The sequence below is a fragment of the Pantoea nemavictus genome (genome assembly GCF_037479095.1).
Classification (GTDB): domain Bacteria; phylum Pseudomonadota; class Gammaproteobacteria; order Enterobacterales; family Enterobacteriaceae; genus Pantoea; species Pantoea nemavictus.
In genome coordinates, this window is record NZ_JBBGZW010000001.1 from 2,935,419 (window position 1) to 3,050,761 (window position 115,343).

Consider the following 115,343-nt stretch of genomic DNA (forward strand, 5'->3'; position numbering starts at 1 on the left):
AGATAGCTGAGGTCATTGAGCGCCTGAAAGCCACTTATCACGGTGCTGTTGATATTCATTACATACCCTTATCGCGTTTTTTGTGCTGAATGATTAATTTTGCTCAAACAGCGCGAGGTCCATCATTTCAGTGCCTAATTTTATAGGACAAATTGATTTCAATTAATTTGATCTTGCTCACATATAATCAATCATGATTGAATATAATCATTGCAGCACGGCAGTAGCCGTTAAAGGAGAGAAAATGACTTCACAGCCATGGAAAACGCCCGTCTTAGTGATTGCCGATGATTTTACCGGTGCTAATGATGCGGGCAGCGGGCTGGCACGCGCCGGAGCGCGCGTGCATGTGCTGTTTGACAGCAGCACACCCCATCCAGCTGGCAGCGCTGATGTGCTGGTGATCAGCACCGATAGCCGCGCGGTAAACGCGCAAGAAGCGGCGCGTCGCACCCTTGCTGCGCTGGAGCAGCATCAGGCGATGGCCAACGATGGCTGGCTGTTTAAGAAGATCGATTCCACGCTGCGCGGCAATCCCGGTGCGGAAATCAGCGTGGCGCTGCAGGCCAGCGGCAAAAAATTAGCATTGGTAGTGCCGGCGGTGCCGAAACTGGGGCGTACCACGCGCAACGGTGAAGTCTGGATCGATCAGCAGCGTTTGATTGATACCGAATTCGCCAGCGATCCCAAAACCCCGGTTACCAGCAGCCATGTGCTGACGTGCCTGCAAATGCAGAGCATCTTGCCCGGCGAGACCCTCGACCTCGCCACGGTACGCGGCGCACAACTGGCCCAGGTACTGGCGCACAAACAGGGGTTGCTGGTGGTGGATATCGAGCAGGACGCCGACCTTGCCTTATTAATGGCGGCGGCGGCCGCGCTAGATGAGCGGCCACTATTGGCCGGAGCCTCAGGCCTGAGCGATGCGCTGGGCGAACTGCTGGCTGCCCGTCGGCCGCGTCCGGTGCTGGCGGTGGTGGGTTCGATGAGCGCAATGGCGCAGCAGCAAATTGCGCGCCTTGCCAGCCAGCGCGACATCCGCATTATCGACATTGATATCCGCCAGCTGTTTGCCCAGCCTGCCTGGCCGCAAGCCGCCGTATGGCAACAGGCGATGCTGCAGGCGCTGCACGATGGCGCGCATTGCGTGCTGCGCACCACGCAGCATGTCGATCAGCGTCACGACATTGAGCAACTCTGCCAGCAGCATCAGGTTTCGCGGCAGGCATTAGGCGAACGCATCTGCCAGTTTCTCGCGCAGTTAACCAGCACCGTTTGTCGTCAGGTGCAGCCTGCGGGGCTTTATCTCTCCGGCGGAGATGTGGCGATTGCCGTGGCGCAGGCATTAGGTGCCAGCGGTTTCCAGATTCAGGGCCTGGTGGCGGGCTGTGTGCCGCACGGGGTTTTGCTTAACAGTGAATTACACCTGCCGGTGATGACCAAAGCAGGTGGCTTTGGTGACGAAAACACCCTGGTAGAAGCCATTCGTTTTATTGAGGAGAAGTTGAGTGAATAAAATTATTGCGATTACCATGGGCGATCCGGCGGGCATTGGCCCGGAGATCATCATTAAAGCGCTGGCAGAAGGTGATTTAGCGGGCGTGCCGGCCGTTGTAGTCGGCTGCGCGAACACGCTGCGCCGGGTGATGGGGTTAAATGTGACGCCGCAGGCTGAGCTGCGCGTGCTTGACCAGGTTAACGATGCGCACTTCGCGCCGGGCATTATTAATGTGATTGATGAACCGCTGGCGGATGCGGATGCGCTAAAACCGGGCGTGGTGCAGAAAGAGGCGGGCGATCTGGCGTGGCGCTGTGTTAAGCGCGCCACCGAATTGGCACTGGCCGGAGAAGTTCACGCCATAGCGACCGCGCCGCTGAATAAAGAAGCGCTACACTCGGCAGGTCACCTGTATCCTGGCCACACTGAACTGCTGGCACAGCTCACCAATACTAAAAACTACGCCATGGTGCTCTACACCGATAAGCTGAAAGTGATTCACGTCACGACGCATATCGCGTTGCGTAAGTTCCTCGACACCTTAAACGGTGAACGCATTCAGACGGTGATCGGCATGGCCGACAGCTTCCTGCGCCGCGTCGGGTTCGATAAGCCGCGCATCGCGGTGGCGGGAGTTAACCCTCATGCCGGTGAAAACGGTCTGTTCGGCGATGAGGAGATCACTATCGTCGCGCCTGCGATTAACGTGATGAAACAGCAGGGCATTGATGTGCATGGCCCATGCCCGCCCGATACCGTGTTCCTGCAGTGTCAGGAAGGGCAGTACGATATGGTGGTCGCGATGTACCACGATCAAGGACATATCCCACTGAAGTTATTGGGTTTCTATGATGGCGTGAATATTACTGCGGGCTTGCCCTTTATCCGCACATCGGCGGACCACGGCACCGCATTTGATATCGCCTGGACAGGTAAAGCGAACTCTGCGAGCATGGCAATCTCCATTAAACTCGCGATGCAGCTTGCATAGGGAAATATGAAGGGACAAAGCCGTCTCGACCAGATTATGGACTATCTGAAGAGTCATAATCTGGTCACCGTTGAACAACTGGTGAGCGCTATTTCCGCCTCGCCAGCGACCATCCGCCGCGATCTGATTAAGCTGGACAAGGAGGGCGTCATTAGCCGCAGCCACGGCGGCGTCACGCTAAATCGCTTTATCCCCAACCAGCCCACTACGCTGGAGAAGATGCAGCGTAATCTGGCGGAAAAACAGGCCATTGCCCAGTTTGCCGCCCGTTATGTGCAGTCGGGTGATGCGGTGGTATTGGATGCCGGCACCACCATGCTGGAGCTGGCGCGCCAGCTAACGCATCTCAAGCTGCGCGTTATCACCGCCGATCTGCATATCGCGCTGTTTTTATCCGAGTTTAAGCAGATCGAAACCACCATTATTGGCGGACGCATCGATGATTCCAGCCAGTCGTGTATTGGTGAGCACGGGCGTCGCCTGTTGCGCAGCATCAATCCGGATATCGCTTTTGTCAGCTGTAACTCGTGGAGTATCGAACGCGGCATTACCACGCCAACCGAAGATAAAGCCGGATTGAAGATGGACTTGCTGGCCAATGCGCGCCGCCGGGTGCTGCTGGCTGACAGCAGTAAATACGGCTCCTGGTCGCTGTACTGCGCGGCACCGATTGATAGCCTGACTGATGTGGTGACGGATGCGCGTCTGGATGAAGCGGTATGTCGCGACCTGCGCGAGCGTGGAATTGGTCTGGAGTTAACGGTTTAGGTTTGGATCGTGCTGGCTGTCCCCCATCCCGGCCTTCCCCCGCAAGCAGGGGAAGGAGACGCTGCCACATGCAACTCCCAACTCACATATAGCAGCATCTTCCTCCCCCATTTATGGGGGAGGACCGAGGAGGGGGACAGCCAGCACCATCGAAGGGGACAGCGAGCACCAACCGAAGGGGAACCGATTACTTCACGTAAGCCAGCAAACTCAGCGAATCGCGCGCTAACGACTTACACTTCTTGTCGTTGGTAATGGCGATGCCGCTCAAATCCTTGTAGCTCTCTTCACCGAGCGACTTCATGTTGTAGTTGCTGTAGTTGCTCAGATCCCAACGGTTCTGTTGGGCAAAAAACACCAACGCTTTACGAATCTGCGCGTCCGGCAAATCCTGATAGCCACAATCGTTCTTCAGATAAACGAACACCGCGGTGAGGTCGGCGAGATCTTCTGCTTCGGATTCACTCAGGGCAAAACTGGTGGAGGAGAAGCCAAGGAGTCCCGCCAGCAGCAGGATCTTGATGCTTTTCGTCATAATGATTCTCAACAAGGGACAATTTATTGACGTTAGCACAGTTATTGTCGCTATTCCGCTAAATTTGCCCTTTCGGGCCATTCACGCGCTTTTTCTCAGTGCATTCTGTTTCAGCACTTGACCCTCCCGCAGGGTAAAGGTTTACGCTGTGCCCTTATTCACGACAAGGATAAGAATATGCAACGTCGTCATTTTCTAAAGTTGACTGCTGCTCTCAGCGCCGCCGGTGCGCTGCCGCTATGGAGCCGCTCACTAATGGCCGCCACGCGACCGTTATTGCCGATCCCTTCCATTTTGGAACCTGACGCACGCGGGCAATACACGCTGACCGCCATGACCGGCAGCAGCCAATGGAACGGCAAAGCGGTGCCCACCTGGGGCTACAACGGCGGATTGTTAGGGCCAGCACTCAGATTGCAGCGCGAAAAAAACGTCACGGTAAATATTCATAACCAACTGCCTGAAGCCACTACGTTGCACTGGCATGGCCTGGAAATTCCTGGCGATGTTGATGGCGGTCCGCAAGGGATCATTGCGCCAGGTGCCACGCGTCAGGTGAGTTTTACCCCGGATCAACCGGCCGCCACCTGCTGGTTCCATCCGCATCAACACGGCAAAACCGGCTATCAGGTGGCGCAAGGTCTGGCGGGATTGGTGCTGCTGGAAGATGAAGCGTCCGGCAAACTGCGCCTGCCGATGCAGTGGGGCGAAGATGACGTGCCGCTGATTTTCCAGGATAAACAGCTGAATAAAGCGGGGACGCAAATCGATTATCAACTCGATATCATGCGCGCCGCGGTGGGCTGGTTTGGCGATCTGATGCTGACCAACGGCGTGCCATATCCGCAGCATGCCGTACCGCGCGGCTGGCTGCGCCTGCGTTTGCTCAACGGCTGTAACGCGCGCTCGCTGCATATCGCGACAAGCGATCGGCGTCCGCTGTATGTGATCGCCAGCGACGGCGGTTTACTGGCCGAACCGGTGAAAGTGACGAGCCTGCCGCTGTTACCGGGCGAGCGTTTTGAGGTGATGGTGGATACGTCGGATGGCAAAACCTTCGACATGGTGACGCTGCCGGTTACGCAGATGGGCATGACGCTTGCCCCGTTCGATCAACCTTTGCCGCTGGTGCAGATCATGCCGCTACGCGTGATGGCCAGCGGTACGCTGCCGGACAAACTGGTGGATCTGCCACCGGTTCCTGCAACGGATGGCCTGCAAAGCCGCTGGCTACAGCTGATGATGGATCCGCAGCTTGATCAGCAAGGCATGCAGGCGCTGATGGATCGCTACGGTGACAAAGCCATGGGCGGTGTGAAAATGGATCATGGCAACATGGCGATGAGTAACAGCGCGCAGCCGATGGATCATGGTGACATGGCGATGGATCACGGCAGCCACGGTAAAGCTGCGGCGTATGATTTCCACAACGGCAACAAGATCAACGGCCAGGCCTTCAATATGACCAAGCCGATGTTCAATGTGGAACTGGGTAAACTGGAGAAGTGGACCATCTCCGGCGAAGGCGATGCGATGCTGCATCCGTTCCACATTCACGGCACACAATTCCGCATCCTGTCAGAAAACGGCAAGCCGCCGGAAGCGCATCGTGCCGGCTGGAAAGACATTGTCAGCGTAAACGGCTGGCGCAGCGAAGTGCTGGTGCGCTTCAACTATGTCGCCAACGCTGAGAATGCCTATATGGCGCATTGCCATCTGCTCGAGCATGAAGATACCGGCATGATGCTGGGCTTTAGCGTCAGTTAATCGCGGCTTCAAGCGCCAGACGCATATCTTCAATCAGGTCGTCGGGATGCTCGATACCAATTGACAGGCGCACGGTGGCATCGCTGATGCCAATGCGTTGCCGCACTTCCTGCGGCACGCCCGAATGGGTGGTGCTGGCAGGATGGCTGGCGAGCGATTCGGTGCCGCCCAGGCTCACCGCCAGCTTGAACAGCGCCAGCGTATTGAGGAAGCGGAACGCCGCCGCTTGTCCGCCACGAATATCAAATGAGAAGGTCGAGCCGGCGCCGCTGCACTGGCGCTGATACGTTTTGCCGGCTGGGCTCTCTGCATCGAGATACGGCAGCCAATGCAGCTTTTCTACCTGTGGATGATCGCGTAAAAACGCCGCCACTTTATCCGCATTGCTGGCCGCCTTCTCCATACGCAACGACAGCGTCTCCAGCGAGCGGCCGATCATCCAGCTGGAGTGCGGATCAAGCTGGGTGCCGATGGCACTACGCAGCGAACGCACCTTGCTCACCAGCGCTTTACTGCCGAGCACCGCGCCGGCAATCAAATCCGAATGGCCACCCACATATTTAGTCAGCGAATAGAGCGACAAATCTGCGCCGTGCTTTAACGGATGCTGAAACACCGGGCCGAGCAGGGTGTTGTCGCAGGCGAGAATCGGCCGTGAACCTTGCTGCTGCGCAATCACATCGGCAACCTGCTGCATTAACTGGATGTCGACCAAACTGTTGGTGGGATTGGCTGGCGTCTCAATCAAAATCAGCGCCACGCGTCCGCGCTGCCATGCGAGCTTAGCCGCTTCATGTACCTTGTCTTCGTCGGTGCCATCGCTGAAACCCACCGCTTTAATTTCCAGATCGTGTAGCGTTTTGCTCAGCAGCGTTTCGGTGCCGCCGTACAGCGGCTGGGAGTGCAGAATCACCTCGCCAGGGCGGGCAAACGTCAACAGCGTGGTGGCAATCGCTGACATCCCGGAGGAGAACAGCGCTGCACTTTCCGCACCTTCGTAGACCGCCAGCCGATCTTCAACGATTTCGCTGTTGGGATGGTTAAAGCGCGAATAGACTAATCCGCCACTTTTGCCTTCTGGCGGCTGCTTGCGCCCGGCGACGAAATCAAAAAAGTCCTGTCCCTCTTCGGCGCTGTTAAAGACAAAAGTCGAGGTGAGAAACACCGGCGGTTTCACCGCGCCTTCCGACAGCTGCGGATCGTAGCCGTAATTCAGCATCTGCGTTTCCGGGTGCAAATCGCGCGTACCAATCTGTGTTTTTTTACTGGATGAAGCGGTCATAGGAACTCCAGAACCAAGCGGTGAAGGGGCGGTCTCGTCCATACAGTTAACGCCAGCGTGATAAATTTCGCCACGGAATCGTTTGCGTTCTGTGCGCGGCGTTAGACGCCAGCTCGACTATGATAGACTTCGTGGCTTTCCAAAAACCGTAATTGGACGCATGCAATGAAACATACCGTCGACGTGATGATCTCCGAGCAAGAGATCGCAACCCGGATTGCCGAACTGGGCAAGCAGATTAGCGAGCACTACCGCGACAGCGGCAGCGAAATGGTGTTAGTAGGTTTGCTGCGCGGCTCCTTTATGTTTATGGCCGATCTGTGCCGCACCATCGACGTGCCGCATGAAGTCGACTTTATGACCGCCTCCAGCTACGGCAGCGGCATGTCGAGCACGCGCGACGTAAAAATCCTCAAAGATCTCGACGAAGATATTCGTGGCAAGGATGTGCTGATCGTCGAAGACATCATCGATTCCGGCAACACCCTGAGCAAAGTGCGCGAAATTCTGCGCCTGCGCGAGCCGAAATCGCTGGCAATTTGTACCTTGCTGGATAAGCCAGAGCGCCGTGAAGTGGATGTCACCGTGGAATACGTTGGCTTCACCATCCCAGACGAGTTTGTGGTGGGCTTTGGCATCGACTACGCGCAGCGTTATCGCCATTTGCCGTATATCGGCAAAGTTATCCCGACCGGTGAATAACCGCACAATCGTCCAAGGCTAATCTCCCCAGCCTGCGATAAACTGCGCAGCCCGTGAGCCAACCGCTTATGGGCTGGCTTGACTCTCTGCTAAACTCCTTTGATTTCTCAATCTTTATTATCGCGACAGCGCATGCCTCTTCGTTCGCGCGCACTATCATTACACGTGGCTGTGATGTCACAACAATAAGGTATGGATTCACAATGACATATGCACTGGAAATTTCCGGGCTGACCAAAACCTATCCCGGCGGCGTACAGGCGCTGAAAGGACTCGATCTCAACGTGGAAGCGGGGGATTTTTACGCCTTGCTCGGGCCTAACGGTGCCGGAAAATCCACCACCATCGGTATTATCAGCTCGCTGGTGAATAAATCTGGTGGCAGCGTGCGCGTGTTTGGTTATGACCTGCAAAAAGATGTGGTCAACGCCAAGCGTCAGCTCGGGCTGGTGCCGCAGGAGTTCAACTTCAATCCGTTTGAAACCGTGATGCAGATTGTGGTGAATCAGGCGGGTTACTACGGCGTGGAACGTGCCGAAGCCAACAAGCGTGCAGAAAAATACCTTAACCAGCTTGATCTGTGGGGCAAGCGCAACGAACGTGCGCGTATGCTTTCGGGCGGGATGAAGCGCCGCCTGATGATTGCGCGTGCCTTGATGCATGAGCCGAAGCTGCTCATCCTCGATGAGCCCACTGCGGGCGTGGATATCGAACTGCGCCGTTCGATGTGGAGTTTCCTGAAAGAGCTGAATATCAAAGGCACCACCATCATCCTCACCACGCACTATCTGGAAGAGGCGGAGATGCTGTGCCGCAATATTGGCATCATTCAGAGCGGCGAGCTGGTGGAAAACACCTCGATGAAAGGGCTGCTCTCCAAGCTGCAATCCGAAACCTTCATTCTGGATCTCGCTCCGCGCAGTCCGCTGCCGCAGCTGGAGGGCTTCCAGTATCGACTGGTGGATACCTCCACGCTGGAAGTGGAAGTGATGCGCGAGCAAGGACTGAACAGCGTGTTCAGTCAGCTGAGCGCGCAGGGCGTGCAGGTACTGAGTATGCGCAATAAAGCTAACCGCCTTGAGGAGCTGTTCGTCAGCCTGACACAGGGAAAAACAGGAGTGAAAGCATGACGCACTTGTATTGGGTGGCGCTCAAGAGTATCTGGAGCAAAGAGATTAACCGCTTCGCCCGCATCTGGATTCAGACGCTGGTGCCGCCGGTAATCACCATGACGCTCTATTTCATCATCTTCGGCAATCTGATTGGTTCGCGCATCGGCGATATGCACGGTTTCAGCTACATGCAGTTTATCGTGCCGGGCCTGATCATGATGGCGGTGATCACTAACGCTTACGCCAACGTGGCATCATCGTTCTTCAGCGCCAAGTTCCAGCGCAATATTGAAGAGCTGCTGGTGGCGCCGGTGCCAACGCACATCATCATCGCCGGTTATGTCGGCGGTGGCGTGGCGCGTGGTGTGTGCGTGGGGATTTTGGTTACCGCGATTTCACTGTTCTTCGTGCCGTTCCACGTACATTCATGGTCGATGGTGGCGCTGACGCTGCTGCTGACAGCGATCTTATTCTCGCTGGCGGGCCTGCTGAATGCGGTCTTCGCGCGCACCTTTGACGATATCAGCCTGATTCCGACCTTCGTGCTGACGCCGTTAACCTATCTTGGCGGCGTGTTCTACTCGCTGACTCTGCTGCCGCCGTTCTGGCAAGCGGTGTCGAAGCTCAATCCGGTGGTGTATATGATCAGCGGCTTCCGTTACGGTTTCCTCGGCATCAACGATGTGCCGCTGGTGTTTACGCTATCGGTGCTGATTGCCTTTATCGTGGTGTTTTACGTGCTGGTGTATACGCTGATTCAGCGTGGCAGGGGATTAAGAACTTAAGTTCGTCTGTTCTCGGAATAAAAAATGCAGCTGCGGCTGCATTTTTTATGCGTAATTCCCAACTGATTTAAGAAGGGTCTTGTTAGGGCGGTGGTGAACTTCTCGTATTTTGCTGGGCTGGCATAGGCGGCATCAGGGAAGTAGCAATGAATCGTGTTTCATGGATCGATAACTTACGCGGGATGAGTATCCTCGCAGTGATATTTTTGCATTGTATGATTGCGGTGAATCAGCAGGCGGGACATTTCACGGCATTCAACGAACTGGTTAATCAGCTATTAGCACCTGTGCGGATGGGGTTGATGTGCTTTATTGCCGGGATGTTTGTCGAGAGTGGCTTACGCAAAGGCGTTAACCGCTATTTACGTAATAAAGTCAGCACTATTCTTTATCCCTTCGCAATTTGGGCGCTTATTTATGGCGGACTTAAATTCCTGTTTAGCTCGATGGCCAATCATCCACAGTCGCCGTTGGGAATTATTTTAGGTCATCTGAGCGGTAGCGATATAACGTGGTTTTTGCATTCACTGTTCTTATTCTTCGTGCTGATCATTCCGGCGCGTCGTTTGCCATGCTGGCTGGTGCTAGCGTTGTGCATCATTGGTAGCCTGTGGCTTCCCGCTATCCCCGCTGATTCACTCTTTGCCAGCTTTGATAATCTGCATATCAATAAATCGATAACCTTGTTCGCTTTTTTCTATGTGGGTGACTGGCTGGTGCGCAATGACACGGATATAGCACTGGTGGCGCAGCGTCGTCAGGTGATGGGAATCTCGCTGGCAAGTTTTCTGTTGCTTTCAGCATTCAGCTTATGGGGCGGATTAGGCCAGCATTCGCCTTTAATGCTGCCTTTAGCCCTCGTCTCAATTCCGCTGTTTGTGCTACTTGCTGAGCGGGTTCATCTTCGCTGGATAAACTATATTGGTCGTCATTCGATAGTGTTTTATTTGTCGCATTACCTGGCGATTCAGGTTTGCAGTAAATTCCTGCGTGTTGAGCACTCAACGCTGTGGCTGGATGATATACGTTTTCTGCTGGCATTTATGGCGGCCGTCGCACTGCCCGCTGTGCTCTGTCAGCTACGCGATAGAGGCTGGTTTGGCTGGTTATTCACGCTAAAAAGAAAGAGAACGTCGCCACTGGTGAGTGCGTAATACGGGAAATCAAAGAGAAGGGCGCGGTGTAAAAACCGCGCCCTTGCTGTATCAGGCTACCTGAACCGGCAACGCCTTAGCGAGGCGCTTCATTTCATTGTCGCCTTCAAAATAGGCGACTTTCGGCTGCCAGCTGCGCGCGACTTCATCTTCCACCTGCACGTAAGAGCAGATGATCATGATATCGCCAGCACAGGCACAGCGTGCGGCGGCGCCGTTGACCGAAATGATCTTCGAGCCACGTTCAGCGGCAATCGCATAGGTTGAAAAACGCTGGCCGTTGGTGACGTTATAGATGTCGATGGCTTCATACTGCAGAATGCCGGACGCATCGAGGAAATCCTGGTCAATGGCGCAGGAACCTTCGTAATGCAAATCTGCCTGGGTGACTTTAACGCGATGCAGTTTGCCCTGAAGTACGGTACGAATCATAGCGGGATAACCTTATTATGCTGCTAATAAACGACGGAAAATTACTCCGTCAGATCCACTTGCTGATTATCGATCAGCCGCGCATTGCCCAGCCAGGCGGCCATTAAAATCACCGCGCGTTGGCTATCGACAGTTAGCGCTTGCAGGGTTGCGGCATCGCAGATGGCTAATCCATCCGGACGGAAACCCCGATCGCGCAGCGACGCTTCCGCTTGCTCGATAATCTCTTCGACATGGCGCTCGCCATTGCTCAGACGCTCGGCCATGCTGTTCATCACCTTACTGAGACCGGCGGCGATTTTACGTTCGTCGGCGGTGAGATAACCATTGCGCGAACTCAGCGCCAGACCATCTTGGGCGCGCACCGTTGGCACACCCACGATCTCAATATCAAAGCCCATATCCGCCACCATCTTGCGGATAATCGCCAGCTGTTGAAAATCTTTCTCGCCGAAGCAGGCGATGTCGGGCTGCACCAGATTGAACAATTTGCTGACGACGGTGGAGACGCCGCGGAAATGGCCCGGACGGCTGGCGCCTTCCAGCAGCGATGAGAGTCCCGGTACTTCGACAAACGTCTGGCTATCGAGACCTTGCGGGTAAACCTCCGCTGGCGCCGGCGCAAATACCACATCGACGCTGTGACGATTGAGCTTCTCGCAATCGTCCTGCAGCGTGCGTGGATAGCGCGCCAGGTCGTCGGGACGCTCAAACTGCATCGGGTTAACGAAAATGGATACCACCACAATATCGGCCCGTTCACGCGCTTCATCGACCAACGTCAGATGACCGTCATGCAGGTTGCCCATGGTCGGGACGAGCGCGATACGTTTGCCTGCCTGACGCCAGCGACGAATTTCACGACGCAGCATCGGCAGTGTTTCGATGATCAGCACTGCAAATCTCCTGATTTACTGGAAACTGTGTTCAGCGGCTGGATAGATGCCCGCTTCAACGTCGGCGATATATTGGCGAATTGCCGCACGAATGTCGCCAGTTTCGGCGAGGAAATTTTTGGCAAATTTGGGAATGTGGCCGCCGGTAATGCCAAAGGCGTCATGCATCACCAGAATCTGACCGTCGGTGACGTTGCCAGCGCCGATACCAATCACCGGCACCGACAGCGCTTTGGTGACGCGCTCGGCTAATGCCACCGGGACGCACTCCAGCACCAGCAGCTGCATGCCCGCGGCTTCCAGCGCTAGTGCATCAGCCAGCAGACGTTCGGCGGCAGCTTCATCGCGGCCCTGTACTTTATAGCCGCCGAAAACATTAACCGATTGCGGTGTCAGTCCCAGATGGCCGCACACCGGTACGGCGCGCTCGGTCAGCATGCGCACGGTTTCCGCCAGCCACTCACCGCCCTCCAGCTTCACCATGTTGGCACCGGCGCGCATCAGCTGCGCGGCATTAGTGAAGGTGTGTTCCGGCGTGGCATAACTCATAAACGGCAGGTCAGCCATTAACAGTGCCTGCGGCGCGCCACGGCGCACGGCGGCGGTATGATAAGCGATATCCGCGACGGTAACCGGTAACGTCGATTCATGGCCTTGCACGGTCATGCCGAGCGAATCACCAATCAGCATCACCTGAATGCCTTCATTGGCAAAGAGACGGGCAAAACTAAAATCGTACGCCGTCAGCGTGGCAAATTTGCGGCCGCTGGTTTTGAGTTGGCGTAGATGGGAGATAGTTGTCGGTTTCATCGCACACTCCAGAGTTTTCTGATGCGCGCAGTGTACTACGGGTTACTCAGACCACAAACGGATAGCGCTGCGATCCAGCCTGGCAAGAATCTCAGCCAATGCTTGCCCGTTTGGCAGCGCCAGCTGCGGCGCAATCTCCAGCAACGGCACCAGCATAAAAGCGCGATTGTGCATGTCGTAATGCGGCACGGTGAGACGCGGGGTGTTAATCGTAGCGTTGCCAAACAGCATGATGTCGAGATCCAGCGTACGCGGTCCCCAACGTTCAGCTTTACGCACGCGACCGTGATCCAGCTCGATACGTTGCGTGTGATCGAGCAGCGCTTCGGCAGCCAGCGCGGTTTCCAGTTCCACCACCGCATTAAGGTAATCGGGCTGATCCGGAGGGCCGTACGGCGGCGTGCGATATAACGAAGAGGTTTTGAGGCGCGAGGTGTACGGAATGGCATCCAGTGCGGCCAGCGCTGCATCAACCTGATGCAGCGGATCGGCCAGATTACTGCCTAAAGCGAGGTAAACGCGGGTCATTGCGCGCTATTGGTATCGCGACGTGGCCCGGTTGGACGGCGGCGTGGACGGCGCGGTTTACGGCGCGGTGCCGGATCGTCGCCCAGCGTGGTCATCATGGTTTTCTGCTGGACCGGCGCGGCCGCCTGGAACTCGCCCCACCAATGCGTCAGCTTTTGCAGCTCAGGATTGTTTTCCACGTCGGCACGCAGCGCCATCAGGTCGTAAGCGGCGCGGAACTTAGGATGCTCCATCAGCTTCCACGCACGTTTGCCGTGACGACGCGACATGCGCAACTGCAGCTGCCAGATATCGCGAATCAAAGTGGTGATACGTTTCGGAATCGCTAGCGCGCGGCAGGCTTCATCCAGAATTTCGTTCATCGACAGGGCAAAGGCATCGTAATAGGTCAGGCCGCTTTCCTGCGCAATACGCTCGGCGGATTCCAGCTGCGGATACCAGAACATGGCAGCAAACAGGAAGGCCGGGTTAACGCGCATATCATTTTGAATACGCGTATCAGTATTTTTCAGCACCTGCGCCAGCATGCGCTCCATCAGGCTGTCGCTTTCGGCGGTGAAACCCCGCGTCAGCGTCGGGAACAGCGGCTGGAACAGCTGATATTCACGCATCATCTGATAGGTGCGGTAGCCGTAACCGGCCTGCAGCAGCTTGAGTGACTCTTCAAACATACGCGCCGGAGGAATGTCATTCAGCAGCGTCGCCAGGCGCGGGATCGGCTCGGCGGTTTCTGCAGCAATACGCATCTGCAGCTTGGCGGCAAAACGTACCACACGCAGCATGCGCACCGGATCTTCGCGATAGCGTGTTTCCGGATCGCCAATCAGGCGAATGATGCCTTCCTGCAGATCGTGCAGGCCGCCGACGTAATCGCGGACGGTGAAATCGGCCACGCTGTAATAGAGGCTGTTGATGGTCAGATCGCGGCGCTGGGCATCATCTTCAATGCTGCCGAAGATGTTGTCGCGCAGCAGCATGCCGTTCTGGCCGCGCTGCGAGCTATTGCGATCTTCTTCGCTCTCTTCCTGATGATGGCCGCGGAAGGTGGCAACTTCGATCACTTCCGGACCGAACATCACATGCGCCAGACGGAAACGACGACCCACCAGGCGGCAGTTGCGGAACAGCTTGCGCATCTGCTCAGGCGTGGCGTTGGTGGTGATATCAAAGTCTTTTGGCTTGCTGCCGAGCAGCAAATCACGCACGCCGCCGCCAACCAGGTAAGCTTCGTATCCGGCTTTGTTCAGGCGATAGAGCACTTTAAGGGCGTTTTCGCTGATATCTTTGCGTGAGATGTTGTGGCTTTCGCGTGGAATGACGGTCATCAGACTCTTCTCAGCTTCCACCTCTTCAGGCGCCTCCTCATCACGCTTGAGGACTCTCCGGCAAAAATTAGCGACTCGGGTAAAAATGGGACACCTCGACAGTGATAAAAGGGTGTTAATAAAATCAGCGGCTAATCATAGCCTGTTGAGAACCATTTAGGAATGGCGATGTCGTTTCATCGGGCTTGAGACCGTTCTGCAACGGAATCAGGCGGATATTCCACTGCGCGACGGCCTGTTTCAGCAGGTTTTCCAGCGATTCATCCTGCCATCCTGGCGAAACCGGTTGACCGAGAAAGCGCAGCGCCTGCACCAGCAGCGGTCGCGCATCGCCGGTTGGCAGCGCGGGCGCATGATTTTGCTTTGAAAGTTTATTGCCATCCTGATTGACCGCGAGCGGTAAATGCAGGTAATCCGGCACCGGCCAGGCGAACTGCTGATAAAGCGCTATCTGGCGCACCGTCGGCTCAATTAAATCTGCGCCGCGCACAATTTCCGTTACGCCTTGAAAATGGTCATCGACCACCACCGCCAGGTTATAGGCAAATAGCCCATCACGGCGATGGATAATAAAATCTTCCTGTGCCAGCTGCGCTTCCGCCTGTAAATGGCCGCGCAAACGATCGTCAAAACCGAAAACGGGTGCATGTTGACGCAGGCGTAATGCGGCATTATCGGGTGGCAGCTGCAAATCGCGGCAGTGGCCGTCATAAAATCCGCCTGACTGCTGAATACGACGCCGGGTACAGCGGCAGAAGTAACTTTGACGATGGCTTTGCAGCCAGCTCAGCGCGGCACGATAGGCATCATGACGCTGTGACTGCCACAGCACTTCGCCATCCCACTGCAAACCGTAATGTTCCAGCTGCTGCAAAATACGCGTTGCCGCACCGGGAACTTCACGTGGCGGATCGATATCTTCGATGCGCACCAGCCAGCTTCCCTGTTGCGCACGCGCACTCAGGTAACTGCCTAACGCAGCAATCAGCGAACCAAAATGCAGGTCACCCGAAGGAGAGGGAGCGAAACGCCCAATGCAGGGAGGAGTTAAAGCGGTCATTTGGAAGTGTACCGCACGTCGGGAAAACAGGGATTTTCCCGGCTGTGCGGTAACAGTTTGCTCACGGCCATTAGCCAGCCATCTGCTTCTCGCGGATTTCTGCCAGCGTTTTGCAGTCGATGCAGAGGTCAGCAGTCGGACGCGCTTCGAGGCGGCGAATACCAATTTCTACACCGCAGGAATCACAGTAGCCGAAATCGTCGTCATCCACTTTCTTAAGCGTTTTCTCAATCTTTTTAATGAGTTTACGCTCACGATCGCGGTTACGTAATTCCAGGCTGAACTCTTCTTCCTGTGCGGCACGGTCGACCGGATCCGGGAAGTTGGCAGCTTCGTCCTGCATGTGCGACACAGTGCGATCTACTTCATCCCGAAGTTGGTTGCGCCAGGCTTCCAGAATCTTACGGAAGTGACCTAGCTGGGCGTCGTTCATATACTCTTCGCCCGGTTTCACCTGATACGGCTCCACTCCAGCAATGGCGAGGATACTCAGGGACGATGTTTTACGGTTTTGCCCTTCTTGCATGTTGTTTCTCCTGGATAACACGCACTTCCCTAGATGCTTCAAGTTGCTTGTGCACTGGCTGCGATCATTCATCTTCGTAACTTACGTGGGTAAGCACCGGAGATTCATTCTGTTGCCATCTTCCTGCAACCCGAAATATTTAGGGCTTATCGATTCCCATAAAGGGAAAAAAACAGGCCGCTATAAATAGCAGAAGCAATCAAGGTTGGCAATTATTCCTGACCACTGCTTGACAAGCCTCTGAAGAATCGCGTATTCAGCGCCTCGCCGAGAACAATTCTGGCACACCAAATTGCTATAAATATTACAACGCTACGTTAATCGGACGCGTTAGTAACATCTTTAACGGTGATATCTGAGCTTGATACGCTAACACCTCTACACCACAACGCTGCGCCTGTTCCAGTAGTTCTGCGTATTGCACGTCGATATGGCGTGCCGGGGAAACGTCCTCAATCCCCGTATGCAAAACCGCGAACAACAAAACGGCTCGATGACCCTCTGCCACGATAGTGCTGAGTTCGCGCAGATGTTTCTGACCTCGAGTCGTCACGGCATCCGGAAAATAGCCTTTACCTAGATGTAAAAGGGTGACGGACTTGACTTCAATATAGCAGTTCGATCGACCCTCCGCTTGCAGCAGAAAGTCAATTCGGCTTTTTTCCGTGCCGTATTTCACTTCAGGCTGGCAGTGGCTGTAAGCGGATAATTCCGGAATTGCATTGTGGCTTAGCGCCTCACGTACCAACTGGTTGGCGCGCAGCGTATTGACGCAGATCCAGTGGCCTTGTTGGGTCTCGGTGAGCTCCCAACTGTGCGAATATTTTCGCGTAACGCTCTCGGAGGTTGAGTACCACACCGTGTCACCCGGCGTGGCACAACCGGTCATCGCGCCGGTGTTGGCGCAGTGAATAGTTAGCGTTTCGCCTTCCGGCGTGATCACATCGGCTAAAAAACGTTTGTAACGGGCGATCAAGCGGGCGGGTTTGAGCGGGGGATCGAACTGCATTTACTCTCCTGATGATAGTAGCGGCCAGCGGGCCAGCGCCTGATAACGCGTGCGGCCGCGCGTCACGTTGGAGGCGAACAGTGCAAAATGATGGATATCAGTGCGCCAGTGAAAGCCGCGCGCGGGTAGCGCGACCTGTGACGCCGCATGGCGCAACAGCGTGACATGCGGATGGAATGGCTGCGCACTTTGCGCACAACCGTGCCGTGCGGCTTGCGCACGCAACAGGCTGGCGAGCTGCAGCAGGCCGCGCGGCGCACGCTGGCAACCCAGCCACACCACGCCGGGGCGCGGCCAGTGTCCGGCATCATCCAAATCCAGCGCAAAGCCAGGCTGCACAATGCGCGAGGCTAACAGCTGCAGCTTACGTGATGTCTCATCGCCTACCTCGCCGAGAAAGGCCAGCGTCAGGTGCAAATTGGCCGCCTCGACCGGTTTACCCGCCTCAGCCGCAAAGTTATCTGCGCGCCACTGCACCAGCTGTTGCTGGAGCGGAGCGGGCAGTTCAAGAGCAAAAAACAGACGTTGCGTTGCCAGGTTGGCCTCCGGTAAACCGCGCTTGAGAGTGCTACAATGCGCGCCATCTTAGCACAGGCATTTTGGGAGTTGAGTTTGAGTGAGTTACCGGTAAGCGAGGTGCTGCCTGAACTGCTGGCCGCGCTGGCGCAGTCGACGCAGGTGTTGCTGGCGGCGCCGACCGGCGCAGGTAAATCCACCTGGCTGCCGCTACAGCTGCTGCAACATGCCAAACTGCCCGGCCGCATCATCATGCTGGAGCCGCGCCGCCTGGCTGCACGTAACGTGGCGCAACGGCTGGCGGAGCTGCTCGGCGAACAGCCAGGCGCAACGGTGGGTTATCGCATGCGCGGGGAGAACTGCTGCGGTGCTAACACGCGTCTGGAAGTGGTGACTGAGGGCATCCTGACGCGCATGCTGCAGCGCGATCCGATGCTGGAGGGTGTCTCGCTGGTGATTCTGGATGAATTCCACGAACGCAGCTTGCAGGCCGATCTTGCGCTGGCGCTGCTGCTCGATGTGCAGCAAGGACTGCGCGACGATCTGAAAATCCTGCTGATGTCGGCGACACTCGACAATCAGCGTTTGCGTCAGCTGCTGCCGGACGCGCCCTTTGTGGTGTCTGAAGGCCGCAGCTTCCCGGTTACGCGGCGCTATGCCTCACTCAATAGTCAGCAACGCTTTGAAGAAGCGGTGGCGCGCGAAGTCGCGCAGCTGCTGCGCGAAGAGCCGGGTTCGCTGCTGCTGTTCTTACCTGGCGTGGCAGAAATTGAGCGCGTGAAGCGCGAGCTGGAGGCGCGGGTCGGCGAAGAGGTTGATCTCTCTCCTTTATATGGTGCGCTTTCGCTGGATGCGCAACGCCGCGCGATTCTGCCCTCTCCGGCAGGTCGTCGCAAAGTGGTGCTGGCGACCAATATCGCGGAAACCAGTTTGACCATCGAAGGCATTCGTCTGGTGGTCGACAGCGCGCTGGAACGCTCGGCGCAGTTTGATGTACGCAGTGGCGTAACGCGGCTGCAAACGCAGCGCATTAGCCAGGCCTCAATGACGCAACGAGCCGGGCGAGCCGGACGTCTTGAGCCCGGCATCTGTCTGCATCTGCTGCCGCAGGAGCAGGCGCTGCGGGCTGCGGCGCAAAGCGAACCTGAGATCCTCAACAGCGATCTGACTTCGCTGCAGATCGACTTACTGCAGTGGGGTTGCCGGGAGGCGGCGCAGCTGAGCTGGCTCGACGCACCGCCGCCGCGTAATTTGCGCGCAGCATGCGCGCGCTTAACACAGCTGGGCGCGCTGGAGAATCACCAGCTCAACGCGCGTGGCCGCAAAATGGCTGCATTGGGCAGCGATCCGCGTCTCAGCGCCATTCTGGTCGCCGCCGGGCAAAACAATGATGCCATCGCCAGCGCCGCGCTGCTGGTGGCGATTCTGGAAGATCCGCCGCGCAGCGGCAGCGTTGATTTGCGTGATGCGCTCAATCATCCGCAATCGCACTGGCAGCGCCGCGCGCGTCAGTGGCAAAAACGCCTCAACGCCAGCGGCGGCAGGATTAATCCCGATCTGTTTCCGCAACTGCTGGCCGCCGGGTTTGCCGACCGTCTGGCGCAGCGACGCGGTGACAGCGCACGTTATCAGCTGGCGAACGGTATTGGCGCGATGCTCAATGAGCAGGACGGTTTGAGCCGCTACGAATGGCTGATTGCGCCCACGCTGCTGCAGGGGGCCAGCAGCGCCGACGCGCGCATGCTGCTGGCGCTGCCGGTGGAGATTGATGCGCTGCGCCAGCAGTGCCCGACATTGGTTGAGCAGCGCACCGACGTGGAGTGGGATGAAGAGAAAGGCACCTTGCGCGCCTGGAAACGCGAACTTATCGGTGCGCTGGTGCTAAAAGCCCAACCGCAGGCGCGTCCGGACGCTGAAATTTTGCATCCGGCGATGCTGCGCTGGATCCGCGAAAAAGGATTGTCGGTGTTGGGCTGGAAAGCGGACGCTGAACAGCTACGCTTGCGGGTGCAGTGTGCGGCGCAGTGGCTGCCGCAAGAGGCGTGGCCTCAGCTGGATGATGACAGCTTGCTGGAGTCGCTGGAGAGCTGGCTGCTGCCAGAGATGAGCGCGGTGCGCGACCTGAAAGGATTGCAGAGCATCAATCTTGTCAGCGCATTATTACATTTGCTGACATGGTCACAACGTCAGCGGCTGGATAGTGTGCTGCCAACTCATTACACTGTGCCGACCGGAAGCCGCCTGCCCATTCGCTACGATGCCGAGAAGCCTCCCGCGCTGGCGGTGCGGATTCAGGAGATGTTTGGCGAAGCACAAAATCCGGCGGTGGCAGAGGGCCGCGTACCGCTGGTATTGGAACTGCTTTCGCCTGCGCACCGTCCGCTGCAGATAACGCGCGACCTCGCGGCGTTCTGGCGCGGTGCCTATCCTGAGGTGCAGAAAGAGATGAAAGGGCGCTATCCAAAGCATCCGTGGCCGGACGATCCGGCCAACGCCTTACCCACAAGGCGGACCAAGAAATTTTCATCGTGAAACGCTGTGGATCGAATTCAGAGGGTTCTGCCATGCGCAGCACGAGAAAGCAGTTATAGACTAAATAATTCGATATGCAGGAAGGCGGCAAACGAGAGAATCCCGATAAGCTTACTTAAGTAAGTGATTCGGGTGAGCGAGAGCAGCCAACGCACCTGCAAATCGAAGTATGACGTATATAGAGTAACGGCCGCCGCCGTAGCATTGCCTGGAGAATAAAAGCATGTCTGGGAACGATCGCGAACCTATTGGGCGCAAAGGAAAAGCGCCAAAGCCGCCGCGCAGCACTGCGCGTCGGGGTCGCCGCAGGGAACTTGATGATGATATCGATCAGGACGATTTTGACGAAGAAGATGAGGAGAGTGGACCGGTGCCACCAAAAGGTAAAGGTAAAGGAAAACGACCGCCACGCGGCAAGCGTCGTTGGTTAGGCTGGTTGATTAAGCTCTTCCTGGTCTTTGTCGTGGTGATGGCCGCCTGGGGCGTCTATCTCGACTCGGAAATCCGCAGCCGCATTGACGGTAAAGTGTGGCAACTGCCGGCAACCGTGTATGGCCGTATGGTCAGCCTCGAACCGGGCATGTCGTACGACAAAAAAGAGATGATTGCGCTGCTGGAAGGCACGCAGTATCGCGAAGTGTCGCGCATCACCCGTCCCGGCGAGTTTAGCGTTAAAGGTAACACCATTGATCTGCTGCGCCGTCCGTTTGATTTCCCGGACAGTAAAGAAGGTCAGATTAACGCGCGCCTGACGTTTAGCAACAATGAGCTGAGCGAGATTAAAAACCTCGATACCGGCCGCGATTTTGGCTTCTTCCGGCTCGATCCGCGGCTGATCACCATGTTGCAGTCGCCAAACGGTGAACAACGCCTGTTTGTGCCACGCGCCGGTTTCCCGGATCTGCTGGTCAGTACGCTGATCGCCACCGAAGATCGCCACTTCTATGAGCACGACGGCATTAGCCCGTACTCGATTGGTCGTGCGTTCCTCGCCAACATCACCGCCGGTAAAGCGGTGCAGGGCGGCAGTACATTGACGCAGCAGTTGGTGAAAAACCTGTTCCTCACCAACGAACGTTCGCTGTGGCGTAAAGCGCGTGAAGCCTACATGGCGGTGATCATGGATGCGCGCTACAGCAAAGATCGCATTCTTGAGCTCTACCTCAACGAGGTGTACCTCGGCCAAACCGGTAACGATCAGATCCGCGGTTTCCCGCTGGCGAGTTTGTACTACTTTGGTCGTCCGGTGGATGAGCTGAGCCTCGATCAGCAGGCGATGCTGGTCGGCATGGTGAAAGGCGCGTCGCTGTATAACCCGTGGCGTAACCCGAAACTGGCGCTAGAGCGACGTAATCTGGTGCTGCGTCTGCTGCAGCAGCAGAACGTTATCGATCAGGAACTGTATGACATGCTTTCGGCGCGTCCGCTTGGCGTGCAGCCGAAAGGCGGCGTGATCACGCCACAGCCGGCATTTATGCAGATGGTGCGTAATGAGCTGCAGGCTAAGCTCGGCGACAAAATGAAAGATCTCTCTGGCGTGAAGATTTTCACCACGCTGGATGCGATTTCGCAGGATGCCGCCGAGAAAGCGGTGGTTGAAGGTATTCCAACGCTGAAAAAACAGCGGGGCCTGAAAGATCTGGAAACTGCGATGGTGGTGGTTGACCGCTTCAGCGGTGAAGTGCGCGCCATGGTCGGCGGGGCAGATCCGCAGTTTGCCGGTTATAACCGTGCGCTACAGGCGCGTCGTTCAATCGGCTCACTGGCGAAACCGGCAACCTACCTGACGGCGCTCAGCCAGCCGAACAGCTATCGCCTTAACAGCTGGATCGCTGATGAACCGATTGCGCTGAAGCAGCCGAACGGCACCATCTGGAAACCGATGAATGACGATCGTCGCTTCAGCGGTAAAGTGATGCTGGTTGATGCGTTAACCAACTCGATGAACGTGCCAACGGTTAACCTTGGTATGACGCTGGGTCTGGATGCGGTAGTGGATACCTGGACCAAGCTGGGCGTGCCGAAAGATCAGCTGCATCCAGTGCCCTCCATGCTGCTGGGGGCCCTGAACCTGACGCCGATTGAAGTGGCGCAGGCGTTCCAGTCGATTGCCAGCGGCGGTAACCGTGCGCAGCTGTCAGCGGTGCGTTCGGTGATTGCTGAAGATGGCACGGTGCTGTATCAGAGCTATCCGCAGGCGCAGCGCGTTGAACCGGCGCAGGCCGCTTATCTGACGCTTTACAGCATGCAGCAGGTGGCGGATCACGGTACCGCGCGTGCGCTGGGTGCGCGCTACCCTAAAGCCCATCTGGCGGGCAAAACCGGTACCACCAATGACCTGATTGATAGCTGGTTTGCTGGCGTTGACGGCAAAGAAGTGGCGATTACCTGGGTTGGCCGTGATAACAACCAGACTTCGAAGCTGTATGGCGCGAGCGGGGCGATGCAACTCTATCGCCGCTATCTTGACAACCAGGCGCCGATGCCGCTGGTGCTGACGCCGCCGGAAGATATCACGCAGATGAACGTCGATTCTGCCGGTAACTTCATCTGCGGTACCGGGAGCAGCACGTGGCGTTCGCTGCCGGTGTGGTCGCTGGATCCGAATGCGCTGTGCCAGCAGCAGCAAGAGCAGGTTCAGCAACAGCAGCAACAGTTGCAGCAACAACAAGAGCAGCAACAACAGCAGCAGCAGCCACAGAATGAGCAGAAAGATTCTGACGGCGTTGCAGGTTGGATCAAGGATATGTTCGGCAGCAAATAGTGTGCTGAGAAAACAGAGGGCGCTGCGGCGCCCTTTTTTTATTGCGCGGTTTGCGATCTCAATGATGCATAAATAATATCCGAAATCTTTTCACCTGCTGTTTTCTCTTCAATTTGCAGCTCTTCACGTAAAACGCGTTCACGGCTGGCTTTCATTGGATCGCGCCCGGCAACAATATTGTCGACAAAGGTGAAAATATCCTCTTCCTGCCAGGCGACGTCGTAAGCGTCATAAATAAAATCAGCGGTGCGATTCAGGCCGTAACAGGTTTCATGTGTCAGGAAGAGAATCGGCTTTTTCGACGGCAAATACTCGAACAAGAATGATCCCGCATCGGCGAGCAACGCATCCGAGCGGGCAAAAGAAAGTTTATAATCATGTCCGCTATCCCACTCCACATTGGCACGCTGCTGGGTTGCATCTCGTAATTGCTGATAAAGGCGGCGCGCCGTTGTACTGGCTCCCCCGATCCACTGACAGAACAATGGATGCGGTCGAATGATCAGATGAATATCCTCACGTTTAATCAGTTGCAAAAAGGCCGCGCAGTAGAGATTAAAGGTGGTATACATTTTCCGTTCACCTGGGAGTACAAAATGTGGCGTCCACAGTAAGGTTTTAATCTTACCTGGCGAACTGCTGTTGGTGAGACGGAAGCGACGCTGATAGTGGTCAAATTTGGGATGGCCGGTGACGTAGACGTGAGCGTTACCCGCATTGCACTGAATACCGAATTCCGCCTTATGTCGCTCCGAGCGGGAAAATATCCACGTCGCAAGATTCTGACAAAGTAAATTAAATTGATAGAGCTGCGTCTCTTCGCTGACACCACTGTCGAGCGCATAAGGGATATAAGCAATTTTCACCCCACGCTCATGCAGATAGTCACTGCGGAACGCTTCGGGTCGCGCTTCATCGTAAGGATTTTGCAGAAACACCACGTCAGGCTGGCGCACTTCAAGCTGATAGGATTCAAATCCAACGTAATCGAGCCCTCTTGCTTGCAGTATGCCACGCTGAACATCACCGTTTACGTCACTGGCTTTCCAATTCAGGTAAGGCACCACTACGATGCGACAATCAAAAGCGGGATTGGCCTGCATCGCATCGATAACTGATTCAAAGTTCGTCCAGCCCGGCGGCCACTGGAAATAAAAATCGACCTTAATTGGCCCAGTGGTTGAAGGCGTAAATTTAGCGGGTGCAACGATGTGACTTAAAGGTTTGTTGAATAACGCCCGATAGTCGACGATTTTATTTTCTATGTCGCTTTTATCGGGGCGCTGTGCGCCACTATTAGGGAAAATGCCCAGCCACAAATCCTGCTGCATGAGACTATTCCACTGCACATCCAGTGCATATTGTGCCTGCGCGCCGCCCTGTAATTGGGCATCCAGCGCTGCATGATAATTCCCGATTAACGTAGGGTAATAGTGCTGGTTAACAATATAGGCGCACGCACACCATGCGTAGTTGGCACGTACGATATAGTCCACGCTGTTCAATGGCGTCACGCGGCGATAATTCGCTGCCAAAAAAGCCACCTGAAAATTAATTTGGGGCAGAGCGGTAAAGTAGCGATTGACATTATCGAAATTTGCCTGAGTTTCATTGAAGGCGAAGTCATCCTCCAGAATAAGTACTCTCTCCCAGCCATTGTTACGCGCCAACTCAAGCGCTGCGATATGCGATTGCGTACAGCCGATATAGCCCTTTTCATGCTTTATCGCGTCGAGTCTTACGATTTTTTCATTTGGCACGCCCAGTTTTTTGAGTTGCCTGGTAAGGCGAGTTAATCGGTCTTTGCGCTTTTTTAAATTGATGAAAATGACGCGATCAACAATATTCCAGTTTATTGGGAGCATAACTTTGTCTGCTTAACGATGAATTCCTGCATTAAGCAAATATTGGACCAGTTTATAATTTATTGATTATATTAACTATTGCTGTTTATCGGCGCTTTCAGTATGAAAAAAGCTTCCTTTTAGCGGCAGCGCACTTTCCGTTTTCTTATTCCCCAAGCCCTTCAGAGTGATTTTATTATTCGCGATCATAAATAGGCGCGATCGGGTAGCAAACACCCCGTCATCAGCCATTAAGCGTTGCGAACGTGGCGGGATTTCGCCTAAAATCCGTGCGTCATAATAATCATTCTCGTTTGTATTCGCCTGCATCGACTTTTTTCGAGAGATCTCACTTATGAATACGCGAAACACCAATCCTTGTTTCTTACACCCGAGCTCATCCCGTCGTACGCTGGCATGGCTAATCTCTTTAACGCTGGGCACCCTTAGCGCACAGGCGCTGGCCGAAGATACCGTAGTCGTGAGCGCCGATGGCGGCAACGGCGTGGCGCAGGAAAAAGCGTGGGGGCCGTCGCCAACAATCGCCGCCAAACGCAGCGCCACCGGTACCAAAACTGATACGCCAATTGAGAAAAATCCGCAGTCGATCTCTGTGGTCACGCAGGAAGAGATGGCGATGAAAAACGTCACCAGCGTGAAAGGGGCGTTCAACTACACGCCCGGTGTATTAACCGGCAACCGCGGCAGTTCCAACGTCATCGATGCGCTATCGATTCGCGGCTTCAGCGAAACCAATACCAACCAATATCTTGATGGCCTGAAACTGCAGGGTGATAACTACTCTGAGTTCGCTATCGATCCCTACTTCCTTGAACGCGCCGAGCTGTTGCGCGGCCCGGTTTCGGTACTGTACGGCAAGAGCAATCCAGGCGGCGTGGTGTCGCTGGTGAGTAAGCGTCCAACCCAGGAGACGCTGCGTGAAGTACAGTTCCAGATGGGCACTGACAATCTGTTCTCCACCGGCTTCGATTTTGGCGGCTCGCTGGATGATGATGGCGTATACAGCTATCGCCTGACCGGCCTGGCACGCAGCGCCGATGCGCAGCAGGAGATGAACAAAGAGAAGCGCTACACCATCGCGCCATCGTTCAGCTGGCGTCCGGATGAAAATACGCGTTTCGATCTGCTGACTTATTTCCAGAACGAACCGGAAACCGGTTATTACGGCTGGCTGCCGCGTCAGGGCACGGTGGTGGGCATTACGCGCCCGGACGGCAGCAGCTATAAGTTGCCGACCAATTTTGATGAAGGCGAAGACAGCAACAAGATTTCGCGCAACACCAAGATGGTGGGCTACAACTTCGAGCACAGTTTCAACGATACCTGGACGGTGCGACAGAATCTGCGCTATGCGGATTTGAGAACGGATTATCGCAGTATTTATGGGCGTACTTTTAATCCCGCAACTCTGGAAATTAATCGTCTTTCAGCTGTGTCTAAAGAAAAGCTCAATCAGTTTGCGGTCGATAACCAAGCTCAAGCAAAGTTCACAACGGGAAGCATTGATCATACTTTACTGTTGGGTGTCGATTATCAGCGTACACGTAATGATATCGACGCAGCTTTTGATAGTGCTCAGCCAATTAGTGCAGTGAATCCGCAATACGGTAATGACACCCTCGGTGGAACCCCATTCCTCTATCAATACCTGAATAAACAGGAACAAACCGGTTTATACACGCAGGACCAGATGGAATGGAATAAATGGGTTCTGACTTTGGGAGGGCGTTACGATTATGCCATGACTTCAGCATTTAATCGTAATACTGGGGTGGAAGAGAAGTCTAACGATCAGGCCTTTACCTGGCGAGGTGGCTTGAATTATGTCTTCGATAACGGTATCGCGCCTTATTTCAGTTATAGCGAATCTTTCATCCCAACGGCGGGAACGACATCAAGCGGAAAAACCTTTGATCCCTCTCGTGCGAAACAGTATGAAGCGGGCGTGAAATATGTACCTAAAGATCGTCCGATTGTCGTTACTGCCGCGGTTTATCAATTAACAAAAGATAAAAACTTAACTGTCGATCCGGCTAACTCCTCATTCAGTGTTCAAAGTGGAGAAATTCGTTCCCGTGGTTTAGAACTTGAAGCAAAAGCAGCTTTGAGTGCCAATATTAATCTAACGGCTGCCTATTCCTACACTGATGCAGAGTATACAGAAGACACTCTACTTAAAGGAAAAACGCCAGTTCAGGTGCCAAAACATATGGCGTCTTTGTGGAGTGATTATACCTTCCATGAAACGGCGCTATCTGGCGTAACGATAGGCGCAGGGGTTCGTTACGTTGGAGAAAGTAAAGGGCTTTATGAAGAATCAGAGCAGAACGGCAGTAATTCAAACCAAAACTTCGACGTTGCCGGTTACACCACCGTTGATGCCGCGCTGAAATACGATCTCGCACGCTTTGGCATGCCGGGATCAACCATCGGCGTGAATGTGAATAACCTGTTCGATCGTGAATACGTTGCCAGCTGCTACCGCGAATACGCCTGCTATTGGGGCGCTGAGCGGCAGATTGTCGGAACCGCGACTTTCCGCTTCTAACGCGTTTGCAGGGTGCGCATTTATGCGCATCTGAGTTTCTGGTCGCCATTAAGGCGACCTTACAGCGCCCATTTACCAGGGATTATCATGCAGCATCCGCACCATGCAGAAACCACCTTCCGGCTGGATAACGTCAGTTTTCGTGTGCCAGGCCGCACGCTACTTCATCCGCTGTCTCTTACTTTTGCGCCAGGCAAAGTCACGGCGCTGATCGGACATAACGGCTCTGGTAAATCAACGCTGCTGAAGATGCTCGGTCGTCACCATGCGGCGAGTGAAGGGCGCGTATTGCTGAATGAGGATGCGGTAGATAACTGGGGCAGCAAAGATTTTGCGCGTCAGGTGGCGTATTTGCCACAGCAATTGCCCGCGGCGGAAGGGATGACGGTGCGTGAACTGGTGGCGATTGGTCGTTATCCGTGGCACGGCGCGCTGGGCCGTTATGGGCAGGAAGATCGCGACCGTGTCGAAGAGGCGATTACGCTGGTGGGATTGAAACCGTTTGCCGGTCGACTGGTGGATAGCCTTTCCGGCGGTGAGCGCCAGCGTGCCTGGCTAGCGATGCTGGTGGCGCAGAACAGCCGCTGCCTGCTGCTGGATGAACCGACTTCAGCGCTGGATATCGCCCATCAGGTTGATGTGCTGGCGCTGATTCAGCGTCTTAGTCGCGAACGCGGATTAACGGTGATTGCGGTGTTGCACGATCTCAACATGGCGGCGCGCTATTGCGATCGGCTGGTGGCGCTGCGCGGTGGCGAAGTGATTGCCGAAGGTGGTCCCGAGGTGATCATGCAGGCTGATGTGCTGGGTAATATTTACGGTATCCCAATGGGAATTTTGCCGCATCCGCTCGGCGGCGCTCCCGTCAGTTTCGTTTACTAAGGCCGCGCCATGTTAGATATTTCCCGCCGCCGCCTGTTGACGGCGCTGGCGCTCTCTCCTCTGATGTCGGCATTGCCACTGCGTGCCGCACTACCCGATGCGCAGCGCATTCTGGCGCTGGAGTGGTTGCCGGTCGAGCTGCTGATGGCGCTCGGCGTGACGCCGCTTGGCGTAGCCGATATGCACAACTACAACATTTGGGTGGGCGACCCGCTGCTGCCGTCCAGCGTTATCGATCTCGGTCTGCGCACCGAACCCAATCTGGAGCTGATGACGCAGCTCGAACCTGCGCTGATTCTGCACTCCAATGGTTACGGTCCGGCGCTGGATAAGTTGCAGCGCATTGCACCGACCATGGGATTTGATCTCAACAGCGGTGACGGCAAACCGCTTAGCACCGCACGCCATTCGCTGCAGGCGCTCGGCGCGCGTATTGGACGTGAAGCGCAGGCCGTGCAGCATCTGCAGGATGTTGACGAGCAGCTGGCGGCGGCACGTGAACGGCTTCAACCCTGGGCCGATCGTCCGCTATTGCTGATGTCGCTGATGGATAGCCGCCATGCCATCACCTTCGGTAAAAACAGCCTGTTCCTTGAAGTGATGGAGATTCTTGGGTTGCGCAATGCGTGGCAGGGCGAAACTAACTTCTGGGGCAGTGCGGTCGTCGGGCTGGAGCGGCTGGCGGAGGTCGGTGATGTGCAGGTGATCTGCTTCGATCACGATAACGATCGCGACATGCAGCAAGTGATGAAAACCGCACTGTGGCAGGCGCTGCCGTTCGTGCGCGCCCAGCGTTTCCAGCGCGTGCCGGCGGTGTGGTATTACGGCGCGACCTACTCGGCACTGAAATTTGTGCGCGTGCTGGAACACGCGCTGGAGTCGCACTGATGCGCAATCGTCTTTTTCCCGTCGCGCTGCTGAGTGCCGTGTTCCTGCTGGCGCTGGCGTTAACCTTTATCAATCTGCGTAACGCGTTGCCGATCGATCAGTGGTCGCAGGCGTTGTTTGCGCCGGATATCAACAATATCCAGCAGGTGGTGTTTCATCATAGTTTGCTGTCACGCCTGGCGCTGGCGCTGCTGGTCGGCGCAGGCCTCGGCTTAGCTGGGTTGCTGTTTCAACAGGTGCTGCGCAATCCGCTGGCCGAGCCCACCACGCTTGGTGTTTCTTCGGGGGCGCAACTCGGTATTACCGTGGCCACGCTGTGGCAACTGCCGGGTGGCGAGCTAACGCAGCAGTTTGCCGCGATGGGCGGCGCGGTGATTGTCGGCGTGCTGGTGTTTGGGGTCGCCTGGGGGAAACGTCTCTCGCCAGTGACGTTGATTCTTGCTGGTCTGGTGCTGAGCCTGTATGCCGGCTCGGTTAACCAGATTTTCGCCATCTTTAATCACGATCAGCTGCAGAACATGTTCCTGTGGAGCACCGGTGCGCTTAACCAGCTGGATGGCCACAACGTGGCGCAGCTGTGGCCGCGCCTGCTGCTGGCATTTGTGGTGGCGCTGGCGCTGTTGCGTCCGCTGACGCTGATGGGGCTGGATGATGGCGTAGCGAAAAATCTCGGCCTGGCGCTGTCGGCGGCGCGGATTGCCGCGCTGGCGCTGGCCATTCTGCTCAGCGCGCAGCTGGTCAATGTCGCGGGCATCATCGGCTTTATCGGCCTGTTTGCGCCGCTGCTGGCGAAGCTGCTCGGTGGACGTCGGCTGATCAGCCGCATGTTACTTGCTCCGCTGATTGGTGCGCTGCTGCTGTGGCTGGCGGATCAATGCGTGCTGTGGCTCACCGGCCACTGGCGCGAAGTGTCCACCGGGACCGCGACCGCATTGATCGGTGTGCCGATTCTGCTGTGGCTTTTGCCGCGCTTGCGGACGGGCTCAGTCCCGCCGGCGCTCAATCAGGGCGATAAGGTGCCGGCAGAGCGGCAGAACGTGTTGCGCTGGTGCCTGATCGGATTAGTAATTCTTGGCTTGTTCAGTTGGATTGGCATCACCTTTGGGCGCGATGCACACGGCTTTGCGTGGGTGGGCGGCGACATGCTACAGCAGCTGCTGCCGTGGCGCGCGCCGCGCGTGCTGGCGGCGCTGGTCGTCGGCATGATGCTCGGCGTGGCGGGAGCGCTGATTCAGCGCCTCACCGGCAATCCGATGGCGAGTCCGGAAGTGCTGGGCATTAGCTCGGGTGCGGCGTGTGGTGTGGTGGTGATGATGTTCTTCGTGCCGGGCGATGCGGTAGCGTGGCTGCTACCGGCTGGCGCACTTGGCGCAGCACTCACGCTGCTGGTCATCATGCTGGTGGCGAGTCGCGGCGGTTTCTCGCCAGAGCGTATGTTGCTGGCGGGAATGGCGCTCAATAGCGCATTCGTGACGTTATTGATGGTGCTGTTGGCGAGCGGCGATCCGCGTATGGGCGGCTTACTGAGCTGGATTTCTGGTTCGACCTACAACATCAACATGCAGCAGGCCGTTCAAAGCGCAGTGGTTGGCGTGGTGCTGATTGCCCTGGCGCCGCTGGCGAGCCGCTGGTTAACGCTACTGCCGCTTGGCAGCGCTACCGCGCGTTCGGCGGGCATGGCGCTCACCACCTCACGCCTCAGTTTGCTGCTGCTGGCGGCAGCGCTGACCGCCACGGCAACCTTAACCATCGGGCCGCTGAGTTTTGTCGGGCTAATGGCGCCGCATATTGTGCGCATGCTCGGTTTCCGCCGTGCATTGCCGCAAGTGTTGATGGCCGGCTTATTGGGTGGGGGATTGATGATCTTCGCTGACTGGTGCGGCAGAATGCTGGCGTTTCCGGATCAGATTCCAGCTGGCCTGATGGCCACCTTCTTCGGTGCGCCGTACTTTATCTGGTTACTGCGGCGGGCATAGCAAAAGGGCGCCAGTTGGCGCCCTTGTCATTTACAGCTGCGCGAAGCTGCGGCGTGCAGCATCGATGGTGCGTTGGATATCTTCCTGACTGTGCGCCAGCGACATAAAGCCTGCTTCGAAGGCGGAAGGCGCGAGATAAACGCCTTCTTCCAGCATCAGGTGGAAGAAGCGCTTAAAGCGCTCTACGTCACACTGCGTCACGTCCTGATAGCAGGTCACTTCAGCAGCATCGGTGAAGAAAATACCGAACATGCCGCCAACGTGGTTAATCACCAACGGAATGTTCTCTGCCTTTGCGGCGGCCAGCAAACCTTTTGCCAACTGCGTGGTTAAGTCGGTCAAGGTGCTGTGCGTACCCGGCTGCGCAATCTGCGACAGACAAGCAAAGCCGGCGGCCATGGCAATCGGGTTACCGGACAGCGTACCTGCCTGATAAACCGGGCCGGTCGGTGCCAGCGCATCCATCACATCACGACGACCGCCAAAGGCGCCAACAGGCATGCCGCCGCCGATGATTTTACCGAGGCAGGTCAGGTCTGGCGTTACGTCGTAATAGGCTTGAGCACCGCCCAGCGCCACGCGGAAACCGGTCATCACTTCGTCGATGATCAGCAGCGCGCCAAATTCGTCACACAGCGCGCGCAGGCCTGGCAGGAAGTCCGGCTGCGGTGGAATACAGTTCATGTTGCCCGCTACCGGCTCAACGATGATGCAGGCAATATCCTCTGGATATTGCTCGAAAGCAGCACGCACCGTGCTCAAATCGTTGTAGGTGCAGGTCAGCGTGTGTTTGGCGAAATCGGCCGGTACGCCCGGCGAGTTTGGCTGGCCGAGCGTCAGCGCGCCGGAACCGGCTTTCACCAGCAGGCAGTCGGCGTGACCATGGTAACAGCCTTCGAACTTGATGATTTTGTCGCGATGGGTGAAGCCGCGCGCCAGGCGAATGGCGCTCATGGTGGCTTCGGTGCCGGAGTTCACCATGCGCACCATGTCCATGCTTGGCACCAGCTCGCACACCAGCTCGGCCATTTTCACTTCCATCTCGGTGGGAGCGCCGAAGCTCAGACCGCGTGCGGCGGCTTCAATCACCGCATTACGGATAGTGGCATTGTTATGACCGAGCACCATCGGGCCCCACGAACCGACATAATCGATATAACCTTTGCCGTCGGCGTCGTAAAGATACGCACCGTCAGCGCGTTCGATGAACAGCGGCACACCGCCTACACCGGTAAAAGCACGTACCGGGGAGTTCACACCGCCGGGAATCAGGCGTTGCGCTGCGGTATACAGGTTTTCTGACTTACTCATGGTTCTGCTCCTGCTGTTCGGGAAAAAATCTGGCGCCATTCTACGGGAAGAACGGCTTGCGCTAAAGTTTAGGGTATATACTTTCATGCGCATGCGGCGGCACACACTGCCAAGCTTGAGACTTGATTGCACTGCACGGCTGGCAGATAATAGCGAAATTAAGGTCGTTTTCTGACCTCGACGTTTACCCGGAGTAAAAGATGAGTGACGACTTAGCAGCGCTGCCTTTGCAATTCACTGATGCAGCAGCAAAAAAAGTGAAAAACCTGATTTCTGATGAAGAGAATCCGGAGCTGAAACTGCGCGTTTATATTACCGGCGGCGGTTGCAGCGGTTTCCAATACGGCTTCACGTTTGACGATCAAATGAATGACGGCGACATGACCATCGAAAAACAGGGTGTGGCGCTGGTGGTTGATCCAATGAGCCTGCAATATCTGGTGGGCGGTTCGGTGGATTACACTGAAGGTCTGGAAGGTTCACGTTTTATCGTAACTAACCCCAATGCCAAAACCACCTGCGGTTGCGGTTCTTCCTTTAGCATCTAATGCTGCTTCTGGCTGCCGTTCTGGTAGCCAGGTTCCTACCACTCAATAGTCACTAAGCGCGCCGATTCGCGGCGTTGTGCATCGCGTTTTAGTATCCTTTCGGTAATACGTGGTTGCGCGCTGAAGTGGCGTCCGCAGTCAATGCTCGGCAGAGTATGTTCATTCTGGCGCGAAATATCGCAACGTGAGAATAACGTCAAGGTGACGGCAATAGAGCCGGTTGAGGTAGCCGCATTCAATGGCGCAGCGATCACGAGCCCTATGGCCAGCAGCAGAGCTCTGGTCATGAATAGTTCCTGGTGAAGACAAAATTGCGCTAAGCGCTAAAATGGGCACAGAGCATACGTGGCCGCTGCGCCTTGTATTATGATCAACGACAATTTCTGCCGGATCTTTAATCTTTTTTGGTGTTATTTTTCGCCGGATGTAAATTCGCACACAGCTGTTTCGCTGCCAGTAGCATGCGTGGGCCGGGGCGGCTCAGCCAGTCGTCATTGATGGCAATCACCGGCACAGTAAGCTGCGGCTGCCAGAATTTGGCGATGCTGACGGCCTGCGTTGCGTCACCGCCGATGACAATCGCCTGCGGATGGCGCATCAGCACCTGCTCACGACTTACCTGCGGCCAGCTAACGGCGCTATCAGCGAAAATATTCCTTCCGCCACACAACTCAATTACCTGATTCTGCATGGTGTTGCGCGCAGCGGTAAACAGCGGCTGCTGGCCAAACTGCAAAAACAGCGCTATCGGCGCGCCGTGCTGATACTGTTGCCGCAGCGCCACCTCCTGTGCCCGTAATGTCTGGGCGGCATCAATGGCCTGCTGCGGCTGCGGACTCCACTGCTGTAATCCGGCCAGCGCATCAATCATTTGATCGAGGGTTTGCGGATCAATCCACTCAACTTTAAGGCCGAAACGTTGCAACTGTTCGATTTGCCGTTGCGGATTACCGCCACGCCACGCCAGCACCACATCCGGCTTGAGTTGCAGAATACGTTCAACGTTGATGCCCTGCCAGTTTGCTACCTGTTCCAGCGCCCTGGCTGGCGCCGGATAATCAGAGAAAGCGCTGACCGCGACCGGCGTAATGCCGGCAGCAAAGGCCAACTCGGTTAAATGAGGTGAAAGGGTGATAACGCGTGGTGCGGCGGCGAACAGGCTATTGCACAGCAGCAATAGCCCGAGCAGAAGATGTTTAGCCACGCGCCAGCTGCGCCAGCAGGTTTTCTACCATCAGCGAAGATTGTTTTGCCGCAACGCTGAGGAACTCATCGAAGCTGAGATGAGACTCTTGATCGGCAACGTCAGAAATAGCGCGTACCACCACGAATGGCACGTTAAATTGATGGCAAACATGGCCAATCGCCGTGGCTTCCATCTCTACCGCAATCGCCTGCGGGAAGGTGCTACGGATGCGCGCCAATGGCTCGGCACCGTTGATAAACGCATCGCCGCTCACCACTAAACCGCGCACTGCGTTGAGATCGAGTTGCTTAATAACCTGCTCGGCGGCCGCAATCAGTTTGTCATCTGCAGCGAAGGCAGCAGGGCAACCGGCCATTTGGCCTGGTTCATAGCCGAAGGCGGTAACATCCGCATCGTGATAACGCACTTCATCTGATACCACGATATCGCCCACTTTCAGCGTTGATGCCAATCCGCCCGCAGAACCGGTATTAATCACCACATCGGGTTTGCACAGTTCAAGCAGCAGCGTGGTACCCAGCGCGGCAGCGACTTTACCAATGCCTGATTTCAGCAGCGCCACTTCAACACCGTTCAGCGTGCCGGTGTAAATTTCGCAGCCAGCCAGCGTAAGTGTCTGGCGGTTTTCAATTTTGTCACGCAGCAGGGTAACTTCCTGCTCCATCGCGCCAATAATGCCTACTTTCATAAGAATCTCGCTAATTTAATGGATGTAACCCGCAAAAGTGAGGCATAGTCTAACATGGCTGATTGAGGAAGAATTCACGAAAAAATAAGGGGTAATTATGGCGACGATCAATTTCAGGAAGAAGATCAGTTTCACCCGCCCTTATACCAGCCGCAAAGATCCCGAAGGGGAATACTATATTACCCGCCATTTTGAGAGCGATCGTGGACGCATTATTAACTCCGCTGCCATTCGCCGTCTGCAACAGAAAACTCAGGTATTCCCGCTGGAACGCAATGCCGCAGTGCGTTCGCGTCTGACGCATTCACTGGAAGTGCAGCAAACCGGGCGTTATATCACCAAAGAGATTCTGCAAGCGCTGAAAACGCAGGGCGGCGGACTGGCGAATTATGGGCTGAATGAGTTTGAAGGCGCGTTTGAAAGCCTGATTGAAATGGCCTGCCTGCTACACGATGTCGGCAATCCGCCTTTTGGTCATTTCGGTGAAGCGGCGATCAATGATTGGTTCGATGATAACCTGCCTGCTGAATTAGTCGATCCGCTGGTAGCCGGGGTTGGCGACGATATTGCACGCTCAGCATTCGACCAATTAAATGCCATGATCCGCCAGGATTTATGCCACTTTGAAGGCAATGCGCAAGCGATTCGCCTGGTGCATACGCTGCTGCAACTTAATCTCAGCTACGCGCAGGTTGCCTGTATTTTGAAATATACCGCACCGGCATGGTGGCAAGGTGATAAACCGGCTGAGTTTAGCGTGTTAATGAAGAAACCGGGTTTCTACTTATCCGAACGCGAATATGTTGCCGAGTTACGTGACGCGACAAATATTAAAGAGCATCATCGTTTTCCCCTGACCTGGATAATGGAAGCCGCCGATGATATCTCTTATTGCATCGCCGATCTTGATGACGCGGTGGAAAAAGATATCTTCCATGTTGAAACGCTGTATAAGCATTTGCTCGAGGCCTGGGGGACGGTCAAAAACGGTGATGTCTTCAGCCGCACCATCGGTGATGCATGGAAAGAGGCCAATCAGAAAAAGCGTCGCAGTATCAGCGATCAATTCTTTATGTCGCTGCGGGTTAATGTGCAGAACGTATTAGTTAGCCATGCGGTACGGCGTTTTATCGATAATCTGCCCGCTATTTTCGAAGGCAATTTCAATCATGCATTATTGGAAGATGACGGTGAAGAAGGGCGCTTGCTTAACTTATTTAAGACGGTTGCACGCCAGCAGGTGTTTAATCATCCGGAAGTCGAGCAGCTGGAGTTGCAGGGCTACCGCGTGATTAAAGGGCTGCTGGAGATATATCAATCCTTGCTGTTGCTGGATTATGAGCAATTTACCACGTTAATGAACGATGATTTCCTGGCAAAGCATCCGATTGAAACCCGTCTGTTTCATAAGCTTTCCGGAAAACACCGTAAAGCTTATCAACAACACATGCGTTCATTAATCGTTGAGCATAAATATCAGCGTTTGTTGTGGGAACGTTATTATCGTGCGCGCCTGATTCAGGACTACATTAGTGGAATGACAGACAATTATGCCTGGGATGAATATCGTCGTTTGATGGCGGTGGAATAAGCGCGGATTTGTAAAGACGAAGAACAATTTTTTACCTTTGCCTAAAACTTTATTAGGAACTTCGCGCTAAAAACTTAATCTCATCATCACGACCACAGCAATGGTCTGGCCGTACTTCTTAGAGAGACACAGATAAATGAAAAAAAACACAATTATGCTGGCGTTGGCGCTGAGTTTCGGCGCGGCAATGGGTCCTGTGAGTGCATTCGCAGCGGAGACAGCGTCTTCTTCGAGCCAACAGTTGCCAAGCCTGGCACCGATGCTGGAAAAAGTCATGCCTTCCGTGGTGAGCATCAGCGTTGAAGGCAGCACCACGGTTAAAACCCCACGCATGCCTCAGCAGTTCCAGCAATTCTTTGGTGATAATTCACCGTTCTGCCAGGACGGTTCTCCGTTCCAGAGCTCACCGATGTGCCAGAACGGCGGCGGTGAGGGTGGTGGCGCAGAGGGCGGTGCCAACGCGCAGAAACAGCAGTTCCGCGCGCTGGGTTCCGGCGTGGTGATCAATGCAGATAAAGGTTATGTCGTTACCAACAACCACGTGGTGGACAACGCCACCAAAATTCAGGTTCAGCTGAGCGATGGTCGTCGCTACGACGCCAAAGTGATCGGCAAAGATCCGCAATCTGATATCGCGTTGATTCAGCTGCAGGATGCGAAAAACCTTACTGCAATTAAGATTGCCGATTCTGACAACCTGCGCGTCGGTGATTACACCGTGGCGATTGGTAACCCGTATGGTCTTGGCGAAACGGTCACCTCAGGTATCGTTTCCGCACTGGGTCGAAGCGGCCTGAACGTTGAGAATTATGAAAACTTTATCCAGACCGATGCGGCGATTAACCGCGGTAACTCCGGCGGTGCGCTGGTTAACCTCAACGGTGAGCTGATCGGTATTAACACCGCGATTCTGGCGCCGGACGGCGGCAACATCGGCATCGGCTTTGCTATCCCAAGCTCAATGGTGAAAAACCTGACCGCGCAGATGGTGGAATATGGTCAGGTGAAACGCGGCGAGCTGGGCATTATGGGCACCGAGCTTAACTCCGAACTGGCGAAAGCGATGAAAGTTGATGCGCAGCGCGGCGCCTTTGTCAGCCAGGTACTGCCAAACTCTGCCGCGGCGAAAGCTGGCGTGAAGGCCGGTGACGTGGTGGTGTCAATGAACGGTAAAGCCCTGACCAGCTTCGCGGCGTTGCGTGCTGAAGTCGGCTCGCTGCCGGTGGGCACTAAGCTGCAGCTGGGTCTGCTGCGTGAGGGCAAACCGGTGAACGTCACGGTTGAACTGCAGCAGAGCTCGCAGGAGAAGGTGCAGTCCGCCACCATTTACACCGGTATTGAAGGCGCCGATCTCAGCAATATCGACACAAACGGCCAGAAAGGCGTGCGAGTTGATAATGTGAAAGCGGGTAGCGCAGCGGCGCGTATCGGCCTGAAGAAAGGTGATGTCATCCTCGGTGTGAACCAGCAAGCGGTGGCTAATCTCGGCGAACTGCGTAAGGTGCTCGACACCAAGCCTTCAGTGCTGGCACTGAACGTGCAGCGCGGAGATAGCAGCCTGTATCTGCTGATGCAGTAAGTTTCCGGTTGTTAATGGCAGGCGAGCTTCGGCTCGCCTTTTTTACGCCTGGGCAAATGTCCGGTAATGAATGTGACGTCCACCGCAAATCCCGCATAATCCTTCTGGCTATGTGCAGTTGCACAATGTCAGCGCCTTAATGGATGCGTATTCTGTCGGTTCGTCCTTACCTCCGGAGTGTTTGATGGCCACCTATCATCTCGATGCGCGACTGGCTCAGGATATTGTTGCCCGCACCATGCAAATTATTGATAGCAATGTCAACGTGATGGATGCACGCGGTCGCATCATCGGCAGCGGCGATCGTGAGCGTATTGGCGAATTGCACGAAGGCGCGCTGCTGGTGCTGTCGCAGGGTCGCGTAGTGGACATCGACGAGGCGGTGGCAAAACATCTGCACGGCGTGCGTCCCGGGATTAATTTACCGCTGCGCATTGATGGCGATATCGTCGGCGTAATCGGCTTGACCGGCCAACCGGCCACGCTGCGTCACTACGGCGAGCTGGTGTGTATGACCGCCGAAATGATGCTGGAGCAGGCGCGTTTGCTGCATATGCTGGCGCAGGACAGCCGCCTGCGTGAAGAGCTGGTGCTGAATCTGGTGCGCAGCGAAACTTTATCGCCGGCGCTGAGCGAATGGGCGCAGCGGCTGGGCATCGATCTCAATCAGCCGCGCGTGGTCGCGGTGGTGGAAGTGGATAGCGGTCAACTTGGCGTCGATAGCGCTATGTCAGAACTGCAGCAGCTGCAAACGTTGTTGACTACGCCGGAACGCGACAACCTGATTGCGATTGTTTCGCTGACCGAAATGGTGGTGCTCAAGCCGGCGCTCAATGCGCATGGTCGCTACGATCACGACGATCATCGCCGGCGAGTGGATCAACTGCTGCAGCGGATGAAGGAGAGCGGGCAGGTGCGCATGCGCATCGCGCTTGGCAACTACTTTACCGGCCCCGGCAGCATTGCACGCTCGTACCGCACCGCGCGTACCACCATGATGGTGGGTAAACAACGCATGCCCGATCAGCGCAGCTATTTTTATCAGGATCTGGTGCTGCCGGTGCTGCTCGACAGTTTACGCGGCGGCTGGCAGGCCAATGAGCTGGCGCGCCCGCTGGCGAAACTCAAAAGTATGGATAACAACGGTTTATTACGGCGTACGCTGGTGGCATGGTTCAGCCACAACGTGCAACCTAGCGCGACCGCGCGCGCGCTGTTTATTCATCGCAATACGCTGGAGTATCGCCTCAACCGTATTTCCGAGCTAACCGGACTCGATCTGGGTAACTTTGACGATCGGCTACTGCTGTACGTGGCGCTTCAACTGGATGAGCAGAGTTAATGATCAGGGCGTGGATTGCGTTGTTGTGGCTGTTTAGCGCGCTTAGTTTTGCCAACGATCCGGCTTTTCTCTCTTTAAACGATCTGCAACGGGTTAAACAACAACTCGCTGAGCAGCAGGCTGCGCCGCCGACGCTCGAAGCCTGGCATCAACTGCAACAGCAGGCGGATAGGGCGCTAAAACATGCTAATCCCAGCGTCACCGACAAAGGTATGCTGCCACCGAGTGGTTCAAAGCAGGATTATCTAAGCTTAAGCGCCTACTGGTGGCCGGACGCCAGCAAAGCTGATGGCCTGCCGTGGCAGCGCCGCGATGGGGAAGTGAATCCCGCCAGCAAGAACAACCAGAGCGATGGCGTGCGGCTGGCGCGCTTTACCGCCGATTTCCAGGCGCTGGCGCTGGCCTGGTACTTCTCCGGCGATCAACGCTATGCCGATAAAGCGTTGGCGATGATGCGCCACTGGTTTATTACGCCCTCCAGCCGCATGCATCCCAACCTTAATTTTGCGCAAGGCATTCCGGGCCGTTCTGCGGGCCGCCACGATGGCGTTCTGGACGGGCGTTATTTCGCCACGCGCGTGGTGGATGCGCTCACTTTATTGCGTCACGCGCCCGGCTGGCAGCCTTCCGATGAGAAAGCGATGCAGCAGTGGTTCAGCGACTATCTGCACTGGCTGCTGCACAATCCGTTAGCACAGAAAGAAGCGGCGGCGGCGAATAATCATGGCAGTTGGTATTGCACCCAGGTGGCGGGGATCGCGTGGTATTTGGACGATCGTGAGACGGTAAAAGCGATGGTTGAGCTGGCGCGCAGTAAAATCGCGCTGCAAATCCGCGCCGATGGCAGCCAACCTGCCGAGCTGGCGCGCACGCGATCGTTCCATTACAGCTATTTCAATCTGCAGGCGCTGACCGCAGTGGCGCAGTTGGCCAAAAAAGCGGGGCTGGGGGATTTATGGCATAGCCGCCAGCAAAGCGGTTCGCTGCTGGATGCGCTAGACGCGATGGCACCGTACAGCGATGCCAGCAAAGTCTGGCCGTGGAAAAATCGTGATCGTGTTAGTGAACGTGTGATTCCATTGCTTTCAGCGGCCGACAACAGCTTGCAGCAGCCGCGTTATCAGCGGTGGATCACGCAGGAAACATGGACTAATAACAAGCGTGGCGCGGTAATGCAGGCGCAGCGTGACAGCTGGCTGCTTTCGCTGCCTTATCAGCAGCAATAAAAAAGGCCAGCATTAGCTGGCCTCTTATCTAAAGCGCGAAATTAACGGTTGTTGCGGGTCAGCTGATCGAGGTCAGATTCGATTTCAGCGATCTTGTTGGAGACCACGCTTTCCAGATGGCGCAGATCCGCCAGGATTTTACGCTTCAGATCTACTTCAACCTGGTCGCGCTGGCAAATCTGGTCCAGCTCATCGATCACGTAACGCAGGTTCGGGCTGATTTCCTGAACTTCTTTGTAACCCTGGCTGGTGTGATCGGCGACAACCGTTTTACGCTGACGCGGGTATTTGAACTTCACGCTTTTCGCAAAGAATTCACCTTTGTCTTTGCGGAAGTAGATTTTAAGAATGTCGTTGTTAGCTTCCTGACGCAGGCTGTAACGGTCGATGTCGTCAGGGTTGCTGATACCTAAGCTTTTCAGGTTGTCGTACATAGCGTTTATATTCCATCTAAGAGTGGGTGAGCGCGCAGGACTATCATCATCATTCGGGATGCAGCAGGAACGCGGCAACCGGAACGCTTACGGCATACTTAATCAACTGTAGACACAAAAACCGGGATGAACAGTGCGCGACCGGAGTTAACTTGGCGCGGATTATGAACTGTTTGAAAAATAAACGCACGTGTTAATTCGCGGCGCGAAACAGGTAATTCAAGCGGGAGTGTAAACAAATAATTACGGGCCTGAATATAGGCCCGTTGGGAAAGTTTTGCGGCAGAAGAAACTTAGTCGATGCTGCGCAGCAGTTCGTTAATGCCTGTTTTGCTAAGGGTTTTAGCATCAACTTTTTTCACGATGACTGCGCAGTACAGGCTGTAGCTACCATCTTTTGACGGCAGGTTACCTGAAACCACCACTGAACCCGCGGGTACGCGGCCGTAATGTACTTCGCCGGTTTCGCGGTCAAAGATTTTGGTGCTCTGGCCGATGTACACGCCCATCGAAATCACTGAGCCTTCTTCTACGATCACGCCTTCAACGATTTCTGAACGTGCACCGATGAAGCAGTTATCTTCGATGATAGTTGGGTTGGCCTGCAGCGGTTCCAGCACGCCACCGATGCCCACGCCGCCAGACAGGTGCACGTTTTTACCGATCTGCGCACATGAACCGACCGTGGCCCAGGTATCAACCATGGTACCTTCATCAACGTACGCACCGATATTGACGTAAGACGGCATCAGCACGGTGTTGCGTGCGATGAATGCGCCCTGACGCACGGCAGCCGGTGGCACCACACGGAAACCGGCGTTCTTGAAGCGCGCTTCATCCCAGCCAGCAAATTTCATTGGCACTTTGTCGTAGAAACGGGTTTCAGAGCCTTCCATCACCTGGTTGTCGTTAATGCGGAACGACAACAGCACAGCTTTCTTCAGCCACTGATGCGTTACCCATTCTCCGTTGATCTTTTCAGAAACGCGCAGTTCACCGCTATCCAGCAGGCCGATAACCTGGTTGATAGCATCACGGGTTGCACCGTCTACGCTAGATGGCGTGATGTCGGCGCGGCGCTCAAAGGCAGATTCGATAACGCTCTGTAACTGTTGCATATTTATTTCCTGATTCTGTCATAGCGGATGTCCGTAAATACGGACATGATTAAAATATCTCCCCTAAATCATTCAAGCTGCAGGTAGGCGGCGACGCAGCGAGAGCCTGGGAGCATACATCAGTATGTGACCAGGTCGAGCGAGGAAAGCCAACGCCCCTGCGGTTCGAATGATGACGGGGAGATTAGAGTTTATCGTTTGGATTAAGGGCCTCTGTCAACCTCTGTTGCAACACATCGCGCATTTCGACCCCCAGCGCACGTCGCTCGCTATCGGCGAGGATGAAAAGATCCTCAACCCGCTCACCAATTGTACTGATGCGCGCACCGTGCAGCGACACGCCGAGATCGGCAAACACTTCACCCACGCGCGCCAGCAAGCCGGGCTGATCGAGCGCGACTAACTCCAGATAGCTGCGGCGATCGGTGTGCGTTGGCAGGAAATTGACCTCGGTATCAACGCTGAAATGCTTGAGACGCGCTGACTGCCGGCGCGTGCGCGGCGGCACCCATTCGGTTTGCGTGATGGCCTGTTCCAGCGCCTGGATGATCAGCGGATGGCGATCGGCGGCCAGCGGGCTGCCGTCGGGCTCCAGCACAATAAAGGTATCCATCGCCATGCCGTCGCGGCTGGTAAATATTTGCGCATCATGCACGCTGAGGTTGCGACGATCCAATTCGCCAGCCACCGCCGCAAACAGGTGCGGGCGATCCGGGCTCCAGATAAAGATCTCGGTGCCGCCGCGCGTAGCCTGTGGGCTAACCAACACCAGCGGCTTGTTGAGATCGTGATGAATTAAATGACGCGCGTGCCAGGCGAGCTGATTCGGCGTGTGGCGCAGGAAATAGTCGGCACGGCAGCGGCTCCAGATATGGTGCAGGCGCTCTTCGTCGAGGTTCTCCATGCGCAGCAGCGCCAACGCTTGTAGCCGATGATGGCGCACGCGCTCGCGCAGATCCGGGCTGTTTTCCATGCCGCGACGCAGCTGTTTTTCGGTGGCAAAGAACAGCTCGCGCAACAGACTTTGCTTCCAGCTGTTCCACAAGCTTTCGTTAGTGGCGCAGATATCAGACACCGTCAGGCACGCCAGATAACGCAGACGGTTTTCATTCTGCATCACTTCAGCGAACTGCTGAATCACGGTGGGATCCTGAATGTCACGGCGTTGAGCGGTGACAGACATCAACAGATGATGGCGCACCAGCCAGGCAACCAGCTGCGTTTCACGTGAGTTCAGGCCGTGTAATTCGGCGAAATCCAGCGCATCCTGCGCGCCGAGAATAGAGTGATCGCCATTGCGACCTTTGGCAATATCATGCAGCAGCGCGGCCATCAGCAACAGTTCTGGCTGCGGCAGGCGCGGCCAGAGCTCTACGCACAGCGGATGCATCGGGCGCGTGGCTTCATCGGCAAAACTCTCCAGCTTCTGCAGCACGCGAATGGTGTGTTCATCCACGGTATAAGCGTGGAACAGATCGAACTGCATCTGGCCGACGATATTGCCCCACAGCGGCGTATAGGCCCACAGCACGCTGTGCCGATGCATCGGCACCAGCGCGCGCTTGACTGCGCCCGGATGACGCAGAATGGCCATAAAGGTTTCACGCGCTTCAGGAATATGGCACAGCGGCTGTTTCAGGTGGCGACGTGCATAGCGCAGCTGACGCAGCGTGGTGGAGTAAATGCCTTTGATATTTTCATTGCGTACCATCACATAGAACATGCGCAGGATGGCTTGCGGCTCACGCTCAAACAGCGTGGGATCGCGCAGATCAATTAAATTACCGCGGATTTGGAAGTCATCATCAATGGCGCGCGGTTTTTCCGTCGTCGACAGCGCCAGAATGGCTTCATCAAACAGTTGCAGCAGCATTTGATTGAGTTCGCCGATGCGACGCGTGACGCGATAAAAGTCTTTCATCATGCGCTCAACCGGCTCGTTGACCTCGCCCAGATAGTTAAGGCGCTGGGCAACGGTCAGTTGGCGATCGAACAGCAGGCGGTTGTCATAGCGCGGCAGCGTTAAGTGCAGGGCAAAACGAATGCGCCACAGGAATTCCTGACACTCATTGATTTCATTACGTTCCGCTTCGGTAATAAAGCCGAAACCGACCATCTCATCCATGGTTGTGGCGCCAAAATGCCGGCGCGCGACCCACTGCAGCGTATGAATGTCGCGCAGGCCGCCGGGGCTGCTTTTGATATCGGGTTCAAGATTGTAGCTGGTGCCGTGATAGCGCTGATGCCGTTCCTGCTGCTCTTCGATTTTCGCGGCGAAGAAGCGTGACGACGGCCAGAAACCATCGCTGAAGATGTTCTTTTGCAGTTCGAGAAACAGCGCCACGTCACCCGTTAGCATGCGTGATTCGATCAGGTTGGTCGCGACAGTCAGATCGGATAAGCCTTCCAGCAAACACTCTTCCAGCGTACGCACGCTGTGACCGACTTCCAGCTTCAGATCCCACATCAGTGTTAACAGTTCGCTGGTGCGCTGCGCGGCGGCTTCGTCCAGCGGTTGGCGACTAAGGATCAGCACATCGATATCCGAGAGCGGATGCAGTTCGCCGCGACCGTAGCCGCCTACGGCAACCAGCGCGATCTCTTTCAGCTGGTCAAAACCAAAAAAGCGCCACAAGCGACGTAATAGGCGGTCGATAAACAATGTGCGCGCATCAATCAATGATTCGATATCGGTGCCCGCATCAAACGCGATGCCGAGATGCTGGTGAAACTGCTCAAGATACTGTTTGAGCTTGTCGCGCGTCAGGGCTTCATCGGGCCAGCTGGCGGGGGAATCGGTCAGGCCTTTGTGTACTGCTTCGGTCACGCTACCACTCATCAACATGCCTCATCATTACGCACATAAAAAAGGCCAGCTATAAGCCGGCCTGGTACTGTCAGGGAGATAATTACACGACGTTTTCGAGCACCGCTGGAATGGTGTCGTCTTCACGCAGCGTCAGAATCTCACAGCCGTTTTCTGTCACCACAATAGTATGCTCATACTGCGCGGACAAGCTGCGATCTTTGGTTTTCACGGTCCAGCCATCCTTCATGGTGCGGATGCGGTAATCACCGGCATTGACCATCGGCTCAACGGTGAATGTCATACCTGCTTGCAGCACCACGCCGCTGTCGTCAGCGTCGTAATGCAGCACCTGCGGCTCTTCATGGAAGCCTTTGCCGATACCGTGACCGCAATATTCGCGCACCACCGAGAAATCCTGCGCTTCCACATACTGCTGAATCGCCCGACCTAGCTCACGCAGACGAATGCCCGGTTTCACCAGGCGCAGCGCGATATATAGGCTTTCCTGAGTGACGCGACACAGGCGTTCGCCCTGAATGGTAGGTTTCCCGACGATGAACATTTTAGAGGTATCACCGTGGTACTCATCTTTGATCACCGTGACATCCACGTTAACCACGTCGCCCTCTTTCAACACACGATCGTCGCTTGGGATACCGTGACAAACCACTTCATTCACCGAAATACATACTGATTTCGGGAAGCCGTGATAACCGAGGCAGGCAGAAATTGCCTGTTGCTTCTGCGTAATGTGTTCGTGGCAGAGGCGGTCCAGTTCACCGGTGGTGACACCAGGCACCACGTGCGGTGCGATCATTTCCAGCACTTCAGCGGCAAGACGGCCGGCGACGCGCATTTTTTCGATTTCTTCAGGGGTTTTAATTGAAATAGCCATTAAATTAATCCGCAATCGTCGAAATTTTCGACAATAATGAGTTCTGTGGCGATCATGTTAGCAGCCAGCAAATGGGCTGCCAAATGGCGATTGTCTGCGCCTGCTGCCGCTAACTACTATTGGCGTATTCCTGCGCATTGTGGTATAAAGCGCGCCGACGATTCTCTGTCACCGACGTTTGGCTGACAGGAAACGCATAAAACTCATTATGTGTACTAAAACACACATGTATCGACACATACGCCGGGGTGCCTTGAAAGAGGTCGGTCGTATGGGATACATGGAGGCCCAACCCCAAATCAAACTTTAGAGGTAATCATGGCAACTGTTTCAATGCGCGACATGCTCAAGGCTGGTGTTCACTTTGGTCACCAGACCCGTTACTGGAACCCGAAAATGAAGCCATTCATCTTCGGCGCACGTAACAAGGTTCACATCATCAACCTCGAGCAGACTGTGCCAATGTTCAACGACGCGCTGGCTGAGTTGAAAAAGATCTCTTCCCGTAAAGGTAAGATCCTGATCGTTGGTACTAAGCGCGCTGCTGCCGAAGCGGTAAAAGAGTCAGCTCTGAGCTGCGACCAGTTCTTCGTAAACCACCGCTGGTTGGGTGGCATGCTGACTAACTGGAAAACCGTTCGTCAGTCAATCAAACGCCTGAAAGATCTTGAGTCTCAGTCTCAGGACGGTACTTTCGACAAACTGACCAAGAAAGAAGCGCTGATGCGCACTCGCGAACTGGCCAAGCTGGAAAACAGCCTGGGCGGTATCAAAGATATGGGCGGTCTGCCGGATGCACTGTTCGTTGTTGACGCTGATCACGAGCATATCGCTATCAAAGAAGCAAACAACCTGGGTATCCCAGTATTTGCTATCGTTGATACCAACTCTGATCCAGACGGCGTTGACTTCGTTATCCCAGGTAACGACGATGCGATCCGTGCTGTAAGCCTGTACCTGACTGCCGTTGCCACTACCGTGCGCGAAGGCCGTTCACAGGACCTGGCTGAGCAGGCTGAAGAAGCTGCTGAAGCTTAATAAGGTTCGCTCTTTCTAAGAGCCCTTAGACATCAGATGTTATCTGTTAAGGGGGCCGTTCAGGCCCCTTTATTTTATCTAAGTCTGTCACGCTCACTTCAGAGCGAGCGGGGCAGAGTAAATTTTCCGCAACAAGTTTCTGGCAGTGTGTGAACACACAGAGACGAATCGAGGATTCTGGAATGGCTGATATTACCGCTGCATTGGTAAAAGAACTGCGTGAGCGTACTGGCGCAGGCATGATGGACTGCAAAAAAGCGCTGACCGAAGCGAACGGCGACATCGAGCTGGCGATTGAGAACATGCGCAAATCTGGCGCAATCAAAGCCGCTAAAAAAGCAGGCAACGTAGCTGCTGATGGCGTGATCAAAACCAAAATCGCTGATGGCTTCGCGGTGATCCTGGAAGTAAACTGCCAGACCGACTTCGTTGCTAAAGATGGCGGTTTCCAGGCGTTTGCTGACAAGGTTCTGGATGCAGCTGTTGCTGGCAAAGTTACCGATGTGGAAGTTCTGAAAGCGCAGTTCGAAGAAGAACGCGTAGCGCTGGTTGCGAAAATCGGTGAGAACATCAACATCCGTCGTGTTGCTATCCTGGAAGGCACTGAGCTGAACAGCTATCAGCACGGCGCACGTATCGGTGTCGTTGTATCTACTACCGGTGCTAACGAAGAGCTGAGCAAGCAAATTGCTATGCACATTGCTGCGAGCAAGCCAGAATTCGTTAAGCCAGAAGACGTGTCTGCAGATGTGGTTGAGAAAGAGTACCAGGTTCAGCTGGACATCGCCATGCAGTCTGGCAAGCCAAAAGAAATCGCAGAGAAAATGGTTGAAGGCCGCATGAAGAAATTCACCGGTGAAGTTTCTCTGACCGGTCAGGCTTTCGTTATCGACCCAAGCAAAACCGTTGGCCAGGCGTTGAAAGAGAAAAACGCTGACGTCATCAACTTCATCCGCTTCGAAGTGGGCGAAGGCATTGAGAAAGTTGAATCTGACTTCGCAGCAGAAGTTGCTGCAATGTCTAAACAGTCTTAATGGTCCGAAAGAACCGCCAAAAGGCGGTTCTTTTTTGTCTGCAATTTAGTGCAGCACTTTTCAGTCTCATCCCAATAGCTTTTCTTGCTTGCTAAGCGGATGATCGATCAGATTTTACTTCTCCTTTTCATCATATCTTCCAGGAAGAATCGACCATGGCGACCAACGCAAAACCTGTATATCAACGTATCCTGCTAAAACTGAGTGGCGAAGCACTGCAAGGTGCCGAAGGTTTTGGCATCGACGCGAGCGTGCTTGACCGCATGGCGCAAGAGGTGAAAGAGCTGGTTGAACTGGGCATCCAGGTGGGTGTGGTTATTGGTGGCGGTAACCTGTTCCGCGGCGCAGGTCTGGCCCAGGCCGGGATGAACCGTGTGGTCGGCGACCATATGGGCATGCTGGCGACGGTGATGAATGGCCTGGCAATGCGTGATGCGCTGCACCGTGCGTATGTCAATGCGCGTTTGATGTCAGCGATTCCGCTGAATGGCGTGTGTGACAACTACAGCTGGGCAGAAGCGATCAGTCTGCTGCGTAATAACCGCGTCGTCATCTTCGCGGCCGGTACTGGCAACCCGTTCTTTACCACCGACTCTGCAGCCTGTCTGCGCGGCATCGAAATTGAAGCCGACGTGGTACTGAAAGCCACCAAAGTAGACGGCGTCTACTCTGAAGATCCGGTGAAAAACCCGGATGCAACGCTGTATGATCAGCTGAGCTATGCAGAAGTGCTGGATAAAGAGCTTAAAGTGATGGATCTCGCGGCCTTCACGCTGGCACGCGACCATAAACTGCCTATCCGCGTCTTCAATATGAACAAGCCTGGCGCACTGCGTCGCGTAGTGATGGGTGAAAAAGAAGGCACCCTGATTACGCATTAATACCCGACGCAGGTTAAAATAAGGTATATTCTTTTGCCGCGATGCGCTGTCATCGCGCAGCAATTAGGATGATCGATGTTTATCGATACCGCTTCCGGTTAGCCCGGAAATGGCCAGGTCAACCGAATTCAAGGGTTTCAACGTGATTAACGACATTAAAAAAGATGCAGACACGCGCATGGAAAAGTGTGTGGATGCATTCAAAAACAACATCAGCAAAGTGCGCACTGGTCGTGCTTCGCCTTCACTGCTCGACGGCATTATGGTTCCTTACTACGGTACACCTACGCCGCTGCGTCAGGTGGCTAACGTGACGGTAGAGGATTCACGTACGTTGAAAATCAACGTATTTGATCGCTCGCTGAGCGCTGCGGTTGAGAAAGCGATCATGACGTCCGATCTGGGTCTGAACCCAAGCTCGGCCGGTACCGATATTCGTGTGCCGTTGCCAGCGTTGACCGAAGAGCGTCGTAAAGACCTGATCAAGATCGTACGTGGCGAAGCTGAGCAGGGCCGTGTCTCTGTGCGTAACGTCCGCCGTGATGCCAATGACAAGATCAAAGCGCTGCTGAAAGACAAAGAGATCAGCGAAGACGACGAACGTCGTTCGCAGGACGAAATCCAGAAAATGACTGATGCGCACATCAGGAGTGTTGATGCGGCATTGGCCGACAAAGAAAAGGAACTGATGGACTTCTAATCCCATCATTTACTTTTAAAACGCCGTTCAGAGACGAGAGATAGTCGACTCTGGCGGCGTTTTACATTGTGCCCGGCGCCGTTGCGGGAACGATCCATGACTTCACAGGGATAGCATGATGAAGCGATTAACTCTGCTGGGATCTACCGGCTCGATTGGCACCAGTACGTTGGCGGTAATTGCCGCGAATCCTGAACTTTATCAAGTGACTGCGCTGGTTGCCGGCCAAAACGTTGCGCTCATGGCTGAACAGTGCCAGCAATTCCAGCCACGCTATGCCGCGATGTCTGACGAGACATCCGCTCAGGCGCTGCGTGAGCGACTGAAAGCACTCAACGTTAATACCGAAGTGCTCTCCGGCGTTCAGGCAGCCTGCGAACTGGCCGCGTTGGATGAGGTGGATCAGGTAATGGCAGCGATTGTCGGCGCCTCCGGCTTGCAGCCCACTTTGGCGGCGATTCGTGCGGGTAAAACGGTGCTGCTCGCTAACAAAGAATCGCTTGTCACATGCGGCCGTCTGTTTATGGAGGCTGTACGTCAACATCAGGCGCAATTGCTGCCGGTCGACAGCGAGCACAATGCCATTTTTCAGAGTTTACCCGCTTCCATACAGCATCAGTTGGGGTACGCTGATCTGCAGGGGAACGGCATCGAGTCGATTCTCCTTACGGGATCGGGTGGTCCTTTTCGTGACACGCCATTAGCGGATTTAGCCGCTATGTCGCCGGATCAAGCATGTGCGCATCCGAACTGGTCAATGGGACGTAAAATCTCCGTTGATTCGGCCACCATGATGAATAAAGGTCTTGAATACATTGAAGCCCGCTGGCTGTTTAATGCGACCGACGCGCAGATGGAGGTGATCCTGCATCCGCAGTCCGTCATCCATTCGATGGTGCGTTATTGCGACGGCAGTGTACTGGCGCAACTGGGTTCACCGGATATGCGAACGCCAATAGCGCACAGCATGGCATGGCCAGCACGTATCTCTGCGGGCGTGACGCCGCTCGACTTCACTCGCATGAAGTCGCTGACGTTTGCCGAGCCGGACTACGAGCGCTATCCCTGCCTGAAGCTCGCAATTGATGCCTGCGCAGCAGGCCAGGCCGCCACTACGACGCTGAATGCAGCGAATGAAGTGGCGGTTGAGGCTTTTCTGCAGCACCAGATTCGCTTTACCGATATCGCCGCCATCAACAGCGAAGTGCTGGCCTCCCTGAAGTGTCAGGAGCCGGGCAGCATTGACGAAGTGATGGAGATCGACCGATTAGCGCGAGTTCGTGCCAGAGAATTGTTGCCACGCTTTCGTTTAGCAGGTTGATAGTTCCCGCTATTTGTTCGCTCTGGGTGAAAATGGTATAGTCGCTCGCTCGCGTTTCACAGCCCGACATTGTTTCGATGTCATCTGGCGTGTTTGCCGGAGTTTGCTGCAGGCGCAATGTATTCAGAAACCACAGCATTTCTGATGAAAGGAATTATTACGCGTTATGTCGTCCAACAATCACAATACAATCGATGACGAGTCGTACTGCACGCCACGTCACGTGGCCATCATTATGGATGGTAATGGTCGCTGGGCAAAAAATCAGGGCAAACTGCGTATTTCAGGCCACAAAGCCGGGGTAAAATCAGTACGCCGGGCTGTCAGCTTTGCGGTCAGCCACAAACTGGAAGCGCTCACGCTTTATGCGTTCAGCAGTGAAAACTGGAGCCGACCCATTCAGGAAGTGACAGCATTAATGGAGTTGTTTGTCTGGGCGCTCGACAGCGAAGTTAAAAGCCTGCACAAGCACAATGTGCGTCTGCGCATTATTGGTGATATCAGCCGTTTCAATAACCGTATTCAGGAACGCATTCGCCGCGCCGAGGAACTGACTCAGCAAAATAATGGACTGACCCTCAACATTGCTGCCAACTATGGCGGCCGTTGGGATATTATCCAGGGTGCCAGAAAATTGGCCGAACAGGTTCAGGAAGGTTTACTGCGTCCTGACCAGATTACCGAAGAAAGCCTGGCTCCGTATCTGTGTATGCAGGAGCTGGCGCCAGTGGATTTAGTGATAAGGACCGGGGGAGAGCATCGGATTAGCAACTTCCTGCTGTGGCAAATCGCCTATGCTGAGTTTTGGTTTACCGATGTTCTTTGGCCTGATTTTGATGAAAACGTTTTTGAAGGTGCACTGAATGCATTCTCTACGCGGGAGCGACGCTATGGCGGTACTGCACCAGGCGGCGCCTAAGCAATTTGGGGGTAACCTTTGCTGAAGTCTCGTCTGATTACCGCGTTAATTTTGATTCCGCTGGTGATCGCTGCACTGTTCTGGTTGCCACTGTCCGGTTTTGCGATCACCACTATCATCATCTGCATGCTTGCCGCCTGGGAATGGGGGCAGTTTGCGGGCATGAAAACGCGCCAGCAACGTATCTGGCTGGCCGTGCTATGCGGTTTGTTACTGTCCGCGATGCTCTTTACCCTGCAACCCTATCAACGCAATCTGCATCAATTCCAGATGGAAGGCTCGCTCTGGGCATCGCTGGGATGGTGGATTGTCGCGCTATTTTTAGTGCTGTTCTATCCTGCTTCGGCTGCGCTGTGGCGTAATTCGCGTACGCTGCGTCTGGTGTTTGGCCTTCTCACCGTCATTCCGTTTTTCTGGGGCATGATGGCGCTGCGTCAATACCATTACGATACCGATCACTTCGCGGGTGCGTGGTGGCTACTGTTCGTGATGTTCCTCGTCTGGGGCGCAGACTCTGGTGCTTATATGTTTGGCCGTCTGTTTGGTAAACACAAACTGGCTCCGAAAGTTTCTCCGGGTAAAACCTGGGAAGGTTTCTTTGGTGGGCTGCTGTCGTCTGCCATCATTGCCTGGCTGTTTGCGCTATTGGCACCGCTTTCGGTTGCGCCAGGCACACTGATTATCTGTGCGGTCATTGCGACACTCGCATCAGTACTCGGTGACCTCACAGAGAGTATGTTCAAACGTGAGGCAGGCATTAAAGACAGCGGTAACTTGATTCCAGGGCACGGTGGTATTCTCGATCGTATTGATAGCCTGACAGCTGCGGTGCCGGTATTTGCCTGCCTGCTGCTGCTGGTGTTCCAAACCCTCTGAGGATCGCCGACGATGTTGAGTATACTCTGGAGTTTTGTCGCCTTTATCGTGGCGCTGGGCGTGCTGATTACCGTGCACGAATTTGGTCATTTTTGGGTCGCTCGCCGTTGCGGTGTCAAAGTCGAACGTTTCTCCATTGGCTTTGGTAAGGCGCTATGGCAGCGCACCGACCGTCAGGGCACCGAATATGTCATCGCGCTGATTCCTCTCGGTGGCTACGTTAAAATGCTCGATGAACGCGTTGAGAGCGTTCCCGCTGAACTGCGTCATCAAGCCTTCAACAATAAAACCGTGCTGCAGCGTGCTTCCATTATTGCGGCCGGTCCTATCGCCAACTTCATCTTTGCCATATTTGCCTACTGGGTGGTGTTTATCCACGGCGTACCGGGCGTACGTCCGGTGGTTGGCGAAATTCTGAACGGTTCCGTCGCTGCTGAAGCGCAAATTACCTCCGGCATGGAACTTAAAGCGGTAGATGGTATCGAAACGCCTGATTGGGATGCTGTGCGTATGGCGCTGGTCGGTAAAATCGGTGACAGCGATGCCACGCTTACTGTTTCGCAATTTGGCGAAGAAGCTACGCAGCAAAAGCAATTAAATTTGCGCGAATGGCAATTTGAGCCTGATAAACAGGATCCGGTGGTCGCTTTAGGTATTCGTCCACGTGGGCCGCAGATTGAAACGACCTTAGCTGACGTTCAGGCAAACTCGCCGGCAAGCAATGCTGGTTTGCAAGCGGGCGATAGGATCGTTAAAGTCGATGGTCAGCCATTAACACAGTGGCAGACTTTTGCGGCGCAGGTGCGGGATAACCCGGGCAAAAACATGGCGCTAGATATTGAGCGCAACGGCGAACCTGTGGCGTTATCGCTCACGCCGGAAGCGAAACCGGGCAATGAAGCGGAAGGCTTCGCGGGTGTTATACCGCGCGTAATTCCACTGCCTGATGAGTACAAAACGGTAAGGCAATATGGGCCCTTTGCGGCTATCGGCGAAGCCAGTGTGAAAACCTGGCAGTTGATGAAGCTAACAGTTTCCATGTTGGGCAAGTTGATAACCGGGGATGTGAAGCTGAATAACCTGAGCGGGCCGATTTCGATTGCGCAAGGTGCCGGGTTATCAGCAGAGTACGGGGTGATTTATTACCTGATGTTCCTGGCGCTAATCAGCGTCAACCTGGGCATCATTAACCTGTTCCCTCTGCCGGTTTTAGATGGTGGTCATCTGCTCTTTCTGGCGATCGAAAAGATCAAAGGTAGACCGGTGTCCGAGCGAGTTCAGGACTTTAGTTATCGCATTGGCTCAATCTTGCTGGTGCTGTTAATGGGGCTTGCACTTTTCAATGATTTCTCTCGTCTGTAATAGCTGGAACGCATACAGGTGCGGGATGTGTTAGGAAAACGCATAACAACGATGGCGATGAAAAAGTTGCTCATAGCGTCGCTGCTGTTTAGCAGCGCCACCGTTTACGGTGCAGACGATTTCGTAGTGAAGGACATTCATTTCGAAGGTCTACAACGAGTCGCCGTCGGCGCGGCTCTGCTCAGCATGCCGGTACGTGTCGGTGATACGGTGAATGATGATGATGTCAGAAACACCATTCGCTCACTGTTTGCCACCGGTAACTTTGAAGATGTGCAGGTTCTGCGTGACGGGACAACCCTGATTGTTCAGGTGAAAGAGCGTCCAACCATTGCCAACATCACTTTCTCCGGTAACAAAGCGGTGAAAGAAGATCAGCTGAAACAGAACCTCGAGGCTTCTGGCGTGCGCGTTGGCGAAGCGCTGGATCGCACCACGCTCTCTTCAATCGAAAAGGGTCTGGAAGATTTCTACTACAGCGTCGGTAAATACACAGCCAGCGTCAAAGCGATTGCTACGCCGCTGCCACGTAACCGTGTTGACCTGAAATTCGTCTTCCAGGAAGGCGTTTCTGCGCAGATTCAACAGATCAATATCGTCGGCAATAAAGCTTTCAGCTCTGACGAACTGATCTCACGCTTCTCACTGCGTGATGAAGTGCCGTGGTGGAACGTGGTCGGCGATCGTAAATATCAGAAGCAAAAATTAGCGGGCGATCTCGAAACCCTGCGCAGCTTCTATTTGGATCGTGGTTATGCGCGTTTCAATATCGATTCCACGCAGGTGAGCCTGACGCCAGATAAGAAAGGCATCTACATCACCGTGAACATTAACGAAGGCGATCAGTACAAGATTGCCGGCGTGATTGTGAACGGCAGCATGGCGGGCCATTCTGCGGAAATCGAAAAGATGACCAGAATTCCATCGGGTGAGCTGTACAACGGCACCAAAGTTACCCAGATGGAAGATGACATCAAGAAATTGCTGGGTCGTTATGGCTACGCCTATCCGCGTGTCGTGACACAACCTGAAATTAACGATGCCGACAAAACCGTCAAGCTGCATATCAACGTTGATGCGGGCAACCGCTACTACGTGCGTAAGGTACGCTTCGAAGGCAACGACACATCGAAAGATTCAGTACTGCGCCGTGAAATGCGTCAGATGGAAGGTGCCTGGTTGGGCAGCGACCTCGTTGATCAAGGTAAAGAGCGACTGAATCGTACGGGTTACTTCGAAACCGTTGACGTTGATACACAGCGCGTTGCGGGTGCACCAGACCAGGTTGATGTGGTTTACAAGGTGAAAGAGCGTAACACCGGTACTTTCAACTTTGGTGTCGGTTACGGTACCGAAAGTGGAGTGAGTTTCCAGGTTGGCGTAACTCAGGAAAACTGGCTCGGCACCGGTAACACCGTTGGCATCAGCGGTACCAAAAATGATTACCAGACCTATGCTGAACTCTCCATGACCGATCCGTACTTTACGGTTGATGGTGTGAGCCTTGGCGGTCGTTTGTTCTACAACGATTTTAAAGCTGATGACGCGGATCTGTCCGACTATACCAACAAAAGTTATGGTCTCGATGGAACGCTGGGCTTCCCGGTCAATGAAAATAACACGCTGCGTGTTGGTTTAGGATACGTACATAACGACCTGTCCAACATGCGTCCACAGATTGCTATGTGGCGTTATCTTGATTCGGTGGGGCGTCATCAGGGCCTGAATGATGAAGGCGATTTCTCCGCAGATGATTTCACCTTCAACTATGGCTGGACGTATAACACCTTAGACCGCGGCTTCTTCCCAACGCGCGGTAACCGTACCAACCTGAATGGTAAAGTGACCATTCCGGGCTCTGATAACGCGTTCTACAAAGCGACATTAGATAGCCAGCAATATGTGCCGCTGAACCGCGATGGTACGTGGGTGGTATTAGGTCGTGGTCGTGTTGGATATGGTGACGGACTCGGTGGAAAAGAGATGCCGTTCTATGAGAACTTCTACGGCGGTGGTTCAAGCACGGTTCGTGGCTTCCAGTCTAATACCATTGGTCCTAAAGCTGCGTATCTGAACGATGGCTCATCTACCTGTAATCTGACTAACCCGAACGGGGTTTGTAAGTCAGATGATGCGGTAGGGGGTAATGCTATGGCGATTGCCAGCCTTGAGCTGATTACGCCTACGCCGTTCCTGAGCGAAAAGTATGCAAACTCTGTGCGTACCTCGGTGTTTATGGATGCCGGTACCGTTTGGGATACCAAATGGCAGAACACCGCAGAAACACGTGCGGCGGGTGTGCCGGACTACAGCGATCCTAACAACATTCGCGTCTCTGCCGGTGTGGCACTGCAGTGGATGTCACCATTAGGACCGTTGGTATTCTCATACGCCCAGCCGATGAAGAAAGTCGAGGGAGACAAGTCAGAGCAATTCCAGTTTAACATCGGTAAAACCTGGTAAGGCTCTGAACAAGGAAGTGAAAATACCGTCTTGCACGCGTGCCGTTTAAAGATGCGGCACGCTGCAAACACACACGTTGAGGTAAGGAGTTTATAGTGAAAAAGTTGTTCTGTGCTGCTGCTCTGGGTGTTGCATTAGCTGCTTCTGCGGGTGCCCAAGCGGCTGATAAAGTTGCCGTCGTGAACCTGAGCCAGGTTTTCCAGCAGTCTCCGCAGCGTGCCGCTGTTGCTAAGCAACTGGAAGGTGAATTCCAGAGCCGCGCCTCTGACCTCCAGTCTCAGCAGCAGAAGATCCAGCAAGAAATTCAGGATCTGCAGCGTAATGCGTCGACCATGAAAGCGAGCGACCGTACCAAGAAAGAGAAGCAGATTTCTTCTGAGCGTGCTGCCTTTGAACAAAAAGCACAGGCTTTTGACAAAGACAACCAAACCCGTCAGATGCAGGAACGTAACAAGCTGCTGGCTAAAATCCAGACCGCTGTGCAGTCTGTAGCGAAAAGCGAAGGTTACGATCTGGTTCTGGACTCTCAGGCCGTGCTGTACTCTTCTTCTGATGCTAAAGACATCACTGCTGACGTTGTAAAACAGGTTAAATAATTGATGTCATCAATTCGACTGGCTGATTTAGCCCAGCAGTTGGATGCAGAATTGCACGGAGATGGCGATATCGTCATCTCCGGCATTGCTTCTATGCAATCCGCCACAACTGGCCAAATCACTTTTCTTGCAAACAGCCGCTACCGCGAGCAGCTCGCTACTATCCAGGCTTCAGCCGTGGTGCTGACGGAAGCGGATCTGGAGTGGTGTAAAACGGCCGCCCTGGTGGTGAAAAATCCTTACCTAACTTATGCCCACATGGCACAACTGCTGGACACCACGCCGCAGCCCGCGCAGAATATCGCGCCCAGCGCGGTGATCGATGCAACTGCTAAGCTGGGTAAGAATGTTTCGGTAGGCGCAAATGCGGTGATTGAGTCCGGCGTTGAGCTGGGTGATGACGTCGTTATTGGCGCAGGATGTTTTGTTGGTAAGCAGACGCGTATCGGTCGCGGCTCACGCTTGTGGGCTAACGTCACGATTTATCACGAAATCCAGATTGGTCAGGATTGTCTGATTCAGTCCGGCACGGTAATCGGTGCTGATGGTTTCGGCTATGCTAACGATCGCGGCAACTGGGTGAAAATTCCGCAGCTGGGTACCGTAGTGATTGGTGATCGGGTAGAAATTGGTGCCTGTACCACTATCGATCGCGGCGCGCTGGATAACACTCTGATCGGCAATGGTGTTATCATAGACAACCAGTGTCAGATTGCCCACAACGTGATCATTGGTGATAACACCGCAGTTGCTGGTGGTGTGATCATGGCGGGTAGTCTGAAGATTGGACGTTACTGTATGATTGGCGGCGCCAGTGTCATTAACGGCCATATGGAAATCTGTGACAAAGTGACCGTAACGGGCATGGGCATGGTAATGCGCCCCATCACAGAACCTGGGGTATACTCGTCGGGTATTCCACTGCAACCCAACAAAACCTGGCGTAAAACTGCAGCGCTGGTGATGAACATCGATGAAATAAGCAAACGCTTAAAAGCCATCGAACGTAAGGTCGGCAAAGACGACTAAACGCATCCCACGCTACTCGCTTTCATAACAAGAAGTGTACTTTCTTCCACCGTCGGTTAAGCCGAACATGGCAGCAGGTATGGTAAGAAAGCGAAACGCCCCGAACTAATTTGCGGCCTGCGGAAGATCATTTTGATCGGTGCAGGCCGTGTTATTGTTGCCATCAGATTTTTAGGACAGGAAGAGTATTTTGACTACTGAAACGCATACTCTGAAAATTGAAGAGATTTTAGAACTGCTGCCACACCGCTATCCTTTCTTGCTGGTTGATCGCGTGCTGGATTTTGAAGAGCATAAATACCTGCGCGCGGTTAAGAACGTTTCTGTTAACGAACCGTTTTTCCAGGGACATTTCCCTGGTAAGCCGATTTTCCCAGGCGTTCTGATTCTGGAAGCGATGGCGCAAGCGACCGGTATCCTGGCGTTTAAAAGCGTTGGAAAACTGGAGCCAGGCGAACTGTATTACTTCGCCGGTATCGATGAAGCCCGTTTCAAACGTCCTGTAGTACCGGGCGATCAGATGATCATGGAAGTGACATTCGAGAAAACCCGTCGTGGCCTGACGCGCTTTAAAGGCGTGGCGACCGTTGACGGCAAAATTGTCTGTGAAGCGACCATGATGTGTGCCCGTAGCCGGGAGGCATAATAAGTGATTGATTCAACCGCCAATATTCATCCCAGTTCAGTTATTGAAGAAGGTGCCATTATCGGTGCCAATGTTCATATCGGCCCGTTCTGCTTTATCGGTGCCCATGTGGAAATTGGTGAAGGTACCGTACTCAAATCACACGTGGTGGTGAACGGCCATACGCGTATCGGCAAAGATAATCAGATCTACCAGTTCGCTTCCATCGGTGAAGTTAACCAGGATCTGAAATATGCTGGCGAACCGACGCGCGTTGAAATTGGCGATCGCAACCGCATCCGCGAGAGCGTCACGATTCATCGTGGCACCACCCAGGGCGGCAATGTGACCAAAGTCGGCAGCGATAACCTGCTGATGGTTAATGCGCACATTGCCCATGACTGCGTGATCGGCAATCGCTGCATCTTTGCCAATAATGCCACGCTGGGCGGTCACGTAACCGTTGATGATTTCGCTATTATTGGCGGCATGACAGCGGTACATCAGTGGTGCACCATTGGTGCGCATGTGATGGTTGGCGGTTGTTCAGGTGTCGCGCAGGATGTGCCGCCTTACGTTATTGCACAGGGTAACCATGCAACGCCGTACGGTATTAACATCGAAGGTCTGAAGCGTCGCGGCTTTAGCAAAGAAGCGCTGCATGCCATTCGCAACGCGTACAAACTGCTGTACCGCAGCGGCAAAACGCTGGATGAAGTGAAACCAGAGATTGAAGAGCTGGCAAAGCAACACAGCGAAGTACAGCCTTTCTATGATTTCTTTGCCCGTTCAACGCGTGGATTGATTCGTTAATCCATGTCAGCGCGTCCCCTCACGATTGCCCTGGTCGCCGGAGAAACCTCCGGCGATATTCTTGGTGCAGGTCTCATCCGTGCGTTAAAAGCGCGTCATCCCAATGCACGCTTTGTTGGCGTGGCTGGCCCGCTGATGCAGGCCGAAGGCTGTGAAGCCTGGTACGAGATGGAAGAGCTGGCGGTGATGGGTATCGTCGAAGTGCTAGGCCGCTTGCGCCGCTTGCTTAAAATTCGTCACGACCTCACGCAGCGCTTTACCGAACTCAAGCCGGATGTCTTCGTTGGCATTGATGCGCCGGATTTCAACATTACGTTGGAAGGCAGCCTCAAGCGCCAAGGCATTCGCACTATTCATTACGTCAGCCCTTCGGTTTGGGCGTGGCGTCAAAAACGCGTGTTTAAAATCGGCCGTAATACCAATTTGGTGCTGGCCTTTTTGCCGTTTGAAAAAGCTTTCTACGATCGCTTCAACGTGCCGTGCCGCTTTATTGGCCATACCATGGCCGATGCGATGCCGTTACAGCCTGATAAACTGGCGGCGCGCCGCGAGTTAGGCATAGACGAAGAGGCGATTTGCCTCGGCTTATTGCCCGGCAGTCGCGGTGCAGAAGTTGAAATGCTCAGCGCCGATTTCCTGCGCGCTGCCCAACTTTTGCGTCAGCGCTATCCAACGCTGGAAATCGTGGTGCCGCTAGTCAATGCCAAACGTCGCGAACAGTTTGAGCAGATCAAAGCTGAGGTGGCGCCGGAATTGCCGATGCATTTGCTGGATGGCAAAGGCCGCCAGGCGATGCTGGCCAGTGACGCGGCTATTCTTGCGTCTGGCACCGCCGCGCTGGAGTGTATGCTGGCGAAATGCCCGATGGTAGTGGGCTATCGTATGAAGCCGTTTACCTTCTGGCTGGCCAAACGTCTGGTGAAAACGCCGTATGTTTCGCTGCCGAATCTGCTGGCTGGTCGCGAACTGGTGAAAGAGCTGCTGCAGGACGAGTGCCAGCCTGAAGCTTTAGCTGCGGCGTTAGAACCCTTGCTGCACGCCGGGCCTGAGCGCGAAGCGTTACTGAACACCTTCACCGAACTGCATCAACAGATTCGCTGGAATGCCGACGAACAAGCGGCGGATGCGGTACTGGAGATCATCAATGGCTGAATTTATCTATCCCAACGCGCAGCGGATTGCTGGCGTTGATGAAGTTGGGCGCGGCCCGCTGGTTGGCGCCGTTGTCACCGCTGCTGTGATCCTCGATCCCGACAACCCGATTGCAGGCCTGGCCGACTCAAAAAAGTTGTCAGAGAAGCGTCGTCTGGCGTTGTATGACGAGATCAAAGAGAAGGCGTTGGCCTGGAGCCTTGGCCGTGCTGAACCTGAAGAGATCGATCAGCTCAATATTTTGCACGCTACCATGCTAGCGATGCAGCGCGCGGTAGCAGGTTTACCCGTTGCGCCAGACTTCGTACTGATCGATGGCAACCGTTGCCCAGCGTTGCCGATGGCTTCGCTGGCAGTGGTGAAGGGTGATAGCCTGGTGAAAGAGATCAGTGCGGCCTCGATTATCGCTAAAGTGACGCGTGATCGGGAAATGGCCGAGCTGGATCTGCTATTCCCTGAATATGGCTTCGCGCAGCACAAAGGTTATCCGACTGCTTTGCATATGGAAAAGCTAACGCAGCACGGTGCCACACCTCACCATCGTCGCAGCTTTGCGCCGGTGCGTAACGCCCTGATCGATGCCGATGTGCGGGCTGCACATCAGCCAACTACGCTTTAATAGCCTGACGCTGTTTTAACCGGAAACTGATATGGCTGAACCTCGTTTTATACATCTGCGCGTCCATAGCGATTACTCCATGGTTGATGGTCTGGCGAAAACCGGACCTTTAGTCAAGAAGGCGGCCGCGCTTGGCATGCCAGCGATTGCCATGACCGACTACATCAACCTGTGTGGGTTGGTGCGTTTTTACGGCAGCGCGCACGGAGCGGGGATCAAGCCGATTGTGGGGGCTGACTTCCACGTTGCCAGTGAACTGATGGGTGACGAGTTGACGCAACTCACCGTGCTGGCCGCGAATAACACCGGTTATCAAAACCTGACGCTGCTGATTTCACGTGCCTATCAGCGCGGTTATGGCATCGATGGGCCAATCATCGATCGTGACTGGCTGCTGGAATTAGGCGAAGGTTTGATTCTGTTGTCGGGTGGACGCCGCGGTGATGTTGGTCGTAGCCTGCTGCGCGGCAATAGCGCCATGGTGGCGCAGTGTTTGAGCTTCTATCAGGAACACTTCCCCAATCGCTATTACCTCGAGCTCATCCGCACCGGTCGTGCTGATGAGGAAGCTTATCTGCACGCTGCGGTTGAGTTAGCGATCGCCGAAGGCGTACCGGTGGTGGCCACTAACGAAGTGTGCTTCCTGAATGAAGAAGATTTTGATGCGCATGAAATCCGCGTCGCAATTCATGACGGCTATACGCTGGATGATCCTAAGCGCCCGCGCAATTACAGTCCTCAGCAATATATGCGCAGTGAAGAGGAGATGTGCGAGCTGTTCTCGGACATCCCAGAAGCGCTGGAAAATAGCGTAGAGATTGCTAAGCGCTGTAACGTAACCGTGCGCCTCGGCGAATACTTCCTGCCACAGTTCCCCACCGGTGAGATGAGCACTGAAAACTTCCTCGTGGCGAAGTCACGTGAAGGTCTGGAAGAGCGTATGGAATTTCTCTTCCCGGATCCGGCGGAGCGCGCTGAGAAACGCGTGGAATATGATGAACGTCTGGATATTGAACTCACCGTAATCAACCAGATGGGCTTCCCCGGCTACTTCCTGATCGTGATGGAGTTTATTCAGTGGTCCAAGGATAACGGCATCCCCGTGGGTCCTGGCCGCGGCTCGGGTGCGGGCTCGCTGGTGGCGTATGCGCTGAAGATTACCGATATTGATCCGCTAGAGTTTGACCTGCTGTTCGAACGCTTCCTTAATCCAGAACGTGTGTCGATGCCCGACTTCGACGTCGACTTCTGCATGGAGAAGCGCGATCAGGTTATCGATCACGTTGCCGAGATGTACGGACGTGAAGCGGTATCGCAGATCATCACCTTCGGTACCATGGCGGCGAAAGCGGTAATCCGCGATGTGGGACGCGTGCTGGGTCATCCGTATGGTTTCGTCGATCGTATCTCCAAACTGATCCCGCCGGATCCGGGCATGACGCTGGAAAAAGCCTTCCTGGCTGAACCGCAGTTGCCGGAGATTTACGAGGCAGACGAAGAGGTTAAAGCGCTGATCGACATGGCGCGCAAGCTGGAAGGTGTCACGCGTAACGCCGGTAAACATGCCGGTGGTGTGGTGATCTCGCCAACCAAAATTACCGATTTTGCGCCGCTGTACTGCGATGAAAACGGACAGTTCCCGGTTACCCAGTTTGATAAGAATGACGTGGAATACGCCGGGCTGGTGAAGTTTGACTTCCTCGGCTTGCGTACGCTCACCATCATCGACTGGGCGCTGAAGATGATTAACCCGCGCCGTGAAAAGCAGGGTTTGCCGCCGATCGATATCGCTGCCATCCCGCTGGATGACAAGAAAAGCTTCGACATGCTGCAGCGCTCGGAAACCACCGCAGTGTTCCAGCTTGAATCGCGCGGCATGAAAGATCTGATCAAACGTCTGAAGCCTGACTGCTTCGAAGATATGATCGCTCTGGTGGCATTGTTCCGCCCGGGCCCGCTGCAATCGGGCATGGTAGATAACTTCATTGACCGTAAGCACGGCCGCGAAGAGATCTCCTATCCGGATATTCAGTGGCAGCACGAAACCCTGAAACCGGTACTGGAGCCGACCTACGGCATTATCCTGTATCAGGAACAGGTGATGCAGATCGCGCAGGTGCTGTCCGGCTATACGCTGGGTGGCGCAGATATGTTGCGTCGTGCGATGGGTAAAAAGAAACCAGAAGAGATGGCGAAGCAGCGTTCGGTATTCCAGGACGGTGCGGAGAAGATGGGCGTCGATGGCGAACTGTCGATGAAAATCTTCGATCTGGTAGAAAAGTTTGCCGGTTATGGCTTCAACAAGTCGCACTCCGCCGCTTACGCCCTGGTTTCCTATCAAACGCTGTGGCTGAAAGCGCACTATCCGGCAGAGTTTATGGCGGCGGTAATGACCGCCGATATGGATAACACCGAGAAAGTGGTTGGTCTGGTCGATGAGTGCTGGCGCATGGGCCTTAAAGTGCTGCCGCCGGACATCAACTCAGGTTTGTATCCGTTCCACGTCAATGACGAAGGCGAGATCGTTTACGGCATTGGCGCGATTAAAGGCGTGGGCGAAGGTCCGATCGAAGCGATCATTGATGCGCGTAACGAGGGCGGCTACTTCAAAGAGCTGTTCGATCTCTGTGCGCGCACTGACACCAAGAAGATCAACCGTCGCGTGATGGAAAAACTGATCATGTCGGGCGCGTTCGATCGTCTGGGTCCGCATCGTGCAGCATTGATGAGTGCGCTTGGCGATGCATTAAAAGCCGCCGATCAGCACGCTAAAGCCGAAGCCATTGGCCAGGCCGATATGTTTGGTGTGCTGGCGGAAGAGCCGGAGCAGGTGGAGAAATCCTACGCCAGCATTACGCCATGGCCGGAACAAGTTCAGTTGGATGGTGAACGTGAGACGCTTGGCCTGTATCTCACCGGCCATCCTATTAATCAGTATTTGAAAGAAATTGAGCGTTACGTTGGCGGCATGCGGCTGAAAGACATGCATCCAACAGATCGTGGTAAAGTAACCGTCGCGGCGGGGCTGGTGATTGCCGCCCGCGTGATGGTCACCAAGCGCGGCAACCGAATTGGTATTTGTACGATTGACGATCGTTCTGGTCGTCTTGAAGTGATGTTATTTACCGATGCGTTAGATAAATACCAGCAGTTGCTGGAGAAGGACCGTATCCTGATCGTCAGTGGACAGGTCAGCTTTGATGACTTTAGCGGTGGCCTTAAAATGACCGCTCGAGAAGTTATGGACATCGACGAAGCGCGGGAAAAATACGCGCGCGGACTTGCTATCTCGCTGACGGACAGGCAAATTGATGACCAGCTTTTAAACCGTCTCCGCCAGTCTCTGGAGCCTCATCGCTCCGGGACCATTCCGGTGCATCTCTACTATCAGAGAGCCGATGCGCGAGCGAAGCTACGCTTTGGTGCAGCGTGGCGAATTTCGCCCAGCGATCGTTTACTCAACGATTTGCGGTCGTTAGTAGGATCGGAGCAGGTGGAACTGGAGTTTGACTAAAACAGGAACATTATGAGTCTTAATTACCTGGATTTTGAACAGCCAATCGCAGAGCTTGAAGCGAAAATCGACTCGTTAAAATCGATTGGCCGTTCGGATGAGAAACACGATATTAATTTGGATGAGGAAGTGCAGCGCCTGCGCGAAAAAAGCGTTGAGCTGACCCGTAAAATCTTCTCCGATTTAGGCGCCTGGCAAGTGGCGCAACTTGCGCGTCATCCGCTGCGTCCTTATACACTGGACTATATCCGCAACGCGTTTGATGATTTCGACGAACTGGCTGGCGACCGCGCTTATGCCGATGATAAAGCGATTGTCGGTGGTATTGCACGTCTCGACGGCCGCCCGGTGATGATCATTGGTCATCAGAAAGGTCGCGAAACCAAAGAGAAAATCCGTCGTAACTTCGGCATGCCGGCACCGGAAGGCTATCGCAAAGCGCTGCGCCTGATGGAAATGGCGGAACGTTTCAAGATGCCGCTGATCACCTTTATCGACACGCCGGGTGCGTATCCGGGCGTTGGTGCAGAAGAGCGCGGTCAGTCTGAAGCGATCGCTCGCAACCTGCGTGAAATGTCTGGCCTGAAAATTCCGGTGATTTGTACCGTAATCGGCGAAGGCGGTTCCGGTGGGGCGTTGGCCATCGGCGTGGGCGACAAAGTGAACATGCTGCAGTACAGCACCTATTCAGTGATTTCACCGGAAGGTTGTGCGTCGATTCTGTGGAAAAGCGCCGATAAAGCGCCATTGGCCGCAGAAGCGATGGGCATCACCGCTGAACGTCTGAAAGAGCTGAAGCTGATTGATTCCATCGTTCCAGAACCGCTGGGGGGTGCACATCGTCATCCGCTGGATATCGCTGCCAGTCTTAAGCAGCAGCTGTTGGCTGATCTGGCCGATCTCGATGTGTTGAGCACCGAAGAGTTGCTTAACCGTCGCTATCAGCGCCTGATGAACTACGGCTACGCGTGATAAGCAATGCTGCATAAGAAGAAGCGGACTTCGGTCCGCTTTTTTTATGCCTGTTAATGGGTGAATTCGCATTGGTCGCCATTAATGGCGAGCCGACACACTTGCAGCAATAAAAATGTCGGAAGGGTCAGGAAAGGCCAGCCCGAAGAGCAAAGCGTCCGAGCCAGGATGGCGAGGCCGATCTGCATGGATGCAGGCCTTCTTTGCGATCGGGCTGGCCTTTCCTGGCCTCAGCCGCCAGCCGCCAGCGATGTAACTTAACAGCAGAGCATTCCAGGTTTATCCACGTCCGCTTTTCGCTATCCTTATTCAGTGCCACAACACCACAGGAGGTGAGCATTGAATATTATTGCGATCATGGGACCGCACGGCGCTTTCTATAAAGATGAGCCTATTCGCGAACTGGACGCCACACTCAAGCTGCAAGGCTTCCAGACCGTCTACCCCGATAATGCCAGCGACCTGCTGAAGTTGATTGAACACAATCCGCGCATCTGCGGGGTGATTTTTGACTGGGACGATTACAGTCTGTCGTTGTGTAGCGATATCAATCAGCTCAACGAATATCTGCCGCTGTATGCCTTCATCAACACCCATTCGCAAATGGATGTCAGCATCAACGAGATGCGCATGGCGCTGCACTTCTTTGAGTATGCCCTAAGCGCCGCCGATGACATCGCGCTGCATATTCGTCAATACACCGATGAGTACATCGACAACATCACACCGCCGCTGACCAAAGCGTTGTTCAATTATGTGAAAGAGGGCAAATACACTTTCTGCACGCCAGGGCACATGGGCGGTAGCGCCTTTCAGAAGAGCCCGGTTGGCAGCCTGTTTTACGACTTCTTCGGCTCGAACACCTTAAAGGCGGACGTTTCGATCTCGGTGACAGAACTGGGTTCGTTGCTCGATCACACCGGCCCGCACCTGGAAGCGGAAGAGTATGTCGCGCGTACCTTTGGTGCAGAGCAAAGCTACATGGTGACCAACGGCACCTCGACCTCGAACAAAATCGTCGGCATGTACGCGGCTCCCGCCGGCAGCACGGTATTGATTGACCGTAACTGCCATAAATCGCTGACCCATTTACTGATGATGAGCGACATCATTCCGATTTGGCTCAAGCCGACGCGTAATGCGCTGGGAATTCTCGGCGGTATTCCGCAGCGTGAATTTACGCGCGACAACATTCAGCAAAAGGTTAACGCCACGCCGCGCGCCAGCTGGCCGGTGCATGCAGTCATTACTAACTCGACTTACGACGGCCTGCTGTATAACACGCAGTTCATCAAGCAGACGCTGGATGTACCCTCGATCCACTTTGATTCAGCGTGGGTGCCTTACACCAACTTCCATCCGATCTACGCCGGAAAAAGCGGCATGAGTGGCGATCGTACTCCAGGCAAAGTGATCTATGAAACGCAATCAACCCACAAGCTGCTGGCGGCATTTTCACAGGCCTCGCTAATTCACATCAAAGGCGATTACGACGAGCACACCTTCAACGAAGCCTACATGATGCACACCACCACATCGCCAAGCTATGCGATCGTGTCATCGATTGAAACGGCGGCAGCGATGTTGCGCGGTAATCCGGGTAAGCGACTGATTAACCGCTCGGTCGAACGCGCGCTGCATTTCCGCCGTGAGATTCAGCGCTTGCGTGAAGAGTCCGACGGCTGGTTCTTTGATATCTGGCAGCCGGAGCAGGTTGATCAAGCTGAATGCTGGCCGATCCAGCCGGGCGAAGAGGATTGGCACGGTTTCACCCATGCCGATCGCGATCACATGTACCTCGATCCGATCAAAGTCACCATCCTGACGCCGGGCATGAGTGAACTGGGTAACATGGCGGAAGAGGGGATTCCTGCCGCGCTGGTGGCGAAGTTCCTCGATCAGCGCGGTATCGTGGTGGAGAAAACCGGGCCCTACAATCTGCTGTTCCTCTTCAGCATCGGTATCGATAAAACCAAAGCGATGAGCGTGTTGCGCGGGTTGACGGAATTTAAGCGTGCCTACGATCTCAACCTGCGGGTGAAAAACATGCTGCCGGATCTGTATGCCGAAGATCCTGACTTCTATCGCAACATGCGCATTCAGACGCTGGCGCAGGGCATTCATCAACTGATCCTGCAGCACGATTTGCCGCGCCTGATGTTGAAGGCGTTCGACGTGCTGCCGGAGATGAAGATGACGCCGCATCAGGCGTTTCAGCGCCAGGTAAAAGGCCAGGTTGAAACCGTTGATATTCGTGAGTTGGTGGGGCGCATTTCGGCCAATATGATTTTGCCGTATCCGCCGGGCGTACCGGTGGTGATGCCGGGTGAGATGATCACCGAAGAGAGCCGTTCAGTACTCGATTTTCTGCTGATGCTCTGCACCATTGGTCGCCACTATCCCGGCTTCGAAACCGATATTCACGGCGCGACGCTGACCGAAGATGGCCGCTATCTGGTGCGCGTGTTGCGTGATGAAGACGATCGCTAACTTAGGATAATCCCCCCTTTCCATCGCCGCTTTTGCCACGTAGGGTAAGCGGCTTATGTGAAAACCGGAGCCGCTATGCTGCAGATAAAACAGATCCACCACATTGCTATTATTGCCACCGATTATCAGCGCAGTAAGGCGTTTTACTGTGATGTGCTGGGTTTTGAACTTTTGGGTGAATATTACCGCGCCGAGCGCGATTCCTGGAAAGGCGATCTTGGGTTGAACGGAGTTTACACTATCGAGCTGTTCTCGTTCCCGTCGCCGCCGCCACGTGTCAGCGGACCGGAAGCCTGCGGTCTGCGCCATCTGGCGTTTTGCGTTGAGGATGTCGCGCAGTCGATAGCCGCGCTAGCGGAGAAGGGCGTGACCTGTGAACCGATTCGTATCGATGCGTTAACCGGCAAAGCCTGCACCTTCTTCCCCGATCCGGACGGTTTGCCGCTGGAGCTGTATCAGGCGTAAACTAGCGTCCGCCGCGAGCCGCAATTCGGTGGCTCGCCTGGACGGAACGCGCTCATGTCTTTATCTCATCTTGCTTCGCTGCTGACACCCGACGCTGGCTATGTGCTGGCGTTCAGCGGCGGACTTGACTCTACCGTGCTGCTGCATCAATTGGTTTGCTGGCAACGTCAGCAGCCGCAGCTGCGCGTGCGCGCGTTACATGTTCATCATGGCTTAAGCCCCAATGCTGATCGCTGGGCGCAACATTGTCAGCAGATTTGCCAGCAGTGGCAAATTCCTTGTGCGGTTCTGCAGGTGCAGGTTGATGGGCGCGATAGCGGTATTGAAGCGGCGGCCCGCGAGGCGCGCTATCAAGCGCTGTTCCAGCAGCTACAACCCGGTGAGCACTTACTCACTGCGCAGCACCTCGACGATCAGGCGGAAACGCTGCTGCTGGCATTAAAACGCGGCAGCGGACCGGCGGGTTTGGCGGCGATGCCGCTGCAGCGCAGCGTTGACGATCGTCTGCATCTGCGCCCGTTGCTCGACGTCAGCCGTCAGCAGTTGGAAAACTATGCTGCCGAGCACCAGCTCAGCTGGATTGAGGATGAAAGCAACGCCGATAGCCGCTATGACCGCAACTTCTTGCGCCAGCAGATTTTTCCGCTGCTGCAGGCGCGCTGGCCACATTTCAGTGCCGCTAGCGCACGCAGTGCAGCACTCTGTGGCGAGCAGGAACAACTGTTGGATGAGTTGCTGGCTGAACAGCTGACACAGCTTACCGATGCGCAGGGCGCACTGCATTTTCCACCGTTACTCGTCATGAGCGAAGCGCGCCGCCATGCGCTGTTGCGCCGCTGGATCGCTCAACAGGGCGGCGCGATGCCTGCGCGCGAAGCGCTCAAACGTATCACCGATGAAGTCATTAACAGTCGGGATGATGCTAAACCTTGTCTGCGCTTCGGCGCTTTTGAACTGCGACGCTATCGCCAGCAACTCTACTGGCTCAGGCCGCAGCCATCCCTGAGTCAGCACTCGCTAACCTGGCAAGACCGCAGCCAGCCACTCAATTTACCGGCTGGTGTAGGCATGCTGCAGGCTAACGGCGAGATTGCTGAGTTACGTCACCCTAATGCGGATGAAGAGATCAATATTCGCTTCAGGGCGCAAGGCTATTATCACCTGCTGGGTCGCGCGGGTGGCCGAGAGATGAAGAAGCTGTGGCAAGAGTTGGGCGTTGCGCCCTGGCAGCGTGAACGTATCCCCTTAATTTACTACAACCAGACGTTAATTTGCGCACCGGGACTGTTTATCACCCGGGAAGGCGCGGCTGGCAATGCGCAAGGCTGGCAGGCGATCTGGCTACCACAACAATAAAATGGAGAGCAATGATGAAGTATTTGATTGCCGCGCTTTTATGCGCTGCGACGCTGCCGGCGTTTGCCGACGGTGATGTCAATGCCGGCGCGCAAAAAGCGGCAAGCTGCATGGCGTGTCACGGCGCGGAGGGCAAAAGCGCGGTGCCGCTTTATCCAAATCTCGCGGGACAACATGCGCCTTATCTGCTGCATTCGCTGCAAGCCTACAAAAAAGGCGAACGCAGCGGCGGTCAGGCAGAAGTGATGAAAGCATTTGTGGCGGGATTGAGCGATCAGGATATGGAAGATTTGTCGGCGTATTACAGTTCGTTAAAGCCTTAAGCGAGGGGGGCGGGATGGGATTCCCGCCCGAGAGAGGGTTTACTCTTCGCTAACGACGACGGTGCCCAGCTCCGGATGCGTGAAGCTGGCGATGTGGTCGAGCCGCACTTCGCGGGTCTCGCCGGAGAGATCGACGGCAAGGTACTCGACGTTTTTACGTGAGACCATGTCCACGGCTTTCGCCTTGAGCTGATCGCCGTTTTTTAACTCTAACGACAGCGTCCAGTTTTTTTGGCAGGCGAGTTCGAGGTTGTCGTAGTCATCGCAGTTGATGGGTTTGTAGGCTTCATTCGTCAACATAGTCGCTCACCAATAAGTTTGCAGCGGCATACGCTGCTTGTTCCCTGAGAGAAGAGTTTAGCGCAGAATCAGCGGCAATATCGTTGAGAGCCTTCAACGCACAACCTATGGCGTCTGGCACATACCCAAGGTCGCCGCTACCAATTTCGGCATACTTCTGGCGAACTAACTCACAATACTTTTGCACATACACCTCCTCAGCAGAGCTTGATACTCTGGATGATAGGCGACTATATCACAGGAAATTCATGGAAATCAGCCCGGTCGTCACGGGTTTGATGCATGGAAAAGGGCAAAAGTGACATTTCGCGCTGGTCTCATGCACTCAGCGTGCGCACAAAAGGTTAAGTTGATGAACAGGTTATTACGCGACACAACGTCGAACCAAACGGCAGGTGACAGATGATTGTACTGTCTCGTTCGGTTTCACTGGCCGATAATGAAGTAGAGCTTAGTGCCATCCGTGCGCAAGGTGCGGGCGGCCAACACGTGAATAAAACCTCTACGGCCATTCACCTGCGGTTTGATATCAACGCATCGTCGCTGCCGCCGTTTTATAAAGAGCGACTGCTGGCGGCGAGCCATCATTTGATCACTGCGGAAGGTGTGGTGATCATCAAAGCACAGGAGCACCGTAGCCAGGAAATGAATCGTGAAGCGGCCGTGCAGCGGTTGATCAATCTGATTCAGGAGTTAACCACGGTGGAAAAAGTCCGGCGCGCGACGAAACCGACGCACGGTTCTAAAGTGAGGCGGCTGGAAGGCAAAACACGGCGCAGTAACGTAAAAGCGATGCGCGGGAAAGTGCAATAAAAAACGCCTCCAGTCGGAGGCGTTTCAGTGTTACTTGTTGAGGGCTTTCGCCAGGAAGTCGACGATGTCGTGCTGCTTGATCATCTGCTTCTCGCTGGCGGTACGCGCCTTGTACTCAATCTCTTGGTTATCGAGATTACGATCGCCAATCACGATGGTGTGCGGCACGCCAATCAGCTCCATATCCGCGAACATCACGCCTGGACGCTCTTTGCGATCGTCCAGAATTACGTCGATGCCTTTAGCACGCAGCGTGTTGTACAGCTCTTCTGCCAGCTGTTGTACACGGAAAGATTTGTGCATGTTCATTGGCAAAATGGCGACTTCGAACGGCGCCAGCGCCGCAGGCCAGATGATGCCGCGCTCATCGTTGTTCTGCTCAATCGCTGCCGCCACCACGCGCGTGATACCGATGCCGTAGCAACCCATAGTCATCACCTGGTTACGGCCATCTTCGCCCTGTACCGCCGCTTTCATCGCTTCGGAGTACTTGGTACCCAGCTGGAAGATGTGGCCAACTTCAATACCGCGTTTAATCTGCAGCGTGCCTTTACCGTCCGGGCTTGGATCACCTTCGACCACGTTACGGATATCTTCCACGCGCGGTTCTGGCAGATCGCGTCCCCAGTTGATGCCGCTCAAATGCTTACCATCGATGTTCGCGCCCGCACAGAAGTCGCTGGTTTTCGCCACGGTACGATCGGCGATCACTGGCAGAGTCAAACCAACCGGACCGAGTGAACCTGGGCCTGCGCCTAACAATGCGCGAATCTCTTCTTCGCTTGCCATCTCCAGCGGTTCAGCCACGATATCCAGCTTTTCGGCTTTGATTTCGTTCAGCTGATGATCGCCGCGCAGCAGCAGGGCAACCAGCGTGTGGCCGCTCTGTTCGGTGGCTTTGACGAACAGCGTCTTGACGGTTTTCTCGATCGGCAACTGATGTTGTTCAACCAATTCAGCAATGGTTTTCGCGTTCGGCGTATCGAACTGCGTCATCGCCTGTGTGGCCTGTGGACGTTCACCAGCCGGCGCTAAGGCTTCAGCTTTCTCAATGTTGGCCGCGTAATCCGATTCGCTGGAGAAGATCACGTCATCTTCACCGCTCAGCGCCAATACCTGGAACTCGTGTGAGGCGCTGCCACCGATAGAACCGGTATCAGCCTGTACGGCACGGAAATCCAGACCCATGCGGCTGAAGCTTTGGCTGTAGGCGCGGTACATCGCGTCGTAAGTTTCCTGCAGCGACTCCTGCGTGGTATGGAACGAGTAAGCATCTTTCATGATGAACTCGCGTGAACGCATCACACCAAAACGCGGGCGTACTTCATCGCGGAATTTGGTTTGGATCTGATACAGGTTGAGCGGCAGCTGCTTGTAAGAGCTCAGCTCGTTGCGGATCAAATCGGTCACCACTTCTTCGTGGGTTGGACCCAACACGAATGGACGCTCATGACGATCTTTAATGCGCAGCAGTTCCGGGCCGTACTGCTCCCAACGGCCACTCTCTTCCCACAAATCGGCAGGCTGAACCACCGGCATGGAGATCTCAATCGCGCCGGCGTTGTTCATCTCTTCACGCACGATGTTTTCTACTTTTCGCAGCACGCGAATACCGGTCGGCAACCAGGTATAGAGACCCGAAGCCAGTTTGCGGATCATGCCGGCGCGCAGCATCAGCTGGTGGCTGATCACTTCTGCATCGGAAGGTGTCTCCTTCAGAGTGGAGAGCAGATATTGAGTAGTACGCATTGATTACGATTCCAGTTATACGGAAGGAAACTGACAAAATTTTTCTGGCGGCTAGTGTACCAGCGAGATCAATCACTCAAAAGCGAGTTTTAGCGTGGATCGAGGGCGATCACTTCGGTTCCCGCGTCATCAATGCGCCAGCGCACATTAAAGTCGAGGAGCCACGCGGCATATTCGCGATCCTGCGTCTCACCTTTACGATAGGCTGGGCGCGGATCCTGCGCCAGCACGTCGGTGATAAACCGCGCCAGCTGGGGATAGGTTTTCTGCTGCTGTTGAAGCTGGCTCTGCGCCAGTGGCGAAAAGCGTACCGGCATAGTGGCATCCGGAGCGGCCTGCGCAAAGCCGGCACGCGCATCCGGTAACGCCTCGGCAAACGGCAGATAGGGTTTGATATCCACCACCGGCGTACCATCGACTAAATCAAGGCTGCCAAGCTGCAAGATCACCTGCTGCTTCTCGCAGCGAATACCTTTTAACTCAACCAGCGACATGCCGATGGGATTGGGACGGAAGGTCGACCGTGTGGCGAACACTCCCATACGCGCATTGCCACCGAGGCGCGGTGGACGCACCGTTGGACGCCAGCCACCCTCCATCGTTTGGTGAAAGACGAACAGTACCCACAGATGGCTAAAGTCTTCGATACCGCGTACCGCTTCCGGCTGATTGTAGGGCGGCAACAGATGCAACTCGCCGCCACCATCCTGCACCAGACCGGGCTGGCGCGGGACGGCAAACTTCTCTTTCCACGGTGAGCGAATCACGCCGATTTGCGCGAAGGCAAACTCACTCATTGATTGGAGACTTTCAGGGCGGAGCCCTGGCAAATGGCCTGGCGATAACATCCCGGCGTGCTGGTGACAATTTCGCACTTATGCAGCAATACCGCATTGGCTTTCATGCCGGCCGCTCTGATCTGCAAGCGTTTACGCGCGGTGTTGATATTCGGCGGTGAATCCTGGCTGCTGCTTTGGCAATCTTCAGCGGAGACTTCGCCTAAATCGCGGAACGGATTGCTGACCAAATCGGTCGCATCGGTGTAAATCTTCACCGGCGCAGGACGTGGTGTCGGTTTGCGTTCTGGCTCGCTGGATGCCTGCTGCGGACGAGAAGGAGCACTGCTTATCGGGTGATATTCACGCACGCACCCGGTTAGCATCAATGCCAACAAGCAGAGCGGTAAAAAACGCATGGCAACATCCTCAAGTAATAAAAAGTGGCGTTATTGAAACAAGGACGACAATAAATAACAAGTCAGGTGCAATTTATGGCAAAAGAAAGGGCGGCCGAAGCCGCCCTGCATGGCATGAAAGGTAAAAATTACCAGCCTTTCACTGCACCGCCGTTGAAGATCTTGTTGGCCGCTTCAGACACTTCGTCTGATTGGTAGGCTTGAACAAATTTCTTCACGTTCTCAGCGTCTTTGTTATCTTCACGGCTAACGATCAGGTTCACATACGGTGAATCTTTGTCTTCCACGAAGATGCCATCTTTCGCTGGCGTCAGGCCAATCTGGCTAGCGTAAGTGGTGTTGATCACCGCCAACGCGATTTGCTGATCGTCCAGGGAACGTGGCAGTTGCGGCGCTTCCAGCTCAACAATCTTCAGGTTTTTCGGGTTCCCGACGATATCCAGCGAGGTAGGCAGCAGACCCACGCCGTCTTTCAATTTGATCAGGCCCACTTTCTGCAGCAGCAGCAATGAACGACCCAGGTTAGTGGGATCGTTCGGGATAGCGACCTGTGCACCGTTCTGCAGTTCATCCAGGGATTTGATTTTCTTCGAGTAGCCCGCGATTGGGTAAACGAAGGTGTTCGCTACGATAGCCAGCTTGTAACCACGATCTTTAATTTGCTGATCGAGATACGGCTTGTGCTGGAAGGCGTTAATGTCGATATCACCTTTGCTCAACGCTTCGTTAGGCAGCACGTAATCGTTAAAGGTGACCAGCTCAACATCGAGGCCATATTTTTCTTTGGCAACTTTCACCGCAGTTTCAGCAACCTGCTGCTCAGCACCCACGATCACACCCACTTTAATGTGGTTTGGATCTTTTGCTTTTTGATCGCATCCTGCCAGCGCAATTGCGCCAATCAGAGCACCCACAGCGGCAATCTTTTTAAATGTAAAAGACATATCCCTTCCTTAATAGAGGACTATTGATGTTGCTTGCTTACTTATGGGACACAGCACGCACGATGCGGTCGCCACAGAATTGGATTAAATACACCAGAACAACCAGCAGGATCAGCACGGTATTCATCACGGTGGCGTTATAGCCGATGTAACCATACTGGTAGCCAATCTGGCCCAAACCGCCCGCGCCAACTGCTCCGCCCATGGCAGAGTAGCCGACCAGCGTAATCAGAGTAATTGTAGCGGCATTCACCAGACCCGGCAGGGCTTCTGGCAGCAGGACTTTACGCACAATCTGCAGCGGCGTGGCGCCCATGGCGCGGGAGGCCTCGATCAAACCGGTTGGCAGCTCGAGCAGTGCGTTCTCAACCATACGTGCAATAAATGGCGCGGCCCCAACAGTCAGCGGCACGATGGCGGCTTGCAAACCAATGGACGTGCCGACGATGGCGCGAGTGAAGGGAATCATCCACACCAATAAGATAATGAATGGAATCGAACGGAAGATATTCACCAGCGCTGACAGCACGCGATAGAGCGCATTGTTAGCCAGAATCTGACCCGGGCGCGTAACATACAGCAGCACGCCGACCGGCAGACCGAGGACAAAACCAAAGAAACCGGAGACAAAGGTCATCATCAGCGTTTCCCAGACGCCACGCGTCAGTAACCACATCATCGCTTCAGACATAACCTAGCACCTCTACTTTCACATGATTTTCTTTCAGCCAGGCAATTGCGGCTTGGGTATCTGTTTCACTGCCATCCATTTCGGCTAACATGATGCCGAACTTCACGCCGCCGGCGTAATCCATCTGCGCGCTAATAATATTGTTATTCACGTTAAAGCGACGTGCCGCCTCAGACAGCAGCGGAGCATCGACTGACTTACCGGTGAACTCCAGACGCAGCAGGGGCACGCTTTCGGCGGAGGCCTGTGGCGCCATGCGCTGCTGATAGTCGTCCGGGATATCCAGATGCAGCGTGGATTGGATGAACTGCTGCGCCAGCGGTGTTTTTGGATGGGAGAACACTTCGCTTACGCTGTCTTTCTCGATCAGCTCCCCATTGCTGATGACCGCAACCTGATCGCAGATGCGTTTCACCACATCCATTTCGTGGGTGATCAATAGAATGGTAATACCGAGACGGCGGTTGATGTCTTTCAGCAACTCCAGAATGGAACGCGTTGTGGCCGGATCCAGCGCGCTGGTGGCTTCATCACACAGCAGCACTTTCGGATTACTTGCCAGCGCGCGCGCAATCGCTACACGCTGCTTTTGTCCGCCAGAGAGATTCGCCGGCCAGCTATCATGCTTGTCGGATAAACCCACCAATTCAAGTAACTCGGTGACGCGCTTTTTAATCTGCTCGCGAGAGAGGTTGCCTAATTCCAGTGGCAGCGCCACGTTGCCGGACACCGTGCGCGAGTTCATCAAGTTAAAGTGCTGGAAGATCATGCCAATCTGGCGGCGTGCCAGTGTCAATTGGCCTGAAGAGAGGGTGGTCAACTCCTGGCCATCAACCAGCACGCGACCGGATGTTGGGCGTTCGAGCAGATTGACGCAGCGAATCAATGTACTTTTACCGGCACCGGATGAACCGATGACGCCATAAATCTGTCCAGCAGGCACATGCAGGCTGACGTTCGACAGTGCCTGAATGCTGCGTGAACCTTGCTGGAACACTTTGGTGATATTTTCGAGTTTAATCATTAGGTTATTTATTATCGTGTTGCATGGTCCGTGGTGTATCGGGCTTCGCTCAGCAGTGCTGCGCGAAATTTGAATGGATGTTAAGGCATCCAGACGGCTAAATCAATCGAAGTCATTCAATCTGCCATTCTCTCGCTATACGCAATCATGCGATACTTAGCGACACATTTTCAGCAGGAGTTTCTACGTGGCGAACAAAGTCCCGGCTATTTTTCTGGATCGTGATGGCACCTTGAATGTCGATCACGGCTATGTTCATGAAATCGATAATTTCGAATTTATTGATGGCACCATCGAAGCGCTACAGGCGCTGAAGAAGATGGGCTATGCGCTGGTGCTGGTGACCAATCAGTCGGGCATTGCGCGGGGGATGTTTACCGAAGATCAGTTTATGCAGCTCACTGAATGGATGGACTGGTCACTGGCCGATCGGGATGTTGATCTGGATGGCATCTATTTCTGCCCACATTTACCCGATGCAACAGTAGAAGAATATCGCCAGCAGTGTGATTGCCGTAAGCCGCAGCCAGGCATGTTGCTTTCGGCGCAGCAGCATCTGGATATCGATATGGCTTCTTCTTATATGGTAGGTGACAAAATAGAAGATATGCAGGCGGCACAAGCGGCAGGTGTTGGTACAAAAGTGTTGGTACGTAGCGGTAAGCCGGTAACGGCAGAGGGTGAAGCCGCGGCGGATTGGGTAATTAATAGTCTGGCAGAACTACCTTCACGCATTAAAAAGGCCTAAAAACGGTCGTTTTGTGCAAATTTCAATCGAACGGTAAAAAAGTTGAAATTTGCACTTGTCACCTCCGAATAACTCCCTATAATGCGCCACCACTGAGACGGCAAAGCGGCAACGCAGGCGGCTCAGCAGGGAGTGAAGAAATTCATCCCGCCGGATGAAAGCGCTGAAAAAAGTGTTTGACTCTGAAGGAGGAAAGCGTAATATACGCCACCTCGCGACAGGCGGTTAACCCGCTGCTCGCAACGCTCTTTAACAATTTATCAGACAATCTGTGTGGGCACTCGCAGGATTGATATCAGCGTCTCCGGACGCAAAAAAATATCAAGTCTCACGAGTGAACACATAATGAAATTCATTATGACGTTTTACAGATGAGCATCGCTGCACTTGTTGCAGCAAATCAAACTTAAATTGAAGAGTTTGATCATGGCTCAGATTGAACGCTGGCGGCAGGCCTAACACATGCAAGTCGGACGGTAGCACAGAGGAGCTTGCTCCTTGGGTGACGAGTGGCGGACGGGTGAGTAATGTCTGGGAAACTGCCCGATGGAGGGGGATAACTACTGGAAACGGTAGCTAATACCGCATAACGTCGCAAGACCAAAGTGGGGGACCTTCGGGCCTCACACCATCGGATGTGCCCAGATGGGATTAGCTAGTAGGTGGGGTAATGGCTCACCTAGGCGACGATCCCTAGCTGGTCTGAGAGGATGACCAGCCACACTGGAACTGAGACACGGTCCAGACTCCTAAGGGAGGCAGCAGTGGGGAATATTGCAGAATGGGCGCAAGCCTGATGCAGCCATGCCGCGTGTATGAAGAAGGCCTTCGGGTTGTAAAGTACTTTCAGCGGGGAGGAAGGCGGTGAGGTTAATAACCTCACCGATTGACGTTACCCGCAGAAGAAGCACCGGCTAACTCCGGGCCAGCTGGCGCGGTAATACGGAGGGTGCAAGCGTTAATCGGAATTACTGAGCGTAAAGCGCACGCAGGCGGTCTGTCAAGTCGGATGTGAAATCCCCGGGCTTAACCTGGGAACTGCATTCGAAACTGGCAGGCTAGAGTCTCGTAGAGGGGGGTAGAATTCCAGGTGTAGCGGTGAAATGCGTAGAGATCTGGAGGAATACCGGTGGCGAAGGCGGCCCCCTGGACGAAGACTGACGCTCAGGTGCGAAAGCGTGGGGAGCAAACAGGATTAGATACCCTGGTAGTCCACGCCGTAAACGATGTCGACTTGGAGGTTGTTCCCTTGAGGAGTGGCTTCCGGAGCTAACGCGTTAAGTCGACCGCCTGGGGAGTACGGCCGCAAGGTTAAAACTCAAATGAATTGACGGGGGCCCGCACAAGCGGTGGAGCATGTGGTTTAATTCGATGCAACGCGAAGAACCTTACCTACTCTTGACATCCACGGAACTTGGCAGAGATGCCCTGGTGCCTTCGGGAACCGTGAGACAGGTGCTGCATGGCTGTCGTCAGCTCGTGTTGTGAAATGTTGGGTTAAGTCCCGCAACGAGCGCAACCCTTATCCTTTGTTGCCAGCGGTCCGGCCGGGAACTCAAAGGAGACTGCCAGTGATAAACTGGAGGAAGGTGGGGATGACGTCAAGTCATCATGGCCCTTACGAGTAGGGCTACACACGTGCTACAATGGCGCATACAAAGAGAAGCGACCTCGCGAGAGCAAGCGGACCTCATAAAGTGCGTCGTAGTCCGGATCGGAGTCTGCAACTCGACTCCGTGAAGTCGGAATCGCTAGTAATCGTAGATCAGAATGCTACGGTGAATACGTTCCCGGGCCTTGTACACACCGCCCGTCACACCATGGGAGTGGGTTGCAAAAGAAGTAGGTAGCTTAACCTTCGGGAGGGCGCTTACCACTTTGTGATTCATGACTGGGGTGAAGTCGTAACAAGGTAACCGTAGGGGAACCTGCGGTTGGATCACCTCCTTACCTGAAGATACCTTCCCGCGAAGTGCTCACACAGATTGTCTGATAGAAAGTAATGAGCAAGACGGCTGCGAAGTCGTGACACTATCGTGTCCCCTTCGTCTAGCGGTTAGGACTCCGCCCTTTCACGGCGGCAACAGGGGTTCGAATCCCCTAGGGGACGCCACTTGCTTGGTGACAGGTGAAAGGTGTCTCCACGACGTATCTCAAAACTGACGTAACCGTCATGTTTGAGATACTGCTCTTTAACAATCCGGAACAAGCTGAAAATTGAAACGACGTGTTGTTTTCATTCTCCGTAATAGGAATGAAATCACGATGCGTTCGAGTCTCTCAAATGCTTACAGTCCCGAGCGTTGCAAAACGCCTGTGGGTTGTGAGGTTAAGCGACTAAGCGTACACGGTGGATGCCCTGGCAGTCAGAGGCGATGAAGGACGTGCTAATCTGCGTAAAGCGTCGGTAAGGTGATATGAACCGCTACAGCCGACGATGTCCGAATGGGGAAACCCGGTGCACTCAGTGCATCATCGCAACATGAATACATAGTGTTGCGAGGCGAACCTGGGGAACTGAAACATCTAAGTACCCAGAGGAAAAGAAATCAACCGAGATTCCCCCAGTAGCGGCGAGCGAACGGGGAACAGCCCAGAACCTGAATCAGTTTGTGCGTTAGTGGAAGCGTCTGGAAAGTCGCACGATACCGGGTGATAGTCCCGTACACGAAAGTGCACAGATTGTGAGTTCGAAGAGTAGGGCGGGACACGTGGTATCCTGTCTGAATATGGGGGGACCATCCTCCAAGGCTAAATACTCCTGACTGACCGATAGTGAACCAGTACCGTGAGGGAAAGGCGAAAAGAACCCCGGCGAGGGGAGTGAAACAGAACCTGAAACCGTGTACGTACAAGCAGTGGGAGCCTCATTTATGGGGTGACTGCGTACCTTTTGTATAATGGGTCAGCGACTTATATTCTGTAGCAAGGTTAACCGTATAGGGGAGCCGCAGGGAAACCGAGTCTTAACTGGGCGTTAAGTTGCAGGGTATAGACCCGAAACCCGGTGATCTAGCCATGGGCAGGTTGAAGGTTGGGTAACACTAACTGGAGGACCGAACCGACTAATGTTGAAAAATTAGCGGATGACTTGTGGCTGGGGGTGAAAGGCCAATCAAACCGGGAGATAGCTGGTTCTCCCCGAAAGCTATTTAGGTAGCGCCTCGTGAACTCATCTCCGGGGGTAGAGCACTGTTTCGGCTAGGGGGCCATCCCGGCTTACCAACCCGATGCAAACTGCGAATACCGGAGAATGTTATCACGGGAGACACACGGCGGGTGCTAACGTCCGTCGTGAAGAGGGAAACAACCCAGACCGCCAGCTAAGGTCCCAAAGTCATGGTTAAGTGGGAAACGATGTGGGAAGGCACAGACAGCCAGGATGTTGGCTTAGAAGCAGCCATCATTTAAAGAAAGCGTAATAGCTCACTGGTCGAGTCGGCCTGCGCGGAAGATGTAACGGGGCTAAACCATGCACCGAAGCTGCGGCAGCGACGCGTATGCGTTGTTGGGTAGGGGAGCGTTCTGTAAGCCGTCGAAGGTGTGCTGTGAGGCATGCTGGAGGTATCAGAAGTGCGAATGCTGACATAAGTAACGATAAAGCGGGTGAAAAGCCCGCTCGCCGGAAGACCAAGGGTTCCTGTTCAACGTTAATCGGAGCAGGGTGAGTCGACCCCTAAGGCGAGGCTGAAAAGCGTAGTCGATGGGAAGCAGGTTAATATTCCTGCACTTGGTGTTACTGCGAAGGGGGGACGGAGAAGGCTAGGTTATCCGGGCGACGGTTGTCCCGGTTTAAGCGTGTAGGCTGACACCTTTGGTAAATCCGGGGTGTCTTAAGGCTGAGGCGTGACGACGAGCCACCACGGTGGTGAAGTAACTGATGCCCTGCTTCCAGGAAAAGCCTCTAAGCTCCAGGTAACACGAAATCGTACCCCAAACCGACACAGGTGGTCAGGTAGAGAATACCAAGGCGCTTGAGAGAACTCGGGTGAAGGAACTAGGCAAAATGGTGCCGTAACTTCGGGAGAAGGCACGCTGGCGCGTAGGTAGAGGGACTTGCTCCCCGAGCCGAAGCCAGTCGAAGATACCAGCTGGCTGCAACTGTTTATTAAAAACACAGCACTGTGCAAACACGAAAGTGGACGTATACGGTGTGACGCCTGCCCGGTGCCGGAAGGTTAATTGATGGGGTTATCCGCAAGGAGAAGCTCTTGATCGAAGCCCCGGTAAACGGCGGCCGTAACTATAACGGTCCTAAGGTAGCGAAATTCCTTGTCGGGTAAGTTCCGACCTGCACGAATGGCGTAATGATGGCCAGGCTGTCTCCACCCGAGACTCAGTGAAATTGAAATCGCTGTGAAGATGCAGTGTACCCGCGGCAAGACGGAAAGACCCCGTGAACCTTTACTATAGCTTGACACTGAACATTGAGCCTTGATGTGTAGGATAGGTGGGAGGCTTTGAAGCGTGGACGCCAGTCTGCGTGGAGCCAACCTTGAAATACCACCCTTTAATGTTTGATGTTCTAACGTAGGCCCGTAATCCGGGCTGCGGACAGTGTCTGGTGGGTAGTTTGACTGGGGCGGTCTCCTCCCAAAGAGTAACGGAGGAGCACGAAGGTTGGCTAATCCTGGTCGGACATCAGGAGGTTAGTGCAATGGCATAAGCCAGCTTGACTGCGAGAGTGACGGCTCGAGCAGGTGCGAAAGCAGGTCATAGTGATCCGGTGGTTCTGAATGGAAGGGCCATCGCTCAACGGATAAAAGGTACTCCGGGGATAACAGGCTGATACCGCCCAAGAGTTCATATCGACGGCGGTGTTTGGCACCTCGATGTCGGCTCATCACATCCTGGGGCTGAAGTAGGTCCCAAGGGTACGGCTGTTCGCCGTTTAAAGTGGTACGCGAGCTGGGTTTAGAACGTCGTGAGACAGTTCGGTCCCTATCTGCCGTGGGCGCTGGAGAATTGAGGGGGGTTGCTCCTAGTACGAGAGGACCGGAGTGAACGCACCACTGGTGTTCGGGTTGTCATGCCAATGGCACTGCCCGGTAGCTAAGTGCGGAAAAGATAAGTGCTGAAAGCATCTAAGCACGAAACTTGCCCCGAGATGAGTTCTCCCTGACCCCTTGAGGGTCCTGAAGGGACGTTGAAGACTACGACGTTGATAGGCCGGGTGTGTAAGCGCAGCGATGCGTTGAGCTAACCGGTACTAATGACCCGTGAGGCTTAACCTTACAACGCCAGAGGCGTTTTGGTCTGAGAGACCGGATTTTCAGCTTGTTCACGGACTGGTTTGCGGCGCCTGTGAGGGCTTCGCGAACGAAACAGAATTTGCCTGGCGGCTTTAGCGCGGTGGTCCCACCTGACCCCATGCCGAACTCAGAAGTGAAACGCCGTAGCGCCGATGGTAGTGTGGGGTCTCCCCATGCGAGAGTAGGGAACTGCCAGGCATCAATTTAAGATCCGTTATCGGATCGTGACCTCTCCGGTGACGCGGAAAGGGCGAAACACCTGAAATCAGAACGATTTTCTGATGTCAGTACAGAATCGGTGGAGCGGTAGTTCAGTTGGTTAGAATACCTGCCTGTCACGCAGGGGGTCGCGGGTTCGAGCCCCGTCCGTTCCGCCACTTAATTGATAAGCCCTGACTGCAAAGTCAGGGCTTTTTCATGTTGGTAATATTTTCGTTATTGTTGATGAAAAATCAAAATTCTTCTGCTTATAAGCGGATTTTTCAGCAATAATAAACCTGCCAGAATAGTTCCCATCGAAACATAACGCTATACGATGAGGAAATCATGACAATCCCCGCTTTTGGTTTAGGTACTTTTCGTCTTCAGGACGATGTCGTCATTCAGTCCGTTAAAAATGCACTGGATCTTGGCTATCGCGCTATCGATACCGCTCAAATCTATGAAAATGAAGCTGCTGTAGGGCAAGCAATTGCAGAAAGCGGCGTAGCGCGTGATGAATTATTTATTACTACCAAGATCTGGATCGAGAATTTGTCCTCTGAGGCGCTAATCCCGAGCTTAGAAGAGAGCCTGATAAAACTGCGTACCAATTATGTCGATCTCACGCTGATCCATTGGCCTTCGCCCGGAAAAGCTATTTCTGTTAAAGAAAGTATGATGGCATTAATGGCAGCAAAAGAAGCAGGACTGACGCGTCAAATTGGTATTTCAAACTTCCCAATTGCATTGATGAAAGAGGCGATTGAAGCAGTGGGTGTGGAAAATATTGCGACTAACCAGATCGAGTTGCATCCCTTCCTACAGAATCGACAGGTAGTCGATTTTGCGCAACAGCACGCGCTTCATATCACTTCTTATATGACGCTGGCTTATGGAGAAGCGCTAAAGGATGAGGTGATTAACGCGATTGCTCAGAAGCATAAAGCCACTCCAGCTCAGATTGTTCTGGCATGGGCAATGAAGTTAGGTTACGCGGTTATCCCGTCATCAACCAAACGTGAAAACCTGTCGAGCAACATGGCAGCGGTTAATTTGCATCTGGATGATAAAGATATGGCAGATATTGCAGCGCTGGATCGTCAGCAGCGTTTAGTGAGTCCGGAAGGTCTGGCGCCTGACTGGGATTAATCATTACCCCATATTCAGCCCTGCACTCGCCAGGGCTGATCTTTTAACCATTCACTCAGAAAGTCGATAAACGCCCTGACGCGTTGGCTAACACCTAAGTCGCTGTAATAGACTGCATTAAAAGGCATTTTTACTGGAACGCGTCGCTCAGCAAGCAGCTCAATGAAAGTGCCATCCGCAATTTCTTTATCCACCATAAAATCTGATAAACAAGCGATACCCTGATCGCCTAAAACTAACTGTTTGAGAGTTTCGCCGCTGTTAGAGGACATACTCGGAATACTGTCATATAGGCCACCATTTTCATCGGTGACAGGCCAACGATTTAACCGGGGCGTTTCAACAAAGCCGAGGCATTCATGATAGGCCAAATCAGCTGCTGAAGCCGGTACGCCATATTTCGCCAGATAAGCCGGCGTGGCTACTAGTTTGCGATAGCTAGTGAAGAGTAGGCGAGCACGTAGCGTGGAGTCCGTTAAATCGCCAGCGCGAATTGCCACATCGACTTTACGTTCGATGAGATTGATGAAGCTCTCTGAAGAAATCAGCGATAGCCTAACGTCCGGATAGCGCTCACGAAATGGTTTAATCATCGGTAGTAACAGATGCAGAATCACGGGTGTAGCTGCATCAATGCGCAGTATGCCCTGTGGAGCCATTTGCCGCTCTATGAGCTCACTCTCGGCCGTAGACATCTCCTGCATCAACTTTTGCACACGGCGAAAGTAATGTTCGCCTTCATGAGTGAGTGCCAGCTGGCGTGTGGTACGCGTTAATAGCGCTACACCCAGTTTATTCTCCAGTTTCTTAACGGTACGGCTTACTGCCGAATTGGCCATCTGTAGCTGTTCCGCAGCACGGCTGAAACTGCCGCTTTCAACCACGGCAATAAACACTTTTAACTCATCTGACGATGCCTTCATTATCCCTCCAAAAGCAAAAGTCTATTCTTACTTTGCATCTTTTTGTCATTAAAGCATGCGGTAATACTAACGCCCAACAAAACCTTATTGGGAGTTAATCATGCCACTTGCACTTTGGGCGCTTACAATCAGTGCCTATGCCATCGGAACCACAGAATTTGTGATTGTTGGATTGATTCCGACCATCGCTGAACAGCTCAGTATTACGCTACCTTCTGCAGGAATGCTGGTATCCATTTACGCTTTAGGCGTGGCTGTCGGCGCACCCGTGCTTACCGCCTTGACCGGTAAGCTAGCCCGTAAACAGTTATTGATGGGATTGATGGCACTATTTACCGTCGGTAATCTGGTTGCCTGGCTGGCGCCAAACTATGAAACGCTGGTAATAGCCCGTTTGCTGACCGGTCTCGCTCATGGTGTGTTCTTCTCTGTCGGATCAACGATTGCAACCAGTCTGGTGAGCAAGGAGAAAGCCGCGAGTGCGATTGCCATCATGTTTGGTGGTCTAACCGTCGCTTTGGTAACAGGTGTGCCGTTGGGGACGCTAATCGGGCAACACTTTGGCTGGCGTGAAAGTTTCCTCGCTGTATCGCTATTAGGAGTGATTGCATTAGTCGCAAGTCAGGTGCTTATCCCACGTAATATTGCGCAACCACCGGCCACGACACTGGCACAGCAGGCACGCGTAATGGTTAATCCACGTCTGCTACTGATCTATGCCATTACTGCACTGGGTTATGGCGGCGTATTTACTGCCTTCACATTCCTTGCGCCGATGATGCAGTCGCTGGCAGGTTTTTCGCCGACCGCGGTAAGCGTGATTTTGTTGGGATATGGTATTTCCGTTGCCATTGGTAACATCTGGGGCGGCAAGCTGGCGGATCGACGCGGAGCCGTTCCCGCTCTAACACTGATCTTTACGGCGCTGGCAATTTTGCTGATGGTATTCCAGTTCACTGCAAGTATGCATTACATGTCAGTGGCAACGGTATTGGTCATGGGTATCTTCGCTTTTGCCAACGTGCCCGGTTTGCAGGTTTATGTGGTGCAGAAAGCTGAACACTTTGCACCGGGCGCAGTGGATGTCGCTTCAGGTTTGAATATCGCGGCATTCAATATTGGGATTGCTCTGGGGTCTACGGTCGGTGGTTATATTGTTGAGCATTATGGTTTGGCACAAACACCATGGGTAGGCGCTGTCATTGTTTTTGGTGCGTTGCTGCTGGTACGTTTAAGCGGTCAGCTCGAAAAGCCGAACTCGGCGATTGCGATTGAATAATAGGCACAACAGCCTGCCAACTGGCAGGCTGTTACATTACTCTGCTGTGAGGTGAATTCCGACAATCATCAACATCAATTGAAACCCCGCGCTAAAATCCCTATAACAGTCAGGTGAAGTCAAAGTCGTAAACCAGTCAGGCGGGAAAGTGCGAAAAAAAACTTATTCAATGCGTTATGTAGCAGGTCAGCCAGCTGAGCGGATCTTTCCGCCGGGGGCAATGCTGCATGCTGGACAGCCTTTACCGCCCGGAGCACCTCTACCCGCAGATCCAACGCTGCGGGTTTTAGTCTGGAACATCTTCAAGCAGCAGCGTGCAGAGTGGATGTCAGTGCTGGAAGGCTTCGGCAAAGATGCTCACCTGGTGCTGTTGCAGGAAGCGCAAGCCACGCCTGAGCTGGTCAAATTCGCCACCAGCAACTATCTCGCAGCCGATCAGGTCCCCGCATTTGTCTTACCGCAACATCCTTCTGGCGTCATGACGTTGGCTTCTGCGCATCCTGTGTATTGCTGCCCATTGCGTGAACGAGAGCCATTGCTACGTTTGGCCAAATCAGCGTTGGTCACGGCTTATCCTTTACCCACCGGCGAAATGCTGATGGTGGTAAATATCCACGCGGTGAATTTCAGTCTCGGGGTGGATGTGTACAGCAAGCAGCTCGGACCGATTGGTGAACAGATTCAGCATCATCGTGGGCCCGTAATCATGGCCGGCGATTTCAACGCATGGAGCCGTCAGCGCATGAATGCGCTGTACCGTTTTGCCCGGGATATGTCACTGCGGGAGGTTAACTTCACGGACGACCATCGCCGTAAAGCCTTTGGTCGTCCGCTGGATTTCGTTTTCTATCGCGATATGAAGGTGAGTGAAGCCTCAGTGCTGGTAACGCGCGCTTCAGACCACAATCCTCTGTTGGTTGAATTCAACTCCCTCTACGGTATCGAGCGTTAAGAAACGCGCTCAGAACGCCACTCTGCAACAATCAAAATCATCAGAAATGGATAAGGCGGATTATTGGCGAAAGCCTTAAGAAGGAAAGGGCACATTTTGTGGATTGCAGAAAATGAAAAAGGCTGACAAAAGTCAGCCTTTTCGGGGCATTAGGTATCAGGTGTTGCGCTATTATTCACAAACAGCGTGAGCTTGTCGCCCGGCTGGATGTCTTTAGCATCACTGTTCCAGCGCATAACATCTTTGGTGTTAACACCATGACGTTTTGCAATACTGGCAAAAGAATCACCCTTACGTACACGGTAGGTGATGCTGTTGCCGTTATCAGCCAACTGCGTGCTCGCTTTGCCGCTTACGGTCAAGGTCTGACCGGTACGAACCGAAGCGCTGCGCAGATTGTTCTGCTGTTTCAATGCACTGACGCTAACGCCAAGCTTGCTGGCAATGCCAGACAAGGTGTCACCTTTGCGAACCGTGTAGCTGTTTCCTGCCGCGCTGACTTTCGCCATCTCGGTAGGCTGCACGGAAGCGATATCACCGGAAGCCAGTGAATCGCGCAACTTAGCAACGTTAGACTTCGGCACCATAATGTAGTGCGGTCCGTTTGGCGCTGTGGCACCGTTTTTATAACCAGCATTAAATGTCTTCAGCTTGCTGAGAGACATGCCGGCCATGTCGGCGGCCTGCGTCAGTTCAATCTGCTGTCCCACTTCTACGCGAGCTAATGCACGGCTCTCGTTCGGGGTCGGCAGTTTGATACCGTAACGCTTGTTGTTCTTGAGGATCTCACTCAAGGCCAACATTTTAGGTACGTACACCGTCGTCTCGCGTGGTAACGATAAACTCCAGAAGTCCGTCGGCTTGCCGCGCGCCTTATTCTGTTTCATCGCTTTCAGCACACGCCCTTCACCGCTGTTATAGGCGGCGATGGTCAGTAACCAGTCACCGTCAAACATACCGTTCAGACGCTGCATCATATCCAGCGCTACTTTGGTCGAGGCCACCACATCGCGGCGTCCGTCGTACCATTGGTTCTGTTTCAAACCATAGTTTTTGCCCGTTTGTGCAACAATCTGCCAGATGCCGGCGGCATTCGCAGAAGATGTTGCGTGTGGGTCAAAAGCGCTCTCCACTATGGGTAGCAGTACCAGTTCCATCGGCATTTTACGTTTCTGTATCTGCTCGACTATCCAGTACATGTACGGCTCTGCCCGTAATGTTACATCGTGGAGATAGCTCTTATTTTTTAAAAATTTTGTTTTTTGTTCGCGGATCCGGCTGTTTTCCGGAATCCCCATCTTCAACTCGTCACTAATGTGATTCCAGAGATCAGTATCTTCTGCGAGGCTTGTTCCATCATCCTGCCATCGCGGCGACAACAATCGATCTCCGTACTTTCCATTTTCACCTTGACCAGCTGAAGACAGACTCTGTGCATGCTGTACGGGGATATTGGCGTCATTCCTTGATGCCTGACATCCTACCAGCAAGACCGAGGCGAGTAATATCGCTTTAGCCTTCATGTGTGTGTCAATAGTTCGCTTAAAAGACGAGCAACTATACGTGACGGTCCGCCACAACACAACCTCAAAAATTAAAAGCGGTCTTTCTTCTCGCGTAGATCGGCAAAAGTTTGCCATAACGCCGACGATGAGACATTAGTGCCTAAAGCCTGTTGTAAATCAGGGTCTTGCGTGCGTAAAAATAAATTTATTTCACGCTCTAAGGCCAGTTTTGTCGGTAAAGTAATGCGGTTTTCTGCGCGTAAGTCCTTAATTTGCTGATACCTTGCCAAAATTTTAGGGTCTTGGGGCAGAATAGCCGCAGCAAACTTCATATTGGATAAAGTGTATTCATGCGCACAGCAAATAAGGGTATCTTCAGGTAGCTGATTAAGCTTTTGAAATGATTCGAACATTTGTTGTGCGGTGCCTTCAAATAAGCGTCCGCAGCCGCCAGAAAATAGGGTGTCACCACAGAAAAGATAAGGGGAGCTGAAATATGAGATATGTCCTAAAGTATGACCAGGCGTTGCGATGACGCGGAAGTTCAGACCAAGTAGGGTAAATTCATCCCCTTCTGTCACAATGCGCTTTGCTCCTTTATCTGCAGTTTCCTCTGGACCGAAAACCTCCAAATCGGGATAGTGCTGCAACAGTTCGCTCACACCGCCGACGTGATCATGATGATGATGCGTCAGCAAAATCGCGACAGGTTGCCAGCGATTCGCTTTCAATTTATCCAGCACCGGCTGTGCTTCGCCGGGATCGACAATCAGACATCTATTGTCTTCGTCCGTCAGTGTCCAGATGTAGTTATCCTGCAATGCGGGAATGCTGGTAAGATTCATAAACACCTCTCAGGTCGTAGAAAAAGGAAAATGGTAGAGCATGAAGCCAGCTAAAACACGCCAAATCCTGACTGCACCGCGCTCCTGGCGCGATATGCCCATGGGAGACTATTTTCGCGACGCGCTCACCCAGCAACTGCAGCCCTATCTCGGTAAGCTCTATGGCTTTCATATGCTTAAAATTGGCAGCCTCAGCGCAGAAATCAACACCAGTCAGTGTGCCATATCGCATCAGGTGAATGTGGGCATTGAGGGCGATGAGCTACAGGTGATTGCCAATTCCACCCAGTTACCCTTTGAATCGAAATCCGTTGATGCCTGTTTACTCGCGCATACGCTGGCATGGAGTCAGGATCCCCATCGAGTATTACGCGAGGTAGATCGCGTGCTGATTGATGATGGCTGGATGATCATTAGCGGCTTCAATCCGTTCAGTCTGTTAGGTATTAGCAAAGGTATTCCCGGTTTGCACTCGCGCGCGCCATGGAGTGGACGCATGTTCAGTCAGGTACGTTTGCTCGATTGGCTCAACCTGCTTAATTATGAAGTGGTATATCGCACGCGTTTTCAGGTGGTGCCATGGCATCGACAAGGCGGCAGGGTGATCAGTGCGCATCTACCGGCATTAGGATGTTTGAATATTGTAGTGGCGCGTAAACGTACGTTCCCGTTAACGCCCACCAAAATGAAGAAGAATCTGAGTCAAAGCCAGCTGCGTCAAACGGTTAACGTGACGCGCCAGTTTCGCGAAGTGAAGGATCAGGACTCAACCTGATAGCCGATGTCATCCTGCGTAGGATTACCCGCCGCGCTGCGTGCCAGTTCATCGCAGCGTTCATTTTCTGGATGACCGGCGTGACCTTTCACCCATTCCCACTTAATTTCATGATTGCTGAGCGCCAGATCGAGGCGTTTCCACAAATCAACATTTTTCACGGGCTTCTTATCGGCGGTTTTCCAGCCGCGCTTCTTCCAGTTATGAATCCAGCTGGTAATGCCCTGGCGCACATATTGGCTGTCGGTGCTGATCACCACGTCACACGGCTGCGTCAAGGCTTCGAGTGCCACGATCGCGGCCATCAACTCCATGCGATTATTGGTGGTAAGACGATAACCGGTGCTGAACAATTTTTCATGTTCGCGATAGCGTAGAATGGCGCCGTAGCCACCGGGACCGGGATTGCCCAGGCAGGATCCATCGGTGAATATTTCTACCTGTTTGCGCATCTCTGGTAGACTTCCTTCTGACAAAACGCCAAGTCTGACATAAAACGAGTCCTATGAGCACTGCAAATAACCGCCAGATCGTCCTCGATACTGAAACCACCGGCATGAACATGATCGGTGTGCATTATGAAGGACATCGCATCATTGAAATTGGTGCGGTTGAGGTGATCAACCGTCGCCTGACCGGCAACAACTTCCACATGTATCTGAAGCCCGATCGGCTGGTGGATCCAGAAGCGTTCGGCGTGCACGGCATTGCCGATGAATTTCTCGCTGATAAACCGCTGTTTGCGGATATTGCCGACGAATTTCTTGAGTACATTCGTGGCGCAGAGCTGGTGATCCATAACGCCTCGTTCGATATCGGCTTTATGGATTATGAATTCGGCATGCTGAAGCGAGATATCGGCAAAACCGAAACTTTCTGCCAGATCACCGATAGCCTCGCGATGGCGCGTAAGATGTATCCCGGTAAACGCAACAGCCTTGATGCATTGTGTAACCGTTATGAAATAGACAACAGCAAGCGTACGCTGCACGGCGCACTGCTCGATGCCGAGATTCTGGCAGAAGTGTTCCTGATGATGACCGGCGGGCAAACCTCGCTGGCCTTTTCGCTGGACGGCGAGCAGAACAATCAGGGTGGCGGTGAGAATATTCAACGCATTGTGCGTCCGAGTTCGGGCCTGCGCATCGTTACCGCCAGCGACGAAGAGTTAATCGCGCATGAAGGTCGTCTGGATTTAGTGCAGAAGAAGGGCGGCAGCTGCTTGTGGCGGGTGTAAAACAGCTGATTTTGCGTGCAAAATCGTCGTTAAGCTGAAAAAAACGCCAAACGAAACATTCCCACATAAAAAGCGTTGACGGGTGCTGAAGCTGCTATTAATATGCGCCTCGTTCTCGACGGGGAACAAAGCGCGGAGCGGTAGTTCAGTTGGTTAGAATACCTGCCTGTCACGCAGGGGGTCGCGGGTTCGAGCCCCGTCCGTTCCGCCAATCTATTTAAAGAAGCCGATGCAGAAATGCATCGGCTTTTTGCTTTTCCTGGCTGACATAAATGCCAGCCCTACACATCCAGCGTAGGGTCGCCATTCATGGCGACCAGCCCACCATTAATCCTTCTGCACCGCCACAGTCGTGCGATACGCCGCGACCGACGCTTCACGGTCAGCACGCGCCAGCCAGCGATAGCAACCGGCGCCCAATGCCACACCGATAAACCAGCTAAAGTTCGCGACTGCATGCAGTGAGGGAATAAAACTGATCACCAGACCAATCGCCACTGACGGCAGCAGCGCGGCAATCGCTTTTGGGTTGAAGCCGCCGCGATACCAGTAACGTCCTTTCGGCGTGTCATCAAACAGATCGTCAACGTAGACTTTGCTGCGTTTAATCAAATAGAAATCAGCAATCAGAATACCGAACAGCGGCCCAATAAACGCACCCAGCACATCCAGCGTATAGTGAATCAGCTCCGGTGACTGGAACAGGTTCCACGGCGTCAGCAATACCGAGCCAACCGCAGCAATCATGCCACCGGTACGGAAGCTGATTTTCTGCGGTGAGCAGTTAGAGAAGTCGAACGCTGGCGAAACAAAATTGGCCACGATATTAATGCCGATGGTGGCGATTATCATGGTCAGCAGGCCAATTGCCACCGCCACGTCGTTACCCACCATGCTGACGGTCTCAATCGGATCGGTGATCATTCTGCCGAACAGCGACTGAGTACCGGAAACAATCACCACGGTGACAATCGAGAACAGCAGGAAGTTGAACGGTAAGCCCCAGCGGTTGCCGCGACGAATTTCGCCCATGCTTTTACCGTAACGTGAGAAGTCACCAAAGTTGAGCAGCGGACCCGAGAAGTAAGAGACCACCAGCGCGGTGGCGGTGATCATCTGCCAGGTTTGCTCGCCGGTGCTTAGCTGTTTGCTGGCCAGAGTGAAGGAGATACCGTCGAAACCGGTTTTGTATACAATCCAGCCAGCCAGCGCCACCATCACCACATATACCGCTGGACCCGCGACATCGATAAAGCGTTTAATCGCGTTCATCCCATGCCAGAACACCATCGCCTGCAGTAACCACATCACACCAAAACAGCACCAGCCCAGCAGCGATAAGCCGAGCCAGCTGCTCTGCGTCATGCTGCTAAGCGTCGGGAAGAACTTCAGCAGCACCAGCATTAACGCGTTGGCCGCCAGATATGTCTGGATGCCGTACCAGGCAAAGGCGATCAGCCCGCGAATGATCGCCGGGATATTGGCACCAAACACGCCAAACGCCTGACGCGAAATCACCGCGTACGGTACGCCTGCCATCTGGCTCGGTTTGGCCACCAGATTAGCGCACAGCTGCACGATGCAGATGCCCACTAACAAACACAGCAGAACCTGCCAGCTCGCCAGACCTAAAGTAAAGAAGCTGGCGGCAACGACATAGCCGCCCATGCTATGCACATCCGACATCCAGAAAGAAAAGATGTTGTACCACGACCAGTTCTGGTCGCGCGTTGGCGCCAGATCGTCATTGCACAGGCGCGGACTGTATTGTGCGTTGGCTTCAGAGGCCACCCGCGAGGTCACTTCAGAATGATTTGGCATGAAACCTGCTCCTCTCTACATCATGGAAGAATAATCACAGCGTGAAACGGTATTGCAGGATCCAGGCCACATTTGATTTATTGTATACAAAAAATTCATTTCACGTATACGATGTGCAGCACACAGTCACTTACCGGAGCAGGTAATGAAGAGTGAAACAGGCCAGAAAACGGCTGCCGATCTGAACGATCGCGATGAACCCATCTACCAGGCGCTTCTCACCGCCATTGTTGAGCATCAACTGCCGCCGGGCAGTAAATTGCCGGAAGAAGCGTTATCTGAGGTGTTTGGTGTCAGCCGCACCGGCATTCGTAAGGTGCTGCAACGCCTCGCCGCGGTGCAAATGATCACCTTGTCGCCCAGGCGTGGTGCACAAGTGGCCACGCCGGGTGTGGATGAAGCACGCGATATCTTTGCTACCCGCAGCTTATTAGAGTGCGCAAATTTGCCCGCGGTGATGACCCACATACAGCAACCGCACTTAGCCGCGCTGGCGGCTCTGATTGAAGCGGAGCAGCAGGCGCACGATCAGCATGATGGTGCCGCCGCGATTCGGCTGTCTGCCGCCTTTCATATTCAGCTGCAAGCGATATCGGGTAATGAAGTGCTCACCGATATGGTGACGCGTCTGACGCAGCGCTCGTCGCTGGTGATCGCCGCGTACGGTGCGCCGTGGCAGCGCGGCTGCCGTTGCGATCATCACGATCGGCTGGTGGATCTGCTGCGGAAAAAAGATCTACCGGCGTTAACTGCCGCACTGCAGCAACACTTCGAACACATTGTTGCCAGCCTGCACTTTGAGCGCAGCGGCGAAACCTTGCCTGATTTCTCCCGGTTATTTGCCGGTAACAAAGGAGCGGCATCATGAGCCTGATCCAGGTGATCAATCCCAACACCAGCCTGGCGATGACGGAAACCATTGGCGCCGCCGCGCGCGCGGTCGCCGCGCCGGGCACCGAAATTCTGGCGGTGTGCCCGAGCCACGGCGTGCCGTCGATTGAAGGGCATTTTGATGAAGCCATTGCGGCGATTGGCGTGCTGGAGCAGGTGAAGCGCGGCAAAGAGCAGGGCGTTAGCGGCCATATTATTGCCTGCTTTGGCGATCCGGGATTACTGGCGGCACGCGAACTGGCGAGCGGACCGGTGATCGGCATTGCGGAAGCAGCGATGCATACCGCCACGCTGGTGGCGACGCGTTTTTCGATCGTCACCACCTTACCGCGTACGCTGGTGATTGCTCGCCATCTGCTGCAGCAATACGGTTTTACCCACCATTGTGCTGCGTTGCACGCCATTGATCTGCCGGTGCTGGCGCTGGAGGACGGCAGCGGCGTGGCGCAGGAGAAGGTGCGTCAGCGCTGCATTCAGGCGAAACGCGAAGATGGCAGCGGTGCGATTGTGCTGGGCTGCGGCGGCATGGCCACGCTCGCCCAGGATCTCACCAAAGAGCTGGGACTACCGGTGATCGACGGCGTAAGCGCCGCGGTGAAAATGGTGGAGTCGCTGGTGGCGTTAGGCTTTGGCACCAGCAAGCATGGCGATCTCGATTATCCGCTCGAAAAACCGCTCAGCGGGGCATTTCAGCACCTAAACTAAGTGCTGGTTGAGGACTGACGACAGGAACTTGCAGAATGAGTGATGTATCTGAAAAGAAAGAGTACAGCTTCAACAAGAACTATCCACGCGATCTGATCGGCTATGCTGGCCAGCCACCGCATGCGCAGTGGCCGGGTAAGGCGCGCGTGGCGGTGCAGTTCGTCCTGAATTACGAAGAGGGTGCCGAGAATAACGTGCTGCACGGCGATGCCGGTTCCGAACAGTTTCTTTCCGATATCATCGGTGCGGCCAGCTACGCCGATCGTCACATGTCGATGGATTCGCTGTATGAATACGGCTCGCGCGCCGGTTTCTGGCGCATCCACAACGAATTTCAAAAGCGCGGTTTGCCGCTCACGGTGTTTGGCGTAGCGATGGCGCTGGCGCGTCACCCGGATATCGTTGCAGCGATTAAAGCGGCGGATTACGACGTGGTCAGCCATGGCTGGCGCTGGATCCACTATCAGGCGATGGACGCCAAAACCGAGCGCCAGCATATGCAGCAGGCGGTCGACGTGTTAACCGATTTGTTCGGTAAAGCGCCGACCGGCTGGTACACCGGCCGCGACAGCCCCAACACGCGGCGTTTGGTGGTGGAGCAGGGCGGCTTCAGCTACGACAGCGATTACTACGGCGACGACCTGCCATTCTGGACGCAGGTCACCTGTCAGGACGGCACGGTAAAACCGCACCTGATCATTCCTTACACGCTGGAGTGCAACGACATGCGCTTCGCCTCGCCGCAGGGCTTCAACACTGCAGAGCAGTTCTTCACCTACCTGCGCGACACCTTTGATGTGCTGTACGAGGAGGGTGAAACCGCGCCGAAGATGATGTCGATTGGCATGCACTGTCGCCTGCTGGGGCGTCCGGGGAAATTCCGCGGACTGCAGCGCTTCCTCGATCATATTCAGCAGCATCAGGATGTGTGGGTGTGTACAAGGCAGCAAATCGCCGACCATTGGATAGAGACGCATCCCGCGCCGGATGCTTGATGGGCGCTGGCTTGCAGCCAGGCTGCTTTTAAAGGCTTAAAGGCTTAAAGGCTTAAAGGCTTAAAGGCAATGTCAAGGTCAAGGGCGGTTTCGATTGTCCTGCGGACAACCGACCCAGGGGAGGCAGTCGCCCCTCCCCTGGGGACCCGGTCTCTTTGTCGGCAGAATTGCCGCTGCGCGGTCCCCTCACTTCAGGTGAATTCCTGACGGACCGGCTGCGATTCGCTCCTGCTCAGCGCAGCCTCTCGCCGCCGTCCTGGCGGCTCATCCTGGAATCCCCCCTCCGTTCGGCAATTCTGACGACATCCACCATGCTGCCAAACCTCTGCCCTAAAAAGAGATCGCATCGCGATAAGAATATTTGATTTTATTAAATTTATTTCAGCGGGGGTGTTGAGTCGGCATCACTTTCGGCGCTGTCCTGGCGGCTCATCCTGGAAACCCCCTTTCGTTCGGCAATTCTGACGACACGCACCCAGCTGCAAAACCTCTGCCCTAAAAAGAGATCGCATCGCGATAGAATTTTTTTGATTTTATTAGAGATAGTGCAGCGGGGGGGTTGAGTCGGCATCACTCTCGCCGAGGAGAAGCCTGCTTCCAGGATGAGCCGCCAGGACGGCGGCGAAAGGGCCTGCTGAGCCAGGATGGCGAATCAGGGCCGGTCCGTCAGGAAGTGGGATTTGACGAGGGAACCCGCGTAGCGGGCGATAGTGCTGCCGAAAAGCCCGGGTTCCCAGGGGAGGGGCGACTGCCTCCCCTGGGTCGGTCGGCTGAAAGCCGATCGAAACCGCCCTTGACCTTGACCTTGACCTTGACCTTGACCTTGACCTTGACCTTGACCTTGACCTTGACCTTGACCTTGACCTTGACCTTGACCTTGACCTTGAAGTGGAAGTTGAAAGCAGCAGTCTGATTGCCAATCAGGGCGAAACGCTGCGCCCTCAGCTCATTAAGCTGACCTGTGCTGCAACAATTCGCCACCCGTCCGGCATCCGGACCCACGTCTGTTGTTGACGCCCAATCTTCTCCACGCCCTCGCGCGTAAACTCCGTACTGCACACCGCATAATCATCACCAAAAGTGGTGATCATCGTATTGCGCAGCGTACGATCCAGGCCTTTTGACGGGCGCGCGGCGCGAAACGCGCGGATCTCGTCGATGCCATACAGATTCTCGCCCGCGCCGAGGCGCACGGTGCGTGGGTCGTGCCAGAACAGTTCATCCAGCACCGCGACGTCATTGCTAATCAGCGCTTGCTCGTAACGGTAAAAGGCGGCGGTGACTTCGGCGAGTATCACCGGGCGGTCGATATCTTCAGGTGTCATCTTCAGGCGTCCATTAAGGTGGTTTGTGGCAGCGTCAGCCCCTGCTGTTGCAGCGCCCAGGCGGCGCGCAGTGCCAGATGTTCTTTAAACGGTGCGGCGATCAATTGCAAACCAATTGGCAAGCCGCTGGCGGTGTGCAGCGGTACGGTGCACACCGGTAAGCCGAGGAAGGAGATCGGCTGGGTGAGCATGCCCATGCTGGCACGCGTCGGCAAATCCTGGCCGTTGATGTGAATGGTTTCCTGACCGATGGTGGTGGCGGTGCACGGCGTGGCAGGAGCGATCAGCACATCGAACTGCTCAAACAGCGGTAGCACCTGCTGCTGGAAGTGACGGCGGAAACGCTGTGCCTGTACATACCACGCCGAGGGCAGCATTGCGCCAGCCAACAAGCGTTCACGCGAATTAGGCTCGAACTGCTCCGGTTGGGTGCGCAGCGCTGGCAAGTAGTGATTGCCGCCTTCCGCAGCGGTCATGATAAAGGCCGCCGAACGCGCGATTTCAGCATTCGGTAGAGTCACTTCGTCTAACGCATTCAGCGCCTTAGCCACAACCGCGACGGCAGCGCGCGCTTCATCGCTGCACCAGGTTGAGAAGAAACCACCGAGTACTGCGCTGCGCACGCCTTCTGCGCCGTGGCGCAGTACATCGCTGACCGGCGCAACCGGCTGGGCGGCCTGGAAGGCATCGCTGGCATCCGCGCCTTGCAGAGTGTCATACACCAGACCTAAATCTTCCACCGAACGGGCAAACGGGCCGATGTGATCGAGGCTGGCGACAAACGGATGGCTGCCGCTACGCGACAAGCGACCAAAGGTCGGTTTTAAACCGAAGATACCGCACAGCGAAGCGGGCACGCGGATCGAACCGTTGGTGTCGGTGCCGAGTGAAAAATGCACCAAACCCGCCGCCACCGCTGCCGCTGAACCGCCGGATGAGCCGCCCGCTACGCGGGTTAAATCGCGTGGATTGTGTGTAGCGCCGTAATGGGTATTTTCGGTGGTAAAGCCGTAGGCAAAGGCGTCCATATTCAGCATGCCGGAGAGCAGCGCGCCGGACTGGCGCAGTTTGCTTACCGCCCAGGCATCCTGACGCGCCGCCGCGCGATCGCTGAACAGGCTGGCACCGGCTAAGGTGCTGTGTCCGGCGACATCAAACAGGTTTTTCACCGCGTAGGGGATGCCGGCCAACGGCGGTAATGCGTCGCCGCGCTGGCGTTGCTGATCAATTTGCTCGGCCTCACGTAACATGCGCTGGCCAGTCACTTCGGTCCAGGCATTGAGCGCCGGATTATGTTGCTCAATCGCCGCTAGCGTTGTTTGCGCGATCTCGCGGGCGCTGATTTCGCCCTTGCGCAGCGCCTGCTGTAGGGCGTTAATCGAGAGTGACGACAGTTTCATGGATGGTACACTCCTGCCACTTCCAGCCGATCGTCGAGCGGCAGCGCCATCAGCGGCTCGGCCATCGCGGCGATGCGGTTGAACTGTGTCAGCAGCTCGGCACGGCGCGCGTCGTCCAGCTCCAGTGCCAGTATCTGCTCCATTTGGGCGATATAGGTGGCCCAATCCGGTTGTTTGCTCATAAAAAATCTCCGTTAGAAACCGGCGGCGCTGCCGTTGCTGCGCGGATCAAACGCGCCTTCCAGCATGCCGTTGTTGTGTCGCACGATCGCACCCGCATGGCCGACCACTTCACTGAAATCAGGCAGCAGTTCCACCTCATGGCCGAGCGCGCGCAGCTGCTGCAGCGTTTCCGGCGCGATGCGAGCTTCCAGCTTGAGTGAATCCGATGATTGTCCCCACGTGCGCCCCAGCAGCCAGCGCGGCGCACTCACCGCCTGTTGCAGAGGATGCCCCTGAATCACATGGCGGGTGAAAATCGCCGCCTGGGTTTGTGGCTGGCCGTCGCCGCCCATCGATCCATACACCATGGTGCGGCCATCTTTAAGACGCGCGGCGGCAGGATTTAGCGTGTGGAACGGCTGTTTGCCCGGCTGCAGCGCCAGCAGATGATCGGGCTGCAGGCTGAACGCAGCGCCACGGTTTTGCCAGGTGATGCCGGTGCCGGGCAGCACCACACCGCTGCCAAATTCGTGGTAGATGCTCTGGATAAAGGAAACCGCCAGCCCGCTGCTGTCCATCACGCCCATCCACACCGTGTCGCCGGGTCCGCGCCCGGTGCCCCACGGCGCAGCTTGCTGCTCATCCACCTGCGCCGCCAGCGTGCTGAGATGCGCATCATCCAGCAGGCTTTGTATATCAACGTCGATATGGCGCGGATCGGTAATGTGCTGGTCGCGCAGCGCAAAGGCTTTTTTGGTGGCTTCGACGATGCGGTGCACGGTTTGCGCCTCATCGGCGCCCGCCATATCCAGCCGATCGGTGATGCCGAGGATTGCCAGCGACACCAAACCCTGGGTCGGCGGCGTCATATTCCAGATATCGCCTTCGCTGTGCGCCAGATGCAGCGGCGTGCAGCGGCGGGCGTGGTGCGTCTGCAAATCTTCCAGCGTGATCGGCATACCGAGCGCGGTCATTTCGCGCGCCAGATGATGTGCCAGTTCACCGCGATAAAAACTCTCCAGCCCGTGATCGCACAGCATGCTCAGCGTATTGGCCAGCGCCGGTTGGGTGAAGCGGCTGCCTGCGGCGGGCACGCTGCCGTCCGGTAAGTAAGTGGCGGCAAAACCGGGCTGATGCTGCAGTTCATGCTGCTTGGCGGCGGTGGCAGCGGCTTGCGAAGCGGTGACTGGAATCCCGTCGGCAGCATAGCGAATCGCATCGCGCAGCAGGCGCGTTAATGGCATCGGCGCAGCACCCAGTTCCTGCGCCAGCGTTAATGCCTCCTGCCAGCCGCTGACGGTGCCGGCGACGGTTAATGCGGCTTTCGGGCCGCGATGCGGAATATGGGTTTCACCGTGATAGAAATCGAGGTGCGCCAGCGTTCCCGCTGCGCCGCTGGCGTCAATGGCGATCGGATCGCCATTCGGCGGCACGATCAGCCAGAAGCCGTCGCCGCCTAAGCCATTCATGTGGGGATAAACCACGGCGATGGTGGCAGCCGCGGCGACCATCGCCTCAATTGCGCTGCCGCCTTCACGCAGCACCGCTAATGCGCTTTCGCTGGCGAGATGATGCGGCGTAACGGCCATGCCTAACGGCGCCATGTTGCTCTGTATCATAGTGATTTCTTCTCTTGTTCTTTTGTGAGCACGCTGTTTAATCCCCGCACATTCCGTAGCGGCGCGATTTATCGCGCAATAAATTGCGCCGCTACGGAATGTGCGGGTTTATGCGCACCTGGCAGATACTGCACAAAACTAAGCAAGAGCTGTTCCAGTTTTGGTCGGACATCAATCTGGATCGATTTATGCTAGCTTGTGGTGAAACGAAAGTTACAGGACCGATGATGAAACAACTTGATGAACGCCTTCGTAGTCACTACCCGCAATTGTCGCCGCAGGAGCAGCGCATTGCCGACTTCGTGTTTGACCATTTTGATGATCTGATCAGCTATAACAGCGCCGAACTGGCGCGACTGAGCGGGGTGTCAAAGGCCACGGTGAGCCGTTTGTTCAAGCGTCTCGGTTACGAGAAATACAAGGACATGCGCGATGAGCTGCGCATCCTGCGCCAGAGCGGTATGCCGCTCACCGACAACCGCGATGCGGTGCAGGGCAACACCTTGCTGTCGCGCCACTATAAACAAGAGATGGCCAACCTGACGCAGTGGGTCAACAGCATCGATCCGCAGCAGTTCGGTGAGGTGATTGCGGCGCTGGGCGTGGCTAAACGGGTGTTTATCATCGGCATGCGTAACGCCTATCCGGTGGCGCTGCACCTGCGTCAGCAGCTGATGCAGGCGCGTCCGCAGGTGCACGTCCTGCCGCAGCCGGGCCAGACGCTGGGCGAGGAGCTGGTGGATATAACGCCGGAGGATATCGTAGTGGTGATGGCGTTTCGTCGCCGTCCACGCATCATTCGTCCGCTGATGCAGCAGCTGCAGCAGAGCCACATTCCGGTGCTGGCGCTGTGTGAGCCGCAGGCGCAGGGCATCATTACGCTGGCGAGCTGGCAGCTGTGCGCACCGCTCGACAGCGTTTCCGCCTTTGACAGTTACGCCTCCGCCATGAGCCTGATTAATCTGCTGGCCAACGCCTTGCTGCATGAAATGTTGTCGCAGGGGCGTCAGCGCATCCACCAAATCGCCGATCTTTATCAGCATCTCGACGAGCTGGAACACCGTTAACGGGCGCCACTATGGTGCATTGCACTGTTTTGGATCGTTAACTCCCACGGGCGCTATGCCCGTTTTTTTCGCCTTGTATTCAGTAAAACCTCAATTTTTCCGCTTTCTTTCCCTGACACTGCGGTTGGCACATTAGTTGCAGAATGATTCATCAAGAATCTTTTGTTTCACGTAAACTCACCGGGGTGCATAATGAAAAAAGTATTATTGGCGGTAGCGGGCACGGCTTTGCTGATGGCGCAGGTCGGTAGCGCGATGGCCGATCAGTTGCAGGATATCCAGAAGCGCGGCGTGATTCGCGTAGCGGTACCGCAGGATTTCCCGCCGTTCGGCTCGGTGGGCACCGATTTGCAGCCGCAGGGCTACGATATCGACATGGCGAAGTACCTTGCCAAACAGATGAAACTGAAGTTGCAGCTGGTGCCGGTTTCCAGTGCCAACCGCGTACCGTATCTGCAAACCGATAAAGTCGATCTGGTGATCTCCAGTATGGGCAAAAACGCCGAGCGCGAAAAAGTGATCGATTTCACCCGCGCCTACGCGCCGTTCTTCCTTGGCGTGTTTGGTCCGAAAGGCGACACGCTGAAAGATGCGGCGGCGCTAAGCGGCAAATCCATCGGCGTAACGCGCGGTGCGGTAGAAGACATGGTATTGAGCGATATCGCGCCGAAAGAGGCGCAGGTGAAACGTTATGAAGATAACAACACCACGCTGTCAGCTTATCTCTCTGGCCAGGTGCAGTATGTCGCCACCGGTAACCTGGTGGTAGCCGCGATTGCGCGCCAGAACGCTGAAAAAGCGCCGGTTGCTCAGTTCATGTTGAAAGATTCACCGTGCTACATCGGCCTGAAAAAAGATGAGCCGGCGCTAAAAGAGAAAGTGAATGCGCTGATTGAGCAGGGCATCAAAGACGGCACGCTGAACAAGCTGTCGGAAGAGTGGCTGAAAGCGCCGCTGCCAGCCAACCTCGGCGCATAAAACATGGGGCAACTTAACTTTGCCGATCTCTGGCCACATTGGCCAGAGCTGCTGGCCGGGCTGTGGGTCACCGTTCAGATCACCGTGCTCGCCACCGTGGGCGGCGTTAGCCTCGGCATTCTCGGCGCGGCGTTGCGCAGCGGTAAACCGAGCTGGGCGAGCCGCCTCTGGGGCGTGTACGTTGAACTGATTCGTAATACGCCGTTTGTGGTGCAGCTGTTTTTTATCGTCTTTGGTTTGCCCAATCTTGGTATGAAACTGACGGCGGGCGAAGCCGCACTGCTGGCGATGTTGATTAACCTCGGTGCCTACAGCACCGAAATTATTCGCGCCGGGATTCAGGTGACGCCGCGCGGGCAATGGGAAGCGGGGCGCGTGCTGGGCTTAACCCGTACGCAAACCTTTATCCGCGTGGTATTACCGCCGTCGCTGCAGCGCATTTATCCGGCGCTGGTGAGCCAGTGCATCATTGTTATGCTCGGATCATCGGTGGTATCGCAGGTGTCGTATGAAGAGTTGACCTTCGCCGCCAACCTGATTCAGTCGCGCACCTTTTTGAGTTTTGAAGTCTATTTCGTGACCACGCTGATCTATCTGGCGTTGTCGATTGCCATGCGCCAACTGCTGCTGGCGCTGGGACGTAAATGGTTAGGAGCGCAGCCGGCATGACGACTTTTACCGACTGGGACATCCTGCGTAACCTGCTGCTGGCGGCGCGCTGGACAATTTTACTCTCGCTGGTGGCGTTTTTCGGCGGCACGCTGGTGACCTTGCCGCTGCTGTTTATGCGCTTGCTGAAACGCAAATGGCCAATGCGCCTGGTGCGCGCTTACACCGAGCTGTTTCAGGGCACGCCGCTGCTGATGCAGCTGTTCCTCGCCTTCTTCGGCGTGGGCCTGTTCGGCATCGACGTGGCGCCCTGGACCGCCGCCTCGCTGGCATTAACGCTCTACACCAGCGCGTTTCTGGTGGATATCTGGTACGGCAGCATTCGCGCCTTGCCAAAAGGGCAATGGGAAGCGTCGCGCTGCCTCGGCCTGACCTTCGGTCAAACGCTGTTTCGCGTGGTGGCGCCGCAGGCGATTCGTATCGCCATCGCGCCCACGGTCGGTTTTGCCGTACAGGTGATTAAAGGCACCGCGCTGGCGTCGATTATCGGTTTTGTCGAGCTGACCAAAGCCGGCACCATTTTGAATAATGTGACGTATGAGCCCTTCAAGGTGTTTGGCCTGGTGGCGCTCGGTTACTTCCTGATGTGTTATCCGCTGTCGCGTTACAGCCAGTACCTGGAGAAAAAATTCAATGCCGCTCATCACCATTAATCAGGTACAGAAGTACTACGGCGACAACCATGTGCTGAAAGGGGTCGATCTCGACGTCGATCATGGCGAAGTGATCTCGATCATCGGTCGCAGCGGATCGGGCAAAAGTACCCTGTTGCGCTGTATGAACGGGCTGGAAGGCTATCAGGAAGGCAGCATCAAACTCGGTGGCATGACCATTACCGATCGCGAATCACAGGCGCGGGAAATTAGCCGTTCGGTTGGCATGGTGTTCCAGAACTTCAACCTGTTCCCGCACATGACGGCGCTGGAAAACGTGATGCTGGCACCGCGCCGCGTGCTGAAGAAAAGCGAAGCCGAATGTCGTGAGCTGGCGACGCAGATGCTGGAGAAAGTTGGCCTCGGTGAGCGCATCAACTATTACCCGGCCAATCTGTCTGGCGGCCAGCAGCAGCGCGTGGCGATTGCCCGTGCGCTGGCGATGCAGCCTAAAGTTTTACTTTGTGATGAGATCACCTCAGCGCTCGATCCCGAGCTGGTAGGCGAAGTGCTGAAAGTGCTGGAGCAGCTGGCTGCCGAAGGCATGACGCTGATTCTCGTCACCCATGAAATGAACTTCGCCCGCGACGTGGGCGATCGCGTGGTCTTTATGCATCAGGGGCGCGTCTGGGAGCAGGGCGACAGTAAAACGCTGTTCGCCAATCCGCAAACCGCGGAGCTGAAGCAGTTTATCTCGACCGTGCGCCTCTAAGCTTTCAACAAGGAATACACCATGGATATCAGCCAATTTTCGCAAATCAATCCGCCACAGCGTCTGCTGATGGGGCCGGGCCCGATTAACGCCGATCCGCGCGTGCTGCGCGCCATGTCGAGCCAGCTGATTGGTCAGTACGATCCGGCGATGACGCACTACATGAACGAAGTGATGGCGCTGTACCGTGGCGTATTTCGCACTGAAAACCGCTGGACGATGCTGATCGACGGCACCTCACGCGCCGGGATCGAAGCGATCCTGCTGTCGGCGATCCGTCCAGGCGACAAAGTGCTGGTGCCGGTGTTCGGCCGTTTTGGTCATCTGTTGTGTGAAATTGCCCGTCGCTGCCGCGCGGAAGTGCACACCATTGAGGTGCCGTGGGGCGAAGTATTCACGCCGGATCAGATCGAAGATGCGATCAAAAAGGTACAGCCGCGCCTGCTGCTGACGGTGCAGGGCGATACCTCCACCACCATGCTGCAGCCGCTGGAAGCGCTAGGCGCAATTTGCCAGAAATATGGCGTGCTGTTCTACACCGATGCCACCGCGTCACTCGGCGGTAACGCGCTGGAGACCGATGCGTGGGGCCTCGATGCGGTCTCTGCCGGGATGCAGAAATGCCTTGGTGGACCGTCCGGCACCTCGCCGATCACCCTCAGTCCGCAGATGGAAGCGGTGATCCGCAAGCGTAAGTGCGTGGAAGAGGGCATTCGCACCGCCGATCATCAGGATGGCGACGACGAGATGATCTACTCCAACTATTTCGATCTCGGCATGATCATGGATTACTGGGGCCCGGAGCGTCTTAATCACCACACAGAAGCCACCACCGCACTGTTTGGCGCGCGTGAATGTGCGCGTCTGATGCTGGAAGAGGGGCTGGATAACGGCATCGCGCGCCACCAGCTGCACGGCGATGCGCTGCTGAAAGGCATTCAGGGCATGGGCCTCGAAACCTTCGGCGACCTCAAACACAAAATGAATAACGTGCTCGGCGTGGTGATCCCGCAAGGCGTGAATGGCGATCAGGTACGCAAGCTGGTGCTGGAGGATTTCGGCATCGAAATCGGCACCTCCTTTGGTCCGCTGCACGGCAAAGTGTGGCGCATCGGCACCATGGGCTACAACGCGCGCAAAGATTGCGTGATGCAAACCCTGAGTGCGCTGGAAGCGGTGCTGAATCACGTGGGTTACCGCACCACGCAAGGTGCCGCGATGCAGGCGGCGTGGGATCTCTACGGGAGCCGCGCATGACACAAAGCCTGATGAGCGCCAGCGAGGCACAATCGGCCGCCGCGCGCGTCATGGTGCGCTGTGACACGTTAGCGGCGATCAGTGAGAGCGAAGAGGGGCTGACGCGCGTTTATCTGTCGCCGGAACAGCTGCGCGCTAACGCACGCGTTGCTGAGTGGATGCAGGCTGCGGGCATGACGACGTGGCAGGATGCGGTGGGCAATATCTGTGGCCGTTATGAAGCGACGCAGCCGGGCGCGCAGGCGCTGCTGCTCGGTTCTCACCTTGATACGGTACGCAATGCCGGTCGCTATGACGGCATGCTCGGGGTGTTAAGCGCTATCGAAACCGTGCAGTGGCTGCACGATCGTCAACAGCGTTTGCCGCTGGCGATTGAGATTGTCGGCTTCGGCGATGAAGAGGGCACGCGTTTCGGCATTACGCTGCTCGGCAGCCGTGGCATAACCGGCAGCTGGCCCGAAAGTTGGGTCACGCATCCCGATGGCAACGGCATCACCGTGGCGGAAGCGATGCAGGATGTCGGTTTCGATGCGGCAAAAATCCTCGACGCGGCGCGCGATGTGAATGACATCGCGGCCTATCTGGAGCTGCATATTGAGCAAGGTCCGTGTCTCGAGCAGGAAGATTTGGCGCTCGGCGTGGTCACCGCGATTAACGGCGCGCGTCGTCTGAACTGCAGTTTTATCGGAGAAGCCGGTCACGCCGGCACCGTGCCGATGACGCATCGCAAAGATGCGCTGGCCGCCGCTGCCGAATGGATGGTGTTTATCGAACACACCACCGCCGAGCACGACCCGCAGCTGGTGGCGACGGTCGGTACGCTGAGCTGTTTACCGGGCGCGGTGAACGTTATCCCCGGCGAGGTACAGCTGTCGCTTGACGTGCGCGGCCCGCAGGATGAGCCGCTAGAGCGCCTGCTCTCGACGCTGCTGACTCAGGCGCAGGCGATTGCGCTGCGTCGCGGCTTAACCTTTAACGCTAACGAGTATTACCACATTGCCGCAACGGCCTGCGATACGCGTCTGCAGCAGGCGTTGAGCCACGCGGTGGAAACCGTGCAAGGGCGCAGCCTGTCGCTACCGAGCGGCGCGGGCCACGATGCGATTGCCATCGCCGAACGCTGGCCGGTGGGGATGTTGTTTGTGCGTAATCATCGCGGTATTAGCCATCATCCGGCGGAATCGGTGCAGGCTGAGGATGTGGCGCTCGGCGTGCAGGCTTATTTGCAAGCGGTGTGCGACATCGCGCGTGTATAAAGGAGCAGCAATATGGATTTGGTAAGCTTTAATCAGTTGCCACCGGAAGCCGCGCAGGCGGCGATTGCGCACTGCGTGGCGATTCCGGCCTGGCAGCAGGCGCTGGTGGCTGCGCGACCTTTTGCCAATGTGGCGGCGCTGCAGGAAACCGCCGATCGTCTGGCGCAGTTGTGGCAGGCCGATGCGTTGACGCAGGCGCTGAGCGCTCATCCACGTATTGGCGATAAGGTGGCGGGCGCGAATAAAGAGGCGGCGCTATCGCGCAGTGAGCAATCGGCGATGCAGCAGGCCAACGGTGCGCTGCAGCTGGCGATGCTGGCGGGCAATCAAACCTATGAGCAGCGTTTTGGCCGGGTGTTTCTGATTCGCGCCAAAGGGCGCAGCGGCGAGGAGATGCTGGCTGAACTGCAGCGCCGGTTGAACAATGATGCACAGAGCGAACAGCGTGAAGCGCTGACGCAGCTGCGCGAAATTACCCTGTTACGGCTGAAGGAGAGCATCACATGAGCACCATTACTACCCATATTCTCGATACCGCGCTGGGCAAACCGGCGATTGGCGTCGCGGTTTCCCTGGAGCAAAACAGCCCGGAAGGGTGGCTGCCGCTGGTGGAGGGCGAAACTGACAGCGATGGGCGCATCAAAGATCTGACACCCGAACCGCTCGCACCAGGCCACTATCGTTTGACTGCAGAGATTGGCGACTACTTTGCTGCCGAGGGGCGCGATGCGCTGTACGTCAGCGCGCAAATCGATTTCGTAATTGGTACCACGGGCAGCCATTATCATCTGCCGTTTCTCATCTCGCCGTGGTCGTGGTCGACCTATCGCGGTAGCTAATTTGCCGTTTTGCGCGGCACGTCACACGGCTGCGCTTGAAAGCCAGCAACTATCAAAACCTTCGGTTCATCCAAATATATTCTTGGCTTAAGTGCGGCTAATCTTAGTCGCATAATAGAAAGCAATGTGAAGCCAATGGAGCCGAAAAATGAGCACGCACGACAATAACGATAATGCAGCAGCCTCAGGTAAATGCCCCTTTCATCACGGGGCGTCAGAAGAGAAAAGTGTTTTAGCACGCGGTGCCGGTAGCGGGACATCTAACCGCGACTGGTGGCCTAATATGCTGCGTGTCGATCTGTTAAACCAACACTCCAACCGTTCCAACCCGCTCAGTGACAACTTCAACTACCGCGATGAATTCAGCAAGCTCGATTACTCCGCGTTAAAAGCCGACATCCGCGCGATTCTCACCGATTCGCAATCCTGGTGGCCAGCCGACTGGGGCAGCTATATTGGGCTGTTCATTCGCATGGCGTGGCACAGCGCGGGTACTTATCGCACTATCGATGGTCGCGGTGGTTCAGGCCGTGGTCAGCAGCGTTTTGCGCCGCTTAACTCATGGCCGGATAACGTCAGCCTCGATAAAGCGCGTCGCCTGCTGTGGCCGGTGAAACAAAAATACGGTCAGAAAATTTCCTGGGCCGATCTCTATATTCTGGCGGGTAACGTGTCGCTGGAAAACGCCGGCTTCCGCACCTTCGGCTTTGGTGCCGGTCGTGAAGACGTGTGGGAACCGGATATGGATGTGGATTGGGGCCACGAAACCGAATGGCTGGCACATCGCCATCCGGAAGCGCTGGCCAACGCCCCGTTGGGCGCCACCGAAATGGGCCTGATCTACGTTAACCCGGAAGGTCCGGAAGCCAGCGGCGATCCAAAATCCGCTGCACCGGCCATTCGTGCCACCTTCGGCAATATGGGTATGAACGACGAAGAGATCGTGGCGCTGATCGCCGGCGGCCATACTTTGGGTAAAACCCACGGCGCGGCAGCAGCCAGCCACGTTGGCGTTGATCCTGAAGAGTCACCGATTGAAGCGCAGGGCCTTGGCTGGAGCAGCAGCTACGGCAGCGGCGTGGGTAAAGATGCCATCACTTCTGGCCTGGAAGTGGTCTGGACGCAAACGCCAACGCAGTGGAGCAATTATTTCTTCGAGAACCTGTTCAAATATGAATGGGTGCAGACGCACAGCCCGGCAGGCGCGATTCAGTTCGAAGCGGTGGATGCTGAAGCGATTATCCCGGATCCGTTTGATCCTGAGAAAAAACGCAAACCCACCATGTTGGTGACCGACCTGACGCTGCGTTTCGATGAAGAGTTCGGCAAGATCTCGCGCCGCTTCCTCAACGATCCGCAGGCGTTTAACGAAGCCTTTGCCCGCGCCTGGTTCAAACTGACGCACCGTGATATGGGGCCAAAAGCGCGTTACATTGGTCCGGAAGTGCCGAAAGAAGATCTGATCTGGCAGGATCCGTTACCGCAGGCCATCCATCAGCCAACGCCGGCGGATATCAGCGACATCAAAGCGCGCATTGCCGCTTCAGGCTTGAGCGTCAGCCAGCTGGTTTCTGCCGCCTGGGCTTCAGCATCGACCTTCCGCGGGGGTGACAAACGCGGTGGCGCCAACGGCGCACGTCTGGCATTAGCCCCGCAAAACGGTTGGGCCGTTAACGCCAGCGTTATTTCCGATGTGCTGCCAACCCTGCAGAAGATTCAGCAGGAATCGGGCAAAGCTTCACTGGCTGACGTCATTGTGCTGGCGGGCAGCGTGGGTATCGAGCTGGCCGCCGCCGCTGCGGGTGTCGCGACACAAGTGCCGTTTACGCCGGGCCGCGTCGATGCGCGTCAGGATCAAACCGACGTCGAGTCGTTCAACTTCCTGCAACCGCTGGCCGATGGTTTCCGTAACTATCGTCGCAGTGCGAAAGGTTCCTCAACCGAAACCCTGCTGCTGGATAAAGCGCAACAGCTGACGCTGAGTGCGCCAGAACTGACGGTATTGCTGGGTGGTTTACGCGTATTGGGCACCAACTTCGATGGCGGCCAGCACGGCGTGTTCACCGATCGCGTTGGCGTGTTGAGCAACGACTTCTTCGTTAATCTGCTCGACATGCGTACCGCATGGAAAGCCACCGATGAGAGCGAAGAGCTGTTTGAGGGCCGTGATCGTCTGACGGGAGAAGTGAAGTTCAGCGCTACGCGTGCCGACTTAGTGTTTGGTTCGAATGCTATTTTGCGCGCCCTAGCAGAAGTGTACGCCAGCAGCGATGCCAAGCAGAAGTTCGTGGCCGACTTCGTCGCCGCCTGGACGAAAGTGATGAATCTGGATCGGTTCGAGCTGTAATCAATCAAGCCGCAGCGAAATACGCTGCGGCTTTTGTCTTTAATCTTCGCGAAACGCCTCGAACGGCAGATTGAAACGTTTAGCCAATGCGGCCTTATGTTTATCCGTTAACTTGCGCTCTCCTTTCAGAATACGATTCACATAAGATCGCTGACCAATCTCATTCACAAAAGATGACTGGTTGAGATGATGCTGATCCATTAACACCCGCAATAATGCAACACCGCCAGCCAATGTATTGATACGTTTATTGAATTCTGAAAACTCGGAGGCGGAATCCTCATATTTCGCAACTTTATCAGCCAGCATTTCAATCAGCGGATGGGCAGGATGATGTTCAATCAAATACTCCACCAGCTCCAAAGCCTGCTCGTAATCAGCTTCTGATTGACTTCCACCCAGAAGCGGAACCGCTTTGATCAGATTATTGGAGGCCTGAATGGCTTCGGCGATCATTCTTTATTCTCCCGATAATGCTTAACCACTTTGTCATACTCAGCATGGGTCACTATGTGTTTGATAAAAATCCGTTGGGCAATGAAGTCCGCAAAAAACATCACTCTGAGATTATTCCCGCCGACGTTAATCACCCACCATTTGGCTCGGTATTTCATTCGATCAAGACTTGGAAAAATAGCTTTTAGCGCATCGGGATCGATGAAAACGTTGCCATTTAAGGTTCTGTAAGTGGCATCCAATGCTGCTGCATCATTTGGAAATCTCCGTGTCGCTTCAGTGAACACTCTCCTTGAGATAACGTGCATCATTCCCTCGACATGTTCCAACATGGAAACATCATAGCGCAGAGCTGCAATGTTTCCAAGCAGGAAACTCGATGGCACATAGATAGCGTTGAGAAGGGGATTTGCCGCGCAGTGTTTACGCGGCAAAGAATTACTTCAAGGTGTAAGCATCCGCATCACGCCACGCCGGGAAGCGTTCGCGGTAGGCTTGTAGCTCTTCCAGTGACAGCTCAGCGTCGAGGCGTGCGCGCGCAAAGGGCTCGCCGGCGGCCAGAATCTCACCCTGTGGCGAAATAATGCGACTATCGCCGCTGTATTGATGTTTATTGCCATCGCTGCCAACGCGGTTGCAGCCGGCGACGTAAGCCTGGTTTTCAATCGCACGCGCCAGCAGTAGCGACTGCCAATGCAGCGCACGCGGCGCTGGCCAGTTGGCGACATACAGTGCCAGATCGTAATCATTGTGATTACGCGAAAACACCGGGAAGCGCAGGTCGTAACAAATTTGCGGCAGAATGCGCCAGCCGCGCCACTCAAACACTTCGCGCGTTGCGCCCGCCACATAGTGCTGATGTTCATTGGCCATGCGGAACAGATGGCGTTTGTCGTACTGATGCACCGTGCCGTTGGGTTCCACCAGCAGGAAACGGTTTACCGCGCCTTTTTCTGTCTGAATCGCCGCGCTACCTCCAACTAAGGCATTGCTGGATTGCGCGTGCGCATGCAGCCACGCCACTACCTCATCCTGCGGCAGCGAGCTTTCGGCGGCTTCCATGGCAAAACCGGTGGTGAACATCTCCGGTAGCAGAATGATGTCGCGGCCTTCAATCCCTTTCAGCACACCGTCAAAATGGCGCAGGTTGGCGGCGCCATCCATCCAGCTCAGCGTTTCCTGCAGCACGGTAATTTTCAAAGCTGACATAAGCGCTCCGCAGCGGCGTCGAGCGTCGCTTCCTGTTTGGCAAAGCACAGGCGAATCAACTTGTGCGGGAAAGGTTCGGCGCAGAATACCGACAGCGGAATCGCCGCCACGCCAACCTCTTTGGTCAGCAGCTGGCAGAAACTGACATCGTCCAGATCGGAAATCGCGCTGTAATCCACTAGCAGGAAGTAGGTGCCTTCACACGGCAACACCTTGAAACGGCTGGTGGAGAGCGCCTTAATCAGCCGATCGCGGCGTGCGCGATAGAATTCAGACAGCTCGCGATAGTGTTCGGGCTGTTGGCGCAGCATATCGGCAATCGCCAGCTGTGCCGGTGTATTCACGGAGAAGGTCAAATACTGATGCACTTTGCGGATTTCGGCGCTGAGGGCGGCGGGTGCGATGCAATAACCGACTTTCCAGCCGGTCATGTGGAAGGTTTTACCAAATGAGGATACCGCAATCGCGCGCTGGCGCAGGTCAGCATGCGCTAATACGCTGGCGTGCCCCGCTTCGGCGAAGCAGATGTGCTCATAGACTTCATCGCTCAGCACATAGATTTCCTGCTCGGCAATGGCCTGCCAGAGTTCGGCATAATCACTTTTGCGCCAAACGGTGGCGGAAGGATTGTGCGGCGTATTCAGAATCACCAGGCGGGTTTTGGCGCTTAGCAGGCTGCGGAATGCTGACCAATCCACGCGAAATTCAGGGGGTTGTAGCGCAATGCGTTTCAACACGCCGCCGGCGAGCTGAACAGCAGGTGCGTAGCTGTCATAGCTTGGGTCGAAGCAGATCACTTCATCACCCTGGCGTACCAGCGCGGTGATCGCCGCATAGAGCGCTTCGGTGGCGCCCGCCGTCACGGTAATGTCGCTGTTAACATCGGGCGAGTGGCCGTAAAGTTCGGCGGTTTTCTCAACAATCGCCTCACGCAGTGGCAGTGTGCCGATCATCGGTGCATATTGGTTCGCGCCCTGGCTAACGTGATAAGCCAGACGCTCTTGCAGATAGCGTGGACCGTCGAAGTCGGGAAAGCCCTGCGAGAGATTGATGGCGTTGTGCTGCTGCGCGAGCGCGCTCATTTGCGTAAAAATAGTGGTGCCGAGCGCCGGTAGTTTGCTCTCGGGGATCAGGTTGTGCTGCGTCATTATTTGTGGCCTTAAGCGCGAATGTCGTTGCGGAGAAACCCTGTGTTGCTGCCACTATAAACAGGATGTTAATATTTGGCAATCGAGACGCTTAGACGTCTAAACTAACCTGCGGAGCCTGTATAGCGCTATGACGGATTTTCTCCCACTGGAACATTTAGTGGCCGCCTGTCACTGGATTGGTGGTAAAGGCTGGGCGCCCGCCACCGGCGGTAATATGTCGGTGCGACAGGATGCGGAATATTGCCTGTTGAGTGCGTCCGGCAAAGATAAAGGCAGCCTGACGCGTGATGACTTTATGCAGGTGGAGATCGCCACCAACGCGGTGCCATCGGGGCGCACCCCATCGGCGGAAACCGGTCTGCATACCTTGATTTATCGTCTCTTCCCCCAGGCTGGCGCGGTATTGCATACCCACAGCGTTAACTCCACCGTGCTGTCGCGCGTTGAGCAGAGCAATGCACTGCTGCTTAGTGGCTATGAGATGCAAAAAACGCTGGCTGGTCAGCATTCTCATCTCAATACCGTCGCTATTCCGTTGTTCGATAACGATCAGAATATTGATGCACTGGTCGAGCGTATCGCCGCCTTTGCCGCACACTCGCCGCTGCAATATGGCTTTCTGCTGCGCGGTCACGGTCTGACCTGTTGGGGCAAGGACGTGAACGAAGCGCGCCGCCATCTGGAAGGGCTGGAATTCCTGTTTGCTTGTGAACTGCAACGTCGCCTGCTGGAGGCAAAATGATCCGCGCCATTGTTACCGATATTGAAGGCACCACCAGTGATATCCAGTTCGTCCACACGGTGCTGTTTCCCTATGCACGTCAGCATTTAGCCGCCTTTGTGCGCGAGAATGAGGCCGATGCAGGCGTGGCTGCGGCACTCAACGCGGTGCGGGAAGAGTCGGGGAGTGCGCAGGCCTCGCTCGACGAACTCATCACTACGCTAATTGGCTATATCGATCAGGATCGTAAGTCGCCGGGCTTGAAGGCGTTGCAAGGCATGATTTGGCGAGCCGGTTACCTTGAGGGCCAGTTTACCGGCCACCTCTATCCGGATGTGCTGCCAGCTTTGCAGCGCTGGCAGCAGCAGGGCCTTGGCCTGTATGTATATTCCTCGGGATCGATCGCCGCGCAAAAACTGTTATTTGGTTACAGCGATGAAGGTGATTTAACCTCGCTGTTTAGCGGCTATTTTGATACCGGCGTGGGCGCGAAACGTGAAACGCAGTCGTATCGCAACATCGCTGAAAAAATTGGCCTCGCACCCGACGCCATCCTGTTCCTGTCGGATATTCATCAGGAACTGGACGCGGCGGCACAAGCAGGCTGGCACACGGTGCAGTTAATTCGTGACGCGGCAGATAACGTTAGTCGTCATCATCAGGTAAATGATTTTTCACAGATTAAACCGGAGTCGATTTAACATGAGTGCATTGACCATTTTTACCGATACCGAAGCCAATCAGCCGGTGTGGCACAGTACCGATGCAGCAGCGATTCGCGATCGCCTTAACGCTAAAAACGTGCGTTTTGAGCGTTGGGAAGCGGATCACGATCTGGGCGTTGATCCCGATTCTGAGACGGTGATTAAGGCTTATCAGCATGCGATTGATCGCCTGGTCGCCGAGAAGGGCTATCAAAGCTGGGACGTGCTGAGCATGCGCGCGGATAATCCGCAGAAAGAGGTGCTGCGCACTAAGTTTCTCAATGAACATACCCACAGCGAAGACGAAGTGCGCTTTTTCGTTGAAGGTTCAGGACTGTTTTGTCTGCATCTCGATGGCGAGGTTTATCAGATTCTGT

The 115,343-nt window shown here is 54.9% G+C and carries 106 protein-coding genes, 3 tRNA genes, 3 rRNA genes and 1 pseudogene (2 of these 113 cut by a window edge); 69 read left to right on the forward strand and 44 right to left on the reverse strand.

Features of this window, described 5'->3' with window-relative positions; genetic code table 11:
• Nucleotides 1–59 carry the 5' end (the start) of an iron-containing alcohol dehydrogenase gene (locus WH298_RS13345; protein ID WP_180823071.1) on the reverse strand. The gene continues 1,090 nt to the left of window position 1, outside the view, so 59 of the gene's 1,149 nt are visible here — the first part of the coding sequence; its start codon is at nucleotides 57–59; the stop codon falls past the left edge of the window.
• A gap of 185 nt (nucleotides 60–244) precedes the next feature.
• Between WH298_RS13345 and dtnK the strand changes: the two genes are divergently transcribed.
• From dtnK to WH298_RS13360, 3 genes are read left to right on the forward strand one after another with little or no spacing between them, the layout of a single operon-like run.
• A complete protein-coding gene (dtnK, locus tag WH298_RS13350) occupies nucleotides 245–1,516 on the forward strand; it encodes a D-threonate kinase (RefSeq protein ID WP_180823072.1) in 1,272 nt (423 codons plus the stop codon).
• The gene (locus WH298_RS13355; RefSeq protein WP_180823073.1) at nucleotides 1,509–2,489 is read left to right on the forward strand and encodes a D-threonate 4-phosphate dehydrogenase; all 981 of its coding nucleotides are present in this window, start codon (nucleotides 1,509–1,511) and stop codon (nucleotides 2,487–2,489) included. Before dtnK ends, WH298_RS13355 begins: the two co-directional genes overlap by 8 nt.
• Before the next feature lie 6 nt (nucleotides 2,490–2,495).
• Entirely contained in the window at nucleotides 2,496–3,257 is a 762-nt protein-coding gene (locus WH298_RS13360) for a DeoR/GlpR family DNA-binding transcription regulator (RefSeq protein ID WP_007888729.1), read from the forward strand.
• A gap of 187 nt (nucleotides 3,258–3,444) precedes the next feature.
• Here WH298_RS13360 and WH298_RS13365 read toward each other — a convergent pair whose 3' ends face one another.
• Nucleotides 3,445–3,792: a YacC family pilotin-like protein gene (locus WH298_RS13365; RefSeq protein ID WP_007888732.1), complete on the reverse strand. Its 348-nt coding sequence runs from the start codon at nucleotides 3,790–3,792 to the stop codon at nucleotides 3,445–3,447.
• Nucleotides 3,793–3,969: 177 nt separating this feature from the next.
• On the opposite strand from WH298_RS13365, the gene cueO reads away from it, so the two are divergent.
• Nucleotides 3,970–5,559 carry a multicopper oxidase CueO gene (gene cueO, locus WH298_RS13370; RefSeq protein WP_049851471.1) on the forward strand — a complete coding sequence of 530 codons (1,590 nt, stop codon included), beginning with the start codon at nucleotides 3,970–3,972 and terminating at the stop codon, nucleotides 5,557–5,559.
• Here the strand turns inward: cueO and WH298_RS13375 are convergent.
• Nucleotides 5,552–6,841 carry a cystathionine gamma-synthase family protein gene (locus WH298_RS13375; RefSeq protein ID WP_180823074.1) on the reverse strand — a complete coding sequence of 430 codons (1,290 nt, stop codon included), beginning with the start codon at nucleotides 6,839–6,841 and terminating at the stop codon, nucleotides 5,552–5,554. The two genes, cueO and WH298_RS13375, sit on opposite strands and share 8 nt — an antisense overlap.
• 165 nt (nucleotides 6,842–7,006) lie before the next feature.
• Between WH298_RS13375 and hpt the strand changes: the two genes are divergently transcribed.
• The 4 genes from hpt to WH298_RS13395 all read left to right on the forward strand — a co-directional run bounded on the left by hpt (nucleotide 7,007) and on the right by WH298_RS13395 (nucleotide 10,594).
• Complete coding sequence (gene hpt / locus WH298_RS13380; protein WP_007888744.1) at nucleotides 7,007–7,543, forward strand: hypoxanthine phosphoribosyltransferase; 537 nt, start codon at nucleotides 7,007–7,009, stop codon at nucleotides 7,541–7,543.
• 203 nt (nucleotides 7,544–7,746) lie between these two features.
• The gene (locus WH298_RS13385; protein WP_049851473.1) at nucleotides 7,747–8,673 is read left to right on the forward strand and encodes an ABC transporter ATP-binding protein; all 927 of its coding nucleotides are present in this window, start codon (nucleotides 7,747–7,749) and stop codon (nucleotides 8,671–8,673) included.
• The gene (locus WH298_RS13390; RefSeq protein ID WP_007888752.1) at nucleotides 8,670–9,440 is read left to right on the forward strand and encodes an ABC transporter permease; all 771 of its coding nucleotides are present in this window, start codon (nucleotides 8,670–8,672) and stop codon (nucleotides 9,438–9,440) included. The genes WH298_RS13385 and WH298_RS13390 overlap by 4 nt, the downstream gene beginning before the upstream one ends.
• Nucleotides 9,441–9,586: 146 nt before the next feature.
• A complete protein-coding gene (locus WH298_RS13395; protein WP_180823075.1) occupies nucleotides 9,587–10,594 on the forward strand; it encodes an acyltransferase family protein in 1,008 nt (335 codons plus the stop codon).
• A 51-nt stretch (nucleotides 10,595–10,645) separates the two neighbouring features.
• On the opposite strand, the gene panD is transcribed toward WH298_RS13395, so the two are convergent.
• The 9 genes from panD to thpR all read right to left on the reverse strand — a co-directional run bounded on the left by panD (nucleotide 10,646) and on the right by thpR (nucleotide 17,717).
• Nucleotides 10,646–11,026, reverse strand: coding sequence for an aspartate 1-decarboxylase (panD, locus tag WH298_RS13400; RefSeq protein WP_007888760.1), 381 nt, complete (start codon nucleotides 11,024–11,026; stop codon nucleotides 10,646–10,648).
• A gap of 41 nt (nucleotides 11,027–11,067) precedes the next feature.
• Complete coding sequence (gene panC, locus WH298_RS13405; RefSeq protein ID WP_180823076.1) at nucleotides 11,068–11,922, reverse strand: pantoate--beta-alanine ligase; 855 nt, start codon at nucleotides 11,920–11,922, stop codon at nucleotides 11,068–11,070.
• Nucleotides 11,923–11,937: 15 nt separating this feature from the next.
• The gene (panB, locus tag WH298_RS13410) at nucleotides 11,938–12,732 is read right to left on the reverse strand and encodes a 3-methyl-2-oxobutanoate hydroxymethyltransferase (RefSeq protein ID WP_007888764.1); all 795 of its coding nucleotides are present in this window, start codon (nucleotides 12,730–12,732) and stop codon (nucleotides 11,938–11,940) included.
• A 42-nt stretch (nucleotides 12,733–12,774) separates the two neighbouring features.
• Nucleotides 12,775–13,260 carry a 2-amino-4-hydroxy-6-hydroxymethyldihydropteridine diphosphokinase gene (folK, locus tag WH298_RS13415; protein WP_180823077.1) on the reverse strand — a complete coding sequence of 162 codons (486 nt, stop codon included), beginning with the start codon at nucleotides 13,258–13,260 and terminating at the stop codon, nucleotides 12,775–12,777.
• The gene (gene pcnB, locus WH298_RS13420) at nucleotides 13,257–14,672 is read right to left on the reverse strand and encodes a polynucleotide adenylyltransferase PcnB (protein ID WP_235440736.1); all 1,416 of its coding nucleotides are present in this window, start codon (nucleotides 14,670–14,672) and stop codon (nucleotides 13,257–13,259) included. Before pcnB ends, folK begins: the two co-directional genes overlap by 4 nt.
• A gap of 37 nt (nucleotides 14,673–14,709) precedes the next feature.
• Nucleotides 14,710–15,645, reverse strand: coding sequence for a tRNA glutamyl-Q(34) synthetase GluQRS (gluQRS, locus tag WH298_RS13425; protein WP_049851477.1), 936 nt, complete (start codon nucleotides 15,643–15,645; stop codon nucleotides 14,710–14,712).
• A gap of 70 nt (nucleotides 15,646–15,715) precedes the next feature.
• Nucleotides 15,716–16,171, reverse strand: coding sequence for an RNA polymerase-binding protein DksA (gene dksA, locus WH298_RS13430; RefSeq protein ID WP_007888770.1), 456 nt, complete (start codon nucleotides 16,169–16,171; stop codon nucleotides 15,716–15,718).
• 304 nt (nucleotides 16,172–16,475) lie between these two features.
• A complete protein-coding gene (gene sfsA / locus WH298_RS13435) occupies nucleotides 16,476–17,180 on the reverse strand; it encodes a DNA/RNA nuclease SfsA (RefSeq protein WP_180823078.1) in 705 nt (234 codons plus the stop codon).
• Nucleotides 17,181–17,717, reverse strand: a complete 537-nt coding sequence (gene thpR, locus WH298_RS13440; protein WP_036620764.1) for an RNA 2',3'-cyclic phosphodiesterase — start codon at nucleotides 17,715–17,717, stop codon at nucleotides 17,181–17,183.
• A 36-nt stretch (nucleotides 17,718–17,753) separates the two neighbouring features.
• On the opposite strand from thpR, the gene hrpB reads away from it, so the two are divergent.
• Nucleotides 17,754–20,228: an ATP-dependent helicase HrpB gene (gene hrpB / locus WH298_RS13445; protein ID WP_180823079.1), complete on the forward strand. Its 2,475-nt coding sequence runs from the start codon at nucleotides 17,754–17,756 to the stop codon at nucleotides 20,226–20,228.
• A 223-nt stretch (nucleotides 20,229–20,451) separates the two neighbouring features.
• A complete protein-coding gene (mrcB, locus tag WH298_RS13450) occupies nucleotides 20,452–22,992 on the forward strand; it encodes a bifunctional glycosyl transferase/transpeptidase (RefSeq protein WP_180823080.1) in 2,541 nt (846 codons plus the stop codon).
• Nucleotides 22,993–23,030: 38 nt separating this feature from the next.
• On the opposite strand, the gene WH298_RS13455 is transcribed toward mrcB, so the two are convergent.
• Both WH298_RS13455 and WH298_RS13460 read right to left on the reverse strand, forming a co-directional pair.
• Nucleotides 23,031–24,857 carry a CDP-glycerol glycerophosphotransferase family protein gene (locus WH298_RS13455; protein ID WP_180823081.1) on the reverse strand — a complete coding sequence of 609 codons (1,827 nt, stop codon included), beginning with the start codon at nucleotides 24,855–24,857 and terminating at the stop codon, nucleotides 23,031–23,033.
• A 75-nt stretch (nucleotides 24,858–24,932) separates the two neighbouring features.
• The gene (locus tag WH298_RS13460) at nucleotides 24,933–25,166 is read right to left on the reverse strand and encodes a hypothetical protein (RefSeq protein WP_036620767.1); all 234 of its coding nucleotides are present in this window, start codon (nucleotides 25,164–25,166) and stop codon (nucleotides 24,933–24,935) included.
• Between the two features lie 25 nt (nucleotides 25,167–25,191).
• Between WH298_RS13460 and fhuA the strand changes: the two genes are divergently transcribed.
• The 4 genes from fhuA (at nucleotide 25,192) to fhuB (ending at nucleotide 31,151) form a co-directional block, all read left to right on the forward strand.
• A complete protein-coding gene (gene fhuA / locus WH298_RS13465) occupies nucleotides 25,192–27,405 on the forward strand; it encodes a ferrichrome porin FhuA (RefSeq protein ID WP_180823082.1) in 2,214 nt (737 codons plus the stop codon).
• Nucleotides 27,406–27,492: 87 nt separating this feature from the next.
• On the forward strand, nucleotides 27,493–28,287 hold the full coding sequence (gene fhuC / locus WH298_RS13470; RefSeq protein ID WP_007888799.1) for a Fe3+-hydroxamate ABC transporter ATP-binding protein FhuC: 795 nt from the start codon (nucleotides 27,493–27,495) through the stop codon (nucleotides 28,285–28,287).
• Nucleotides 28,288–28,296: 9 nt separating this feature from the next.
• On the forward strand, nucleotides 28,297–29,175 hold the full coding sequence (gene fhuD / locus WH298_RS13475; protein ID WP_180823083.1) for a Fe(3+)-hydroxamate ABC transporter substrate-binding protein FhuD: 879 nt from the start codon (nucleotides 28,297–28,299) through the stop codon (nucleotides 29,173–29,175).
• A complete protein-coding gene (gene fhuB, locus WH298_RS13480; RefSeq protein WP_180823084.1) occupies nucleotides 29,175–31,151 on the forward strand; it encodes a Fe(3+)-hydroxamate ABC transporter permease FhuB in 1,977 nt (658 codons plus the stop codon). Before fhuD ends, fhuB begins: the two co-directional genes overlap by 1 nt.
• A 30-nt stretch (nucleotides 31,152–31,181) precedes the next feature.
• On the opposite strand, the gene hemL is transcribed toward fhuB, so the two are convergent.
• Nucleotides 31,182–32,462: a glutamate-1-semialdehyde 2,1-aminomutase gene (gene hemL / locus WH298_RS13485; protein WP_049851485.1), complete on the reverse strand. Its 1,281-nt coding sequence runs from the start codon at nucleotides 32,460–32,462 to the stop codon at nucleotides 31,182–31,184.
• A 200-nt stretch (nucleotides 32,463–32,662) separates the two neighbouring features.
• Here hemL and erpA point away from each other — a divergent pair, with 200 nt between their 5' ends.
• Complete coding sequence (gene erpA / locus WH298_RS13490) at nucleotides 32,663–33,010, forward strand: iron-sulfur cluster insertion protein ErpA (protein WP_007893884.1); 348 nt, start codon at nucleotides 32,663–32,665, stop codon at nucleotides 33,008–33,010.
• Nucleotides 33,011–33,045: 35 nt separating this feature from the next.
• Here erpA and WH298_RS13495 read toward each other — a convergent pair whose 3' ends face one another.
• The 3 genes from WH298_RS13495 to mtnN form a co-directional block, all read right to left on the reverse strand.
• A complete protein-coding gene (locus tag WH298_RS13495) occupies nucleotides 33,046–33,297 on the reverse strand; it encodes a hypothetical protein (protein ID WP_180823085.1) in 252 nt (83 codons plus the stop codon).
• 107 nt (nucleotides 33,298–33,404) lie between these two features.
• A complete protein-coding gene (gene btuF, locus WH298_RS13500; protein ID WP_180823086.1) occupies nucleotides 33,405–34,214 on the reverse strand; it encodes a vitamin B12 ABC transporter substrate-binding protein BtuF in 810 nt (269 codons plus the stop codon).
• Nucleotides 34,207–34,905 carry a 5'-methylthioadenosine/S-adenosylhomocysteine nucleosidase gene (gene mtnN / locus WH298_RS13505; protein WP_049851487.1) on the reverse strand — a complete coding sequence of 233 codons (699 nt, stop codon included), beginning with the start codon at nucleotides 34,903–34,905 and terminating at the stop codon, nucleotides 34,207–34,209. The genes btuF and mtnN overlap by 8 nt, the downstream gene beginning before the upstream one ends.
• A 97-nt stretch (nucleotides 34,906–35,002) precedes the next feature.
• Here mtnN and dgt point away from each other — a divergent pair, with 97 nt between their 5' ends.
• The 4 genes from dgt to WH298_RS13525 all read left to right on the forward strand — a co-directional run bounded on the left by dgt (nucleotide 35,003) and on the right by WH298_RS13525 (nucleotide 40,643).
• Entirely contained in the window at nucleotides 35,003–36,496 is a 1,494-nt protein-coding gene (gene dgt, locus WH298_RS13510) for a dGTPase (protein WP_180823087.1), read from the forward strand.
• Between the two features lie 136 nt (nucleotides 36,497–36,632).
• On the forward strand, nucleotides 36,633–38,075 hold the full coding sequence (gene degP, locus WH298_RS13515) for a serine endoprotease DegP (protein WP_049851489.1): 1,443 nt from the start codon (nucleotides 36,633–36,635) through the stop codon (nucleotides 38,073–38,075).
• A 184-nt stretch (nucleotides 38,076–38,259) separates the two neighbouring features.
• Nucleotides 38,260–39,417 (forward strand): CdaR family transcriptional regulator, encoded by a 1,158-nt coding sequence (locus WH298_RS13520; RefSeq protein ID WP_180823088.1) that lies wholly within the window; start codon nucleotides 38,260–38,262, stop codon nucleotides 39,415–39,417.
• A complete protein-coding gene (locus WH298_RS13525; RefSeq protein WP_180823089.1) occupies nucleotides 39,417–40,643 on the forward strand; it encodes an alginate lyase family protein in 1,227 nt (408 codons plus the stop codon). Before WH298_RS13520 ends, WH298_RS13525 begins: the two co-directional genes overlap by 1 nt.
• A gap of 41 nt (nucleotides 40,644–40,684) precedes the next feature.
• On the opposite strand, the gene WH298_RS13530 is transcribed toward WH298_RS13525, so the two are convergent.
• The 4 genes from WH298_RS13530 to map all read right to left on the reverse strand — a co-directional run bounded on the left by WH298_RS13530 (nucleotide 40,685) and on the right by map (nucleotide 45,899).
• Nucleotides 40,685–41,077 (reverse strand): DUF3461 family protein, encoded by a 393-nt coding sequence (locus WH298_RS13530; RefSeq protein ID WP_007893894.1) that lies wholly within the window; start codon nucleotides 41,075–41,077, stop codon nucleotides 40,685–40,687.
• A gap of 293 nt (nucleotides 41,078–41,370) precedes the next feature.
• Nucleotides 41,371–42,195: a 2,3,4,5-tetrahydropyridine-2,6-dicarboxylate N-succinyltransferase gene (gene dapD / locus WH298_RS13535; RefSeq protein WP_049851491.1), complete on the reverse strand. Its 825-nt coding sequence runs from the start codon at nucleotides 42,193–42,195 to the stop codon at nucleotides 41,371–41,373.
• 184 nt (nucleotides 42,196–42,379) lie between these two features.
• Nucleotides 42,380–45,034, reverse strand: coding sequence for a bifunctional uridylyltransferase/uridylyl-removing protein GlnD (glnD, locus tag WH298_RS13540; protein ID WP_007893896.1), 2,655 nt, complete (start codon nucleotides 45,032–45,034; stop codon nucleotides 42,380–42,382).
• A 70-nt stretch (nucleotides 45,035–45,104) separates the two neighbouring features.
• Nucleotides 45,105–45,899: a type I methionyl aminopeptidase gene (map, locus tag WH298_RS13545; RefSeq protein ID WP_180823090.1), complete on the reverse strand. Its 795-nt coding sequence runs from the start codon at nucleotides 45,897–45,899 to the stop codon at nucleotides 45,105–45,107.
• Between the two features lie 318 nt (nucleotides 45,900–46,217).
• Between map and rpsB the strand changes: the two genes are divergently transcribed.
• From rpsB to WH298_RS13650, 21 genes are all read left to right on the forward strand, one after another.
• Nucleotides 46,218–46,937 (forward strand): 30S ribosomal protein S2, encoded by a 720-nt coding sequence (gene rpsB, locus WH298_RS13550; RefSeq protein WP_007893898.1) that lies wholly within the window; start codon nucleotides 46,218–46,220, stop codon nucleotides 46,935–46,937.
• Between the two features lie 182 nt (nucleotides 46,938–47,119).
• Nucleotides 47,120–47,971 carry a translation elongation factor Ts gene (gene tsf, locus WH298_RS13555; protein WP_007893899.1) on the forward strand — a complete coding sequence of 284 codons (852 nt, stop codon included), beginning with the start codon at nucleotides 47,120–47,122 and terminating at the stop codon, nucleotides 47,969–47,971.
• 155 nt (nucleotides 47,972–48,126) lie between these two features.
• A complete protein-coding gene (gene pyrH, locus WH298_RS13560; RefSeq protein ID WP_007893903.1) occupies nucleotides 48,127–48,852 on the forward strand; it encodes a UMP kinase in 726 nt (241 codons plus the stop codon).
• Between the two features lie 142 nt (nucleotides 48,853–48,994).
• Nucleotides 48,995–49,552: a ribosome recycling factor gene (gene frr, locus WH298_RS13565; protein ID WP_180823091.1), complete on the forward strand. Its 558-nt coding sequence runs from the start codon at nucleotides 48,995–48,997 to the stop codon at nucleotides 49,550–49,552.
• 118 nt (nucleotides 49,553–49,670) lie between these two features.
• Complete coding sequence (ispC, locus tag WH298_RS13570; RefSeq protein WP_180823093.1) at nucleotides 49,671–50,873, forward strand: 1-deoxy-D-xylulose-5-phosphate reductoisomerase; 1,203 nt, start codon at nucleotides 49,671–49,673, stop codon at nucleotides 50,871–50,873.
• Between the two features lie 166 nt (nucleotides 50,874–51,039).
• The gene (gene ispU, locus WH298_RS13575) at nucleotides 51,040–51,792 is read left to right on the forward strand and encodes a (2E,6E)-farnesyl-diphosphate-specific ditrans,polycis-undecaprenyl-diphosphate synthase (protein WP_007893909.1); all 753 of its coding nucleotides are present in this window, start codon (nucleotides 51,040–51,042) and stop codon (nucleotides 51,790–51,792) included.
• A gap of 18 nt (nucleotides 51,793–51,810) precedes the next feature.
• Entirely contained in the window at nucleotides 51,811–52,668 is an 858-nt protein-coding gene (gene cdsA, locus WH298_RS13580) for a phosphatidate cytidylyltransferase (protein ID WP_007893911.1), read from the forward strand.
• A gap of 12 nt (nucleotides 52,669–52,680) precedes the next feature.
• Nucleotides 52,681–54,030: a sigma E protease regulator RseP gene (gene rseP, locus WH298_RS13585; protein ID WP_180823094.1), complete on the forward strand. Its 1,350-nt coding sequence runs from the start codon at nucleotides 52,681–52,683 to the stop codon at nucleotides 54,028–54,030.
• 51 nt (nucleotides 54,031–54,081) lie between these two features.
• Nucleotides 54,082–56,493 (forward strand): outer membrane protein assembly factor BamA, encoded by a 2,412-nt coding sequence (bamA, locus tag WH298_RS13590; RefSeq protein ID WP_049851495.1) that lies wholly within the window; start codon nucleotides 54,082–54,084, stop codon nucleotides 56,491–56,493.
• Nucleotides 56,494–56,588: 95 nt separating this feature from the next.
• Nucleotides 56,589–57,089: an OmpH family outer membrane protein gene (locus WH298_RS13595; protein WP_007893920.1), complete on the forward strand. Its 501-nt coding sequence runs from the start codon at nucleotides 56,589–56,591 to the stop codon at nucleotides 57,087–57,089.
• A gap of 3 nt (nucleotides 57,090–57,092) precedes the next feature.
• Complete coding sequence (gene lpxD, locus WH298_RS13600) at nucleotides 57,093–58,118, forward strand: UDP-3-O-(3-hydroxymyristoyl)glucosamine N-acyltransferase (RefSeq protein ID WP_007893922.1); 1,026 nt, start codon at nucleotides 57,093–57,095, stop codon at nucleotides 58,116–58,118.
• 190 nt (nucleotides 58,119–58,308) lie between these two features.
• On the forward strand, nucleotides 58,309–58,764 hold the full coding sequence (gene fabZ / locus WH298_RS13605; RefSeq protein WP_007893924.1) for a 3-hydroxyacyl-ACP dehydratase FabZ: 456 nt from the start codon (nucleotides 58,309–58,311) through the stop codon (nucleotides 58,762–58,764).
• 3 nt (nucleotides 58,765–58,767) lie between these two features.
• Nucleotides 58,768–59,556: an acyl-ACP--UDP-N-acetylglucosamine O-acyltransferase gene (lpxA, locus tag WH298_RS13610; protein ID WP_007893926.1), complete on the forward strand. Its 789-nt coding sequence runs from the start codon at nucleotides 58,768–58,770 to the stop codon at nucleotides 59,554–59,556.
• Nucleotides 59,557–59,559: 3 nt separating this feature from the next.
• Complete coding sequence (gene lpxB / locus WH298_RS13615) at nucleotides 59,560–60,708, forward strand: lipid-A-disaccharide synthase (protein ID WP_180823095.1); 1,149 nt, start codon at nucleotides 59,560–59,562, stop codon at nucleotides 60,706–60,708.
• The gene (gene rnhB, locus WH298_RS13620; RefSeq protein WP_180823096.1) at nucleotides 60,701–61,327 is read left to right on the forward strand and encodes a ribonuclease HII; all 627 of its coding nucleotides are present in this window, start codon (nucleotides 60,701–60,703) and stop codon (nucleotides 61,325–61,327) included. The genes lpxB and rnhB overlap by 8 nt, the downstream gene beginning before the upstream one ends.
• Nucleotides 61,328–61,358: 31 nt before the next feature.
• Complete coding sequence (gene dnaE / locus WH298_RS13625; protein WP_180823098.1) at nucleotides 61,359–64,841, forward strand: DNA polymerase III subunit alpha; 3,483 nt, start codon at nucleotides 61,359–61,361, stop codon at nucleotides 64,839–64,841.
• A 12-nt stretch (nucleotides 64,842–64,853) separates the two neighbouring features.
• Nucleotides 64,854–65,813, forward strand: a complete 960-nt coding sequence (accA, locus tag WH298_RS13630; RefSeq protein ID WP_049851497.1) for an acetyl-CoA carboxylase carboxyl transferase subunit alpha — start codon at nucleotides 64,854–64,856, stop codon at nucleotides 65,811–65,813.
• 339 nt (nucleotides 65,814–66,152) lie between these two features.
• Complete coding sequence (locus tag WH298_RS13635) at nucleotides 66,153–68,303, forward strand: lysine decarboxylase LdcC (protein WP_180823100.1); 2,151 nt, start codon at nucleotides 66,153–66,155, stop codon at nucleotides 68,301–68,303.
• A 75-nt stretch (nucleotides 68,304–68,378) separates the two neighbouring features.
• A complete protein-coding gene (locus WH298_RS13640; RefSeq protein ID WP_007893941.1) occupies nucleotides 68,379–68,768 on the forward strand; it encodes a VOC family protein in 390 nt (129 codons plus the stop codon).
• 54 nt (nucleotides 68,769–68,822) lie between these two features.
• Nucleotides 68,823–70,124, forward strand: a complete 1,302-nt coding sequence (gene tilS / locus WH298_RS13645) for a tRNA lysidine(34) synthetase TilS (RefSeq protein WP_180823102.1) — start codon at nucleotides 68,823–68,825, stop codon at nucleotides 70,122–70,124.
• A 14-nt stretch (nucleotides 70,125–70,138) separates the two neighbouring features.
• The gene (locus WH298_RS13650; RefSeq protein WP_007893944.1) at nucleotides 70,139–70,447 is read left to right on the forward strand and encodes a c-type cytochrome; all 309 of its coding nucleotides are present in this window, start codon (nucleotides 70,139–70,141) and stop codon (nucleotides 70,445–70,447) included.
• A 39-nt stretch (nucleotides 70,448–70,486) separates the two neighbouring features.
• Here WH298_RS13650 and rof read toward each other — a convergent pair whose 3' ends face one another.
• Together rof and WH298_RS13660 are read right to left on the reverse strand one after the other, a co-directional pair.
• The gene (gene rof / locus WH298_RS13655; protein WP_007893946.1) at nucleotides 70,487–70,747 is read right to left on the reverse strand and encodes a Rho-binding antiterminator; all 261 of its coding nucleotides are present in this window, start codon (nucleotides 70,745–70,747) and stop codon (nucleotides 70,487–70,489) included.
• Nucleotides 70,734–70,934, reverse strand: a complete 201-nt coding sequence (locus WH298_RS13660; protein WP_036622231.1) for a YaeP family protein — start codon at nucleotides 70,932–70,934, stop codon at nucleotides 70,734–70,736. Before WH298_RS13660 ends, rof begins: the two co-directional genes overlap by 14 nt.
• A 215-nt stretch (nucleotides 70,935–71,149) precedes the next feature.
• Between WH298_RS13660 and arfB the strand changes: the two genes are divergently transcribed.
• Nucleotides 71,150–71,560, forward strand: a complete 411-nt coding sequence (gene arfB, locus WH298_RS13665) for an alternative ribosome rescue aminoacyl-tRNA hydrolase ArfB (protein WP_007893949.1) — start codon at nucleotides 71,150–71,152, stop codon at nucleotides 71,558–71,560.
• Between the two features lie 30 nt (nucleotides 71,561–71,590).
• On the opposite strand, the gene proS is transcribed toward arfB, so the two are convergent.
• The 6 genes from proS to metN all read right to left on the reverse strand — a co-directional run bounded on the left by proS (nucleotide 71,591) and on the right by metN (nucleotide 77,163).
• The gene (gene proS / locus WH298_RS13670; protein WP_180823104.1) at nucleotides 71,591–73,309 is read right to left on the reverse strand and encodes a proline--tRNA ligase; all 1,719 of its coding nucleotides are present in this window, start codon (nucleotides 73,307–73,309) and stop codon (nucleotides 71,591–71,593) included.
• A gap of 89 nt (nucleotides 73,310–73,398) precedes the next feature.
• Nucleotides 73,399–74,106: a tRNA (N6-threonylcarbamoyladenosine(37)-N6)-methyltransferase TrmO gene (gene tsaA / locus WH298_RS13675; RefSeq protein WP_180823105.1), complete on the reverse strand. Its 708-nt coding sequence runs from the start codon at nucleotides 74,104–74,106 to the stop codon at nucleotides 73,399–73,401.
• Entirely contained in the window at nucleotides 74,103–74,504 is a 402-nt protein-coding gene (gene rcsF / locus WH298_RS13680; RefSeq protein WP_007893958.1) for an Rcs stress response system protein RcsF, read from the reverse strand. The genes tsaA and rcsF overlap by 4 nt, the downstream gene beginning before the upstream one ends.
• A gap of 128 nt (nucleotides 74,505–74,632) precedes the next feature.
• On the reverse strand, nucleotides 74,633–75,448 hold the full coding sequence (locus tag WH298_RS13685; RefSeq protein WP_180823107.1) for a MetQ/NlpA family lipoprotein: 816 nt from the start codon (nucleotides 75,446–75,448) through the stop codon (nucleotides 74,633–74,635).
• A gap of 37 nt (nucleotides 75,449–75,485) precedes the next feature.
• Nucleotides 75,486–76,139, reverse strand: coding sequence for a methionine ABC transporter permease MetI (locus tag WH298_RS13690; RefSeq protein WP_007893963.1), 654 nt, complete (start codon nucleotides 76,137–76,139; stop codon nucleotides 75,486–75,488).
• Complete coding sequence (gene metN / locus WH298_RS13695; protein ID WP_007893965.1) at nucleotides 76,132–77,163, reverse strand: methionine ABC transporter ATP-binding protein MetN; 1,032 nt, start codon at nucleotides 77,161–77,163, stop codon at nucleotides 76,132–76,134. Before metN ends, WH298_RS13690 begins: the two co-directional genes overlap by 8 nt.
• 187 nt (nucleotides 77,164–77,350) lie before the next feature.
• Between metN and gmhB the strand changes: the two genes are divergently transcribed.
• From gmhB to dkgB, 7 genes are all read left to right on the forward strand, one after another.
• Entirely contained in the window at nucleotides 77,351–77,911 is a 561-nt protein-coding gene (gmhB, locus tag WH298_RS13700) for a D-glycero-beta-D-manno-heptose 1,7-bisphosphate 7-phosphatase (protein ID WP_007893969.1), read from the forward strand.
• Nucleotides 77,912–78,319: 408 nt separating this feature from the next.
• Nucleotides 78,320–79,861, forward strand: a 16S ribosomal RNA gene (locus tag WH298_RS13705).
• Between the two features lie 88 nt (nucleotides 79,862–79,949).
• Nucleotides 79,950–80,024: transfer RNA gene (locus WH298_RS13710), tRNA-Glu, on the forward strand.
• Between the two features lie 214 nt (nucleotides 80,025–80,238).
• Nucleotides 80,239–83,145: ribosomal RNA gene (locus WH298_RS13715) — 23S ribosomal RNA — on the forward strand.
• Between the two features lie 100 nt (nucleotides 83,146–83,245).
• Nucleotides 83,246–83,361, forward strand: a 5S ribosomal RNA gene (gene rrf / locus WH298_RS13720).
• The 16S, 23S and 5S rRNA genes sit together here with 2 tRNA genes alongside, the layout of an rRNA operon.
• Before the next feature lie 102 nt (nucleotides 83,362–83,463).
• A tRNA-Asp gene (locus WH298_RS13725) sits at nucleotides 83,464–83,540 on the forward strand.
• A gap of 169 nt (nucleotides 83,541–83,709) precedes the next feature.
• Complete coding sequence (gene dkgB / locus WH298_RS13730) at nucleotides 83,710–84,513, forward strand: 2,5-didehydrogluconate reductase DkgB (RefSeq protein ID WP_180823109.1); 804 nt, start codon at nucleotides 83,710–83,712, stop codon at nucleotides 84,511–84,513.
• Nucleotides 84,514–84,527: 14 nt separating this feature from the next.
• Here dkgB and yafC read toward each other — a convergent pair whose 3' ends face one another.
• Nucleotides 84,528–85,436 (reverse strand): DNA-binding transcriptional regulator YafC, encoded by a 909-nt coding sequence (yafC, locus tag WH298_RS13735; RefSeq protein WP_180823110.1) that lies wholly within the window; start codon nucleotides 85,434–85,436, stop codon nucleotides 84,528–84,530.
• 100 nt (nucleotides 85,437–85,536) lie between these two features.
• On the opposite strand from yafC, the gene WH298_RS13740 reads away from it, so the two are divergent.
• Both WH298_RS13740 and WH298_RS13745 read left to right on the forward strand, forming a co-directional pair.
• Nucleotides 85,537–86,715 carry an MFS transporter gene (locus tag WH298_RS13740; RefSeq protein WP_049850738.1) on the forward strand — a complete coding sequence of 393 codons (1,179 nt, stop codon included), beginning with the start codon at nucleotides 85,537–85,539 and terminating at the stop codon, nucleotides 86,713–86,715.
• Between the two features lie 148 nt (nucleotides 86,716–86,863).
• The gene (locus tag WH298_RS13745; RefSeq protein ID WP_180823111.1) at nucleotides 86,864–87,667 is read left to right on the forward strand and encodes an endonuclease/exonuclease/phosphatase family protein; all 804 of its coding nucleotides are present in this window, start codon (nucleotides 86,864–86,866) and stop codon (nucleotides 87,665–87,667) included.
• A gap of 149 nt (nucleotides 87,668–87,816) precedes the next feature.
• On the opposite strand, the gene mltD is transcribed toward WH298_RS13745, so the two are convergent.
• The gene (gene mltD / locus WH298_RS13750) at nucleotides 87,817–89,190 is read right to left on the reverse strand and encodes a murein transglycosylase D (protein WP_036620368.1); all 1,374 of its coding nucleotides are present in this window, start codon (nucleotides 89,188–89,190) and stop codon (nucleotides 87,817–87,819) included.
• Between the two features lie 71 nt (nucleotides 89,191–89,261).
• A complete protein-coding gene (gene gloB, locus WH298_RS13755; RefSeq protein ID WP_180823112.1) occupies nucleotides 89,262–90,017 on the reverse strand; it encodes a hydroxyacylglutathione hydrolase in 756 nt (251 codons plus the stop codon).
• A gap of 40 nt (nucleotides 90,018–90,057) precedes the next feature.
• On the opposite strand from gloB, the gene WH298_RS13760 reads away from it, so the two are divergent.
• Entirely contained in the window at nucleotides 90,058–90,792 is a 735-nt protein-coding gene (locus WH298_RS13760) for a class I SAM-dependent methyltransferase (protein WP_007887211.1), read from the forward strand.
• On the opposite strand, the pseudogene rnhA reads toward WH298_RS13760, so the two are convergent.
• Nucleotides 90,777–91,344 (reverse strand): annotated as a pseudogene (rnhA, locus tag WH298_RS13765) (ribonuclease HI). The gene WH298_RS13760 and the pseudogene rnhA overlap by 16 nt on opposite strands.
• Here rnhA and dnaQ point away from each other — a divergent pair.
• Together dnaQ and WH298_RS13775 are read left to right on the forward strand one after the other, a co-directional pair.
• Nucleotides 91,298–92,029 carry a DNA polymerase III subunit epsilon gene (dnaQ, locus tag WH298_RS13770; protein WP_007887209.1) on the forward strand — a complete coding sequence of 244 codons (732 nt, stop codon included), beginning with the start codon at nucleotides 91,298–91,300 and terminating at the stop codon, nucleotides 92,027–92,029. The pseudogene rnhA and the gene dnaQ overlap by 47 nt on opposite strands.
• A 134-nt stretch (nucleotides 92,030–92,163) precedes the next feature.
• Nucleotides 92,164–92,240: transfer RNA gene (locus WH298_RS13775), tRNA-Asp, on the forward strand.
• 116 nt (nucleotides 92,241–92,356) lie between these two features.
• Here WH298_RS13775 and WH298_RS13780 read toward each other — a convergent pair.
• Nucleotides 92,357–93,850, reverse strand: a complete 1,494-nt coding sequence (locus tag WH298_RS13780) for an NCS1 family nucleobase:cation symporter-1 (RefSeq protein WP_180823113.1) — start codon at nucleotides 93,848–93,850, stop codon at nucleotides 92,357–92,359.
• A gap of 145 nt (nucleotides 93,851–93,995) precedes the next feature.
• On the opposite strand from WH298_RS13780, the gene WH298_RS13785 reads away from it, so the two are divergent.
• From WH298_RS13785 to puuE, 3 genes are read left to right on the forward strand one after another with little or no spacing between them, the layout of a single operon-like run.
• Entirely contained in the window at nucleotides 93,996–94,718 is a 723-nt protein-coding gene (locus tag WH298_RS13785; RefSeq protein WP_049850744.1) for a GntR family transcriptional regulator, read from the forward strand.
• Complete coding sequence (hpxA, locus tag WH298_RS13790; protein WP_180823114.1) at nucleotides 94,715–95,446, forward strand: allantoin racemase; 732 nt, start codon at nucleotides 94,715–94,717, stop codon at nucleotides 95,444–95,446. Before WH298_RS13785 ends, hpxA begins: the two co-directional genes overlap by 4 nt.
• Before the next feature lie 35 nt (nucleotides 95,447–95,481).
• Nucleotides 95,482–96,441, forward strand: a complete 960-nt coding sequence (gene puuE, locus WH298_RS13795) for an allantoinase PuuE (RefSeq protein WP_007887199.1) — start codon at nucleotides 95,482–95,484, stop codon at nucleotides 96,439–96,441.
• Between the two features lie 666 nt (nucleotides 96,442–97,107).
• On the opposite strand, the gene WH298_RS13800 is transcribed toward puuE, so the two are convergent.
• From WH298_RS13800 to WH298_RS13820, 5 genes are read right to left on the reverse strand one after another with little or no spacing between them, the layout of a single operon-like run.
• Entirely contained in the window at nucleotides 97,108–97,422 is a 315-nt protein-coding gene (locus tag WH298_RS13800; protein WP_180823750.1) for a hypothetical protein, read from the reverse strand.
• Entirely contained in the window at nucleotides 97,383–97,766 is a 384-nt protein-coding gene (hpxZ, locus tag WH298_RS13805; RefSeq protein ID WP_180823115.1) for an oxalurate catabolism protein HpxZ, read from the reverse strand. Before hpxZ ends, WH298_RS13800 begins: the two co-directional genes overlap by 40 nt.
• Before the next feature lie 2 nt (nucleotides 97,767–97,768).
• Nucleotides 97,769–99,166, reverse strand: a complete 1,398-nt coding sequence (locus WH298_RS13810; RefSeq protein ID WP_180823116.1) for an AtzE family amidohydrolase — start codon at nucleotides 99,164–99,166, stop codon at nucleotides 97,769–97,771.
• Nucleotides 99,163–99,348: an oxalurate catabolism protein HpxX gene (gene hpxX, locus WH298_RS13815; RefSeq protein WP_180823117.1), complete on the reverse strand. Its 186-nt coding sequence runs from the start codon at nucleotides 99,346–99,348 to the stop codon at nucleotides 99,163–99,165. The genes WH298_RS13810 and hpxX overlap by 4 nt, the downstream gene beginning before the upstream one ends.
• Nucleotides 99,349–99,360: 12 nt before the next feature.
• Entirely contained in the window at nucleotides 99,361–100,947 is a 1,587-nt protein-coding gene (locus WH298_RS13820; protein WP_180823118.1) for a gamma-glutamyltransferase family protein, read from the reverse strand.
• A gap of 227 nt (nucleotides 100,948–101,174) precedes the next feature.
• Here WH298_RS13820 and hpxU point away from each other — a divergent pair, with 227 nt between their 5' ends.
• The 10 genes from hpxU (at nucleotide 101,175) to katG (ending at nucleotide 110,725) form a co-directional block, all read left to right on the forward strand.
• Entirely contained in the window at nucleotides 101,175–102,014 is an 840-nt protein-coding gene (gene hpxU, locus WH298_RS13825) for a MurR/RpiR family transcriptional regulator HpxU (protein ID WP_049851199.1), read from the forward strand.
• Between the two features lie 192 nt (nucleotides 102,015–102,206).
• Nucleotides 102,207–102,992 carry a transporter substrate-binding domain-containing protein gene (locus tag WH298_RS13830; RefSeq protein ID WP_180823119.1) on the forward strand — a complete coding sequence of 262 codons (786 nt, stop codon included), beginning with the start codon at nucleotides 102,207–102,209 and terminating at the stop codon, nucleotides 102,990–102,992.
• A gap of 3 nt (nucleotides 102,993–102,995) precedes the next feature.
• Entirely contained in the window at nucleotides 102,996–103,661 is a 666-nt protein-coding gene (locus WH298_RS13835; protein ID WP_180823120.1) for an amino acid ABC transporter permease, read from the forward strand.
• Nucleotides 103,658–104,314, forward strand: coding sequence for an amino acid ABC transporter permease (locus tag WH298_RS13840; RefSeq protein ID WP_007887184.1), 657 nt, complete (start codon nucleotides 103,658–103,660; stop codon nucleotides 104,312–104,314). Before WH298_RS13835 ends, WH298_RS13840 begins: the two co-directional genes overlap by 4 nt.
• Complete coding sequence (locus WH298_RS13845; protein ID WP_007887180.1) at nucleotides 104,295–105,026, forward strand: amino acid ABC transporter ATP-binding protein; 732 nt, start codon at nucleotides 104,295–104,297, stop codon at nucleotides 105,024–105,026. Before WH298_RS13840 ends, WH298_RS13845 begins: the two co-directional genes overlap by 20 nt.
• A gap of 21 nt (nucleotides 105,027–105,047) precedes the next feature.
• Complete coding sequence (locus tag WH298_RS13850) at nucleotides 105,048–106,283, forward strand: pyridoxal-phosphate-dependent aminotransferase family protein (RefSeq protein WP_049850749.1); 1,236 nt, start codon at nucleotides 105,048–105,050, stop codon at nucleotides 106,281–106,283.
• Nucleotides 106,280–107,539, forward strand: coding sequence for an allantoate amidohydrolase (hpxK, locus tag WH298_RS13855; RefSeq protein ID WP_180823121.1), 1,260 nt, complete (start codon nucleotides 106,280–106,282; stop codon nucleotides 107,537–107,539). The genes WH298_RS13850 and hpxK overlap by 4 nt, the downstream gene beginning before the upstream one ends.
• 12 nt (nucleotides 107,540–107,551) lie before the next feature.
• A complete protein-coding gene (uraD, locus tag WH298_RS13860; protein WP_007887174.1) occupies nucleotides 107,552–108,046 on the forward strand; it encodes a 2-oxo-4-hydroxy-4-carboxy-5-ureidoimidazoline decarboxylase in 495 nt (164 codons plus the stop codon).
• The gene (uraH, locus tag WH298_RS13865) at nucleotides 108,043–108,378 is read left to right on the forward strand and encodes a hydroxyisourate hydrolase (RefSeq protein WP_007887173.1); all 336 of its coding nucleotides are present in this window, start codon (nucleotides 108,043–108,045) and stop codon (nucleotides 108,376–108,378) included. Before uraD ends, uraH begins: the two co-directional genes overlap by 4 nt.
• A 148-nt stretch (nucleotides 108,379–108,526) precedes the next feature.
• Nucleotides 108,527–110,725, forward strand: coding sequence for a catalase/peroxidase HPI (gene katG, locus WH298_RS13870; protein WP_180823122.1), 2,199 nt, complete (start codon nucleotides 108,527–108,529; stop codon nucleotides 110,723–110,725).
• A 39-nt stretch (nucleotides 110,726–110,764) separates the two neighbouring features.
• Here the strand turns inward: katG and WH298_RS13875 are convergent, their stop codons facing one another.
• The 4 genes from WH298_RS13875 to WH298_RS13890 all read right to left on the reverse strand — a co-directional run bounded on the left by WH298_RS13875 (nucleotide 110,765) and on the right by WH298_RS13890 (nucleotide 113,538).
• Nucleotides 110,765–111,181, reverse strand: a complete 417-nt coding sequence (locus WH298_RS13875) for a helix-turn-helix domain-containing protein (RefSeq protein WP_007887171.1) — start codon at nucleotides 111,179–111,181, stop codon at nucleotides 110,765–110,767.
• On the reverse strand, nucleotides 111,178–111,489 hold the full coding sequence (locus tag WH298_RS13880; protein WP_007887170.1) for a type II toxin-antitoxin system HigB family toxin: 312 nt from the start codon (nucleotides 111,487–111,489) through the stop codon (nucleotides 111,178–111,180). The genes WH298_RS13875 and WH298_RS13880 overlap by 4 nt, the downstream gene beginning before the upstream one ends.
• Before the next feature lie 130 nt (nucleotides 111,490–111,619).
• Nucleotides 111,620–112,390: an amidohydrolase gene (locus tag WH298_RS13885; protein WP_049850752.1), complete on the reverse strand. Its 771-nt coding sequence runs from the start codon at nucleotides 112,388–112,390 to the stop codon at nucleotides 111,620–111,622.
• The gene (locus tag WH298_RS13890; protein WP_180823123.1) at nucleotides 112,378–113,538 is read right to left on the reverse strand and encodes a pyridoxal phosphate-dependent aminotransferase; all 1,161 of its coding nucleotides are present in this window, start codon (nucleotides 113,536–113,538) and stop codon (nucleotides 112,378–112,380) included. Before WH298_RS13890 ends, WH298_RS13885 begins: the two co-directional genes overlap by 13 nt.
• A gap of 130 nt (nucleotides 113,539–113,668) precedes the next feature.
• Between WH298_RS13890 and WH298_RS13895 the strand changes: the two genes are divergently transcribed.
• The 3 genes in view from WH298_RS13895 to WH298_RS13905 are tightly spaced (at most 1 nt apart) and all read left to right on the forward strand, a layout consistent with a single transcriptional unit that may run on beyond the window.
• The gene (locus tag WH298_RS13895) at nucleotides 113,669–114,283 is read left to right on the forward strand and encodes a methylthioribulose 1-phosphate dehydratase (RefSeq protein WP_180823124.1); all 615 of its coding nucleotides are present in this window, start codon (nucleotides 113,669–113,671) and stop codon (nucleotides 114,281–114,283) included.
• Nucleotides 114,280–114,963, forward strand: a complete 684-nt coding sequence (gene mtnC, locus WH298_RS13900) for an acireductone synthase (RefSeq protein WP_180823125.1) — start codon at nucleotides 114,280–114,282, stop codon at nucleotides 114,961–114,963. Before WH298_RS13895 ends, mtnC begins: the two co-directional genes overlap by 4 nt.
• A gap of 1 nt (nucleotide 114,964) precedes the next feature.
• Nucleotides 114,965–115,343: the 5' portion of a 1,2-dihydroxy-3-keto-5-methylthiopentene dioxygenase gene (locus tag WH298_RS13905; protein ID WP_180823126.1), read on the forward strand. It continues 164 nt past the right edge of the window; the window shows 379 of its 543 coding nt (coding positions 1–379); it begins with the start codon at nucleotides 114,965–114,967; its stop codon lies off the right edge, out of view.

Coding starts and splice junctions, on each gene's coding strand:
- hemL (WP_049851485.1), bottom strand. CDS start 32,462: ATGAGTAAGTCAGAAAACCTGTATACCGCAGCGCAACGCCTGATTCCC.
- dkgB (WP_180823109.1), top strand. CDS start 83,710: ATGACAATCCCCGCTTTTGGTTTAGGTACTTTTCGTCTTCAGGACGAT.
- arfB (WP_007893949.1), top strand. CDS start 71,150: ATGATTGTACTGTCTCGTTCGGTTTCACTGGCCGATAATGAAGTAGAG.
- WH298_RS13885 (WP_049850752.1), bottom strand. CDS start 112,390: ATGTCAGCTTTGAAAATTACCGTGCTGCAGGAAACGCTGAGCTGGATG.
- bamA (WP_049851495.1), top strand. CDS start 54,082: ATGGCGATGAAAAAGTTGCTCATAGCGTCGCTGCTGTTTAGCAGCGCC.
- ispC (WP_180823093.1), top strand. CDS start 49,671: ATGAAGCGATTAACTCTGCTGGGATCTACCGGCTCGATTGGCACCAGT.
- WH298_RS13895 (WP_180823124.1), top strand. CDS start 113,669: ATGACGGATTTTCTCCCACTGGAACATTTAGTGGCCGCCTGTCACTGG.
- fhuC (WP_007888799.1), top strand. CDS start 27,493: ATGCAGCATCCGCACCATGCAGAAACCACCTTCCGGCTGGATAACGTC.
- hpxU (WP_049851199.1), top strand. CDS start 101,175: ATGAAACAACTTGATGAACGCCTTCGTAGTCACTACCCGCAATTGTCG.
- hpxA (WP_180823114.1), top strand. CDS start 94,715: ATGAGCCTGATCCAGGTGATCAATCCCAACACCAGCCTGGCGATGACG.
- WH298_RS13820 (WP_180823118.1), bottom strand. CDS start 100,947: ATGATACAGAGCAACATGGCGCCGTTAGGCATGGCCGTTACGCCGCAT.
- dnaE (WP_180823098.1), top strand. CDS start 61,359: ATGGCTGAACCTCGTTTTATACATCTGCGCGTCCATAGCGATTACTCC.
- WH298_RS13385 (WP_049851473.1), top strand. CDS start 7,747: ATGACATATGCACTGGAAATTTCCGGGCTGACCAAAACCTATCCCGGC.
- tsaA (WP_180823105.1), bottom strand. CDS start 74,106: ATGAGTGAGTTTGCCTTCGCGCAAATCGGCGTGATTCGCTCACCGTGG.
- uraH (WP_007887173.1), top strand. CDS start 108,043: ATGAGCACCATTACTACCCATATTCTCGATACCGCGCTGGGCAAACCG.
- panD (WP_007888760.1), bottom strand. CDS start 11,026: ATGATTCGTACCGTACTTCAGGGCAAACTGCATCGCGTTAAAGTCACC.
- WH298_RS13840 (WP_007887184.1), top strand. CDS start 103,658: ATGACGACTTTTACCGACTGGGACATCCTGCGTAACCTGCTGCTGGCG.
- WH298_RS13640 (WP_007893941.1), top strand. CDS start 68,379: ATGCTGCAGATAAAACAGATCCACCACATTGCTATTATTGCCACCGAT.
- WH298_RS13740 (WP_049850738.1), top strand. CDS start 85,537: ATGCCACTTGCACTTTGGGCGCTTACAATCAGTGCCTATGCCATCGGA.
- puuE (WP_007887199.1), top strand. CDS start 95,482: ATGAGTGATGTATCTGAAAAGAAAGAGTACAGCTTCAACAAGAACTAT.
- rcsF (WP_007893958.1), bottom strand. CDS start 74,504: ATGCGTTTTTTACCGCTCTGCTTGTTGGCATTGATGCTAACCGGGTGC.
- cueO (WP_049851471.1), top strand. CDS start 3,970: ATGCAACGTCGTCATTTTCTAAAGTTGACTGCTGCTCTCAGCGCCGCC.
- lpxB (WP_180823095.1), top strand. CDS start 59,560: ATGTCAGCGCGTCCCCTCACGATTGCCCTGGTCGCCGGAGAAACCTCC.
- WH298_RS13525 (WP_180823089.1), top strand. CDS start 39,417: ATGATCAGGGCGTGGATTGCGTTGTTGTGGCTGTTTAGCGCGCTTAGT.
- rof (WP_007893946.1), bottom strand. CDS start 70,747: ATGTTGACGAATGAAGCCTACAAACCCATCAACTGCGATGACTACGAC.
- mrcB (WP_180823080.1), top strand. CDS start 20,452: ATGTCTGGGAACGATCGCGAACCTATTGGGCGCAAAGGAAAAGCGCCA.
- WH298_RS13365 (WP_007888732.1), bottom strand. CDS start 3,792: ATGACGAAAAGCATCAAGATCCTGCTGCTGGCGGGACTCCTTGGCTTC.
- WH298_RS13375 (WP_180823074.1), bottom strand. CDS start 6,841: ATGACCGCTTCATCCAGTAAAAAAACACAGATTGGTACGCGCGATTTG.
- lpxD (WP_007893922.1), top strand. CDS start 57,093: ATGTCATCAATTCGACTGGCTGATTTAGCCCAGCAGTTGGATGCAGAA.
- katG (WP_180823122.1), top strand. CDS start 108,527: ATGAGCACGCACGACAATAACGATAATGCAGCAGCCTCAGGTAAATGC.
- mtnC (WP_180823125.1), top strand. CDS start 114,280: ATGATCCGCGCCATTGTTACCGATATTGAAGGCACCACCAGTGATATC.
- WH298_RS13875 (WP_007887171.1), bottom strand. CDS start 111,181: ATGATCGCCGAAGCCATTCAGGCCTCCAATAATCTGATCAAAGCGGTT.
- hpxK (WP_180823121.1), top strand. CDS start 106,280: ATGACACAAAGCCTGATGAGCGCCAGCGAGGCACAATCGGCCGCCGCG.
- pyrH (WP_007893903.1), top strand. CDS start 48,127: ATGGCGACCAACGCAAAACCTGTATATCAACGTATCCTGCTAAAACTG.
- map (WP_180823090.1), bottom strand. CDS start 45,899: ATGGCTATTTCAATTAAAACCCCTGAAGAAATCGAAAAAATGCGCGTC.
- WH298_RS13650 (WP_007893944.1), top strand. CDS start 70,139: ATGAAGTATTTGATTGCCGCGCTTTTATGCGCTGCGACGCTGCCGGCG.
- WH298_RS13785 (WP_049850744.1), top strand. CDS start 93,996: ATGAAGAGTGAAACAGGCCAGAAAACGGCTGCCGATCTGAACGATCGC.
- WH298_RS13360 (WP_007888729.1), top strand. CDS start 2,496: ATGAAGGGACAAAGCCGTCTCGACCAGATTATGGACTATCTGAAGAGT.
- hpxZ (WP_180823115.1), bottom strand. CDS start 97,766: ATGACACCTGAAGATATCGACCGCCCGGTGATACTCGCCGAAGTCACC.
- mltD (WP_036620368.1), bottom strand. CDS start 89,190: ATGAAGGCTAAAGCGATATTACTCGCCTCGGTCTTGCTGGTAGGATGT.
- WH298_RS13760 (WP_007887211.1), top strand. CDS start 90,058: ATGAAGCCAGCTAAAACACGCCAAATCCTGACTGCACCGCGCTCCTGG.
- dtnK (WP_180823072.1), top strand. CDS start 245: ATGACTTCACAGCCATGGAAAACGCCCGTCTTAGTGATTGCCGATGAT.
- WH298_RS13390 (WP_007888752.1), top strand. CDS start 8,670: ATGACGCACTTGTATTGGGTGGCGCTCAAGAGTATCTGGAGCAAAGAG.
- WH298_RS13530 (WP_007893894.1), bottom strand. CDS start 41,077: ATGTACGACAACCTGAAAAGCTTAGGTATCAGCAACCCTGACGACATC.
- gluQRS (WP_049851477.1), bottom strand. CDS start 15,645: ATGACCGCTTTAACTCCTCCCTGCATTGGGCGTTTCGCTCCCTCTCCT.
- proS (WP_180823104.1), bottom strand. CDS start 73,309: ATGCGTACTACTCAATATCTGCTCTCCACTCTGAAGGAGACACCTTCC.
- dnaQ (WP_007887209.1), top strand. CDS start 91,298: ATGAGCACTGCAAATAACCGCCAGATCGTCCTCGATACTGAAACCACC.
- WH298_RS13495 (WP_180823085.1), bottom strand. CDS start 33,297: ATGACCAGAGCTCTGCTGCTGGCCATAGGGCTCGTGATCGCTGCGCCA.
- panB (WP_007888764.1), bottom strand. CDS start 12,732: ATGAAACCGACAACTATCTCCCATCTACGCCAACTCAAAACCAGCGGC.
- WH298_RS13685 (WP_180823107.1), bottom strand. CDS start 75,448: ATGTCTTTTACATTTAAAAAGATTGCCGCTGTGGGTGCTCTGATTGGC.
- WH298_RS13520 (WP_180823088.1), top strand. CDS start 38,260: ATGGCCACCTATCATCTCGATGCGCGACTGGCTCAGGATATTGTTGCC.
- dksA (WP_007888770.1), bottom strand. CDS start 16,171: ATGCAAGAAGGGCAAAACCGTAAAACATCGTCCCTGAGTATCCTCGCC.
- dgt (WP_180823087.1), top strand. CDS start 35,003: ATGGCGACGATCAATTTCAGGAAGAAGATCAGTTTCACCCGCCCTTAT.
- tsf (WP_007893899.1), top strand. CDS start 47,120: ATGGCTGATATTACCGCTGCATTGGTAAAAGAACTGCGTGAGCGTACT.
- rnhB (WP_180823096.1), top strand. CDS start 60,701: ATGGCTGAATTTATCTATCCCAACGCGCAGCGGATTGCTGGCGTTGAT.
- WH298_RS13845 (WP_007887180.1), top strand. CDS start 104,295: ATGCCGCTCATCACCATTAATCAGGTACAGAAGTACTACGGCGACAAC.
- yafC (WP_180823110.1), bottom strand. CDS start 85,436: ATGAAGGCATCGTCAGATGAGTTAAAAGTGTTTATTGCCGTGGTTGAA.
- hpt (WP_007888744.1), top strand. CDS start 7,007: ATGAAACATACCGTCGACGTGATGATCTCCGAGCAAGAGATCGCAACC.
- hpxX (WP_180823117.1), bottom strand. CDS start 99,348: ATGAGCAAACAACCGGATTGGGCCACCTATATCGCCCAAATGGAGCAG.
- erpA (WP_007893884.1), top strand. CDS start 32,663: ATGAGTGACGACTTAGCAGCGCTGCCTTTGCAATTCACTGATGCAGCA.
- WH298_RS13780 (WP_180823113.1), bottom strand. CDS start 93,850: ATGCCAAATCATTCTGAAGTGACCTCGCGGGTGGCCTCTGAAGCCAAC.
- WH298_RS13395 (WP_180823075.1), top strand. CDS start 9,587: ATGAATCGTGTTTCATGGATCGATAACTTACGCGGGATGAGTATCCTC.
- metN (WP_007893965.1), bottom strand. CDS start 77,163: ATGATTAAACTCGAAAATATCACCAAAGTGTTCCAGCAAGGTTCACGC.
- WH298_RS13460 (WP_036620767.1), bottom strand. CDS start 25,166: ATGCAGGCGAATACAAACGAGAATGATTATTATGACGCACGGATTTTA.
- folK (WP_180823077.1), bottom strand. CDS start 13,260: ATGACCCGCGTTTACCTCGCTTTAGGCAGTAATCTGGCCGATCCGCTG.
- WH298_RS13890 (WP_180823123.1), bottom strand. CDS start 113,538: ATGACGCAGCACAACCTGATCCCCGAGAGCAAACTACCGGCGCTCGGC.
- tilS (WP_180823102.1), top strand. CDS start 68,823: ATGTCTTTATCTCATCTTGCTTCGCTGCTGACACCCGACGCTGGCTAT.
- WH298_RS13455 (WP_180823081.1), bottom strand. CDS start 24,857: ATGCTCCCAATAAACTGGAATATTGTTGATCGCGTCATTTTCATCAAT.
- ispU (WP_007893909.1), top strand. CDS start 51,040: ATGTCGTCCAACAATCACAATACAATCGATGACGAGTCGTACTGCACG.
- mtnN (WP_049851487.1), bottom strand. CDS start 34,905: ATGAAAGTAGGCATTATTGGCGCGATGGAGCAGGAAGTTACCCTGCTG.
- fhuD (WP_180823083.1), top strand. CDS start 28,297: ATGTTAGATATTTCCCGCCGCCGCCTGTTGACGGCGCTGGCGCTCTCT.
- fhuB (WP_180823084.1), top strand. CDS start 29,175: ATGCGCAATCGTCTTTTTCCCGTCGCGCTGCTGAGTGCCGTGTTCCTG.
- uraD (WP_007887174.1), top strand. CDS start 107,552: ATGGATTTGGTAAGCTTTAATCAGTTGCCACCGGAAGCCGCGCAGGCG.
- fhuA (WP_180823082.1), top strand. CDS start 25,192: ATGAATACGCGAAACACCAATCCTTGTTTCTTACACCCGAGCTCATCC.
- WH298_RS13835 (WP_180823120.1), top strand. CDS start 102,996: ATGGGGCAACTTAACTTTGCCGATCTCTGGCCACATTGGCCAGAGCTG.
- degP (WP_049851489.1), top strand. CDS start 36,633: ATGAAAAAAAACACAATTATGCTGGCGTTGGCGCTGAGTTTCGGCGCG.
- sfsA (WP_180823078.1), bottom strand. CDS start 17,180: ATGCAGTTCGATCCCCCGCTCAAACCCGCCCGCTTGATCGCCCGTTAC.
- gloB (WP_180823112.1), bottom strand. CDS start 90,017: ATGAATCTTACCAGCATTCCCGCATTGCAGGATAACTACATCTGGACA.
- WH298_RS13810 (WP_180823116.1), bottom strand. CDS start 99,166: ATGAAACTGTCGTCACTCTCGATTAACGCCCTACAGCAGGCGCTGCGC.
- glnD (WP_007893896.1), bottom strand. CDS start 45,034: ATGAGTGGTAGCGTGACCGAAGCAGTACACAAAGGCCTGACCGATTCC.
- dapD (WP_049851491.1), bottom strand. CDS start 42,195: ATGCAACAGTTACAGAGCGTTATCGAATCTGCCTTTGAGCGCCGCGCC.
- WH298_RS13830 (WP_180823119.1), top strand. CDS start 102,207: ATGAAAAAAGTATTATTGGCGGTAGCGGGCACGGCTTTGCTGATGGCG.
- WH298_RS13690 (WP_007893963.1), bottom strand. CDS start 76,139: ATGTCTGAAGCGATGATGTGGTTACTGACGCGTGGCGTCTGGGAAACG.
- rseP (WP_180823094.1), top strand. CDS start 52,681: ATGTTGAGTATACTCTGGAGTTTTGTCGCCTTTATCGTGGCGCTGGGC.
- rpsB (WP_007893898.1), top strand. CDS start 46,218: ATGGCAACTGTTTCAATGCGCGACATGCTCAAGGCTGGTGTTCACTTT.
- hrpB (WP_180823079.1), top strand. CDS start 17,754: ATGCGCGCCATCTTAGCACAGGCATTTTGGGAGTTGAGTTTGAGTGAG.
- WH298_RS13880 (WP_007887170.1), bottom strand. CDS start 111,489: ATGCACGTTATCTCAAGGAGAGTGTTCACTGAAGCGACACGGAGATTT.
- WH298_RS13850 (WP_049850749.1), top strand. CDS start 105,048: ATGGATATCAGCCAATTTTCGCAAATCAATCCGCCACAGCGTCTGCTG.
- accA (WP_049851497.1), top strand. CDS start 64,854: ATGAGTCTTAATTACCTGGATTTTGAACAGCCAATCGCAGAGCTTGAA.